Annotated in this window: 107 protein-coding genes, 1 tRNA gene and 4 pseudogenes; 72 read left to right on the top strand and 40 right to left on the bottom strand. The window is 57.2% G+C overall.

Annotation, left to right across the window (positions count from 1 at the left end; translation table 11 throughout):
- Window positions 1–210: 210 nt before the first annotated feature.
- Window positions 211–1,023: a glutathione binding-like protein gene (locus tag ACR0KM_RS17395; protein ID WP_480825734.1), complete on the bottom strand. Its 813-nt coding sequence runs from the start codon at window positions 1,021–1,023 to the stop codon at window positions 211–213.
- Between the two features lie 356 nt (window positions 1,024–1,379).
- Between ACR0KM_RS17395 and ACR0KM_RS17390 the strand changes: the two genes are divergently transcribed.
- Entirely contained in the window at window positions 1,380–2,147 is a 768-nt protein-coding gene (locus ACR0KM_RS17390; protein ID WP_480860480.1) for an MEDS domain-containing protein, read from the top strand.
- Window positions 2,148–2,770: 623 nt separating this feature from the next.
- Here ACR0KM_RS17390 and ACR0KM_RS17385 read toward each other — a convergent pair.
- From ACR0KM_RS17385 to ACR0KM_RS17350, 8 genes are all read right to left on the bottom strand, one after another.
- Complete coding sequence (locus ACR0KM_RS17385) at window positions 2,771–3,742, bottom strand: agmatinase (protein WP_480860482.1); 972 nt, start codon at window positions 3,740–3,742, stop codon at window positions 2,771–2,773.
- Window positions 3,739–4,185, bottom strand: a complete 447-nt coding sequence (locus tag ACR0KM_RS17380; protein WP_480825728.1) for a nucleoside deaminase — start codon at window positions 4,183–4,185, stop codon at window positions 3,739–3,741. Before ACR0KM_RS17380 ends, ACR0KM_RS17385 begins: the two co-directional genes overlap by 4 nt.
- 9 nt (window positions 4,186–4,194) lie before the next feature.
- Complete coding sequence (locus ACR0KM_RS17375) at window positions 4,195–5,082, bottom strand: polysaccharide deacetylase family protein (RefSeq protein WP_480825726.1); 888 nt, start codon at window positions 5,080–5,082, stop codon at window positions 4,195–4,197.
- Entirely contained in the window at window positions 5,082–6,170 is a 1,089-nt protein-coding gene (locus ACR0KM_RS17370; protein ID WP_480825724.1) for an ABC transporter ATP-binding protein, read from the bottom strand. The genes ACR0KM_RS17375 and ACR0KM_RS17370 overlap by 1 nt, the downstream gene beginning before the upstream one ends.
- A 1-nt stretch (window position 6,171) precedes the next feature.
- Window positions 6,172–6,969: an ABC transporter permease gene (locus ACR0KM_RS17365; RefSeq protein WP_480825742.1), complete on the bottom strand. Its 798-nt coding sequence runs from the start codon at window positions 6,967–6,969 to the stop codon at window positions 6,172–6,174.
- The gene (locus ACR0KM_RS17360; RefSeq protein ID WP_480860485.1) at window positions 6,966–7,823 is read right to left on the bottom strand and encodes an ABC transporter permease; all 858 of its coding nucleotides are present in this window, start codon (window positions 7,821–7,823) and stop codon (window positions 6,966–6,968) included. Before ACR0KM_RS17360 ends, ACR0KM_RS17365 begins: the two co-directional genes overlap by 4 nt.
- Window positions 7,824–7,877: 54 nt before the next feature.
- Entirely contained in the window at window positions 7,878–9,014 is a 1,137-nt protein-coding gene (locus ACR0KM_RS17355; RefSeq protein ID WP_480860487.1) for a polyamine ABC transporter substrate-binding protein, read from the bottom strand.
- 144 nt (window positions 9,015–9,158) lie between these two features.
- The gene (locus ACR0KM_RS17350; RefSeq protein ID WP_480860489.1) at window positions 9,159–10,049 is read right to left on the bottom strand and encodes a LysR family transcriptional regulator; all 891 of its coding nucleotides are present in this window, start codon (window positions 10,047–10,049) and stop codon (window positions 9,159–9,161) included.
- A gap of 214 nt (window positions 10,050–10,263) precedes the next feature.
- Between ACR0KM_RS17350 and ACR0KM_RS17345 the strand changes: the two genes are divergently transcribed.
- Together ACR0KM_RS17345 and ACR0KM_RS17340 are read left to right on the top strand one after the other, a co-directional pair.
- Window positions 10,264–10,875 (top strand): BtpA/SgcQ family protein, encoded by a 612-nt coding sequence (locus tag ACR0KM_RS17345; protein ID WP_480860491.1) that lies wholly within the window; start codon window positions 10,264–10,266, stop codon window positions 10,873–10,875.
- The gene (locus ACR0KM_RS17340; protein ID WP_480860493.1) at window positions 10,872–11,495 is read left to right on the top strand and encodes a phosphoribosyltransferase family protein; all 624 of its coding nucleotides are present in this window, start codon (window positions 10,872–10,874) and stop codon (window positions 11,493–11,495) included. Before ACR0KM_RS17345 ends, ACR0KM_RS17340 begins: the two co-directional genes overlap by 4 nt.
- 4 nt (window positions 11,496–11,499) lie before the next feature.
- Here ACR0KM_RS17340 and ACR0KM_RS17335 read toward each other — a convergent pair whose 3' ends face one another.
- On the bottom strand, window positions 11,500–12,183 hold the full coding sequence (locus ACR0KM_RS17335; protein ID WP_480860495.1) for a DUF1989 domain-containing protein: 684 nt from the start codon (window positions 12,181–12,183) through the stop codon (window positions 11,500–11,502).
- Window positions 12,184–12,435: 252 nt separating this feature from the next.
- On the opposite strand from ACR0KM_RS17335, the pseudogene ACR0KM_RS17330 reads away from it, so the two are divergent.
- Window positions 12,436–12,594: pseudogene (locus tag ACR0KM_RS17330) on the top strand (DDE-type integrase/transposase/recombinase); the annotation flags it as partial.
- A 249-nt stretch (window positions 12,595–12,843) separates the two neighbouring features.
- On the opposite strand, the gene ACR0KM_RS17325 reads toward ACR0KM_RS17330, so the two are convergent.
- Complete coding sequence (locus ACR0KM_RS17325; protein ID WP_480860497.1) at window positions 12,844–13,773, bottom strand: LysR family transcriptional regulator; 930 nt, start codon at window positions 13,771–13,773, stop codon at window positions 12,844–12,846.
- Window positions 13,774–13,877: 104 nt separating this feature from the next.
- Here ACR0KM_RS17325 and ACR0KM_RS17320 point away from each other — a divergent pair, with 104 nt between their 5' ends.
- Genes ACR0KM_RS17320 through ACR0KM_RS17270 form a run of 11 tightly spaced genes read left to right on the top strand, consistent with a single transcriptional unit; the run spans window position 13,878 to window position 24,399 of the window.
- Window positions 13,878–14,939 carry a maleylacetate reductase gene (locus ACR0KM_RS17320; RefSeq protein WP_480860500.1) on the top strand — a complete coding sequence of 354 codons (1,062 nt, stop codon included), beginning with the start codon at window positions 13,878–13,880 and terminating at the stop codon, window positions 14,937–14,939.
- Window positions 14,940–14,964: 25 nt separating this feature from the next.
- On the top strand, window positions 14,965–16,239 hold the full coding sequence (locus ACR0KM_RS17315; protein ID WP_480860502.1) for an ABC transporter substrate-binding protein: 1,275 nt from the start codon (window positions 14,965–14,967) through the stop codon (window positions 16,237–16,239).
- Between the two features lie 49 nt (window positions 16,240–16,288).
- On the top strand, window positions 16,289–17,008 hold the full coding sequence (locus ACR0KM_RS17310) for an ABC transporter ATP-binding protein (protein ID WP_480860504.1): 720 nt from the start codon (window positions 16,289–16,291) through the stop codon (window positions 17,006–17,008).
- A complete protein-coding gene (locus ACR0KM_RS17305) occupies window positions 17,008–17,718 on the top strand; it encodes an ABC transporter ATP-binding protein (protein WP_480860505.1) in 711 nt (236 codons plus the stop codon). Before ACR0KM_RS17310 ends, ACR0KM_RS17305 begins: the two co-directional genes overlap by 1 nt.
- Window positions 17,715–18,578, top strand: a complete 864-nt coding sequence (locus tag ACR0KM_RS17300; RefSeq protein WP_480825700.1) for a branched-chain amino acid ABC transporter permease — start codon at window positions 17,715–17,717, stop codon at window positions 18,576–18,578. The genes ACR0KM_RS17305 and ACR0KM_RS17300 overlap by 4 nt, the downstream gene beginning before the upstream one ends.
- Complete coding sequence (locus tag ACR0KM_RS17295) at window positions 18,578–19,645, top strand: branched-chain amino acid ABC transporter permease (RefSeq protein WP_480860506.1); 1,068 nt, start codon at window positions 18,578–18,580, stop codon at window positions 19,643–19,645. Before ACR0KM_RS17300 ends, ACR0KM_RS17295 begins: the two co-directional genes overlap by 1 nt.
- Before the next feature lie 3 nt (window positions 19,646–19,648).
- Window positions 19,649–20,230, top strand: a complete 582-nt coding sequence (locus ACR0KM_RS17290; RefSeq protein ID WP_480860509.1) for a VOC family protein — start codon at window positions 19,649–19,651, stop codon at window positions 20,228–20,230.
- Window positions 20,231–20,258: 28 nt separating this feature from the next.
- Complete coding sequence (locus tag ACR0KM_RS17285; RefSeq protein ID WP_480860511.1) at window positions 20,259–22,016, top strand: FAD-dependent oxidoreductase; 1,758 nt, start codon at window positions 20,259–20,261, stop codon at window positions 22,014–22,016.
- Window positions 22,017–22,027: 11 nt separating this feature from the next.
- On the top strand, window positions 22,028–22,906 hold the full coding sequence (locus ACR0KM_RS17280) for an intradiol ring-cleavage dioxygenase (protein ID WP_480860513.1): 879 nt from the start codon (window positions 22,028–22,030) through the stop codon (window positions 22,904–22,906).
- 3 nt (window positions 22,907–22,909) lie between these two features.
- Complete coding sequence (locus tag ACR0KM_RS17275; protein ID WP_480860515.1) at window positions 22,910–23,740, top strand: 3-oxoadipate:acetyl-CoA acetyltransferase; 831 nt, start codon at window positions 22,910–22,912, stop codon at window positions 23,738–23,740.
- Window positions 23,737–24,399 carry a glutathione S-transferase family protein gene (locus tag ACR0KM_RS17270; RefSeq protein WP_480860518.1) on the top strand — a complete coding sequence of 221 codons (663 nt, stop codon included), beginning with the start codon at window positions 23,737–23,739 and terminating at the stop codon, window positions 24,397–24,399. The genes ACR0KM_RS17275 and ACR0KM_RS17270 overlap by 4 nt, the downstream gene beginning before the upstream one ends.
- A gap of 26 nt (window positions 24,400–24,425) precedes the next feature.
- Here the strand turns inward: ACR0KM_RS17270 and ACR0KM_RS17265 are convergent, their stop codons facing one another.
- Window positions 24,426–24,818 carry a YciI family protein gene (locus ACR0KM_RS17265; RefSeq protein ID WP_480860520.1) on the bottom strand — a complete coding sequence of 131 codons (393 nt, stop codon included), beginning with the start codon at window positions 24,816–24,818 and terminating at the stop codon, window positions 24,426–24,428.
- A gap of 18 nt (window positions 24,819–24,836) precedes the next feature.
- Entirely contained in the window at window positions 24,837–25,493 is a 657-nt protein-coding gene (locus ACR0KM_RS17260; RefSeq protein WP_480825684.1) for a malonic semialdehyde reductase, read from the bottom strand.
- A gap of 133 nt (window positions 25,494–25,626) precedes the next feature.
- Between ACR0KM_RS17260 and ACR0KM_RS17255 the strand changes: the two genes are divergently transcribed.
- The 5 genes from ACR0KM_RS17255 to ACR0KM_RS17235 are packed head-to-tail and all read left to right on the top strand — an operon-like array spanning window position 25,627 to window position 30,130.
- Window positions 25,627–26,676, top strand: coding sequence for a C4-dicarboxylate TRAP transporter substrate-binding protein (locus tag ACR0KM_RS17255; protein ID WP_480825682.1), 1,050 nt, complete (start codon window positions 25,627–25,629; stop codon window positions 26,674–26,676).
- 12 nt (window positions 26,677–26,688) lie between these two features.
- A complete protein-coding gene (locus tag ACR0KM_RS17250; protein ID WP_480825680.1) occupies window positions 26,689–28,647 on the top strand; it encodes a TRAP transporter large permease subunit in 1,959 nt (652 codons plus the stop codon).
- 9 nt (window positions 28,648–28,656) lie between these two features.
- Window positions 28,657–28,971: a YciI family protein gene (locus ACR0KM_RS17245; protein ID WP_480825678.1), complete on the top strand. Its 315-nt coding sequence runs from the start codon at window positions 28,657–28,659 to the stop codon at window positions 28,969–28,971.
- Entirely contained in the window at window positions 28,968–29,414 is a 447-nt protein-coding gene (locus ACR0KM_RS17240) for a DMT family transporter (RefSeq protein ID WP_480825676.1), read from the top strand. The genes ACR0KM_RS17245 and ACR0KM_RS17240 overlap by 4 nt, the downstream gene beginning before the upstream one ends.
- Window positions 29,415–29,416: 2 nt before the next feature.
- Window positions 29,417–30,130, top strand: coding sequence for a GntR family transcriptional regulator (locus tag ACR0KM_RS17235; protein WP_480825674.1), 714 nt, complete (start codon window positions 29,417–29,419; stop codon window positions 30,128–30,130).
- A 76-nt stretch (window positions 30,131–30,206) separates the two neighbouring features.
- Here ACR0KM_RS17235 and ACR0KM_RS17230 read toward each other — a convergent pair whose 3' ends face one another.
- The 7 genes from ACR0KM_RS17230 to ACR0KM_RS17200 all read right to left on the bottom strand — a co-directional run bounded on the left by ACR0KM_RS17230 (window position 30,207) and on the right by ACR0KM_RS17200 (window position 37,143).
- Window positions 30,207–30,881 (bottom strand): glutathione S-transferase family protein, encoded by a 675-nt coding sequence (locus tag ACR0KM_RS17230; RefSeq protein ID WP_480860522.1) that lies wholly within the window; start codon window positions 30,879–30,881, stop codon window positions 30,207–30,209.
- Between the two features lie 244 nt (window positions 30,882–31,125).
- Window positions 31,126–32,136 (bottom strand): phosphotransferase family protein, encoded by a 1,011-nt coding sequence (locus tag ACR0KM_RS17225; RefSeq protein WP_480860524.1) that lies wholly within the window; start codon window positions 32,134–32,136, stop codon window positions 31,126–31,128.
- Between the two features lie 34 nt (window positions 32,137–32,170).
- Window positions 32,171–33,382 (bottom strand): acyl-CoA dehydrogenase family protein, encoded by a 1,212-nt coding sequence (locus tag ACR0KM_RS17220; RefSeq protein WP_480860525.1) that lies wholly within the window; start codon window positions 33,380–33,382, stop codon window positions 32,171–32,173.
- Between the two features lie 12 nt (window positions 33,383–33,394).
- Entirely contained in the window at window positions 33,395–34,168 is a 774-nt protein-coding gene (locus tag ACR0KM_RS17215) for an SDR family NAD(P)-dependent oxidoreductase (RefSeq protein WP_480860527.1), read from the bottom strand.
- Between the two features lie 4 nt (window positions 34,169–34,172).
- Window positions 34,173–35,411, bottom strand: a complete 1,239-nt coding sequence (locus ACR0KM_RS17210; protein WP_480860529.1) for an FAD binding domain-containing protein — start codon at window positions 35,409–35,411, stop codon at window positions 34,173–34,175.
- Window positions 35,326–36,435, bottom strand: a complete 1,110-nt coding sequence (locus ACR0KM_RS17205) for an alkene reductase (protein WP_480860530.1) — start codon at window positions 36,433–36,435, stop codon at window positions 35,326–35,328. The genes ACR0KM_RS17210 and ACR0KM_RS17205 overlap by 86 nt, the downstream gene beginning before the upstream one ends.
- Before the next feature lie 48 nt (window positions 36,436–36,483).
- Complete coding sequence (locus tag ACR0KM_RS17200; protein WP_480860533.1) at window positions 36,484–37,143, bottom strand: TetR/AcrR family transcriptional regulator; 660 nt, start codon at window positions 37,141–37,143, stop codon at window positions 36,484–36,486.
- Between the two features lie 84 nt (window positions 37,144–37,227).
- Here ACR0KM_RS17200 and ACR0KM_RS17195 point away from each other — a divergent pair, with 84 nt between their 5' ends.
- The 13 genes from ACR0KM_RS17195 to ACR0KM_RS17135 all read left to right on the top strand — a co-directional run bounded on the left by ACR0KM_RS17195 (window position 37,228) and on the right by ACR0KM_RS17135 (window position 47,254).
- Window positions 37,228–37,626: a cupin domain-containing protein gene (locus ACR0KM_RS17195; RefSeq protein ID WP_480860535.1), complete on the top strand. Its 399-nt coding sequence runs from the start codon at window positions 37,228–37,230 to the stop codon at window positions 37,624–37,626.
- A gap of 78 nt (window positions 37,627–37,704) precedes the next feature.
- Window positions 37,705–38,268: a carboxymuconolactone decarboxylase family protein gene (locus ACR0KM_RS17190; RefSeq protein WP_480825658.1), complete on the top strand. Its 564-nt coding sequence runs from the start codon at window positions 37,705–37,707 to the stop codon at window positions 38,266–38,268.
- Window positions 38,269–38,333: 65 nt separating this feature from the next.
- Window positions 38,334–39,086: an ABC transporter ATP-binding protein gene (locus tag ACR0KM_RS17185; protein WP_480860536.1), complete on the top strand. Its 753-nt coding sequence runs from the start codon at window positions 38,334–38,336 to the stop codon at window positions 39,084–39,086.
- Window positions 39,086–39,787 carry an ABC transporter ATP-binding protein gene (locus ACR0KM_RS17180; protein ID WP_480860538.1) on the top strand — a complete coding sequence of 234 codons (702 nt, stop codon included), beginning with the start codon at window positions 39,086–39,088 and terminating at the stop codon, window positions 39,785–39,787. The genes ACR0KM_RS17185 and ACR0KM_RS17180 overlap by 1 nt, the downstream gene beginning before the upstream one ends.
- Window positions 39,788–39,823: 36 nt before the next feature.
- On the top strand, window positions 39,824–41,023 hold the full coding sequence (locus tag ACR0KM_RS17175; protein WP_480860540.1) for an ABC transporter substrate-binding protein: 1,200 nt from the start codon (window positions 39,824–39,826) through the stop codon (window positions 41,021–41,023).
- A 9-nt stretch (window positions 41,024–41,032) separates the two neighbouring features.
- The gene (locus ACR0KM_RS17170; protein ID WP_480860542.1) at window positions 41,033–41,923 is read left to right on the top strand and encodes a branched-chain amino acid ABC transporter permease; all 891 of its coding nucleotides are present in this window, start codon (window positions 41,033–41,035) and stop codon (window positions 41,921–41,923) included.
- Between the two features lies 1 nt (window position 41,924).
- Window positions 41,925–42,884 (top strand): branched-chain amino acid ABC transporter permease, encoded by a 960-nt coding sequence (locus ACR0KM_RS17165; protein WP_480865526.1) that lies wholly within the window; start codon window positions 41,925–41,927, stop codon window positions 42,882–42,884.
- Entirely contained in the window at window positions 42,884–43,183 is a 300-nt protein-coding gene (locus ACR0KM_RS17160; RefSeq protein WP_480825647.1) for a DUF1330 domain-containing protein, read from the top strand. The genes ACR0KM_RS17165 and ACR0KM_RS17160 overlap by 1 nt, the downstream gene beginning before the upstream one ends.
- Before the next feature lie 10 nt (window positions 43,184–43,193).
- The gene (locus tag ACR0KM_RS17155) at window positions 43,194–44,045 is read left to right on the top strand and encodes a fumarylacetoacetate hydrolase family protein (protein WP_480860546.1); all 852 of its coding nucleotides are present in this window, start codon (window positions 43,194–43,196) and stop codon (window positions 44,043–44,045) included.
- The gene (locus ACR0KM_RS17150) at window positions 44,042–44,911 is read left to right on the top strand and encodes an alpha/beta fold hydrolase (protein WP_480860549.1); all 870 of its coding nucleotides are present in this window, start codon (window positions 44,042–44,044) and stop codon (window positions 44,909–44,911) included. Before ACR0KM_RS17155 ends, ACR0KM_RS17150 begins: the two co-directional genes overlap by 4 nt.
- A 66-nt stretch (window positions 44,912–44,977) precedes the next feature.
- Complete coding sequence (locus tag ACR0KM_RS17145) at window positions 44,978–45,574, top strand: TetR/AcrR family transcriptional regulator (protein ID WP_480825641.1); 597 nt, start codon at window positions 44,978–44,980, stop codon at window positions 45,572–45,574.
- Window positions 45,571–46,257 (top strand): glutathione binding-like protein, encoded by a 687-nt coding sequence (locus ACR0KM_RS17140; RefSeq protein ID WP_480860551.1) that lies wholly within the window; start codon window positions 45,571–45,573, stop codon window positions 46,255–46,257. The genes ACR0KM_RS17145 and ACR0KM_RS17140 overlap by 4 nt, the downstream gene beginning before the upstream one ends.
- Window positions 46,258–46,267: 10 nt before the next feature.
- Window positions 46,268–47,254 (top strand): C-terminal binding protein, encoded by a 987-nt coding sequence (locus tag ACR0KM_RS17135; RefSeq protein WP_480860554.1) that lies wholly within the window; start codon window positions 46,268–46,270, stop codon window positions 47,252–47,254.
- Between the two features lie 250 nt (window positions 47,255–47,504).
- On the opposite strand, the gene ACR0KM_RS17130 is transcribed toward ACR0KM_RS17135, so the two are convergent.
- Complete coding sequence (locus ACR0KM_RS17130) at window positions 47,505–48,419, bottom strand: haloalkane dehalogenase (RefSeq protein WP_480860556.1); 915 nt, start codon at window positions 48,417–48,419, stop codon at window positions 47,505–47,507.
- Between the two features lie 513 nt (window positions 48,420–48,932).
- Between ACR0KM_RS17130 and ACR0KM_RS17125 the strand changes: the two genes are divergently transcribed.
- The 4 genes from ACR0KM_RS17125 to ACR0KM_RS17110 all read left to right on the top strand — a co-directional run bounded on the left by ACR0KM_RS17125 (window position 48,933) and on the right by ACR0KM_RS17110 (window position 53,190).
- Window positions 48,933–50,777, top strand: a complete 1,845-nt coding sequence (locus tag ACR0KM_RS17125; protein ID WP_480860559.1) for a dihydroxy-acid dehydratase domain-containing protein — start codon at window positions 48,933–48,935, stop codon at window positions 50,775–50,777.
- Window positions 50,778–50,803: 26 nt separating this feature from the next.
- Window positions 50,804–50,962, top strand: a complete 159-nt coding sequence (locus ACR0KM_RS17120; RefSeq protein ID WP_480860561.1) for a hypothetical protein — start codon at window positions 50,804–50,806, stop codon at window positions 50,960–50,962.
- A gap of 219 nt (window positions 50,963–51,181) precedes the next feature.
- The gene (locus ACR0KM_RS17115) at window positions 51,182–52,201 is read left to right on the top strand and encodes a carbohydrate kinase family protein (RefSeq protein WP_480860563.1); all 1,020 of its coding nucleotides are present in this window, start codon (window positions 51,182–51,184) and stop codon (window positions 52,199–52,201) included.
- Window positions 52,202–52,554: 353 nt separating this feature from the next.
- The gene (locus ACR0KM_RS17110) at window positions 52,555–53,190 is read left to right on the top strand and encodes a YgjV family protein (protein WP_480860565.1); all 636 of its coding nucleotides are present in this window, start codon (window positions 52,555–52,557) and stop codon (window positions 53,188–53,190) included.
- A gap of 21 nt (window positions 53,191–53,211) precedes the next feature.
- Here ACR0KM_RS17110 and ACR0KM_RS17105 read toward each other — a convergent pair whose 3' ends face one another.
- Window positions 53,212–54,543 carry a tetratricopeptide repeat protein gene (locus tag ACR0KM_RS17105; RefSeq protein ID WP_480860568.1) on the bottom strand — a complete coding sequence of 444 codons (1,332 nt, stop codon included), beginning with the start codon at window positions 54,541–54,543 and terminating at the stop codon, window positions 53,212–53,214.
- A gap of 99 nt (window positions 54,544–54,642) precedes the next feature.
- Between ACR0KM_RS17105 and ACR0KM_RS17100 the strand changes: the two genes are divergently transcribed.
- From ACR0KM_RS17100 to ACR0KM_RS17035, 14 genes and pseudogenes are all read left to right on the top strand, one after another.
- Window positions 54,643–54,861, top strand: coding sequence for a hypothetical protein (locus tag ACR0KM_RS17100; RefSeq protein ID WP_480825628.1), 219 nt, complete (start codon window positions 54,643–54,645; stop codon window positions 54,859–54,861).
- Between the two features lie 25 nt (window positions 54,862–54,886).
- The gene (gene gntH / locus ACR0KM_RS17095) at window positions 54,887–56,353 is read left to right on the top strand and encodes a guanitoxin biosynthesis MBL fold metallo-hydrolase GntH (RefSeq protein WP_480825626.1); all 1,467 of its coding nucleotides are present in this window, start codon (window positions 54,887–54,889) and stop codon (window positions 56,351–56,353) included.
- A gap of 14 nt (window positions 56,354–56,367) precedes the next feature.
- Window positions 56,368–57,348, top strand: a complete 981-nt coding sequence (locus ACR0KM_RS17090) for a CobW family GTP-binding protein (protein WP_480860572.1) — start codon at window positions 56,368–56,370, stop codon at window positions 57,346–57,348.
- Window positions 57,349–57,438: 90 nt separating this feature from the next.
- Window positions 57,439–58,548, top strand: coding sequence for an HlyD family secretion protein (locus ACR0KM_RS17085; protein WP_480860575.1), 1,110 nt, complete (start codon window positions 57,439–57,441; stop codon window positions 58,546–58,548).
- A 307-nt stretch (window positions 58,549–58,855) separates the two neighbouring features.
- Window positions 58,856–59,061, top strand: a pseudogene (locus ACR0KM_RS17080) (IS6 family transposase); the annotation flags it as partial.
- Window positions 59,062–59,274: 213 nt separating this feature from the next.
- Window positions 59,275–61,014: an ABC transporter substrate-binding protein gene (locus ACR0KM_RS17075; RefSeq protein ID WP_480860577.1), complete on the top strand. Its 1,740-nt coding sequence runs from the start codon at window positions 59,275–59,277 to the stop codon at window positions 61,012–61,014.
- An 81-nt stretch (window positions 61,015–61,095) separates the two neighbouring features.
- Window positions 61,096–62,145, top strand: a complete 1,050-nt coding sequence (locus ACR0KM_RS17070; RefSeq protein WP_480860579.1) for an ABC transporter ATP-binding protein — start codon at window positions 61,096–61,098, stop codon at window positions 62,143–62,145.
- Between the two features lies 1 nt (window position 62,146).
- Window positions 62,147–63,220, top strand: coding sequence for an ABC transporter ATP-binding protein (locus ACR0KM_RS17065; protein WP_480860581.1), 1,074 nt, complete (start codon window positions 62,147–62,149; stop codon window positions 63,218–63,220).
- On the top strand, window positions 63,220–64,083 hold the full coding sequence (locus tag ACR0KM_RS17060) for a carbohydrate ABC transporter permease (protein ID WP_170670891.1): 864 nt from the start codon (window positions 63,220–63,222) through the stop codon (window positions 64,081–64,083). The genes ACR0KM_RS17065 and ACR0KM_RS17060 overlap by 1 nt, the downstream gene beginning before the upstream one ends.
- Window positions 64,080–64,877 carry a carbohydrate ABC transporter permease gene (locus ACR0KM_RS17055; RefSeq protein ID WP_480825613.1) on the top strand — a complete coding sequence of 266 codons (798 nt, stop codon included), beginning with the start codon at window positions 64,080–64,082 and terminating at the stop codon, window positions 64,875–64,877. Before ACR0KM_RS17060 ends, ACR0KM_RS17055 begins: the two co-directional genes overlap by 4 nt.
- A gap of 8 nt (window positions 64,878–64,885) precedes the next feature.
- Window positions 64,886–65,287, top strand: a complete 402-nt coding sequence (locus ACR0KM_RS17050; RefSeq protein WP_480825611.1) for a DUF2160 domain-containing protein — start codon at window positions 64,886–64,888, stop codon at window positions 65,285–65,287.
- 66 nt (window positions 65,288–65,353) lie between these two features.
- Window positions 65,354–65,749, top strand: a complete 396-nt coding sequence (locus ACR0KM_RS17045; RefSeq protein WP_480825736.1) for a BlaI/MecI/CopY family transcriptional regulator — start codon at window positions 65,354–65,356, stop codon at window positions 65,747–65,749.
- Window positions 65,736–66,833 carry a M56 family metallopeptidase gene (locus ACR0KM_RS17040; protein ID WP_480860583.1) on the top strand — a complete coding sequence of 366 codons (1,098 nt, stop codon included), beginning with the start codon at window positions 65,736–65,738 and terminating at the stop codon, window positions 66,831–66,833. Before ACR0KM_RS17045 ends, ACR0KM_RS17040 begins: the two co-directional genes overlap by 14 nt.
- A gap of 554 nt (window positions 66,834–67,387) precedes the next feature.
- A complete protein-coding gene (locus tag ACR0KM_RS17035; RefSeq protein ID WP_480860586.1) occupies window positions 67,388–68,407 on the top strand; it encodes an AbrB family transcriptional regulator in 1,020 nt (339 codons plus the stop codon).
- Between the two features lie 386 nt (window positions 68,408–68,793).
- Here the strand turns inward: ACR0KM_RS17035 and ACR0KM_RS17030 are convergent, their stop codons facing one another.
- Window positions 68,794–69,111: a hypothetical protein gene (locus tag ACR0KM_RS17030; protein WP_480860588.1), complete on the bottom strand. Its 318-nt coding sequence runs from the start codon at window positions 69,109–69,111 to the stop codon at window positions 68,794–68,796.
- Window positions 69,112–69,576: 465 nt separating this feature from the next.
- Here ACR0KM_RS17030 and ACR0KM_RS17025 point away from each other — a divergent pair, with 465 nt between their 5' ends.
- The 3 genes from ACR0KM_RS17025 to ACR0KM_RS17015 all read left to right on the top strand — a co-directional run bounded on the left by ACR0KM_RS17025 (window position 69,577) and on the right by ACR0KM_RS17015 (window position 72,362).
- Window positions 69,577–70,680 carry a helix-turn-helix transcriptional regulator gene (locus ACR0KM_RS17025; protein WP_480860591.1) on the top strand — a complete coding sequence of 368 codons (1,104 nt, stop codon included), beginning with the start codon at window positions 69,577–69,579 and terminating at the stop codon, window positions 70,678–70,680.
- 444 nt (window positions 70,681–71,124) lie between these two features.
- Complete coding sequence (locus ACR0KM_RS17020) at window positions 71,125–71,700, top strand: hypothetical protein (protein ID WP_480860593.1); 576 nt, start codon at window positions 71,125–71,127, stop codon at window positions 71,698–71,700.
- A 101-nt stretch (window positions 71,701–71,801) separates the two neighbouring features.
- Entirely contained in the window at window positions 71,802–72,362 is a 561-nt protein-coding gene (locus ACR0KM_RS17015; protein ID WP_480860595.1) for a hypothetical protein, read from the top strand.
- Between the two features lie 211 nt (window positions 72,363–72,573).
- On the opposite strand, the gene ACR0KM_RS17010 is transcribed toward ACR0KM_RS17015, so the two are convergent.
- The 3 genes from ACR0KM_RS17010 to ACR0KM_RS17000 are packed head-to-tail and all read right to left on the bottom strand — an operon-like array spanning window position 72,574 to window position 76,057.
- Window positions 72,574–73,374: an SDR family NAD(P)-dependent oxidoreductase gene (locus ACR0KM_RS17010; protein ID WP_480860597.1), complete on the bottom strand. Its 801-nt coding sequence runs from the start codon at window positions 73,372–73,374 to the stop codon at window positions 72,574–72,576.
- Window positions 73,371–74,900: an AMP-binding protein gene (locus ACR0KM_RS17005; RefSeq protein ID WP_480860599.1), complete on the bottom strand. Its 1,530-nt coding sequence runs from the start codon at window positions 74,898–74,900 to the stop codon at window positions 73,371–73,373. The genes ACR0KM_RS17010 and ACR0KM_RS17005 overlap by 4 nt, the downstream gene beginning before the upstream one ends.
- Window positions 74,897–76,057 (bottom strand): acetyl-CoA acetyltransferase, encoded by a 1,161-nt coding sequence (locus ACR0KM_RS17000; protein WP_480860601.1) that lies wholly within the window; start codon window positions 76,055–76,057, stop codon window positions 74,897–74,899. Before ACR0KM_RS17000 ends, ACR0KM_RS17005 begins: the two co-directional genes overlap by 4 nt.
- Window positions 76,058–76,137: 80 nt before the next feature.
- Here ACR0KM_RS17000 and ACR0KM_RS16995 point away from each other — a divergent pair, with 80 nt between their 5' ends.
- Window positions 76,138–76,701 carry a LuxR C-terminal-related transcriptional regulator gene (locus ACR0KM_RS16995; protein ID WP_480825591.1) on the top strand — a complete coding sequence of 188 codons (564 nt, stop codon included), beginning with the start codon at window positions 76,138–76,140 and terminating at the stop codon, window positions 76,699–76,701.
- A 160-nt stretch (window positions 76,702–76,861) separates the two neighbouring features.
- On the opposite strand, the pseudogene ACR0KM_RS16990 reads toward ACR0KM_RS16995, so the two are convergent.
- A pseudogene (locus tag ACR0KM_RS16990) lies at window positions 76,862–76,948 on the bottom strand (ABC transporter ATP-binding protein); the annotation flags it as partial.
- Between ACR0KM_RS16990 and ACR0KM_RS16985 the strand changes: the two are divergent.
- Both ACR0KM_RS16985 and ACR0KM_RS16980 read left to right on the top strand, forming a co-directional pair.
- Window positions 76,947–77,305: pseudogene (locus ACR0KM_RS16985) on the top strand (DDE-type integrase/transposase/recombinase); the annotation flags it as partial. The pseudogenes ACR0KM_RS16990 and ACR0KM_RS16985 sit on opposite strands and share 2 nt — an antisense overlap.
- Window positions 77,306–77,674: 369 nt before the next feature.
- The gene (locus ACR0KM_RS16980) at window positions 77,675–79,387 is read left to right on the top strand and encodes an AAA family ATPase (protein ID WP_480860603.1); all 1,713 of its coding nucleotides are present in this window, start codon (window positions 77,675–77,677) and stop codon (window positions 79,385–79,387) included.
- A 19-nt stretch (window positions 79,388–79,406) separates the two neighbouring features.
- Here the strand turns inward: ACR0KM_RS16980 and ACR0KM_RS16975 are convergent, their stop codons facing one another.
- Together ACR0KM_RS16975 and ACR0KM_RS16970 are read right to left on the bottom strand one after the other, a co-directional pair.
- Window positions 79,407–80,462, bottom strand: a complete 1,056-nt coding sequence (locus tag ACR0KM_RS16975; protein WP_480821354.1) for a TAXI family TRAP transporter solute-binding subunit — start codon at window positions 80,460–80,462, stop codon at window positions 79,407–79,409.
- A 30-nt stretch (window positions 80,463–80,492) separates the two neighbouring features.
- Window positions 80,493–83,060: a coiled-coil domain-containing protein gene (locus tag ACR0KM_RS16970; RefSeq protein WP_480860605.1), complete on the bottom strand. Its 2,568-nt coding sequence runs from the start codon at window positions 83,058–83,060 to the stop codon at window positions 80,493–80,495.
- A 345-nt stretch (window positions 83,061–83,405) separates the two neighbouring features.
- Here ACR0KM_RS16970 and ACR0KM_RS16965 point away from each other — a divergent pair, with 345 nt between their 5' ends.
- The gene (locus ACR0KM_RS16965) at window positions 83,406–84,647 is read left to right on the top strand and encodes a hypothetical protein (RefSeq protein WP_480865524.1); all 1,242 of its coding nucleotides are present in this window, start codon (window positions 83,406–83,408) and stop codon (window positions 84,645–84,647) included.
- Window positions 84,648–84,654: 7 nt separating this feature from the next.
- On the opposite strand, the gene ACR0KM_RS16960 is transcribed toward ACR0KM_RS16965, so the two are convergent.
- From ACR0KM_RS16960 to ACR0KM_RS16950, 3 genes are all read right to left on the bottom strand, one after another.
- Window positions 84,655–85,971, bottom strand: a complete 1,317-nt coding sequence (locus tag ACR0KM_RS16960) for a peptidoglycan-binding domain-containing protein (RefSeq protein ID WP_480821360.1) — start codon at window positions 85,969–85,971, stop codon at window positions 84,655–84,657.
- A gap of 123 nt (window positions 85,972–86,094) precedes the next feature.
- Window positions 86,095–87,000, bottom strand: coding sequence for a hypothetical protein (locus tag ACR0KM_RS16955; protein WP_480860610.1), 906 nt, complete (start codon window positions 86,998–87,000; stop codon window positions 86,095–86,097).
- 95 nt (window positions 87,001–87,095) lie between these two features.
- The gene (locus ACR0KM_RS16950) at window positions 87,096–87,893 is read right to left on the bottom strand and encodes a hypothetical protein (RefSeq protein ID WP_480860612.1); all 798 of its coding nucleotides are present in this window, start codon (window positions 87,891–87,893) and stop codon (window positions 87,096–87,098) included.
- 52 nt (window positions 87,894–87,945) lie between these two features.
- On the opposite strand from ACR0KM_RS16950, the gene ACR0KM_RS16945 reads away from it, so the two are divergent.
- Window positions 87,946–88,983: a hypothetical protein gene (locus ACR0KM_RS16945; RefSeq protein WP_480860614.1), complete on the top strand. Its 1,038-nt coding sequence runs from the start codon at window positions 87,946–87,948 to the stop codon at window positions 88,981–88,983.
- Between the two features lie 3 nt (window positions 88,984–88,986).
- On the opposite strand, the gene ACR0KM_RS16940 is transcribed toward ACR0KM_RS16945, so the two are convergent.
- The 3 genes from ACR0KM_RS16940 to ACR0KM_RS16930 all read right to left on the bottom strand — a co-directional run bounded on the left by ACR0KM_RS16940 (window position 88,987) and on the right by ACR0KM_RS16930 (window position 91,815).
- Window positions 88,987–89,592 carry a hypothetical protein gene (locus ACR0KM_RS16940; protein ID WP_480860616.1) on the bottom strand — a complete coding sequence of 202 codons (606 nt, stop codon included), beginning with the start codon at window positions 89,590–89,592 and terminating at the stop codon, window positions 88,987–88,989.
- A 119-nt stretch (window positions 89,593–89,711) separates the two neighbouring features.
- A complete protein-coding gene (locus ACR0KM_RS16935) occupies window positions 89,712–91,568 on the bottom strand; it encodes an SLC13 family permease (protein WP_480860633.1) in 1,857 nt (618 codons plus the stop codon).
- A 173-nt stretch (window positions 91,569–91,741) separates the two neighbouring features.
- Window positions 91,742–91,815: transfer RNA gene (locus tag ACR0KM_RS16930), tRNA-Cys, on the bottom strand.
- A gap of 224 nt (window positions 91,816–92,039) precedes the next feature.
- Between ACR0KM_RS16930 and ACR0KM_RS16925 the strand changes: the two genes are divergently transcribed.
- The 3 genes from ACR0KM_RS16925 to ACR0KM_RS16915 all read left to right on the top strand — a co-directional run bounded on the left by ACR0KM_RS16925 (window position 92,040) and on the right by ACR0KM_RS16915 (window position 95,035).
- Entirely contained in the window at window positions 92,040–92,693 is a 654-nt protein-coding gene (locus tag ACR0KM_RS16925) for a protein-L-isoaspartate O-methyltransferase family protein (RefSeq protein ID WP_480860617.1), read from the top strand.
- A 96-nt stretch (window positions 92,694–92,789) separates the two neighbouring features.
- Complete coding sequence (locus ACR0KM_RS16920; RefSeq protein ID WP_480860618.1) at window positions 92,790–94,208, top strand: TolC family outer membrane protein; 1,419 nt, start codon at window positions 92,790–92,792, stop codon at window positions 94,206–94,208.
- A gap of 122 nt (window positions 94,209–94,330) precedes the next feature.
- A complete protein-coding gene (locus ACR0KM_RS16915) occupies window positions 94,331–95,035 on the top strand; it encodes a hypothetical protein (RefSeq protein WP_480860620.1) in 705 nt (234 codons plus the stop codon).
- 3 nt (window positions 95,036–95,038) lie between these two features.
- Here ACR0KM_RS16915 and ACR0KM_RS16910 read toward each other — a convergent pair whose 3' ends face one another.
- Entirely contained in the window at window positions 95,039–96,496 is a 1,458-nt protein-coding gene (locus tag ACR0KM_RS16910; protein ID WP_480860623.1) for a cobyric acid synthase, read from the bottom strand.
- A gap of 59 nt (window positions 96,497–96,555) precedes the next feature.
- On the opposite strand from ACR0KM_RS16910, the gene ACR0KM_RS16905 reads away from it, so the two are divergent.
- A complete protein-coding gene (locus tag ACR0KM_RS16905) occupies window positions 96,556–97,125 on the top strand; it encodes a cobalamin biosynthesis protein CobQ (RefSeq protein WP_480860625.1) in 570 nt (189 codons plus the stop codon).
- A gap of 66 nt (window positions 97,126–97,191) precedes the next feature.
- Here the strand turns inward: ACR0KM_RS16905 and ACR0KM_RS16900 are convergent, their stop codons facing one another.
- Window positions 97,192–97,512 carry a DUF6280 family protein gene (locus tag ACR0KM_RS16900; RefSeq protein WP_170572372.1) on the bottom strand — a complete coding sequence of 107 codons (321 nt, stop codon included), beginning with the start codon at window positions 97,510–97,512 and terminating at the stop codon, window positions 97,192–97,194.
- A 219-nt stretch (window positions 97,513–97,731) separates the two neighbouring features.
- Here ACR0KM_RS16900 and efp point away from each other — a divergent pair, with 219 nt between their 5' ends.
- Window positions 97,732–98,295: an elongation factor P gene (gene efp / locus ACR0KM_RS16895; protein ID WP_480821379.1), complete on the top strand. Its 564-nt coding sequence runs from the start codon at window positions 97,732–97,734 to the stop codon at window positions 98,293–98,295.
- A gap of 48 nt (window positions 98,296–98,343) precedes the next feature.
- Here efp and ACR0KM_RS16890 read toward each other — a convergent pair whose 3' ends face one another.
- Together ACR0KM_RS16890 and ygfZ are read right to left on the bottom strand one after the other, a co-directional pair.
- Window positions 98,344–99,282, bottom strand: a complete 939-nt coding sequence (locus ACR0KM_RS16890; protein ID WP_480860626.1) for an ABC transporter transmembrane domain-containing protein — start codon at window positions 99,280–99,282, stop codon at window positions 98,344–98,346.
- Window positions 99,283–99,385: 103 nt separating this feature from the next.
- The gene (ygfZ, locus tag ACR0KM_RS16885) at window positions 99,386–100,123 is read right to left on the bottom strand and encodes a CAF17-like 4Fe-4S cluster assembly/insertion protein YgfZ (protein ID WP_480860627.1); all 738 of its coding nucleotides are present in this window, start codon (window positions 100,121–100,123) and stop codon (window positions 99,386–99,388) included.
- Between the two features lie 73 nt (window positions 100,124–100,196).
- Between ygfZ and ACR0KM_RS16880 the strand changes: the two genes are divergently transcribed.
- The gene (locus tag ACR0KM_RS16880) at window positions 100,197–100,871 is read left to right on the top strand and encodes a TIGR04283 family arsenosugar biosynthesis glycosyltransferase (RefSeq protein ID WP_480860628.1); all 675 of its coding nucleotides are present in this window, start codon (window positions 100,197–100,199) and stop codon (window positions 100,869–100,871) included.
- Window positions 100,872–101,705: 834 nt separating this feature from the next.
- Here the strand turns inward: ACR0KM_RS16880 and ACR0KM_RS16875 are convergent.
- Entirely contained in the window at window positions 101,706–102,575 is an 870-nt protein-coding gene (locus ACR0KM_RS16875; protein ID WP_480821385.1) for a MurR/RpiR family transcriptional regulator, read from the bottom strand.
- Window positions 102,576–102,699: 124 nt separating this feature from the next.
- Here ACR0KM_RS16875 and ACR0KM_RS16870 point away from each other — a divergent pair, with 124 nt between their 5' ends.
- From ACR0KM_RS16870 to ACR0KM_RS16840, 7 genes are all read left to right on the top strand, one after another.
- A complete protein-coding gene (locus ACR0KM_RS16870) occupies window positions 102,700–103,491 on the top strand; it encodes an N-formylglutamate amidohydrolase (RefSeq protein WP_480860629.1) in 792 nt (263 codons plus the stop codon).
- On the top strand, window positions 103,488–104,072 hold the full coding sequence (locus ACR0KM_RS16865) for a TRAP transporter small permease subunit (RefSeq protein ID WP_480821389.1): 585 nt from the start codon (window positions 103,488–103,490) through the stop codon (window positions 104,070–104,072). Before ACR0KM_RS16870 ends, ACR0KM_RS16865 begins: the two co-directional genes overlap by 4 nt.
- Window positions 104,069–105,388, top strand: coding sequence for a TRAP transporter large permease (locus ACR0KM_RS16860; RefSeq protein ID WP_480821391.1), 1,320 nt, complete (start codon window positions 104,069–104,071; stop codon window positions 105,386–105,388). Before ACR0KM_RS16865 ends, ACR0KM_RS16860 begins: the two co-directional genes overlap by 4 nt.
- 51 nt (window positions 105,389–105,439) lie before the next feature.
- The gene (locus ACR0KM_RS16855) at window positions 105,440–106,474 is read left to right on the top strand and encodes a TRAP transporter substrate-binding protein (RefSeq protein WP_480821393.1); all 1,035 of its coding nucleotides are present in this window, start codon (window positions 105,440–105,442) and stop codon (window positions 106,472–106,474) included.
- A gap of 91 nt (window positions 106,475–106,565) precedes the next feature.
- Entirely contained in the window at window positions 106,566–107,918 is a 1,353-nt protein-coding gene (locus tag ACR0KM_RS16850; RefSeq protein ID WP_480860630.1) for a glutamine synthetase family protein, read from the top strand.
- A gap of 95 nt (window positions 107,919–108,013) precedes the next feature.
- The gene (locus ACR0KM_RS16845; RefSeq protein WP_480860631.1) at window positions 108,014–109,396 is read left to right on the top strand and encodes an aldehyde dehydrogenase family protein; all 1,383 of its coding nucleotides are present in this window, start codon (window positions 108,014–108,016) and stop codon (window positions 109,394–109,396) included.
- 67 nt (window positions 109,397–109,463) lie between these two features.
- Window positions 109,464–109,989 (top strand): iron-containing alcohol dehydrogenase (locus tag ACR0KM_RS16840; RefSeq protein ID WP_480865522.1); only part of this gene is annotated, 526 nt, incomplete at its 3' end.

Here is a 109,989-nt window from a genome sequence, read left to right as displayed (position 1 = left end):
AACCTCACCCGCCTTGGGGCCTTCGAGGTTCACCTCCATCACTTCCAAAGGTTTGCCCGCCTGAACGGCGACGGCAGCACGGGTACGCATAATCGGTGCTTTCTTTTCTGAACTGGAACGCCGCAAAGACCATGTCCGGGCGGAAAGGTGGATCGGAATGCCACCTGGGCTAACAGGGCGGCATTCCAATCTGTCCAAGTGGCCTGCGGATCAGCTCGCTGACTCAACCTCGGCGATGTAATCGTGCTTGTCGCCGGTATGAACCAGACCGGTGTTGTGGCCACCATGCGCCTCGGTGCCTTTCAAAACGGCGGTGCGGCGTGTGAAGGTCACCTTCAATTCACCGCCCAGTACCTGCCGGATCGTCTCATATTGCCATTCACTGACCTGCCGCGCTGCCGGCCGTTCAGAGATTTTTTCGAACCAGGCGCGTGTCTTGGGATGCTTAGCCCAAGCGGTATCTGGGATAATGCCGCCCGCCTCGTGCGATACGAATTCGTGGAACGCCGCCAAATCGCCATAGCTGATCTGGTCGCCGCACAGATATTCGGTGTCCTTCAGCCAGTAGTTTTCCAGCAGATCCATGGCCTCGTACAGCAGATGCTTACCTTTGCGTACCTCGGCAGTGAAATCCTTGTCTGCCCCGTAGATCATTGGTGCGAAGATCGTCCAATGGAAAGCCCCCCCGCCGAGACGCAACGTGTAGGCGTACCATTGTACGAACATGTTGACCCGCGTGCGTTCATGCAACGTACCGCCGAACCAGTGATCGGCGCAGTTATATTTCTCGTTCAGATAGCGCCCAATGGCGACATTTTCCCAGACGCGTACATCGCCGTCACAAAGGATCGGTACCTGGCCAGTCGGATTGTATTCATCTCTGAAATCCTGCCGTTCGTTGATGTTGGTCGTGATGTCAACGACCTCCTCATCATGCGGGATGTCATTTTCGATCAGGAATTGCAGAGCCGTGCGGCAGGGCTGTGAAGCCGGGTGGTGCAAAAGCCGGACTTTGTTTGTCATGTGGTGCGTCCTCTCTGTTGAAAGCCTGGCTTCACGAGCCCGGTTCAACCGGGGCATAGGTGCCGGGCGTATTTACCGAATAAAATTTAGGCAGCAGTGCATTATTCGGTGCGCATTGGTGATGAACGTTAGCTTCGAGTGCGGCATTTTGTCAATAAAATCTATGAAAGGATAGAAATGTATAGCTAAGTATAGCTAAATACCATGGGTATTGTTCACTCTATCCCGTCGGATATAGTGGGGCAGGTAAAGCAGTTACTGTGTAGAAATTGCCTTTAAGACCAACAAGCTGTGGAAATTATCAACGCGTAATGCCGTCCGTTAGAAGAGGCGAAAACTTGTCACAAGGAGTGAAAGTGAATAAGCAGCACGATCCAGGCACCGAGCTTCTGAACATCAAGGAAGCCGCAGCCATCCTGAAGGTTAGTGAGGCGTCGTTGCGTCGTTGGACCAATGCAGGGCGTTTGGTTTGTCAGCGCATTGGCGTCAAGAAAGAACGTCGTTTTCGCCGCGAGGATCTTATGGCCTTTTTGGACGGCAACGCCATGGCGGACGGCGATGCATCTCAGGTTGGCCGCCCAAGCGAGGTGTTATTGGAAGGTGTGGCCATTGAATACGGAAATCACATCTGCACACTTTATGAGAGCGATCTGGGCCGGCTAAAATGGTCGGTGCCTTTTCTCGCAGATGGTCTACGCAATGGTGACGGCTGCTTTCTGATCGCAACAGAAAAGGTGCGTGCTGAAATCCTCGGCCATATCGGTCAGGCTTGGGACGGGTTGCCCCATGCGATTGAAACCGGCCAGTTGTTGCAGAGCAGTGGCTTGCCTGATGGGGAAGAGATGTGCCGCTACATTGAGCACAACATCTTTAAGGCGACGCGGGCTGGGTGGCGAAGCTTTCGGTTGCTGGGCGATATGAGTTGGTGCTTGGACTTGGGAATGAGCCACGATCAACTGTTTGCTTACGAGCGGCAATTCAATCACGAGGTTGGTCATCGTCACCCGTTGGTCAGTGTTTGTCAGTACGACACGCGCGACTTCACCGGACCCGCAGTGCTAAATGCGCTAAAATGTCATGAAGATACATTCAAGTTCCCATTATCGAGATTTTTAGCGTCATGAACGTAAGGGTTTGGAGGGTAAACTTGGGGCGATATTTCTAGCTCAAATGGGCTTGCGATGTGCCTGCTTTGGTGTGCCATCCCATACCGGGTCGAAGGCAGAGGCAAAGTTTAAGTTTCTACATAGGGACCTGGTAGAGTTGGCGCAGCGAGTCCGGCTGGAGTGTTCTGGTCTGAGCGACACACCGTCGCTTGCCGTATAGCGGGAATCGCAGCTAACGGAAGTGAAGTTAGAGGCCCGTCATTGAAATCCGCCTCATCAGTTCGCGGCGCTATTTGTCGGTTCGCTTTGCACGTATGCTCAATCTCCTTGGGCAGGATTGTCGTTTCTGATCTGTCAAATCATACCGATGCCTGAGCTCTTCGAAGCCACCTCTAGGCTGCAGAGGCAAATGCCAATTGGCTTCAGAGGTATCCGGAATGCTCTGGCATTACTCTAAGAAATCCGCTCCGCCGTGTGAACTGGCATGCAAAATTGACCTCTGTACTGGGATAATCGGCATCCAGAAGTGACCCCCCTGATACTTCTGTTAAGAAGCTTCCTCGACGGAATAGGGTGCCGGTTGCTGTTCATTTGCACAGGCAAGGGTTGTTGTCGTGCAGGAGGCAATTCGAACGTGTGCGCTATGTGTTTTGGGCGCACCTCCGGGAAGCTATGCCACATAGCATCTCGAACATGATTGAAACGCCCAGAAGCGCTGTGCCACCCGAAGCGTCGAATGGCGGGGAAACTTCGACGAGATCAGCCCCCACGATATCGACGCCTGCCAAGAGACGCGCGACAAGCAGAGCGTCGAACCCTCCTGGTCCGCCAATTTCCGGTGTTCCGGTTCCGGGCGCCACGGAGGGATCAACGAAATCAATATCATAGGACACATATGTAGGATCGTTGCCTACGATGTCGCGGGCTTCCTGCATGACATCATAAGGTCCTCGATCAAAATACTCTTCGATCGGTATGATGCGAATACCCACCGAGGCGGCAAAATCGCGGTCTTCCATGTCGTAGGTAGTGCCGCGAATGCCTATTTGGACAACACGTTTCGGGTCCAGCAGCCCTTCTTCGACGGCACGGCGGAAGGGGGTGCCATGAGTATACATGGTGCCGCCAAAGTAGCTGTGGAATAGGTCGGTATGGCTGTCGAAGTGGATCATGCCGAGCGGTCGGTCCCGCGCCATCGACCTCAAGACGGGTAGGGTTGTCAAATGATCGCCACCTGCCGTCAGCGGGGTGATACCAGCAGCGCGGACCCGATCATAAAAGGCCGTAATCCGCGCCATGCTGTCTTCGATATCCGCGGGATTTGGCGGCACGTCACCGAGATCGGCACAATTGGCGGCCTCGAATGGACGCACGCCGGTGGCCCCGTTCTGTGCCCGGATCATGGTAGAGGCGTCGCGCAGCTGGCGCGGACCATGACGGGGGCCAGGACGATTTGTCGTACCGCTGTCCCAAGGCACCCCGATCAGCCCTATATCGACTTCGGACAGGCGCGTGTGGTCGAGATCGACATGCGGCAAACGCATGAAAGTAGGAACGCCAGCAAAGCGCGGCAGATCAAAGCCTGAGACGGGATGGAAGAAAGGATCGCTCATTCCGCGATGTCTTCGGCCCAGAGTTCCGGTTTTTCGTTTATGAAGCGCTTCATCAGCGCAATGCAATCCGGGTCTTCGGCGACCACGACTTCCACGCCGCGTTGGCGCAGAAACTCTTCATTGCCTCCGAAATTCGTGGTGTCACCGATAACCACACGCGGGATGCCAAACTGCACTATGGTGCCCGAGCACATCATGCACGGGGAAAGCGAGGTATAAAGAACCGTATCGCGATAGGTTTTCTGGCGTCCGGCCTTGCGCAGTGCGTCCATTTCGCCGTGCGCGATCGGGTCACCGCCCTGGACACGCTGGTTCCGCCCCTGGCTGACAACCTCGCCTCCGCGCGCTAGCACTGAACCGATCGGGCAGCCGCCTTCGTCGAAGCCGGCTTTGGCCTCCTCATAGGCGATCCGTAGGAGCCTTTTGTCATCATCTGACATCATCTGGGGGCCTCATTGTGTTGCGGGCGGTTGCGTGAAATGGGGCAGCACCTCCACAGAAGGTGACCAGGTCCCTTCTGCCGAAAGCTTGTCCATATGGTCAGCGATGCCAGCCAGGCTCGTGAACCACACATCGCGGCTCTCAAGCGTTTCTTCGATCCAGTTCTCGACCAGCCTCCAGCGTGCCAGCCGCCCGGTCAGGAAAGGATGGACGATCAGCATGAAAAACCCTCCGGCTTCGTATTGCGCTTCGAATTCTTCCCAGAACCCTGAGAGCCCCTGTGACGGTGATTTCACAGGCATCATATAGCCAATCTCGTCGTAATGAGCAAAGGGCGGCCAGTCGTCGGTGCCCCAATGCACAGGCATCTCGTAAAGCTGGCCGTTGGCCGCGTTTAGAGCATAAGGGATGTCGTCAGCCATTAGCGAACTGTCATAGCGCAGCCCATGCTCCAGCATCAGTTCCACTACTTCGTCGGTGATGTTATAGACCGGCGCGCGATAGCCGGTTGGCGTTCTGCCGCAAATACGCTTATGGGCCTCCAATGCGCGTTCGAACGGTTCGCGCTGGTTCCCATAGGTGGTAATCGGGTCTTCGTGGATCCAGCCATGATGGCCGATCTCGTGGCCGCCTTCGAGAATGGCCTCGATGGTTTGCGGGTACTGTTCCAGGCACCAGCCCGGGATGAAGAAGGATTGCTTCAGACCAAAGCGTCTGTACGTATCGAGAATGCGCGGCACCGCGATGTTCGGCCCGTAACGCCCCATCGAGGTCGGATAGAGCCTGCGATGGCTGTCTTCGGGGCGGGCAACATGGATCAGGCTGTCTGCATCCATGTCAAAGGTGATCGCCACGGCGCATTTCGCGCCACCTGGCCAGGGTATCGGGTTTCGGATCATTATAGGCCCTCTTGCAAAATATTGGCGCTGGCAGTGTCCCAGCCCAGCCACAGATGTGCGCCCGGTTCCAGGTCAAGTTCCAACAGCGCGCGCTCTTGCATTTGCACTTTGAACTCCAGACCGTCGGCACCCTCGAGGAAAAGCGTCACGACCGAACCGATAAACTCTTCAGAAATCAGGGTGGCCTGCGCCTTGTTGGCCGTGTCTGGTTCTGTTCCGGACAAGGTCAGCAGATCCGCCGAAACTGCAAAGCTGACCGAGCGGCCTTTTGCCGGCACCGTTTGTGGAGTTTGGGCGGTGAACGTGCCTTGCGGTGTTGCGATCTGCGTACCCTTAGCGTCGACCCCCAAGACCTCTCCGGTCAGAATGTTGTTGCGCCCCACGAATTCGGCGACAAAACGGTTTGCCGGCGCGCGATAGATGTCTTTGGGCGCCCCAACCTGCGCGATGTCGCCCTGGCTCATGATGACGACCCGGTCGGCCATGGCGAAAGCTTCTGACTGTGAATGGGTGACGTAAACAAACGTGATACCCAATTCCTTTTGCAGCTTGGTCAGCACCCCCTGCATCCGGATCACCAGATTGGCGTCGAGCGCAGAGAGAGGTTCATCCAAAAGCAGCATCTTTGGTTCCATCACAAGGCTGCGGGCCAACGCCACCCGTTGTTTCTGCCCACCGGAAAGTGTTGCGACATTGCGCTCGGCGAACTCCGCGATCTGCATGCGTTCCAGCCAGTCCAGCGCCCTGCGCTTGCGTTCCGCTGCGGCTACCCCGCGCATCTTCAGCCCGAACTCTACATTTTCGCGCGCTGTCAGGAAGGGGAATAGCGCCAGAGACTGCCAAACGAGTGGCGTGTCCCGTTCATGCGGTTTGACGTCATTCATAAGGCGTCCGGCAATTCGGATCTCGCCGCCCGTCGGCGCCTCCAAACCCGCGAGCATACGCAGCGTCGTGGTTTTGCCGCAGCCGGACGACCCCATGATGGCCAGAAACTCTCCCTCATGGATCTCGAGGTTCATATCCCGTACGGCCACAAAGTCATCAAAGCGTTTTTCAACATTGTGGAAAGTTACAAGCGGTTTAGTCATGTCAGGAATGGCTCTTGATCTGGCGGCTGATGAAAATCACCTGAGCGGCGACCACCAGCGTCATTGAGGTCAGGAAAACAAATGTCCCGATGGCGTTGACCTGAGGGTCAATGTTACCTTGAACGATTTCGAGGATCACGATGGGAACCGTTTTGTTCAGGCCCGAGACAAACCAGGCCACCGCGAATTCGTCAAAGGATACTGCCGCAGTCAGGCACAGCGAAGAGATGATGGCGGGCAGACAGAAAGGCACGATGACATGACGCATTGCCTGCCACTCGGTGCCTCCAAGGTTCCAGGCGGCAGCTTCGAGATCAGGGTCCATCTGGTGCAATCGAAGCCGAATGATCGCCATTGCAAAGGGAGCGGTTAGCACGGAATGCGCCATGATGATGCTCCACAGTTGCCCCGAAAGCCCGAGCCGGGACAACCATGCGAGCATGGCTAGCGCCATGATGATCAACGGAATGGTCGGCGGCAGGAGGATCAAGGCGAGATAAGGTCCCTTGAAGCGGAAGTTGTAGCGGAAGTCGGTGTAAGCGGTGCAGAACCCCAAGGTCGTTGCCAGCAGGGCTGTGCTTAGGGACACGATCACCGAATTACGGACCGCTTGCCATACATCTGGATCCGTCAGGATTTTCACGTACCATTCGGTCGAGAATTCACCCAGCGGGATGGTCGGAAAGCGTTGTGAATTGAACGAGAAAACAAGGCTGAAGAAGATCGGTGCAAACACAAAGGTGAAAATCAGCGCTACATAAACACCCAGAATGACATTCAATCCGCGCCCCTGCATCAGCGTGCTCCCTTGGGTTTGCGATACGCAAGCACAATGGCGGTGAACGCCACTGCGAACAGCGTCAGCATCATCATTATCGCAACAACTGCTGCCCGGGGCCATTGCTGGCCGGATTTGGTGGTGTCGAGGATCAGGATGGGCAACGTCGGTTCCTGTGAACCGCCGAGATAGAAGGGCGCTACGAAATCTCCGAACGCAAGGATAAAGCAGAACAAGGCCGCCACGATGAGCCCAGTTTTTGAAAGCGGCAGGACAACACGCCAGATCGTCGCCAAGGGCTTGCACCCCAGATTGCGCGCTGCCTCTACCAACGTCTTGTCGATATTGGCCATTGTCACGGTTTGCAGGATTACCGCCAGTGGCAATGTCAGGGTCAGATACCCGACAACTGTCCCGAAATGGGTGTTTAGCATCTTGTAGGGCCCAAGGCCGACATAGCCCAGCATGGCGTTTAAAACACCACTTTCGGCCAGTATGACGTACCAGGAAAAGGTCCGCACAAGATAGGACGTGAAGAAAGGAATAATCAGCAGGAACACCGCCCATCGGCGTAGGTTTTCAGAGGCGCGGAATGCCAGCGCCCAGGCGGCGGGAAATGCCAGCATCATGGCGATGCTGGCGCTCAGCGACGCAATGAACAGCGTGTACCAGTAGCTGTCCCAGAAATAACCGCGCGTTAGCATCCGCTGCCAGTTCACGAACTCGAAGGCCTCGGTCATGCGATAGTTCTTCACCACGAAGAACGAAATAGCGATCATGAACAGTACTGGCCCGACGAAGAAAATCAGCTGCCACAGAATGATGGGCAACCTCCAAGTCAGGGCATAAAGGTCGACTTTGTTTTTTGGTCTCAAGTGCTTCAGTCCTCGCCATGTGACGGGCGACCGATCGGGCCGCCCGTCAGCGCTTTAGGCGTTCTTGTATTCAGACCAAAAGTCGTTCCAATCCTCCAGCGTCTGCTGTTTGGGAATGTCGCGATAGTGGATGCGCCCTTCGTTTATAAGAGCGATCGGGTCATTGGGCATGCCATCTATCTGGTGGCTGCGCTTGGCCTCGTTGGGGTCAACCTCCTGCAACAGTTCACGACCGCCTTTGGTGACGCAGAAACCGGGATAAGCAAGCATCTGGGCTGACTTCACCTGACCTTCGGGTGACAGCATGTATTGGATGAAGGACTTCACAAGATCCGCTTTGCTGCTGCCCTTGCCGATACAGTAGCTTTCGGTGAACTGAATGCCGCCTTCCTTGGGAATGACCGACGCCACTGGCGCGCCATCGCGTTCCAGCACACCAGTAATCCAGTCGCCAATGCCACACATTGCCAGCATCTCACCATTCTTCAGCCCGTTGAAGGTTCCCCCGTAATCGAAAAACCCGCCAACCTGTTCGCGCAGGCTCATCGTGGTGTCCTGCACCGCTTGCCATTGATCGTCATTGAGATCCCAGAGTCCCGCCCCATTGCCGTTCTTCAGGCTCATCATGCCGAGGTTGGGCAGATGCCAGTCAAAATGGCCCACCTTGCCCTGCAGTTCGGGTTTCCAGAAGCCTTCATAGCTCGATGCTTCCTCGGCGCTCAGGGCGGTGGTGTTGTAGGACACCCCCAGGTGTCCGCCGCGCAGGATCATCGAATAAAGAGTGTCTCCGTCCCAGTGGCCCGGGAATTTCGTGAAGTCCTCGTGCAACATGTCATCGAAGGGGTAGTCGTTGTGGTCAAGTTCCTCGATGTAGCCGGCTGCGTTCAGTTGCTGCACGAACTCGCCATCTGATAGAATAATGTCATAAGTGCCAGGAGGTGATTGCGCGATTAGTGCCAACATATTGTCCCCGCCTGCATAGTATTTGGGCACAAACTTAACGTTGTTGGCCTCTTCAAATGCGCCCACCATGTCGGGTTCACCATGGCCATACCATGCCAGCATATTGATTTCAGTGGTCTGCGCCCAGGCGCGACCCACAAAAGGAGTTGCTAAGGCGATACCGCCACCTATCCGCAATACATCTCTTCTCAGATATTGTTTCTTGTTGTTTTCTTGAGATTTTTTCATAAATCATACTCCGCTGCTGTCTGGTCGTTTTTTGCGCCCGCGTTTGGCTTTGGACACGGGCGGAAAGCCCTTTTGCAAAGACTACTCAGAATCCGGAGTCATAGGAAATTTATGCGTGAAATGGATGCATTAAGCCTTCTTATGTCAGACCTCTCTGGCGACCTTGTCGACCAGCACGTTTTCGATCGTCCGGGTCAGCCGTTCCGCAGCCAGATTGCCCCAGCTGCCCAGTCGGGTCTGCCGATAGAACAGTCCAATTCGCAAGGGTTCCAGAGCAGGCAGTCCCTCGTCCCCTGAAATCAGCCGCATGCCTTTCTGGGTGGTTGGCGTCGTCAGGCACGTAAAGCCAAGCCCATCGCGTACGGCGTCCTGAACTGCATCGATATTGGGACTTGAGAACACCACCCGCCAATTCCGCTGGACCGACTTCAGAGCATCTGTCATCCGCTGGCGGTAAACGCAGCCCGGAGGATGTGCCACAAGTGGTAGGTCGTCGAACTGGTCTGGGCGAATGGTGTCTGCACCCACCCAAACCGGCTGTTCCTGCCACTGCTGAACAAGAAACTGCGGATCGCCGCCTTGATACAGCGCGACAATGATGTCGAGCTCGTCACGCATCAATGCGTCGTGCAGATTCTGTGACAAATCGCAGTTGATCGTCACCTTAAGCCCGTCGTTTTCTTTCACTAGGGATGTGACTTCTTGCTGCAATAACCGAACGCCATAGTCTAGCGGCAGGCCGATACGCAGATCCATGTCTGCATCCGGCCTTTCAAAAAGACCCATGGCCATGTCGTTAAGCCGCAGAATCTGCCTTGCGTGCATGGCCAATGCTTCGCCCTTTTCGCTGACATGCATTGTCCGACCTTTCTGTCGGATAAGCTTGTACCCCACGAGGTCTTCCAGACGCTTGATCTGCAGGCTGACCGCTGGTTGCGAACGGTTGAGAAGATCGGCAGCGCGGGTGTGGCTCTTGACCTCGATCACGGTGACGAAGGTTCGCAACAGATCGGTTGGCAAGTTAACGACGCGCATGTCGTCGAATTTCGAATACTAATCCATAGATTGCAATAATAAATTTCTGTTATCCCGATATGTTGCCTATTCTGCCCTTATGCAGCGTGATGCTTTTCACAAATTGTTCAAATCAACCGGGCCTGTTGTTCTGCCGGTAATCCATGTGCTCGATCTGCCACGCACCTTGCGGAATGTACGAGAGGTCATAGGTGCAGGCGCCGCCGGGTGCTTCTTGATCAATCATGATTTCGAGCCCGAGCTTTTCCTGCCCATCATCAGCAGTACGCGCGCGGCATATCCGTCCCTTTGGATGGGCGTCAACTTTCTGGCAGTCACGGGGAAGGAGGCATTCCCGATGCTGGGGGCGCTGGCATCGGAAGGCATTACTGTCGATGCTTACTGGGCCGATGACGCTCGCATCGACGAACATGGCGAAAACATCGAAGCACGAGAAATTGCTCAGATTTACGAGGACAGCGGCTGGAACGGCCTGTACTTCGGGGGCACTTGTTTCAAGAAACAGCGTGAGATTGAGCCTAGGCATTATGCGGATGCTGCCCACGAAGCATGCGCCTTCATGGACGTTGTCACGACATCGGGCGTGGCGACAGGTCAGGAAGCGGACCTTGGCAAGATTGCCACCTTCCGACATGCCATTGGGAACAAGGCTCTCGCGATCGCGTCCGGCATCACGCCGGAGAATGCTGAAAGCTATCGCGATGTAGATTGCTTCATGGTTGCCACAGGTATCAATGAAGCAGGCAATTTCTATGACATCAACCCTGCAAGGCTTCACGCATTGATGCAGGTAACACGCTCCCTCGGACAGAGAGAAAAACCATGACAGCACGAAACAAAGGCCCGCGCGACGATCGCTGGTATCTCAACATTATGGCCCCTAACACCAAGGGGGACAAGTTTGCCTGGCTGGATCCGACCTCGATCTATATTAACGGTGCGGCCTTCGACGATCTTCTTGATGATCTGATGGCTGATCTGCAAGACGTTGAGTATGACCTTGTTGGTGGGCTGGACGCGATGGGCTTTGTGCTTGGGGCCGCAATTGCGGCCCGTTCCGGCGTGGGTTTCCTGCCCATCCGAAAGGCCGGCAAACTGTGTGTGGACACTGACAAGGTGAGTTTCGGAAATTACTCTGGCCGCACACAGGAGATGGAGATGCGCAAACCTGCATTTGGCGCAGGCACGCGGGTTCTACTGGCCGATCAATGGGTCGAGACCGGTGGTACGATGGAAGGTGCGATCCGACTGGTCGAGCGTCAAGACGGTGTCGTGGCCGGGATTTTGGCCATAGCGATCGAGGAAAACGAGCGCACAGAGAGTTATCGCAAAGCTTTCCCTTGCATTTCTGCCGTTGTTCCAGGGTCGCGCTGGCAGGTAGAATGCAATGCACAAACGCTTAGCAGCTTTGACAACTACTCGCCGGAACTGGCGTTTCCGCGCTAAAGGTTCAGCCTGCCGATACGCTGAACGACAGTATGTCCGGCGTAACCCCTTCGCCGTTGACGGGTGTCATGTCTTGGGGACAGGCCGACATCACGGCGATGAGATCGGTTTCAGCCCGCAGCGAAATCCGGTCGCCCGCGCGCGCGACCGGAGGTTCAAAGCTGGTTGATCCATCCGCCTCGAGCGGCACATTCATCCAGATGTTGAACGGGGCCGGGATAAGCGGCGCCTTCAGCCCGATAGCGATAAGCGCCATGCGCAGGTTGTCCGCACAATTGTCGTGATAGCCTTTACAGCCCAGTTCGCGGTACCTCGCGTGATCACAGCAGGCGATAACCGTATCGTGCACGCCCGGCGACGTGTCTTTGGTGATCGTCAACAAGGGTCTCCGCTGGTTGCTGACCAAGGCATCGCCAACCTTCGGGAAGATTGAGGCAATCGAGGTATGCAGATGGGGCATCGACAGATGTTCTTCCAGGTTCCCGGCGGCAAACGCGAAGAAGTCACAGACCTGATGACCGCTTGGATTGACGATGCTGAGAACCTGCCCCCGCGCAAGCCTGACCGCGATGCCGCATCGGGCAGGTATCTCGTAAGTGCACCCCAATTCCGCAGTCCCGTCTTCCGAGATCGCGATATCAAGGCTCTGGTTTGATCCGTCCGGGACGGAAACATCTATGCTGCTCATGTAAATCCTCTTTTCGAACGAACACTAAGACCAATTGCGATTTGCTGCGGAGTATGGAGTAAGCGATGATTGTTTGGCATTACGATTCTTCGCATCTGTGGCCTATAGCCATTACGAAAAACCCCCGTTTGTCCAACATCAATTTTTCGAGGTTCAGACAATACGGGCCAGTGGCCCGAGCAGAGACTATTCATAGAACGTACAGTCTTGCACTGCAGCGAATGGCCTTGTCAGAAGAACTTGAGCTGAGGAGGGCAGGGGCTCAACAACTGCGTAGAGAACTCGCACTCGCCGTTTCGACGAAGAGTGCGCGCGATGCAGCATTTCAGGCGCTTACGAAGTTTGCAGAAGTTCGCCGCCGTCCACTCGTCCGCCTACAACCACTTCAACCGGGAAAGATCGCTGACCAGCTGAGGCGGCTTCAAGTTGACAGGCATCGCCGCTTCAGCCGATTGGCGTCAGCTTTGTACTGGATAGGTTCGCGGTTTCCGCCGCAAATTGAGATTGGATAGAATTCGTCTGACAGCGCTAAGAAGTCCACCAAATCCAACAAGAATGCCTGAGGCAGCATGCATTGAATAGCATCCGTCTAAATCGTAGTGCAGGCTTCACAAGGCAAGTCAATCTTTTTGTCTTTTCAGGTTAGACCGGTGAGGGAGATTATTCCGCGCTGCAAATCAACCGATCAAGCATTTCAAACTTCAGCTTTATGAACTCAAGCACGCGGTTCGACGAAGCTGGTATGCTTCGGGCGCTTAGCGTGACGCATCCCAAGTGCCGGTCGGGGTCACCTATTTTTATCGGCAGTGCTGTCAGAGTCTTTTGCCGTTGCATCATGAAGACCACCGAAAAAGGCAAAACGGTTAGGGAGTCTGAACCCGTCAGAACGTTCACAACCGCACTCAAGGACCCGCCTGTGAAACTGATTTTGAGGTCTCGCATACCGATACCGTCCAGCGTGTTTCGCAAATCACGAAACAGCGGGCTGTTTGCAGGTGGCGCGATCCAGGAATACTCGGTGATATCTTCCAGCTTCACCTCTTTTTTGCGCGCTAATGGGTGCCCAACACGGCACGCAATGACGTTTCGACCAGGCAGGATTTGACGAAATTCGAACTCGTCGGACACGTCTGCCGGACGCATAGGGAGAATGGCGAGGTCCAGAGTTTCAGCGGACAACTGCGACAAAAGTTCAGTGGGGTATCCATAGGATTGGTCGATCCTAATATTGGGGTAATCGGCTTGAAACTCTGCAATCACGTTCGAGATAACACCGTCCATGAAGATCGGCGTACCCGCAACCCGCACCGCACCGGCAATGCCTTGACGGTGTTCGTCCACAACGCGACTTGCATGGCGACCCGCGCTTAGGATTCTTTGACCTTCCAGCGCAAGCGCAAGGCCCAGCTCTGTCGGCTGCAGGGGTCTGCGTGTGGGCAGGAACAGGGGTTCGCCTACACGGTCTTCCAGCAAAGACACGCTTCGGGACACGCTCGGTTGCGATTTTCCAAGCAAAACAGCCCCTTCGGTCAAACCGCCTGCTTCCACAATAGCGGCAAGTATCTCCAGATGTCGTGGGTCCAGCTTCATAACGCAAAGTTATATTGATGATCGAAAATTCGATCAAGACCACATTCCGCACCTGCTAGCGTCGCAGCCAATCCGCAATTCCACGCAGGACAGGAACCCGCCCAATGGCACCCAACATCACCAGCATAAACGGTCAGAAAGTCCGGTTTGGGCAGGGTTTGCGCAATGACATTTGCGCCGAGTTGGCCGCGTTTGGGTCCGACAAGGCGCTGGTTCTTTCGACGCCCCAGCAAGTCGATATGGCGATGGAGCTGGCGACCACGATCGGCGACCGCGCGGCGGGTGTCTTCACGCGGGCGACAATGCACACACCGGTAGATGTGACCGAAGAGGCGGTCGACCACGCCCAATCCGTTCAGGCCGATAGCATCGTCTCTATCGGTGGAGGTTCGACGATTGGCTTAGGTAAGGCGATTGCCCTTCGGACCGGTTTGCCGCAAATCGCTATTCCTACCACATATGCCGGCAGTGAAGCCACGCCTATACTGGGCCAAACCGAAGGTGGGGTGAAGACCACGCTGACAGATGCAAAGGTGCTGCCGCGTGTCATTCTGTATGATCCCGAACTCGTGACCTCTTTGCCGCCTGCGATGACCGTGACAAGCGCCTTGAACGCAATGGCACACGCGGCCGAGGCGCTGTATGCCAAAGATCGCACCGAGCAGACCACCGCGCTGGCCATTGATGGGTTGAATGCTTTTGCCGAGGGTCTGCCAAAGGTCATTGCCAATCCGGGTGACCTGACCGCCCGCGCGGAAACACAGCAAGGTGCATGGGCCTGCGGCACCGTACTTGGTCTGGTTGGAATGGCGTTGCATCACAAGCTTTGCCATACGCTCGGCGGGTCCTTCAATCTGCCGCACGCGGAAACCCATGCGATCGTTCTGCCCCATGCCATCGCTTACAACGCGGTGGGTGTGCCGGAGTTGCTGGCACCCGTGTCGGACATCCTAGGCGGTTCTGAGCCAGGTCAGGCGCTTTGGAATTTTTCCAAATCCATGGGCGCACCAATGGCTCTTAAAGACTTTGGCCTGTCAGAGTCCGATCTGGATCGCGCCACCGAAATCGCACTCAAGAACCCGTATTGGAACCCGCAGCCGGTCACTGCTGACGGGCTGCGGGCCCTGCTGCAAAACGCCTGGGCGGGCACCGCCCCCGGCACCTGAGTTCACCGTGTCAAGGGAGGGACACATGATCACACGACGCAAATTGCTGCAATCCAGCGCGGCAACCGGCCTCGGTTTGGCCGCCGGAACGCTCGCTGCGCCCGCTATCGCTCAGGGCGCCAAGATCAAGCTGGGCTATGTCAGCCCGCAATCAGGTCCTCTGGCCGCCTTCTCCGAGGCCGACAAGTTTATTCTCGACAATTTCGCCGCGTCCGACGCCGGTGCGAATTTCGAAGTCATCGTCAAAGACAGCCAGTCAAACCCGAACCGCGCCGCAGATGTCGCTGGCGAGCTGATCGTGGATGATGAGATTGACCTGATGCTGGTCGCTTCGACACCCGAAACGACCAACCCGGTTGCCTCGACCTGTGAGGCCGAGGAAGTGCCCTGTATTTCCACTGTAGCCCCGTGGCAGCCGTGGTTTATCGGCCAACAAGGCAACCCAGGCGATCCAGCCAGCTGGGAGCCGTTCTATTACGCCTATCACTTCTTCTGGGGGCTGGAGGATGTGATCTCGGTCTTCACGGCGATGTGGGGTCAGTTGGAGACCAACAAGCAGGTCGGCGCATTGTTCCCGAATGACGGCGATGGCAATGCCTGGGGCGACCCGAATGTGGGTTTCCCGCCGGTTCTATCCGAGTTGGGATATAGCCTGACAGATCCCGGCCGGTACCAGAACCTGACCGATGATTTCTCGGCCCAGATCAATGCGTTCCGTCAAGCGAATGTCGAGATCGTCACCGGCGTGCCGATCCCGCCCGATTTCACGACTTTCTGGAGCCAAGCCAAGCAGCAGGGCTTCACGCCAAAGGCCGCTAGCATCGGCAAAGCCATCCTGTTCCCGCAGGCGGTTGAGGCGTTGGGCAATGCAGGCAACAACCTGAGTTCCGAGGTCTGGTGGTCGCCCACGCACCCATTCTCATCGTCGTTGACAGGTGCAAGTTCGGCTGAACTGGCGCAAGGATACATGGCTACCACCAACCGCCAATGGACCCAACCCATCGGTTTTGTTCACGCGCTGTTCGAAATGGCGGCCAACGTCATGGGCCGCGTGGATGATGCGGGTGACGGCGATGCCGTGGCCGAAGCCATCGCCGCAACGCAGTTGGAGTCAATCGTAGGTCGGATCGCCTTTGATGGCGCGGGCCTGCCGCCCTTTGCCGCTCAGAACGTAGCGAAAACACCTTTGGTGGGTGGTCAGTGGCGGCTGCTCGAAAATGGCAGCTATGACCTTGTGATCGTTGATAACTCCTCAGCGCCCGAGATTCCGACTGCGGGTGTGATGGAAGAAATCTCCTGATCGAAATGCAACCAGTGCCCCGGCGTTAATCCGGGGCAGGACGACCGGTATGACCATTCTTTCGCTCAAAAATGTCTCAAAAAGTTTCGGCGCGCTGACCGTGACCGACGATGTCAGCTTTGACGTCGCGCAAGGGCAGGCATTAGGGATCATCGGCCCGAATGGGGCGGGGAAATCGACGCTGTTCAACCTGATAACGGGGAACCTCATGGCAGATGCCGGGTCGATTCAATTCGACGGGGCAGACGTGTCGCGCGTGCCGCCGATGCAACGGTGCCTGTCCGGGATCGGGCGATCGTTCCAGATCCCCCAGCCGTTTGATCACCTGACGGTTTTTGAGAACCTTCTGGTGGCTGCGACGCACGGGCAGGGTAAGTCCGAACATGACGTCGAAGCGGACTGTGCCCGCATTCTGGAACAGACCGAGATGGCCGACGTTGCCAATGACCCGGCAGGTGGCTTGCCCCTGTTGCAACGCAAGCGGTTGGAACTGGCCCGCGCGATGGCGACCAATCCAAAACTGCTGCTGCTGGACGAAATCGCTGGGGGGCTGACTGACGCCGAATGCATCGCCCTGATCGACACGATCAAAGGCCTGCACGCCAGCGGCGTGACGATCATCTGGATCGAACATGTGCTGCACGCGCTCACCTCGGTGGTCGAGCGGCTGTTGGTTCTGGATTTCGGCAAGGTAATTGGTCTGGGCGATCCGGATGAGATCATGAACAGCCGCGAAGTCAAAGAAATCTATCTGGGGATTGAAGTCTGATGAGTTTGCTGGAAACCCAGGCGCTGACAGCGCATTACGGAGATTTTCAGGCCCTTTTCGGCGTGGATATCCATCTGGAACAGGGCGAGACCGTCGCCATCATCGGTGCAAACGGGGCAGGGAAGTCCACCCTGATGCGTTCGATCTCGGGTGTGCTGACGAATGGTTCGGATCAGGTCCGGTTCGACGGCCAACCCATCGGTGATCTGACCTCGGATGAGATCATGGGGCGCGGCGTCGCGATGGTGCCTGAAGGGCGCAAGCTGTTCCCGTCGCTGAGCGTCGAGGAAAACCTGCTGATCGGAACCTATGGCCGCAAGGTACAAGGGCATTGGTCTTTGCAGACGATCTATGACCTGTTCCCGATCCTGAAAGAACGGCGCAACCATCCGGGCACTGCCTTGTCGGGTGGTCAGCAACAGATGGTGGCTATAGGCCGCGCGTTGATGAGCAACCCGCGCGTCTTGTTGTGCGATGAGATCAGCCTCGGTCTCGCGCCCGTCGTCATCAAGGATATCTACGCCGCCGTCCCCCGCATTCAGGAGGCCGGGGCGAGCCTGATCGTGGTCGAGCAGGACATCGGTCAGGCGCTCAAGGTCGCCGACCGCGTCTATTGCATGATGGAAGGTCGCGTCACGCTAGAGGGCACGGCAGACACGCTCAGCCGCGAGGCCATTCATGACGCCTATTTCGGAGGGGCCGCCGCATGATCTGGATCGACACCATCATTCAGGGCGTCCTGCTGGGCGGGCTTTATGCCCTGTTCGCGGCTGGTCTCAGCCTTGTGTTCGGGATCATGCGGCTGGTCAATCTGGCGCACGGAGACCTGATCGTCTTTGCTGCCTACCTGATCCTGCTGCTTGTCTCGCTTATGGGCCTTTCCCCGTTTTTAGCGGTGTTCATCGCCGCCCCCATTATGTTCGGCGTGGGTTGGGCCTTGCAGCGCCACGTGCTGAACCGTGTGCTGGGGCCGGACATCCTGCCGCCTTTGCTGGTCACGTTTGGCTTGTCCGTCGTTCTGCAGAACGCGCTGCTTGAAGGGTTTTCCGCCGACAGTCAGCGCCTGCCAGCGGGTGAGATCACCACAGCCTCGGTGCAGGTGGGGGGGCTGAACCTTGGTGTGTTGCCTCTGTTGACCTTCGGCTCCGCGATCTTCGTGATCGTTGCGCTTAACCAATTGTTCTATCGGACTGAGCTGGGCCGTGCCTTCCGCGCGACATCCGATGATGCGGTCACGGCTGGGTTGATGGGCATCCGTCCCGAACGCATCTTTGCCACAGCGACAGCGATAGCCATGCTGGTGGTGACACTGGCCGCGCTTTATCTGGGCATGCGTGCGAACTTCGATCCCAATATCGGCCCCGCACGCCTGATCTATGCTTTCGAGGCAGTGATTATCGGCGGGCTGGGCAGCCTGTGGGGCACGCTTGCGGGTGGCATCATCATCGGCGTTGCGCAGACCGTGGGTGCCGCGATCAATCCAGAATGGCAAATCCTCGCCGGTCATCTGGCCTTTCTGATCGTGCTTCTGATCAAACCCAGAGGCCTGTTTCCAAGGGCGGTGGACTGATGACAGATACTTCGATGTACCGTGTCCACACGCAGACCCGCGCGTCCTACAGCGCCGGAGCCGTCTGTATCGCTCTGATCATCCTGTTCATCCTGCTGCCGACATTTGCCAGCCGAGGGTTGATCCAGGACCTGTTCTTCATCTTCACCATGCTTGTACTGGCGCAGTTCTGGAACTTGCTGGCGGGGTATGGTGGCCTTGTGTCCGTCGGCCAGCAAGCGTTCGTTGGCATGGGGGCCTACGCCATGTTCGGAGGTGTCATCCTGTGGGGCATGGACCCGGTTCCGGCGATCCTGCTGGGCGGCGTTGCAGCCCTGATTGTCGCCATACCCACAGCCTTTTTCGCCTTCCGCCTGCAAGGGGCTTACTTCGCCATCGGAACATGGGTCATCGCCGAGGTCATGCGCCTGCTGGTGGCGCAATGGAAAGTGCTCGGCGGTGGCACCGGAACCTCTCTACCGCGCACGGCTACGCGCGAGATGTGGGCGACCGAATGGATTCAGACCACGTTTGACGTTCGCGGTGCGGCAGCACGGGATATCCTGACGTACTGGCTGGCCTTGGCGCTGGTGATCGCAACGATCGCAGGTATCTACTGGCTGCTCAGAACAAAACGTGGGCTGGCACTGGCTGCCGTCCGAGACAATGTCGAAGCAGCGAAATCCGTCGGTGTCGATGCGGTGCGGATGAAGTGGCTGGTCTATCTTGTCTCAGCCGCTGGGACGGGACTGACGGGCGCTCTGATTTACGTGCAGAAACTGCGCATCTCTCCGGATGCGGCGTTCTCGGTCACAGACTGGACGGCTTACGTGATCTTCATCGTCGTGATCGGAGGCATCGGCACCATCGAAGGCCCGATCCTGGGCGTGCTGATCTTCTTCATCCTGCAGAGCCTGCTGGCCGATTACGGCTCCTGGTATCTCATGGTGCTCGGGCTGATCGGCATCGCCGTCATGCTCTTCGCACCGCGCGGCATCTGGGGGCTGATCTCTGAGAAAACCGGACTTCAAATATTCCCCGTGCGCCGTCGTCTGGTGATTGGCGCGCAGTTGAACAAGGAGGATTGATCCATGAAAACACTCGCATTGACGGTCGCGGCCGCAGCACTTGGAACTGGTGCATTTGCTGGCAGTTCACTGCCGGGAATGACAGGTACAGACCACGTGGGATTTACAGTCCCGAGCGTCGATGAGGCCGTCACCTTCTTTCAGGACGTGATCGGCTGCAATGTGTTCTACCCGCTGGGACCGTTCTCGGGCGGTGACAGCACCTGGATGGCGGACCACCTGAACGTGGACGCCAAGGCCGAGATCCCGACGATGCGGCTGGTACGCTGCGGTAACGGCGCTAATTTCGAAATCTTCGAATACACCGCACCCGATCAGGATACGAAACTACCGCGCAACTCGGATATCGGCGGGCATCACATCGCGTTTTACACCACCGATATGGAAGGGGCCGTCAGCTATTTGCAGGACAAGGGCATTCAGGTTCTGGGCAATCCGACCACCATGACCGACGGCCCCAGCGCCGGTGAAACCTGGGTCTATTTCCTGGCTCCCTGGGGCATGCAGCTGGAACTGGTCAGCTACCCGGACGGCAAAGCCTATGAGGCCGAATATGACGGCCGCCTCTGGGACCCACGGTCCTGAGGACTTCAAAGAACAAGGGAGAGAGCTTATGGCCACCATTACAACGGATGTCCTGATCATCGGGACCGGCCCAGCGGGGTCCGCAACGGCAGCTTTGCTGTCGAGCTATGGCGTCGAGAACATGGTCATCAACCGCTATCGCTGGTTGGCCAATACACCACGCGCTCATATCACCAATCAGCGCACGATGGAGGTGCTGCGCGACCTTGGTCACGAGGTCGAGGCCGAAGCCTATATGCATGCTGCGCATCAGGATCTGATGGGCGAGAACGTGTTCTGCGAAAGCCTCGCCGGTGAGGAAATCGGGCGCATGAAAAGCTGGGGCAATCACCCCTTGTCGAAGGCGGAACACTTGTTGTCCAGCCCGACCATGATGAACGATCTGCCACAAACCTTCATGGAACCGATCCTGTTTGGCACGGCCTGCCGTCGCGGTACTCAGGCGCGGATGAGCACAGAATACCTGCGCCATGAACAGGATGGGGACGGCGTGACGACGACCTGTCTGGATCGTCTCTCGGGCGAAGAAATCACGATCCGCTCCAAGTATCTGGTTGGTGCGGATGGTGGCAATTCTCTGGTTGCCGAACATGCCGGCCTGCCGTTTGAGGGGCAGATGGGCGTTGGAGGCTCGATGAACATCCTGTTTCGGGCCGATCTCAGCAAATACGTCGCGCATCGGCCATCGGTTCTGTATTGGGTGATGCAACCCGGCGCGAATGTGGGTGGCATCGGCATGGGTCTGGTCCGTATGGTCCGCCCCTGGAATGAATGGCTGATAGTCTGGGGGTATGACATCAACCAACCCGCGCCCGAGGTGGACGAGGCGATGGCGACCCAGGTTGCGCGCCAGCTTGTCGGCGACCCGGACCTTGAGATCGAATTGATCAGCGCCAACACCTGGACCGTCAACAACATGTACGCCACGCATATGCAAAAGGACCGCGTGTTCATCATGGGCGACGCGGCACACCGCCACCCGCCGTCAAATGGTTTGGGTTCGAATACGTCAATTCAAGATAGCTTTAACCTCGCCTGGAAACTGGCAGCTGTCCTGAAAGGCCACGCCGGCGAGAGCCTGCTGGACAGCTACAGCGCAGAACGCGCGCCGGTTGCCAAGCAGATTGTCACGCGGGCAAACCAGTCCATTGGCGAATTCGGCCCGATCTTTGAATCGCTTGGCATGGCAGAAGGCGTCGACCCGGAGGTGATGCAAAGCAACCTTGAGGCCCGTACAGGCTCGACCCCCGAGGCCGCGGCGCAGCGCGCGGCAATCCGCGAGGCCATCGCGTTCAAGAAATACGAGTTTGATGCGCATGGTGTCGAGATGAACCAACGCTACGACTCCGGTGCCATCGAAAAGGATGGCCAGCCAGATCCCGGTTTCGATCGGGATGCTGAACTGCACTACCAACCGACAACATGGCCGGGAGCGCGCATTCCGCATATTTGGGTGTTTGACCACGACACGGGCAATAAGCATTCGACGCTGGATTTGTGTGGTCGCGGAGAATTCACGGTGTTTACAGGGATAGGTGGTGAGGCCTGGGTGGCCGCCGCAAATGCGGTATCGCAGGAGTTCGGAATGCCCATTCGCTGTCACGTTATCGGGCCGCGCCAGACCTATGTCGACCACGCAGGAGACTGGGCACGGGCCTCGGAAATCTCGGATACGGGTTGTCTGCTGGTGCGGCCCGATCAGCATGTCGCGTGGCGCGCGGACGCTATCTCGGACGACCCACGGGCAGAGCTGCGCCGCGTTTTGACCAGAATACTCGCACGATAAGGACATTCGAAATGTTTAGTAAAACCAACGGTTACTTTACCGAAGAAAACTCGGCCGATGTTGTTATCGAGAGCATTGCCGAGTGCCCCGACCCGCGCCTCAAAGAGGTGATGGAGGTCATCATCCGAAAGCTCCATGAGGCGGTAAAGGAAATCGAGCCGAGCCAGGACGAGTGGATGAAGGCCATCCTGTTTCTGACCCAGACCGGGCATATGTGCACCGATTGGCGTCAGGAGTTTATTCTGCTCAGCGACACTTTGGGTGTCTCGATGCTGGTCGATGCCATCAATTCACGTCGGCCCACGGGTGCGTCCGAGAACACCGTGCTGGGTCCGTTCCATGTCGACGGTGTACCGGAACTTGAGATGGGTGCCGATATCTGTCTGGACGGCAAAGGGGAAAGGATGCTGGTGCATGGCCGCATTCTGGACACCGATGGCCAACCGCTCGAGGGTGTTTCGATCGACGTCTGGCAGGCCAATGACGAAGGGTTCTACGATGTCCAGCAAAAGGGCATTCAGCCAGACTTTAACCTGCGCGGAAAATTCAGAACGGGACCAGACGGGCGCTATCACTTTCTGGCGGTTAAGCCAAAGTACTATCCCATTCCCTATGATGGCCCCGTTGGTAAGATGCTGAAAGAGCTTGGGCGCCATCCGTACCGACCTGCGCATTTCCACTACATCATCGCAAAAGACGGCTACGACACGCTGACCACGCATATTTTTGATCCGGATGATGAATACATCAACTCGGACGCGGTATTCGGCGTCAAAGAAAGCCTGATGGCCGAATTCAAACCCGTGGATGATCCTGAAAAGGCCAAGGCCCTGGGGATTGAGGGCCGGTATTACGACGTCGAACATGACTTTGTTCTGGCCAAGGTCTGAGCGATGACCAAACCCTGCATCATCTGCGTCGCGATCACCGGGTCTTTGCCACAAAAGGCGGATACCCCGGCCGTTCCGATCTCGATCTCTGAGCAAGTCGAATCCACTCAGGAAGCGTTCGAGGCGGGCGCGTCGATAGCGCATTGCCACGTCAGAACGGACGAGGGAGCGCCTACATCTGACCCTGATCGGTTCGCACGGCTACAAGAAGGTCTAAAGGCGCATTGTCCGGGAATGATTATCCAGTTTTCGACGGGTGGTCGCTCTGGCGCAGGGCAGGAGCGTGGCGGGATGCTGCCGCTGCGCCCGGATATGGCCTCGCTGACCGTAGGGTCGAACAACTTTCCTGCGCGCGTCTATGAGAATGCGCCACAACTGGTCGATTGGTTGGCGTCGGAGATCAAAAAATACGATATCAAGCCTGAGATTGAGGCTTTTGACCTGAGCCACATTTTTCAGGCTGCAAGCATGGCCGCCGATGGGCGGCTTGAAGGCCCGCTTTACTTGCAGTTTGTCATGGGCGTGAAAAACGCCATGCCCGCGGACAAACCTTCGTTTGATTTTATGGTTGAAACGCTCAGGCGACTTGCCCCGGATGCTGAATGGTGCGCAGCGGGTATTGGGCCCAACCAGTTGGTTCTGAACGAATGGTGTATTGAGGCCGGAGGGCATTGCAGGACCGGTCTTGAAGATAACATCAGACTCGATCGAGATACCCTTGCGCCGTCGAATGCCGCATTGGTCAAGCGCACCGTTGACCTATGCGCCAAGTTTCAACGACCTGTCGCCTCGCCAGCCGAGGCGCGCGAGATTTTGGGCCTGCGGCCGTCATGATAACGAGGCACCAGATCAAACCGACACTTTGGGGGCGCGGCAGTTCGACCAATGTGCAAAAGGTCTTGTGGGCGCTGCATGAACTAGACGTTGACCACGCACAGGTAGAGGTTGGCGGCCCTTTTGGTGGAACCGACAATGCACAGTTCTTTGCCTTAAACCCAAACCGGACGGTTCCGGTCTGGCAAACCGACGATCTGGTGCTTTGGGAGAGTCAGGCGATCCTGCGCCACCTCGCGCGCAAGCATGGGCATCTGTATGGTGCAGACGAGCGCGCAATGGCCGATGTTGATCGCTGGCTGGATTGGTTTGCGCTTGTCTTCTGGCCGCCGGTGCGGCTGCTGTTCATAGATGTATATCGGGACGGCTCGCTACCGCTTGCTGACCCGCGGGCGCGGGGCGCTCTGATCAAAGCGCAAAAGGCAATTCAGCTTGTCGCCGATCAGGCTTCAAAAAACCGGTACCTGACGGGCCCTGACTTTACCATCGCGGATATCGCCCTCGCCATCGGGTTGAACCGCGCCCGTGGATTGGATTTTGGCATTACACTACCGGCCTCGCTTTGCGACTGGCATGCCACGCAAAAAGCCCGCCCCGGATTTGCTTATGCAACTCGGGGAGAGCCGGACATGCCGGGGCATCAACAGGCGGCTGAATGATGACCCTCAGCTTTGTCGCCTCTGTCCTAGTCGACCGCATGCCTGCCTGTCGAAAAATCGATGGTTACGTTCACCCGGCCCTCGTTCAACAACCATGGCCGCACGGTGAAGGATCGCGCGCCGGACGAATGCATCGGATCGGTCGCTGCGATTTCCCTGGCATGGGCCAGGCTGTCGGCGCGGATGATCACCATCCCATCGCCAAGCCAGGTGTGCTCATCCTCTTCCCAATGCGGACCAGCCCCCAGCATGATGCCGCGCTGTTCCAACGAAACCTGAAACTTCAGGTGCTCTTCTATGTTCGCCATCACCGGACCCATTCCGTTCGTCGGGGTGGTGAAAACGACGTAAAGCTGTTTCTGCAGCATGCCTTTAGAGGCTTCGAGGATGTCGTCCTTGGTTGTCTTCGGTTCAGCCATGATAGTCTTCCTTCTCGCTCAGAGCGTTTCGCAGACGTCTGCGTAGTCCAGACGCGGCAGGCGGCGGAAAATTCGGGATGTGTCCGCGTAGCCGAGGTTGCACAGGAAGTTCGATTTTATCGACGTCCCGTGAAAGAATTCCTCGTCGACCTTCGCATTGTCGAAACCCGACATTGCACCAACATCCAGACCAACAGCTCGCGCGGCGATCATGAAGTAAGCGCCCTGCAGGGATCCGTTTCGGAAGGCGTTAACCTGCGCCGCAGTCGCGTTGTTGCGAAAGATGTCCGAAGCATCCGGGTTGGGCGGGAAAAGCTTGGGCAATTCTTCATAGAAATTCAGGTCATAAGCTATGATCGCTGTCACCGGAGCACTGCGCATCTTTGGTCGATTGGCTTCGAACAGCGCGGGCTCCAGCCGATCTTTGGCGTCTTCCGACTGCACGAACAGCACGCGCATCGGCTGCTGGTTCATCGAGGTCGGGCCCATCTTGGCAATATCGTACAACTCGCGCAGCGTCTCATCAGCGACTGCCTTTTCCTGCCAGCCATAGTGCGTGCGCGCTTCGGTCAGAAGCAGGCGCAGGGTCTCCGCATCGGCGGCGATCTGGGCGTCCTGCAGCTCTTGCGCGATGGCGCGCGCCGCCTCATCCGCCATTTGGTGTTCTTTGCTCATCAAGGGCTCCTCCGTGAATCAACGGTTCTAGTTAGGCATGTAATTTAATATAATACAATATTGTATAATTTAAGTGAGTGCGATACGTTTTGGTGAATGGCGGTGCGATCTGCCGAACAAATGGGAGGAAAACATGAAACGCTTTTTGAGTGCACTGGCGCTGATGACGTTTGGAGCCGGTGCGGCATCTGCCGAGACCTTTAGCCTGACGATGTCGGCCAGCCATCCGACGGTCGTACCATGGGTTGGCCAGCTCTCGACCTTGATCGTGGCGGAATCAAACGCTCGGCTGGAGGCGATGGGCTCTGAAGACCGAATCGAGTGGACAGAGGCTTATGGTGGCTCGCTCTATGGCTTCAAGGATACTCTGGAAGCGGTTGGGGACGGTCTGACCGACGCCGGGTGGGTCGCCACGATGTGGGAAGGGTCAAAAATGCCCTTACAGAACGTGACTTTCTTTACCCCCTTTGTCTCGGATGATCTGGTGGCCACGCTGGAAATCATGAACGAGCTACACCGCGAACTGCCAGTATTGCAGGAGGCGTGGGACGATCAGAACGTCGTATTCCTCGGCGCAAGCGGCGTCGAGACCTATCACCTGATGACCAATTTCCCTGTTAACTCTCTGGAAGACATCAAAGGACGCAAAATCCTTGCACCGGGCCCATCCGCAAACTGGATCAAGCATCTTGGAGCGGTGCCGGTGAATGGTGCTCTGCCAACCTACTACAATCAGATTCAGACAGGTGTCGCCGATGGAATGGTTGTGATCCTCACGGGCGCGTTTCCCAACAAGCACTACGAAGTTGCACCTTACGTAACCCTTGTGGGTATCGGTGCGCAGATGACCGGTGGCTTTGGGATTAACAAGGATGTTTGGGATGGTCTGTCTGATGATGTTCGCAAGGTACTGACGGAACTGGGCGAGGAATATACCGTCGCTCATGCCGAAGAGGTCATGGCGCGTTATGATGATTTTCTTGCAAAGCTGCCCGAGGTCGGTGCCATCGTGACTGAACTGCCCGCCGAAGATCTGGCGGAATGGAAGACCGGACTACCAAACCTCGCCGGTGAGTGGGCGGCGACGAACGCTGATCTGAATGCGGATGAGGTCGTCAACGCCTATATGGCCAAAGTGCGGGCGGCGGGGCTAGAACCCAAGATCGCCTGGGACGAGCGCTAAGGCCAGCACGACATGACAAGCGAACGCGCCTTTCGTCGCCGAGTTGACCTGATAGAGGCCGGAGTTGCCCAGTTGACCAGCGTGGTCGGCGGGGCGGCCTCGATCTGGATTTTCTGCCTGATGCTTCTGATTTGTGCCGACATCTTCGGGCGCACGGTGCTTAATGCGCCTATTCAGGGTGTGGCCGAGATTGTAGCAAACTCGATTGTGGCAATTGTGTTCCTGCAGGCGGCACATGCTCTCATGACGGGACGGATGACTCGAACCGATATTCTGATCGGATATCTTGAGGAAGAACGCCCCTTTGCTGCGGCGCTCATTCGCATCGTCTTTCATCTGGCCGGGATCTTTGTCTTTGCGGTAATCGCGCAAGGAACCTGGCCCAAGCTGGTGGACGCGTGGGTCGAAGATGAGTTCTTTGGCGCGCAGGGTGTCTTTACCGCGCCGATATGGCCGATAAAGGCCTGCTTGTTCGGGGGCTCAGTTCTGACCTGCCTGGCGTTTGCAGTGCAGGTTCTTAAGGACATAAAGACCCTTGTATCCGAAGGCCGTGTCGCACCTTTGACGGTTCGCCATTCGGTGATCCGGAACCCAAAGGGCTGGCCCTATATCCTCGTATTCGTTGGCATGCTGATCCTGGGATACGCATTGTTCGCAGCCGATCTGAGCCGCTTGCAGATCGGTATGGTCACTGTGGCTTTCATGCTGCTGCTGATCTTCTCGGGCGCGCATATTGCGGTCGCACTAATCGTACTTTCTTTTCTGGGTATCTGGTTGATCCGCGATAATCCAAACGTTGCCGTCAGGTCGCTGGCGCTCGCGGCAGACGGCGCGATTAACCGGTATCTGTTCGGAGTAGTCCCGCTGTTTGTTTTGATGGGATTGGTGGTCGACGTTGCTGATATCGGCAAAGATGCGTTCCGCGTCGCGGCATGGATGCTGCAGCGGATCAAGGGTGGGCTGGGCATGGCCACAGTTGCAGCCAATGCTGTGTTTGCGGCGATCACGGGGATATCGATCGCGTCCGCTGCTGTGTTTTCACGCGTGGCCGTGCCGCAGATGGTTGCCAACGGCTACAATAACCGCTTTGCGCTTGGCGTCGTTGCCGGGTCATCGGTGTTGGGCATGTTGATCCCACCAAGCCTGCTGTTGATAATCTACGGTGTTTTGGCGGAACAATCGGTCGGGGCGCTGTTCCTTGCGGCCATCGTGCCGGGTGTTCTGCTGGCGACGGTGTTCGGTGCAGGGATTTGGCTGATGGCCCATTTCCGCCCCCGCCTTGTCATGCAATCCGATCGACCCACAGTGATCGAAGGTGAAACATGGGGCAGTGCCGCACGCAAAATGGGACCCATTGCGTTTCTGGTGTTGATCGTCCTCGGTGGGATTTACTCGGGCGTGTTCACTCCGACCGAAGCCGGTGCCGCCGGTGCGGCTGCGGCTTTGGTGGTCGCCCTTGCCAGGCGCAAGCTGACTTGGGCCCGGTTCTGGCGCGTTTTGGTAGATACCGGTCTCGTTTCTGTCTCGATCCTGATACTGATCGTGGCGGCTTCGATGTACTCTCGCATGCTGACGTTATCGACCATCCCGCAAGAGGTAACATCGCTGTTCACCGATTCCGGTTTCGGTCTTTATGGCTTCATGATGATCTATCTGGGGATCGTGGTGGTAATGGGTATGATACTGGATAGCACCTCGATCATGCTGATCCTGCTGCCGCTGACGCTACCCATTGTTGAAGGGCTGGGCGGAGACCTGATCTGGTTCGGGATCGTCACGGTGATTGCCATAGAAATCGGGCTTCTGACGCCGCCTTTCGGCCTTACGGTCTATGTGGTGAAATCCACAATCGCGGACCGCAACACGACCCTGGGCGACATCTTTGTCGGAACTTTCCCATTCGTAATCATGATGACCGTCGTAACCCTTGTTTTGCTGTTTGTTCCCGCACTCAGCCTTGTGTTCAGATAGGAGACAAACGTGCATTTCATCGTTCACGCCGTTGACAAACCCGATGCGCTGTTGCGGCGTCAGGCCGTCATTGATGCCCATCGCTCCTATGCGCACGAGGCCCCGGCCAGACACGGCATTCAGGTCCTGATTTCCGGCCCGCTCTTCAAAGATGATGGCGTGACAATGGGAGGGTCGTTCTTTTTGCTCGACGCCCCGGACCGCAGCGCTGTGGACGCTTTGATCGCGGAAGATCCAATTGCCAACGCGGATATTTGGGAGAGCGTGTCAATAAGGCCATTTCTTCTGCGGGTGAACACCTTTGCAGGATCAGAGCAGGCATGAATTGGCAGCTGATCCCCATCGCCGTTTTCATCGGCGCAGCACTCGCTGCACAACCCGCCATCAATCAGACCGCTGTTCGGGTGCTTGGAACGCCGATCGCGGCTTCGATTATTTCGGTTTCGATCACATTGGCGATGATGATCGCTTTCTTCCTAGTGACCGGAGCCAGATTTCAACTGTCGACCGTATGGTCCCTGCCTTGGTGGATACTGCTGGGTGGCGCGGTAGGTTTTTTGTTTGTTTTCGGCGGTGTAACGGTTGCACCCGCCATTGGTGCGGCGGTCTTTTTCGTCTGCATTGTTGCCGGACAACTTGTTGGAGCCGCCCTGATCGATCATTTCGGGGCATTCGGAATGACTGTGCGACCCATCAGCCTGTTGCGCGTCGCCGGGATTTCAATTGTCCTGTTCGGTGTGATACTGGTGATCATCGGATCGAGGTAGCCATGCCCAAGCAAAAGACAAAAACTCAAACCAAGGCCGGGGATGCTGTCTATGAGACGCTGCGCGAGATGGCGATCGAATACAGGTTTCGCCCCGGAGAGAAAATAATCGAGGTTGATCTGGCCGAGGCGCTTTCGGTGAGCAGGACGCCTGTGCGCGAAGCGCTCAATCGTCTGGTGAGTGAGGAGTTGATCCAGTTTCGGCGGAACTACGGATTTTACTGCCGGACCTTGGAGCTGCAAAGTGTTCTGAACCTTGCCGAGGCACGGCGGGACATTGAATTGGCGACACTGCCGCGCGTTGCGGAACGCGCACCCGCGGATGCGGTGAACGACCTCGTATCATCAAGCCGTCAGATTCTGAACAGCATTGCGTCCCTGCCGCCATGCGACCTTGCGCGGGCGCACGAGTCCTTTCATGTCCGGTTGATCGAAATTGGCGGCAATGACGCTGTTACTCAGATTGTACGCAACCTGTCCGCACGCCTGCGGTTTGTCGATAAAATTCGGATCGAGCATTCCGACCGGCCAGCGGTTTTCCAGCTCCAGTGCGAGATTGCCGAGGCGCTGCGCGACGGTGATATGACTGTTGCCGAGCATAAGCTGCGAGCACTGTTAGAGGTCGAGCCGGAAACGCTGGAATGCGCGCTGACCACAGGTTTGGGCCGCCTCTATATGAACGGTGTCCACATGGACATCAGTTTTTCGTCGAATTAGCGGAACGCTTGACCCATCCCCCAATAAGCGGTGCGCGCGTCCTACGAAGCCTGTCGACCCCGCAAAAGCTTCCTTCTCAGTCGTCATAGTTTTGTGGGAACAGCGCGCGCATTGCTTCTTCATCAAGTTCGGATTTGAAGCTGATATCCTTGCCGACTTCACGCGCCTCTGCCACGGCGGGGCGGGCGTCTATCTTCTCAAACCAGGTCTTGAGGTTTGGATAAGCGTCCAACTCGCTTTCGCCCAATACCGGCGTCACGCGGTCAATCCAGCCCCAAGCCGCCATATCCACGATCGTATATTCGTCACCCACCAGATACGTACGATCCGACAATCGTGCATCCAGAACACCATAGTGGCGCTGCACCTCACGACGGTACCGATTGATTGCATAATCCAGTTTTTCTGGCGCCGCATGCTGGAAATGGACGGCCTGGCCAGAGTATGGCCCCAGCCCACTGGCTATGAACATGAGCCACGATAGCAACTCGGCGCGATCTGCTGGCTGGCCAGCGAACATGCTATATTTGTCCGCTAGATAAAGCAGGATGGCGTTGGAATCGAATACGATTGTTCCATCGTCGTCAATTGCTGGCAGCTTGGCGTTCGGGTTGATCCGAGTGAAGTCAGCTGCGTGCTGTTCACCCTTTAGCGTATCGACGGGCACGACTTGGAACGGCAGTTTTGCCTCTGCCAGATAGAGTGCCACTTTCATCGGGTTTGGCGTTGGGTGAAAGTAAAACTTAATCATAGAAAAACCTCTTTTCGCGTAGGAGCTATTTCGCAAGTCTTGTGCCTCGTCACCATATCCGTCTCAAGGCTGGAGACCGTTGTTTTCAGCAAGGTAACCGGCTTGTGAGGGCAACTTGGGCGCTCGGTTGGCGATCGTCATTTTGGGTTCTTTTTGCCTTGACGTTTTTTGGTTGAAGGCTTGCCAAATCCAGAGCGCCTCGGGGTTGGGTTCTGCATGTTTTCTACGCATCTTTCTTCTGAGACTATGGATCGTCGGCGATAACGGTCAGCGCGCGTCTGGCGAACTTTTCAGCCAGGGGTGCCAGTTTGGCGGCGTCCCCCGATACAGCCGACCCAGCGCGCGCCCGATCAGCAATGCCGACAAAGATGACGGCAAACCGGTACAAGGCGAAGGCCATGTGGAACGGACGCAATGGTGCGGTTGGGATCGCGCTGGCGTAATAAGTTTCTATGAACTCATCCATTGCAGGAATACCGTTTTCTGCCCACGGTGTGCCGAGCATGCCCCCGTATTCGTCAGGTGAGCTGAGCCAAGCGATTACACAAAACCCCAAATCCGCCAGCGGATGCCCCAGCGTGGACAGCTCCCAATCCATAACCGCGATGACGCGAGGTTGGGTTGGGTGGATCATCATGTTGCCCAGCCTGAAATCGCCATGAGCAATAGAAACAGCACCGTCATCTTCGGGCATGTTGGCCGGCAACCACTCTATCAATGCGTCCAGTTCGGGGATACAGGGGCCGGGCGAATCCTGGTATTGTCTGGTCCACCGCTTGATCTCCCGCTCAAAGTAATTGCCCGGTTTTCCATAATCGGACAAACCGATCTGATCCGGGCGCAGGGCGTGCATCCGGGCCATTGTGCGGGCCATGCTCAGGTAAATCTCGCGTCTGTTATCAGGCGACAGGCCGGGTAGGGTGCAATCAGAAAACACGCGGCCATCCAGCCTGTCCATGATGTAGAAAGGAGTACCAACTATACTTGGGTCTTCTTCAAACCACCGTACTTTGGGCACTGGGACATCGGTGTCTGCCAAGGCGCCCAGCACCCGATATTCGCGGTCAATCGCGTGGGCGCCGGGCAGAATATCACCATCAGGTTTTTTCCGCAGGACCAGTTTGCGATCACCATATGTGACGAACCACGTGGGGTTGGACTGCCCGCCCTGCACCGGTTGTACATGCAGATCAGCCGGGCCTTGCAGACGATCGGCCAACCAGTGATCCAGTCGGTGACATTCAATTCTGCTCATTCCGACCCTCTTTTTGTGGGATGAAAGACATGGTTTACGATTGGTCCACCGATGGCCATCGCCAAAAGTCGCGCCCCTCGTCATTCAGGTGGCGGTTCAGGACCATCTGATGCACCTCGTCCGCGCCGTCGACCAATCGCGCTTGTCGGGCATAGCGGTAGATCCACTCCAGAACCGTGTCGGTGGAATAGCCTCGTGCGCCGTTGATCTGAATCGACACATCCGCGGCCTTGTGCAGCAAGTTGGCCACATGGATCTTTGCCATCGAGATTTCCTTGCGCGCAAAACTGCCTTGATCCAGCGCCCAGGCGGCTTTCATAACCAAAAGGCGGCCCATTTCGATGCCCATCGCCAGATCACCCAGTTTGATCTGGATGCTTTCCCGATCAGACAAGCGCATACCGAAGCCGTGGCGGTTCTGAGCGTACTCGGTGGCAACCTCAACGCAGCGTTTGGCCAACCCCAGCCAACGCATGCAATGGGTCAGGCGCGCCGGGCCAAGACGCATCTGAGTTATCTTCAGGCCCAGTCCTTCACCCAGCAGCACCCGATCGGCTGGCAACTCCATGTCTTCATAGACCAGTTCGCAATGGCCGCCGTGCTCTTCAGGGCCCATGATCCCGATGCGGCGGACGAGACGCCAGCCGGGATCGTCCTTGTGATGCAAAAACGCGGTAAGGCCCCGGCGTGGATCATCCGAAGTGCGCGCCAGCGTGATGAAATGGCTGGCGTCGGCAGCACCGGTGATAAACCACTTGCGACCGCGCAGCACATAGCGGTCTGCCGTTTTCGTGGCTGTGGTCAGCATCATGCCGGGATCGGAACCGCCCCCCGGCGCGGGCTCGGTCATGGCAAAGGACGAACTGACTGCGCCTGAAACGATTGGGTTCAGCCAACGCTCTTTCTGAGCTTCCGTTGCTGCTTTTTCCAGCACCATCATGTTGCCGTCATCGGGCGCGGCAGAGTTGAACACCACCGGTCCAAAAATCGAGCGGTTCATTTCTTCGTAACAAACCGCCATGCCCACTTTGCTAAGACCTTGCCCGCCAGTCTCGGGCTGCAGCTGCAGGCACCACAGACCGTTGGCGCGGGCTTTGTCGCGCAGCGGCTGCAGCCAGGTCTTGGAGATGTTCCCATGGGCGTCCCAACTGTCGCGATTGGCCTCGACCGGCAGGATTTCATCGCGGACAAATCGAGCAATCCGGGTGCGGTAATCCTCAATTTCGGAAGAAATTGTAAAATCCATTGCCGTTTTCCTTTACAAAGACGACACCAGATGACCACCATCCACAGCGATATCCGCGCCGGTCATGAAACGCCCCAGATCCGAGGCCAGCAATAAGATCGCGCCATTCAGATCTTCGGGCTGACCCAGCCGGCGTTGCGGGATACGTCGGATCAATGCCTGCCCCGGGTCACTGGCGAAAAAATCACGATTTAGATCGGTTTCGATGTAGCCGGGGCAGAGGGCATTCACCCGGATATCAAATCGTGCCCACTCCAGTGCCAGCGACCGGGTCAGTTGCAAAACGCCACCTTTCGATGCGGCATAGGCCGAGGCGTGGCCCGCAACCCGGCTGCCCAGAATCGACGCGACGTTTACGATACTGCCGCCCGTGCCGCGCTGTTTCATACCCTGCGCTGCGGCTTGGGCGACATGAAATACGCCCTTGAGGTTCGTGTCGATGATGTTGTCGATGGCTTCCGCACTGTGATCGAAGGCAGAGGCTGAAAGCGTCGTGCCAGCGTTGTTGATCACGATATCCAGATCCAGCCCTTTCAAGGTTTGATGCACCGCGCCGGGTGATGTTACATCCAGTGATAACGCAGTCGCCCTGCCACCCTGTGCGTTTAATTCTGCCGTCAGCTTTTGAACCCGTTCTGTTCGCCGCGCGGCGGCGATGACATGCGATCCCATTGTCGCGAAAAGCCGCGCAAAATGAGCGCCAAGCCCCGAAGACGCCCCCGTAACCAGAACGCGACGCCCTGCAATTCCGGGAAACTGAAGCGGAGTGTCGTGCGTCAGGGCCACGGGCTCAGAAACTTGCCGCGGTTTCTTGCAGGACCTGCGTTACTTCTTGGTTGCCCTCTAGACCTATTGCTTTGCCCAGCCTTTGCGCGCGTTCAACGGCTTGAGCCCCGGCTGTCTGACGTATGTTGCCCCATCGGTCAAAGTCCCCGGTTTCGGCGAATTCTGCCAAAGCCAGCGCATCGCTTGCAGCCTTGGTGACGCCCATGCCGACATGAGGGCGCGCGACGAAGGCCGCGTCTCCGATCAGGGCGACTCCGTCAAACCACAACCTTTTGCCGGACACGTCGAAAATAGGCTGCAAGAACGGCTGCGCGGTTTTCTGGACAACTTCCTGAAATTGCGGCGACAAAAGCCTTTCAGCGTCTTTCCGCATTTCCCCAATCACGTCGGCACGAATAGAGTGCGGCGGAATTCCGTCGTGCCAGACCTTTCCGTTTTGATCTGTCAGCAAAGTCTTCAAGACAGCTGCAGGTGCCGGTCGATACCACACAAAGTTAAAACGCCGTTGTCCGACTTGATCAGTACCCATTGGTCCCGGCACTGGATAACCCAGCATCTGCTCGCCTGGGGGGAGCGAAAACGCAAAGCTATCCATGAGGTAAGAACATGTTTCGGGGCTTAAATCAGCCTCATCCACCAGACCGCGCCATGCGATGTAACCGGCGTAAATGGGTTTGATGTCAGGCGCCAACAGGTTTCGCACGGTCGAGCGTATACCGTCTGCCCCAACCACAAGATCGGAAGGTACATCTCTGTCCGAGATCCGCGTAATGAGCTGGCCATTTGATCGCCTGAGGTCAGAAAGACCTGCGCCCAGATGATAGTATTCGTCCGGTAAAGATCCCCGCAGCAGTCGATAAAGCTGATCCCATGACGCGACGATTTGAGGATAGGGCAGTTTGTGTGCCACCGTTCCATCGGTATTGAAACAAACCCGGCGCGAGACTGGAACGCCCACTTTTGCTTCGGGATCAAGTCCGACACGCGCCATGGTCTCGAACAGCTCGGGGTGGGTGACAATGCCAGCCCCGCGCCCCGATAATTCGGAACTGCTGCGCTCAAACACCGACACGTCCCAGCCTGTTGTCCGCAAGGCATGTGCCGCAAACAACCCACCCAAAGAGCCGCCAATTATAACCGCAGATTTACCCATTGCTCTATGCAACTGTCTCAAGGGCCGGGTAATCGGTATAGCCGATCTCGGCCGGAGCGTAGCCGTAAAAACTTTCCTGTCGTTGCTCATTCAAAGTGGCACCTTGCCGGATACGTTCCGGTAGATCCGGGTTTGCCAGATAGGTGCGCCCAAAGGCGACGATATCGGCTTGCCCAGACGCGACCAGCGCCTCGGCCGCGTCGGGCTCAATGCCCCCATTTACGATTAACGTGCCCTTAAACGCGGGTCGGATCATGTCGATGAGTTCGGGCAAATCCGGTGCGCCCATCCAGGCATTTGTGTCGCCGAGATGTATATAGGCTAGGCCGCGTGTTTGTAGTTCTGCAGCCAGAGCCTGATAGGTGGGGGCGGGGTTGGGGTCCCCGACATCGTTGTATTTCGCAAGCGGAGAAAACCGGATGCCGATCCGACCCGCTGGGAAAGTTTCAGCGACGGCATCAACGACATCCAGTGTCAGCCGGATGCGGTTTTCGATCGACCCGCCATAAGCGTCACTGCGCAAATTGGTCCCGGTCGATTGAAACTGATGCAGCAGATACCCGTTGGCCGCATGTACTTCGATGCCATCAAACCCCGCAGCCTTGGCGTTGCGGGCGGCTTGCCGGTACTCATCGATTGTGGCGTCGATGTCCTCGGCTGTCATCTCACGCGGCAGAGAGGCTGAAACCTTGTAGGAATATCCCTGACGGTCCAGCGCATAAACCTGCAGCTCTTCCCGTGCATCCGTGACCGACGGCGCAATTGGGGCTTCTCCATGAAGCAAGGTGTCATTTGTTACCCGGCCAGAGTGCCAAAGCTGGCAAAAGATCGGCGCGCCCTTGTCATGGACCGCTTTGGTGACTTGCTTCCATGCCTCGGTCTGGTCTGCTGTGAATATGCCTGGGGCACCGTCAAACGCATTTGACATAGCAGAAACGTTCGTCGCCTCTGAGACAAGAAACCCACCACCGGCGCGTTGCGCATAGTACTCGGCCATCAATGGTGTGGGAACGTAACCTGGCATCGAGGCCCGACACCGGGTCAGTGGTGCCAGTGCAATTCGGTTCCTCAGAGTAAGATCGCCCATTTCAATGGGCGCAAACAGTGCAGACATAGGTATCCTCCCTCGTGGAATACCTATATTACTTATCGGTTGATAAGTTTAAGTCAAGCCTGCCATCACATCTGCTGAACCGGCAATCAACATTCGAACAGACGTGTCGATTGCGGTCGGGCTTGGGGCCATTCGTTCTACGCCAAAGATTTCACGGCGAACGCCGTGGTAGAATAAGCCGCCGTGAAAGGTCCAAACCATTTCAACCTCTCCCGGCGTTATCGGGGTTTGAGCTTCGTCCGGTGCGTCGTGCTCGATCCGAAGCTCGCGAATAATCCTGCGAATCACCCGCTCTTCGACCAGGGCGATATACCACCGGTTAATGTCCAACGATTTGAGGCCTGCCTGCAGATAGAGGCGCATCCATTCCGGGTCGTGGATGATTTCGACGTAACTCAGATAAAATGCGTTCAGGCGATCAGCGATGGGGCGGGTTCGGTCAGCGAGAATCTGGTCCCACTCCGGTCGCCATTGATCCACATAAACCTGCTCATATACAGCCTCGACAAGTGCGTCCTTCGACGGGAAATAATTGTACAGAAGCGGTTGTGCGATACCTGCGTAGTCCGCAAACTGTCTGGTCGACGCGTCAAAGCCTTGTTCAGCAAAGAAGACAATTGCGTCATCAATGATCTTTTGACGGCGCTCGCCTTTTTTCATTCGTTTGCGAGGACTGGCGCTGGGCGTATTGCATGTCTTGTCGGACAAGGTTCGTCTTTCCAAATTTATTATCATATGATAATTAAAGTGATTGGCTGACAGCGCCACCACTTGGCACAAGGATACACTAGCATGTCTGATGCATCGCAATCCATAGGAAGCAAGCCCAATCCCGGTCGAGATGAAGAAAAGCGGCGTGCGACTTCGAATGGCCATGTCGGATCCACTTTGGTGAGCGAGTCCGAGCGGGTACGTGTATGGGAGATCACATTGCAGCCGGGTGAGAGATTGCCCTTTCATACCCATGTCTTAGACTACTTCTGGACGGCGACGACGGCCGGGCGTGCACGGTCTGAATATGCTGACGGGCGGGTCGTCGAGATGGAGTACGATAAGCACATGACACGGCATTTCCAGTTCGGTGCAGGCGAGAGTATGACACATGATCTTGAAAACACAGGGTCCTCGATTCTGTGCTTTACGACGGTCGAGTTCTTGGACAGTGCAAATAAACCGCTGAAGGTAACTTAACCGTGGGGTAATTCGAAAGCCTATTTACAAACTGATCAGTTGATAATAAAAAGCAGAAAACCGACAGGAGACTCTCGCATGGACTACACAATCTATTCCGTTGAAACCGCGCCAGCAGACACGAAGCCGATGCTTGAAGACAGTCTGGCGAAATACAAGTTCATTCCGAATTTGCATGGGATCATGGCTGAAAGCCCGGTGATGCTGGAAGCCTATAAACTGTTGGGTGACCTGTTCGCCAAGACCGAGCTTTCTGTTCTGGAACGTCAGATCGTATTGCTGTCCATCAACTATGAAAATGAGTGCCACTATTGCATGGCCGCGCATTCCACGATCGCCCAGATGGAGCAGATGCCTGACGACATCCTGCAAGCCCTTCGGACGGGCGCCCCAATCGCGGATTCCAAGCTGGAAACACTGCGCAGTTTTGCGGCCAAGCTCACCCGGTCGCGTGGATGGGTGGATGAAGCAGATCAGCAAGCGATGCTGGATGCCGGGTACACCAAACGCACGATCCAAGAGATCATCGTTGCGATCGCCTACAAGGTGATCTCGAACTATCAGAACCACCTGGCCGAAACCGAAGTGGACGCCCCGTTCCAGAAAAACCTCTGGTCCAAGTCGGACACTGCGGCGGCTTAATCTGACTTTTAGCTGCCGCGCTTAGATGCGCGGCAGATTACAAAACATATCAGTAGATAAACAAAATGAACAACTCATCGTTTGCCTTGGAATGTCGTTCGCTCAGCAAAAGCTTTGGAGGCTTTCTCGCTGTGAGCGACATCGACTTGCAGGTCAGATCCGGCACGATTCATGCGCTGATCGGACCCAACGGCGCGGGCAAAACGACCTGTTTCAATCTGATAACCAAATTTCTGCAGCCGACGCAGGGACAAATTCTGTTGATGGGGCAGGATATCACCCAGGACCAGCCAGCAGAGATTGCTGGGAAGGGGATGGTGCGGTCATTCCAGATTTCATCCACCTTTCCGCATCTGACATTGCTGGAAAACGTGCGGATTGGTCTTCAAGCGAAAACCAAGCTGACTTTCCGGTTCTGGACCTCGGAACGCGTTCTGGACGATCTGAACCAGCGCGCCATGGCGCTGTTAGAGGACGTTGGGCTGGCTGATAAGGCCCATGAAGAAGCCCGCACGTTGTCGTATGGCCGAAAGCGTGCTCTGGAACTGGCGACAACGCTGGCGCTTGAACCCGACGTTATGCTGCTGGACGAGCCGCTGGCGGGTATGGGGCGCGAAGACATCGCGCGGGTCACCGCTCTTATTCGCGATGCAGTCAAGGGTCGAACGATCCTGATGGTCGAGCACAACCTGAGCGTTGTGGCGGAACTATGCGATCAGATCACCGTTCTGGCACGCGGTGAAAAACTGGCCGAAGGCACTTATGCTGAGGTTTCGGCAAACCCGGATGTGCGCACAGCCTATATGGGGGCGCATTGATGCAGGCTCTGCTGGAAATCGAGGCGCTGGACGCGTTTTACGGCGAAAGCCACGTTGTCTTCGGCGCGGGCCTGCAAGTCAAGGAAGGCGAAATCGCAACTCTGCTGGGCCGTAATGGTGCAGGCAAGACCACAATCCTGCGCGCCATCACTGGCATTCTGAAGCAACGGCAAGGCTCGGTCCGCATTGCGGGGCAAGAGACAATCGGCCTGCCGCCCCACAAGATCGCGCGCCTTGGGCTTGGATACGTGCCCGAAGAACGCGGGATTTTTGCAAGCCTGACCGTTGAAGAGAACCTGTACCTGCCGCCAAAAATCGCGGCAGGCGGTATGTCTTCGGATGAGCTGTTTGAGCTGTTCCCCAACCTCGCGGAACGGCGCAAGAGCTTTGGCACCAAGCTTTCGGGTGGTGAGCAGCAGATGCTGGCCATCGCGCGTATTCTGCGCACAGGCGCGCGCCTGATCCTTCTGGATGAACCGACCGAGGGCCTTGCACCGGTCATTATCGATCAGATCGCCGCCGCCGTCGCCAAGTTGAAAGAGTTGGGCTTCACCATCCTGCTTGTGGAACAGAACCTGCGCTTTGTCCGGTCGGTCGCTGACGCGCATTACCTGGTCGAAGACGGTCACCTGATCGAACGCATCCCGGAAACGGAAATGGATCACAGAATGGAGGACGTTCAGGCCTGTCTGGGTCTGTGAAACGGGCGTGAATACACGCCTATTAGGGAGGAAGTAATGAAAAACCTATGCACTTTTGCATTGGCCGCGGGTCTTTTGGGAACAATGGCGTCGGCTCAAGTTTCAGATGATGTCGTTCGGATCGGAGTGATCGGAGATCGCTCGGGCCCCTTCGCCGATTTGTCGGGCCCCGGTTCCGAAGTGGCGGCGCGACTGGCTGTCGAAGATTTTGGAGGAACCGTTCTGGGCGCACCGATTGAGATCGTCGCCGCAGATCACCAGAACAAGCCTGACATCGCTACCAACCTTGTCCGCGAATGGTTCGATATCGGCGGCGTCGATATGGTGACAGATATCGGCAATTCCTCGGTTGCGCTGGCCGTGCAGGAACTGGCGCGCGCGCAGAACAAGATCAATATCACTACGGGCGCGGGCACAACCCGTCTGACGGGTGAGGCGTGCTCTCCCTACGGGTTTCACTGGGTCTGGGATACGCATTCGCAATCTGTCGGCACTGCCAAAGCGGTGCTTGAGGGCGGGGGTAAATCCTGGTTCTTCCTGACCGCCGATTACTCTTTTGGGTATTCTCTGGAAGAACAGGTCTCGAAGGTTGTCGATGGTGATGGCGGTTCAGTTGTTGGCGTGGTGCGCCACCCGTTGAATACGGCGGATTTGTCTGCTTTCCTGCTGCAGGCGCAGGCGTCAGGGGCGCAGGTCATTGGTCTTGCCAATGCCGGTACAGATACCGCGACGTCGATCAAGCAGGCGGCCGAGTTTGGGATCACGCAGACCGGACAGGCGCTGGCCTCGTTGCTGATATTCCTGACCGACGTGGATTCAATCGGGCTGGATCAGGCGCAGGGCCTGCAGCTGACCACCGGGTTCTACTGGGATCAGTCCGATGAAGCCCGCGCATTCTCTGAACGATTTGAAGCCGAGCATGGGGCCAAGCCAACAGCCATTCAGGCCGGTGTGTACTCTGCCACCCTGCATTACCTGCGAGCGGTTGAGGCCGCGGGAACGGACGATGCCGATGCCGTTCAGGCCAAGATGCGAGAGGCCGAGGTCGACGATTTCTTCGCAAACGGCGGCAAAGTCCTGTCGAACGGTCGCATGGTCTATGACCTGCATTTGGCCGAGGTTAAGTCGCCTGACGACAGCAGCGGGCGCTGGGATTACTACAACCTGATCCGCACCATTCCCGGCGAGGTCGCCTTCCTGTCCGAAGCAGCCTCTGGCTGCGCGCTCAGCAATTGAGGCGTGACCATGGGTGAGGTTTTCGGCATCCCGGTTGCGGTCCTCTTTGGACAGCTTTTGATCGGGCTTATCAATGGGTCTTTCTACGCTTTGCTCAGCCTTGGGTTGGCGGTGATCTTCGGCCTGCTTCGTGTCATCAACTTTGCCCATGGCGCCCTTTATATGCTGGGCGCATTTGCGGCCTGGTTCCTGCTGACCTATGCCGGGATCGGATATTGGGGCGCGTTCATTCTGGTGCCGCTGCTCGTCGGCGCATTCGGCGCGGTGCTGGAGCGCGGCCTGATCCGGCGTATCTACACACTCGATCCCCTGTACGGGCTGCTGCTGACATTTGGTATCGCACTGATCCTCGAAGGGGGGTTCCGGTACTTCTACGGCGTATCGGGCAAGCCTTATCCAATCCCGGATGCATTGCAGGGCGGGCAGAATCTTGGGTTCATGTTCCTGCCCAATTACAGGGCCTGGGTCATCGTCGCATCGGTTCTTGTCTGCCTGGCCGTCTGGCTGCTGATCGAACGCACGCGCATGGGATCATACTTGCGGGCCGCGACCGAGAACCCGTCCCTCGTGCAGGCGTTTGGCATCAACGTTCCGATGCTTATCACGCTGACATACGCGTTGGGCGCAGGTCTGGCCGGTCTTGCGGGCGTGTTGGCAGCCCCGATTTTTCAGGTCAATCCGACCATGGGAGCCAACCTGATTATCGTTGTGTTTGCGGTCGTGGTGATCGGTGGCCTCGGCTCGATCGAGGGGGCCATCATCAGCGGCTATGGGCTTGGGCTGCTCGAAGGCCTCACCAAAGTGTTCTACCCCGAGGCGGCCAATATCGTGATCTTCGTGGCGATGGGTGTCGTTCTGATTCTCCGGCCCACCGGGTTGTTCGGACAAGAGGCGCACTGACATGGCAAGCACGGCATTTGAGACGCGTCGCACAACATCGTTGACCAAGCTGGGTCTGGGCGTCGGGATCAGCCTTCTGATGGCAGCGCCGTTCATGATCTATCCGATCTTCGCGATCAAGATCCTGATCTTCGGCTTGTTCGCAACAGCGTTTAACCTATTGATCGGCTTCGGGGGATTGGTCAGCTTCGGGCACGCCGCTTTCTTCGGCGGGGCTTCCTATTTCTCGGCTCACGCGATCAAAGCCTGGGGCCTGCCGCTGGAACTGGCCGTCATACTGGCAACACTCGCGGCCACACTCATGGGGGCTGTGATGGGCGCAATCGCGATCCGCCGTCAGGGTATTTATTTTGCCATGGTGACGCTGGCACTGGCGCAGATGGTCTACTTCCTGTTCCTTCAGGCCCCCTTTACTGGTGGCGAGGACGGGATACAGGCGATCCCACGCGGGCACCTTCTTGGTCTGATCGATCTGACTTCGGATTATGCCATGTACTACTCGGTGCTTGGCGTCTTTCTGATCGGTTTCTGGGTGGTCTGGCGCGCGATCCATTCCCCGTTCGGTCAGGCGCTCAAGGCGATCCGCGAGGATGAACAGCGTGCGATTTCGCTGGGCTATCGTGTCGACCGGTTGAAGCTGCTGGCGTTCACCTTGTCCGCAGGGCTGACCGGGCTGGCAGGGGCCATCAAGCCCATCGTGTTCCAACTTGCGACCCTGACAGATGTACAATGGACGATGTCCGGTCAGGTCATCCTGATGACCCTGCTGGGCGGATTGGGCACAGTGTTCGGCCCACTGGTCGGCGCAGGTTTTGTGGTGGGGCTGGAACACATCCTCGCGGGCTCGGCCTTTCCGGTTCAGGTCGCGCTTGGGGCCATCTTCATCATCTGCGTTCTGGTGTTTCGCCGCGGCATCGTGGGCGAGATTGGCGCCTATCTCAATGGAAAAGGAAAAGAGTAATGCCAGCCTATTGGGTTGTCTGGGTCGATGTGAATGATCCCAAAGCGTTTGCAGAATATGGTAAACGGTCGCCCGCCGTTTTGAAGGAATTCGGAGGGCGGCACATCGTACGCGGCGGCGAAAGCCAGACGTTCGAAGGTCCGGAAGACGGGCGGAAACTGGTCGTCGCGGAATTCCCGGATTTTGAGACCGCTTTGGCCTGTTACCGCTCGGACCAATATCAGGAAATCATCCGATATCGCGACAACGCCGCAATCTTTCATCTGGTCGCCATCGACGGCTGCCCACCGCAAATCTGAAGGAATACGCATGAAACTTGTCCGATATGGCCAGCCGGGTGCTGAAAAACCCGCATTGGTGGACGCCGACAACCAGTTGCGCGACCTGTCTGCGCATGTCGATGACATCGCCGGAGAGGTCCTGTCGGACGCAGGGCTTGAGCGGCTTGCCAATCTGAACCCGGCGGACTTGCCGCTGCTTGATCAACCGGTGCGCCTGGGGCCGCCGGTGGCGGGCACCTCCAAAATCATATGCATTGGCCTGAACTACTCGGACCATGCGGCCGAGGCAGGCATGGACGCACCTGCGGAACCGATCATTTTTCTGAAAGGGTGCCGGGCGACCGGGGCATTTGACGATGTCACCCTGCCCAAGGGGTCTGAGAAAAGCGATTGGGAAGTGGAACTTGGCCTGATCGTCGGGACCGGTGGTCTGTATATCGATGAGGCAGACGCGCTGTCGCATCTGGCGGGCTATTGCGTGGTCAATGACCTGTCCGAGCGGGAGTATCAGCTGGAGCGGGTCGGCCAGTGGACCAAAGGCAAGAGCTTTCCGGGCTTTGCCCCCGTCGGGCCCTGGTTAGTCACGAGGGACGAGGTCGCCGACCCCGGTGCCTTGCCGCTTTGGCTGAAGGTGAACGGCCAAACCTATCAGGACGGCTCGACAAATACGCTGATCTTCAGTGTGCCGCAGATCGTTTCATACGTCTCGCGGTTCTACCAACTGGAACCCGGTGACATCATCGCCACTGGCACGCCGCCCGGCGTGGGAATGGGAATAAAGCCGAACCCCGTTTTCCTGCAGCCAGGTGACGTCATCGAACTGGGCATCGACGGGCTGGGTCAGCAGCGGCAGACAGTCAAGGCTTGGGGGACACCATGAAGATCGCGGGAACGACTCGGCACAGCGCGCGGATCAATGGCATCAAGATCAGCTGGATGGAGGCCGGGGACGGCCCACCCGTCTACCTGTTGCACGGCTGGCCTGAGACGTCTTTTGCGTGGCGCAAACAGGTGCCCGCGCTGTCGCAGCACTACAAGCTTATCATTCCGGACCTGCGCGGGTATGGGGACAGTGAAAAACCCGCCACCGGATATGACAAGCGCACTATGGCTGCCGATATCCGTGCGTTGATGGCGCATTTGGGGCATCAAAAGATCGCGCTGGTTGGCCATGATCGCGGCGCGCGTGTCAGCACCCGATTTGCCAAGGATCATCGGGATGCAATTGACCGGTTGGTTGTGATGGACAACATCCCTACGCGCGTCGTCTTTACCGCGATGGATGCGAAAGTTGCCAAGGGTTATTGGTTCTTTACTTTCAACCAGGTGCCAGACCTGCCCGAAGCGCTGATCCAAGGTCGCGAGGAAATCTGGCTACGCCATTTCTTTTCAACATGGTCCTACGACCCGGACATGATGCAGGACTGGGAAGTGGCCGAGTATGTCCGGGCCTACAGTCAACCCGGCGCGCTGCGTGGTGGCTTCAACGACTATAGGGCAGGGGCAGAGGATCTAGCACAGGATCTTGAGGATGCAGATCACCTGATTGACTGCCCGATCCTCAGCCTGTGGGGCCGGGATTTCGAGCTTGTGGGCGGCATGTTTGACGTTCTGGATATCTGGAAGGGTATGGGTCGTGATGTCCGTGGGATGGCCATTCCGGAATGTGGGCACCTGCCACAGGAGGAACAACCGGAACGGGTGAATGCGGAACTTCTGAGTTTTCTTGACGGGTGGCGCGGGTGACACCGTATCGGGGGCATGATATCGGCCGTAAAATACTTTTCGGTTGATAATTAAGGAGCATGAATAATGGGCAGACCCCGCACCCATAACCACGATGAGGCGCTGTTGGCGGCCATGCAGGTCTTTTGGCAGAACGGCTTTGAAAGGGCCTCACTCAGCGCGCTGGAAGAGGCCATGGGGATGAGCCGTGCGGCCATCTATGCTGCGTTCGGGGACAAGCAAGCTTTGTTCCATAAGGCACTCGATCTCTACTGCACGCGTCTTCAGGATGGTCGCCTGGGTAGCCTCAGTGACGCCAGCGACCCAAGGGCTGCGCTGCGCGAACATTTTGCCGGGCTGGCAAAAACTGCGACCGGCACGAAAGGTCCGGGCTGTCTGCTGACCAACACTGCCATCGAGTTGACGGGCCGCGACGCTGAAACCGCACGTGGTCTGACCAAGGGCATCTCGATCATCGAAACCGTCTTCGAAATCCTCGTCAAACGTGGGCAGGAGATGGGGCAGTTCACCACGGAACGGTCCGCCTCCAGCCTCGCCCGGCATCTGGTCAACACCGCACAGGGGTTACGCGTGTTGTCACGCAACCCCGATCTCAGCCCATGGATGGATGACATCGTCGAGACCGCATTCAGCGTTCTGGACCCACCAAAGGAAAGCCCATGATTGATCTATACTTCTGGACAACTCCAAACGGATACAAACCGCTTATTTTTCTCGAAGAAAGTGGCCTCGACTACCAGATCAAGCCCATCAATATTTCGGAAGGGGCGCAGTTCGCCCCGGACTTTCTGAAAATTGCACCCAATAACCGAATTCCAGCCATGGTGGATCATGATCCCATCGGCGGCGGTGCCTCGATCTCGCTTTTTGAATCCGGGGCCATGCTGGAATACATGGCCGAGAAATCCGACAAATTCCTACCCACTGACCCAAAGGGCAAATGGGACACGCTGCAATGGCTGTATTGGCAGATGGCCGGGTTGGGCCCGATGCTGGGCCAGAACCATCACTTTAATCATTACGCCCCAGAGCAGGTGCCTTACGCCCAGAAACGCTATGTGGCGGAGACCGGGCGGCTGTATGGCATACTCAACAAACGGCTTGCAGACCGCGCCTTTATCGCTGGTGAATATTCGATTGCCGATATGGCGTGCTGGCCGTGGATCATCCTGTACGAAAAACAGGGGCAGGACATGGCGGATTTCCCGCATCTCAAGCGCTGGCATGATGCGATTGCCGAGCGTCCCGCCGTCAAGCGCAGCTATGAGATCGGAACATCCATCAACACCAAACCAACCGTCAGCAAAGAAAGCCGCAAACACCTGTTCGGCGCAGCAGCACAGTAACGAGGGACCCATGACCAAAGCCAATGTTGTAATAACCGATTTCGTCTGGGACTCGCTGCATATCGAGGAGAAAATCCTTGGCAAGACTGCAGAACTGATTGCCATGCAAACAAAGACTGAGGATGAGTTTCTGGAGGCCGCCAGCACCTGCGATGCCCTGCTCAATACCTATGCCGGGCCGATCACGGCCAAGTCGATGGCCCGCATGGACAAATGCAAGATCATTGCCCGTTACGGGATTGGTGTGGATACAATTGATCTGGATGCAGCGACCGAGGCGGGCATCATTGTAACCAACAACCCAAGCTACTGCATCGAAGAGGTCGCCGATCACGCGATGGCACTGCTTTTGACAGCAGCGCGCAAAACTGCCTATCTCGACCGCCGTGTGCGCGCCGGGCATTGGGCCGTAATGGACGCCAAACCCTTGCGGCGTTTATCTCGCACCACAGTTGGCCTGATCGGGTTCGGAAACATTGCCCGAGAGGTGGCCAAACGCGCTAATGGGTTCGGGATGGATATCGTCTGGTTCGATCCTTTCGTGGACAGCGGCCAATTTGATGCCCCCGGACGCAAGGTGACACTGGAGGAGCTTTATGCGACCTCGCAATTCGTCTCGGTTCACGCCCCCTTATTGCCACAGACGCGGGGCATGATCGGGCGCGAAGCCTTCGGCGCCATGCGTTCGGATTGCGTGATCGTCAATTGCTCCCGCGGACCGGTAATTGATACTGACGCCCTGATTGCCGCTTTGGACAATGGGGAAATCGCCGGCGCGGCCTTGGATACGACAGACCCTGAACCGCTGCCGCCGGAACATCCTTTGCATGGCCGAGACAATGTCATCCTGAATCCCCACGCCGCCTGGTATTCGGTCGAGGCGTTCGAAGGTTTACAGCACGGAGCGCCGCGCGAGGTGGCCCGTTTGTTGCAGGGGGACACCCCAGAGAACATCGTGAACAGAGAGGTACTTGGGAAGTCACGAGCCGGGTTGTGATTTAGTCCAACGAGGTTCTAGACCATTGATTTGGTGGTAGTTGCTGGGCTGGCACTGTCAGAAGAACTTTACTCGAGCGGGTAGGGGTGTTGAGGAGCTTTCGCCCATGACCAGACCTGCCTCTTTCAAATACTCTAAAACCAAGTCCTGAGATCATCCGCTTGACAGCGGGGCGGGGGCTTGTACTGCAACAGCACCGAGGTCCGGAATGGAACCTGAAGTAGACCCAAAGCTTACCGTCGCGGCAGGGTTAGTCGTCCTTTGCACTGCTGGTGTCGCCAAAGTGTTTTAGTGCGATCTGAGCAATCGGTTCGCCCCACTCTTGCACAAAATGCCCAGCTTCCTCCAAAACCATCGGCTCCGGACAGCCTCTGATAATCTGGCGCAGCTGGTTCATCACTGGGACGCCCAGAACCGGATCCTTGGCTCCGACGGCCATGAAGCTTTCTCCCTCCCATTCAGATTGCCAGAACTTTCGGGCACGCTTTGCTGTCTCGATGCCGTCCATCCCTTGCTCAATCATCACCATTTGCGGAAAGCGACGAACACCTGCCTTGTAGCGTTGGTCGGGGAACGGTGCTTCATAGGCTTGCGCTTCTGCCTCAGTTAAATGTGGACAGGCCCGTTTCATCAATGCACTGCAATCCAGGTCTGGCCGGCTTGCCACATAGCCTTTCCAGCTTTTGAAGCCTTCTCCGAGATCGTCTCCGACGGGGATTGCCGTATTCATAACGATCAATCGGGAATAACGGTCGCGTTGATCCATTGGCAATGTCAGTCCCAGGATGCCGCCCCAGTCTTGTACAACCAATGTGATGTTCTGAAGATCCAGTTTCTCCACGAAGGCAAGCATCATCTTTCGGTGAAAGTCAAAGGTGTAGACCGCGTCGTTGGTAGGTTTGTCTGACCTTCCGAAACCCAACCAGTCGGGCACAACCACCCGCGCACCAGAGTTCGAAAAAATGGGTATCATGCGACGATAGAGGTAGGCCCAAGTTGGCTCTCCCGGCAGGCACAAGAACGTTCTCTGTGCATCGTCGGCGCCTTCATCCACATAATGAACCCGAATTCCTTCATAGCCCGGCAGATCATCAACGTAATTCGGTGCATATGCATAACCGGGCAGGTCCACGAAACGATCGTCCGATGTTCTCAAATAGTGCAACTACAGAACTCCTCACCACTTCATGTTCTACCATCATGTCTGGTAAGGTTTTCACTAGCAATCTGTAACGTGCCAACGACTGATATGTCCGCTCTTGAAACGTTGACCACCTTCCACATAGTGCAAGCACAGCGAACGGCAGCTATGCGGCCCGCAACATGGTATGTTGATCGGTAGATAAAAGGCATCTTTGGGCCGAACAGTTAGACACAAACGCTATGAACCCATCACTTGGAACGGCACTAGCCGGTTGAGATGCAAAGTCGTCGCGTTTCATTTTCAATTCGTAAACATCAACGGTGAGGCGGCACACGTAGTTTGATTCTGAAGACCCAGCCCCCTTGCTCCTGTCAAAGTCGTTTCAGCGTTTTAAGTTTCATTGACGAAACAACTTGATTAGGCTTCTGTAAAAACGAACTCTAAGGCCTTCTGTTGCATCTGGATTTACCTGAATGGCGACCCGATCGGCCAACTTCAGTCAAAAGAGATATCGCGTAATTTCGGAGGAAACCCATGGCCAAGAACCCTGTGCTGATCGACAACCATCCCGGGCGTAATTCCCAGGCTTACGGGATCGCGCGTGAACTCGGTACGGATGAGGAATTGATCCACGCGCCCTCTATTGGTGTTGTGGGCACGAAGGGCGACAGCCAGTGCTATCTCGGCGTGCAGCCAAAAGTAGAGGCGATTCACGCGGCTCTGCGAGACCAGATTGGCAAGGACGCCGGCAAGATCGCCATGCGCCTGGTCCAGCCAGAGTATTCCATCGCAACGTCCGACGGCATTCGCAACGGCACGCGCGAGATGCGTTATTCTCTTATTGGACGCGAAGTGACCAATGATGTGTTTTCCGAACACCTCTCCGCCTCCGGGCTGGGTGGAACGATCGCTGTTGTAGCATGTGATAAACCGCCTGTAGGAACCTTGGCCGCATTGCTGGAGCACAACCAGCCTGCCATCATGATGTCGGACGGTTCCATTCATCCCTCAAAGGACCCTGAGACCGGCGAAATGCTGGATATTATCTCGGCTTACCAGGTTGCCGGAAATGCGGACGCCGCTTACCGCAAGCGTATTGCCTGTATTGCCTGCCCGGGGATCGGATCATGTGGCGGTATCTTTACATACAATACAATGCAAACCTTCATCGGCGTGTTGGGTATGCAACCTTTGCATATGGTCGCACCGCCGTCTGACGATCCACGCCGTATGCAAGAGTTCCCATCACAATTGGTGGGCTACCTTGCAAATCTGATCGAAAATGACACACGTCCGAGGGATATCGTCGGCCGTGACTCGCTGCGCAATGCACTGGCTGTCGCGATGGCGATCGGTGGCTCAACCAATGTCGTTCTGCACGCGCCGGAAATCGCGCGCGCAGCGGGTTATGCGAATTTTTGGAAGGAAATTGTAACCCCAGAAGAATTCAACGAATGGTCGCAGAAAGTCGTTCCGGTCTTAACCGACGCGCGCCCCTATGGCCGCTATTCAATGGTGGATATCGACAGGGTCGGTGGTGTGCAGGTGATCGTTAAGGAACTGATAGACGCCGGTATTGTCAACGGTGATGCCCCGACCTGCACCGGCGAAAACCTGGCCGAACAGGTCGAACGACTGGGCGCTGCTGCGCCGGATGGAAAAGTGATCTATCCCGTTTCGGCCCCGTTCAAGGAAACGGGAGGGTTGCGCCTGCTGGGCGGCAACCTGTCGCCCGAATTCGGCGCCATCCTCAAGCTGGCAGGCGTGGAGCGTGGCCTCGAGAACAACGTATTCAAAGGCAAGGCGCGGGTCTTTGAAGGCGAGGCGAGCTTGCTCGAGATGCTCGATACCAATCCGTTGGGTTTCGAAGACAAGGACATGATCATTGTCCGATACGAGGGACCTTCGGGTGCACCTGGCATGCCAGAGATGCTGGATGCCACGGCGCGCATCACGACGCTGTGTCGTGAGCGGGGAATTACGGTTGCCCTGATGACGGACGCGCGTTTCTCGGGCGGATCGGTTGGGCTGGTAATCGGTCATGTCGGGCCGGAGGCGGCGCTTGGGGGGCCAATAGCCTTGATCAAAGACGGTGACGAGATCATCGCTGACCTTAACGTAAACGAGCTCAATGCACCGGTTCTGGAAGATACGGACACTGTCGCTGAACGCCGTGCGCAGTGGGAAGCAGAAGTCGCCGGTAATGGCGGTGTTCATCCAAATTGTGGGGTCGCCGACACCCGTCTGTTGCATCGCATGCGAACGTCTGCTGTGCCCGCAGTTCAGGGTGGGGGCATGCACTCAGGTCGTGAGTTGTGGCTCAACGCTCCCCGGGAACCGGCACGCTCCGCATTTTCTCCCACAAATCGTTGGAGATAGTGATATCTCGGCCAACGACCTTTCAAGTGGACGAGGTTATCGTGAAGGTGAATGGCGAGCGGATTATCCTGGGTGCGCTGTTGATCGCGAAGGGCATCTTCAAGCTGCCGGGTTGTGACGACGGACATGGTTATTGCGCGCTCCTTCGCGCTGCCCAGAGCAGTTTCCAGCCCGGTGCAAGCTGACAAAAGTCAATGCTTCCGGATCGGAGAAGCGACAGGTTGAACCATGCGATGGCATCGCCCGCGATCTGCAGATTTTCTTGCAGCTCAGCGTTGTGATAGTGGTTAACGACCACGTCAAAGCAAAGACCCAAGGGACGCGGCCAAACTTGACATTCGCGAACCCAATTCAAAGCTGGGTATAAAGCGCCCCATTGCGCCGTAAAAAAAAGGGGAAATCGCATGCGCGAATTGCATCGCAGCGGCGTGATCGCAGCAGGCAACTATGTCGTTGATCACGTCAAGATCATTGATGAGTACCCGACCCAGGATCAGTTGACGCTGGTGCGATCGCAATCGCAATTCAACGGCGGGGGTCCTTACAATCTGCTTCGCGATCTTGCTGCATTGGGGGCTGACTTTCCCTTGGTTGCAAAGGGACTTTTGGGGGACGATAGCAACGGACGTTGGATACTCGAAGACTGTCAGCGCCATGGCATAGACACCAGCGGGCTTCGGGTTTCTCCTGATCAGAGCACCTCATGGACGGACGTGATGTCGGTCCAGTCCACGGGAAGGCGAACCTTCTTCCACTATCCGGGCGCGAATGACCAATTCGACATAGATCCTTCCGAGGTCGTGGGGATGACTTCGAAGATCTTTTACATTGGCTATTTGACGATGCTCAGAGCTTTAGATGCGCGCGGTGCCGACGGCAGCACTTCTGCCAGCCGTGTGCTGGAATCTGCGCGCGATGCCGGGATGACGACGGTCGCTGATCTGGTCAGCCGTCAGCACCCGCAGTTTCGCGAGATCGTCGCAAGTTCTGCACCACATTTGGATTTTTTGATCCTCAATGAGATAGAAGCCTGTTGGCTGATCGGACGAAAAACTGACCGAGCGGCCGCAGAGCTCGCCGAGATGCAGGGCCTTGCCCAAGAAATACTGGAGCTCGGGGTTCGCCGAGCCGTTGTGCTTCATTCTGAATTTGGGGCGGTCTGTGTTGGCCCTGACGGAGTTCGTTACACTCAGCCCGCCATTTGTTTACCTCATTCGCTGATTCAATCGAAGCTGGGTGCCGGAGACGCGTTTGCCGCTGGGCTCCTTTTGGGATTGCATGACGAGCACCACCTGCAGGATTCCTTGAGATACGCTGTGAGTGCCGCAGCCGCTTGCATTATGTCGCCTTCCGCTTCAGACGGTCTTCGTCCGTTGCCGGAATGTCTGGATTTGGCAACAAAGTATGGGTTCTATGCGACCTAGGTTTGACGGATTGCGGTTCTGCAAGCCGCGCCTCGTAGTGCTCTCGAAGCAATCGTAGGGAATGAGACGTCTCAAGCCGAAGCGGAATAGACCGCACTGAGCCAAAAAACTTCGCTCCCAATATCGGATGTAAACCGCAAGCCTTAACTCGTTCAATTGCTCTGCCTTCGTCACAATTGCCTATTTTTCCGTCGAGCGACGCTCTGGATGGTCATTTCTCTACAGATTTCGTCGTTGTGTGATCTTTTTCGACCCGAAGGACAGGAAGGATTGCAGGATGAGTTTTCCCTGACACTATCCTTATGAGGGTCCACCCGAGCAATGATGCAACATGACAAAGAGGAGAGTGTTTTTTGATTTCAGTCTCATATATCCTGGCACAACTCCTCGGGGCGATTGCTTTTGGCTTTCAAGTTTTCTCTGCCAGATCAAAAGAGCGAAATAGACTTACCTTATTTCTGGGGTTTTCGAACATTTTCTGGGTGGCTCACTACGTGGCACTGGGCGTGCCCCTCGCGGCGATTATCGCCGGGCTGATTGCTGTGCAGTTGATTGTTTCGAGTGTTGTCAGTCAAAAGTATCGAAACCCGATCATCATCTTTTTCATTCTGCTCTACTGGATCGCAGCGTATTTCACGTTTGAGAATCCGCTTCATCTATTGCCTGCGGTCGGGGCGTCTGCTGTTTCGGTTTCGTTCTTGTTGAGCCGATCCCTTACACAATTGCTTCCGGCTGTTGGCACATCGGTGCTTTCCCTGACATTGCTGAGCCGTGACTCCGCGATGGCTGTTAGGCTTGGCGCGATGACATCTTTTTCCATGTGGATGGCGCATGGCTTTGTGACCGGATCAATCGTTGAGATTGCAGCGAATGGCATTCCTCTTGCGACTGCGCTTTATGGCCTGCTCGTCTATGATATCGGGGTGAAGCTTCCATCGTGGGGGACCTTCAGTTCAGGTGCGAAAGCACCGCCCGATGAAGACAAATGATGCGCGCGCTCGCCTTTCCTACTATCTGCTAAGAGTTTCGAGAATCATGTTCCGCGTGTTGAGGTCGTTGTAGAAAATTCTGTCGGCAAGAAACTCGGACGGAAACTCGGGCCATGTCCTGTGCATTTCGGCGACGAGCCGTCGTGCTTCTTCAGAGTTTCCCAGCTGATCGTGAGCTACGGCTTGGAATAAGAGTGAAGGGGCACTGACCGGTGCTCCGGCAGCGGGCGCCCCTTGAAAAGCTTCAACAACATTTTCATAGTTCCCGAGCATAAGTTGCGACACGCCCCAGATGTTTCTTGCGCCGAACCTGCCAGATCCTGATCTGGGTCTCTCCGGGTTGCTAACCTCGGCCGCAAGGTCCGGGGCGTTGGCTATGATGGCTGTGATGCCTGCAAGGTCGAGAATGTGGCCATCCTTCGGCGCCAGTTCGACAGCCATTCTTGTGTATTTCAATGCTTCGGTTGGCTGGTTTTTGACAGCCAGAACCCAACCATTTGCGCCATTTGACCACGCATCGGCAGGGGACAATTCAAGCGCCTTACCAGACATTTCCGAGGCTTGATTGAAGAGTTCATTCCTTTCCGCTTCATCCGGCGACAACACCGCCAAAATCGCCAGGACCTGCGATGATCCGGCATAGCCATCAGACAGAGCCGGGTCGAGTTCCATCGCGTGCTGGAACATTCCCAGGGCTATTTGCTGGCGTTTGACGTCAAAAACCGGAAAAAACATACCACGGGCTTGATCCGCAAGGTTAGCCGCCTGGAGTCTTGTCAAAGACTGCTCACCAAGTGCTGCACGCTCAGCTTGTTCAATGGATTGAACCGTTGGCGATACTTCTGTGTTTTTTTGGCTCGTCCAGATGCCAAATGCAGCGACTATCGCAAGGAGGCCCAGTCCAGCTGGCAGCAGCTGCCGTAAACGCCGATACATACCAAGCTCATCGCCATTCCACGCAGTTGAGGTGTCGTCTTCAATCGGTGGTTCGTAGGAAAACCGCGGCTTGTATCCGCCAGGATCGACAAAAATGCGAACCCCTTCGCCGTCCCATTGATCTTCGTAAAATTCGCGTAACAGCCGACGCAGCCGCCTGGCTTCGACGCGAACTAGGTTTTGGCCGCCGGTGCCATCAATGCGCCGCCCATAGACCTCTACAGCAATAGCTTTGCCTCGGATCTGGGGCCCGCGACCCGCGATAGCTTCCTCGACTACGTACGTAAGAAATTGCTGGAGACGGGGCGAGGATAGAAACTCGTCGCTCGATACAACACGCTCCAGTGCTTCCCGGACAAGATCCGGCGACGGCTGTCCAACAGGTTGATCTGTCGGCAATTCATTAGCTTTGTTCAAGGCAAACTCACCCCCAACTCACGGTGACTCACTTGGCCCAAACGGTCAACCACACTCATCTCGATGTGAGAATAGATAGTGGGAGCCGGGATTTATCCAGTGGCGGTGGAGCTGAGTGAAGAGTTTCCAGAACTGTCCGAGGTGCTCTCAGGCCCTACCGAAAGGGATGCGTTGCTCAAAGAGGTTATCGAAGACCTGAAGAAAGCTTCAGAGTTGCTGGATGACGTATCGATCACAGCCTCAGAGCGCGCGGAATGGGCCCACATAAAATCTGAACTCGTGAACGAGCTTCGCCGGATGGTGAAGCGCAGCCTTTAGGATACTTCTAGCTGAGGACCAACCCATGACCAAGGAAGACAATGGAAAAGACCTGAACGACAAACAGGTTCAGGCGACAGACCAAATTGAAGACCCGTCGCGGCGGAGTGTTCTTAAGGGCCTGGCCACTGGAGCAGCCGCGACGGGGGCGGCTGGGTTTGCGGCAGGAAGTGCCGAGGCCCACGAAGGAGACGGCCCGCTGGGAGAAACGCTCAAGAACCCATACGGTGGGCGACCTGCAGGTGGTATCTCTTTGCCTGAGTATTTCCGCCCGACGAAGTACATGACAGGCTCAAACGCGAACTATTTTCCACTGAGTGAGGAATTGGGGCCAGATGAGATGCGCATCTCATTCTGTGGCTCGACACCGTATCCGCCGCGTGAAGATCAGGCGGGTACCTGTATTATGGTCGAGTTGGGTAACGGAAAAAGGTTCTTTTTCGACTTTGGATCCGGGTGTGTCCGCAACATCATTGCCATGCAGGTGCCGGGGCAGCTTATCAACGACATCTTCATCTCTCACCTGCATGTCGACCACTATGCCGATATTCCGTACATCTACCCATTCCGTGCTTGGTCTGGTGGTTACACTCCACTTCGTATTCACGGCCCGTCCGGTCGGACACCCGAGCTTGGAACGGCGGGGATGGTCAAAGGCATGCAGCAGATGCTCAAGTGGCATCTTGAAGCGTTCGACGTATTCCCGATTGGTGACGGCTATGAGATCGAGGTCAACGAGTTCGATTTCAGCCAAGAAGGCGGCATCGTATATGACCAAGACGGTGTGACTGTTCGGTCCTGGCCGCGCAGCCACGCCAAGGACGGTGCAGTTGGGTATCGGCTCGATTGGAATGGACTTAGCTTTGTTTGGACAGGTGATGGTCGTCCGGACGAGTTATCGCGGAAATACGGCGAAGGCGTCGATGTCTTTGTAACCGAAATGTCGGGACAGGATATCGGTCAGTTGATGACCTACAAATACGGTATCCCACAGGATCTGTTCAACTACACCATCGATACGCATCACACCTCCCACTATGCCGTGGGTAAGCTTTTTGCAGACACTCGCCCACGTCTTGGAATGGTGACCCACTACACTCAGGACGAGGATATCGACGCTGAAATGCTGGCTGGTATTCGCGCCCACTACGATGGCCTGTTCCAATGGGGGCTCGATGTGGCGGTCGTAAACGTGACCAAGGATGCGATCTGGTACCGGAAAGCTGCACTGCCCGGAAAATCCGGCACAGTACCACCATTCCGCGAACTTGCCGCAGCAGCCGAGGCCGGGCGCATTGAGCTTCCTGATGAAATCACACTGCCAAATCCAAGGCTTACCCGAGCTGATCAGCAAGACCAGAAGTATCGAGATATGGAGATTGATCCACGCGAGTACTACCCAACTGACGTTTTCCGCGCACCCGGTGGGGAATGGCCGCAGGACTTTACAATAAAAGTTTCCGATGTAATCGGCTCGCGCGATGAAGACTGAGGGGAGATCGGGCAATGATTGAATTTGGTTCGACTTCTGCGATCCCTGTGACGATCCTTACCGGCTTTCTAGGAGCCGGTAAGACAACACTTCTGAACCGGATCCTGACAGGCAATCATGGATTGAGGGTTGCGGTTCTTGTAAATGACTTTGGATCCATAAACGTCGACGCCGACTTGGTTGTCGGCCTCGAAGATGATGTGATGAGTTTGGCGAATGGCTGCGTGTGCTGCTCGATACGTGATGACCTGATCGAAACAGTGGAAGCCGTTCTCGCCCGGCCTGAAAAACCGGAATACATCGTCCTTGAAGCAAGTGGAGTATCGGACCCATCGTCAATCGCGATGACGTTTACAGATCAAAAGTTTCGGGACATGATCCGCCTGGACAGCCTCATGTGTCTTGTCGATGCGGAACAGGTATTTGCCGCGCCGGAACAAATGGAACTGAAGCTCCGTCAAATTGCGTTCTCGGACATGGTTATTTTGAACAAGGTTGATCTTGTCGACAGGGCCACTGTTCAGAAGGTGCATGATTGGCTCGGCTCTCGCTTCCGTCGCTATCGTTTGGTCGAAGCTGTCAATGCGAACGTCCCTCTGGACATACTTCTGTCAGTTGGCCGCTTTGCGTCGGAACAATTGGAAACTGAACTACCTGACCATCATGAACATGGCCCCGGCTGTGGTTGCCACCACGCTGACCATTCAGACAGCTTTTCGACGACTATGATGAAAGCTGAACACCCGATAAGCCTATCCTCTCTCCGCAGCGCTATTCGTGAGCTTCCCGGCGATGTCTATCGTCTCAAGGGGTTTGTCTTCAGTGAGGAGGATCCGGATCATCGCATTCTTGTGCAGGTCGTCGGTAAACGAATGGACATCGCGCGGGATGAAGTGTGGGGTGAGCGTAAACCCGAAACAAGGCTTGTTGCAATTGGCGCACCAGGGGCGCTTTCCGAGCACACTCTTTCAGATACGCTACTGGAGACTGCGTAGTGGCCTGGTAGGCCGAACCTGGTCTTGTGTGTCTTTAGTAAGCTTAGATGCTTCGGTTCCTCGTCCAATGAATCCAGTGGAGTATCTGAGATGCTGATCGTTCTGGCGCTGTATTTTGGCCTGGCCTGGGTGGTGTTCTCCAAATTCCGCCTACTGCCTTGGAATGCGGTTTCAAAGACCTTCATCTATGGCGGTAGTGTCGTGATTGCGTTGGTGGTTATCGGCGCGCTGAACCACACTGCACCAAGCGGGACGGTTTCGGTCCAAGGCGCAGTGATCAGTATTGCTCCAAGTGTTGCGGGGCCAGTGACAGAAGTCGCGGCAGAGCCTAATGAGCTAGTATCAAAGGGGGAGGTTCTCTTCCGAATAGATGATACGGAATTCGCCGCTGAGGTCGCTCGACTTGAAGCGTCGCTGGCCTCTGCCCAATCTGAGGCAGATCAGCTGGGTCACGACCTTGAGGCGGCTGAGGCTGACATCGCCTCACTGTCCGCGCAACTGAATTTTGGCGTGGCGCGTCGCGATGACATTATCCGTCTCGCCGAACGGGGAGCGTCCACCGAGTTCCTGCTTCAGGAAGCCGTTTCTACGATAGAGCAACTTGAGGCGGGCTTGCGCGCCGCAAACGCGCGGAAGGCGGGTCTTGAACGGCGTATTGCCGCCCAAGTGGATGGGGTCGATGTTGGCGTTGCCGAAGTAGAAAATTTGCTGATCCAGGCGCGTTGGGCATTGGAGCAAACAGTCGTGCGCGCACCTGCAGATGGCATGGTGACAGGCTTGACCCTGCGCCCCGGAAACCGGGTTTCGCCCCTCCAAGGGGCAATCAATTTTGTTGTATCGGGCGACAGGGTTCTGGTTGCGACACTTCCCTTGAGTAGTCTGCAAAACATATCCGTGGGCGATACTATTCGTGTTGCGTTGCGTAGTATACCTGGGACGGAGTTTGAAGCCACGATTTCGGACATACCAACCGCTACCAGCGAAGGGGCGTTGGATGCCAGAAGTGGGCTTCCTTCACTCCGCGAGTTGATTGGCGCGACGGACTTTATTGTCGTTGCAGAAATTCCTGATGATCAGAGTGCGAAGGAGACCAGATTGGGTGCATCTGGTACGGGCTTGGTTATCACCGAGGAAGCGGGCGCGATTTCGGTGTTGGCTGAAATTCTATTCTGGGTCACCAAGAAACTGAATTACCTTTGATTTAACCGAATTGCGCCTGAATAGACCTATGTCGTGGCCTGTAAAATCGTACTTTTATGCGTTACGCTTCTGTAACTGAACTGTCCGTAGCTCAGGATTTTCTGGCGAAATGTTGGAAGTTCGCTTTGGTCTTTGTGCGGTCATTGATTGTTCAGCATCCGATGGCAGTTGTACCGTTTTTGCTGTCATCGGCACGTTCGAAACGCTTCGATGACTGTCAATTTTCGCTTTGAGGAATGCAGCAGCGCAGCGACTCTGATCTTTAAAGACGGCAGCTTTGGGCCGAAGCCGCTATCCCTACGGCAAGCAGATCAGAAATTTGCACCTGCGGTTTCGACGAAGAGAACGTGTTATGTAACGCTTCAGGCGGATGCAAAGATTGTGGAAACCCACCTCCGCCCATACTTCTGTTTACAATCACTCAACCCGGAAAGATCGCTCTCCAGCAGAGACATGTTCAAGCCGACATACACTGCTGCTCTTGCCGAGTGGCGCGAACTTGGCTCGGGATAAAGGGCAGCTTTATTGGCCTAATATAAGACGTGTTCGAATTCGTCTGACAGCACCCTTGCAACATCACAAGGTCCCTAGATTAGTATATTAATCAAACTCTTAGAAACATTTATCCTTGTTACTAAAAATTTAGTTTGACACACATGCAAAAAATCGCTGATGCTGTTTGTCATCCGGTTTGCACCGGATCACATAATCTTTGGGAGGAGACAGATGCGGAGACATCTACTTTCCGCAGTGGCGGCGGCTGCCGTCATTGCGGGGCACGGTCCTGCTTGGGCCGACGAAGCCGCAGCACAACGTTGGATTGACGACGAATTCCAGCCATCGACTTTGTCGAAAGACGAGCAGATGGGTGAGATGAAATGGTTCATCGAAGCTGCACAACCCTACGCTGGCATGGAAATCAACGTCCTGTCGGAAGGTATCCCGACCCACTCCTACGAGTCCGAGGTGCTGACCAAGGCGTTCGAAGAAATCACCGGTATCAAGGTCAACCACCAGATCCTCGGTGAGGGCGAAGTGGTTCAGGCCGTTCAAACCCAGATGCAGACGGGCCGGAACCTGTATGACGGCTACGTCAATGACAGTGACCTGATCGGTACGCATTCACGCCTGCAACTGGCCTACAACCTGACTGAACAGATGGCAGGCGACTGGGCGGCGACCACATCGCCGACGCTCGATCTGGATGACTTCATGGGCATTCAGTTCACCACTGGCCCGGATGGCAACCTGTATCAGCTGCCCGACCAGCAATTCGCGAACCTCTATTGGTTCCGCAAGGACTGGTTCGATGATGAGGCCAACAAAGCTGCATTCAAAGAAAAGTACGGCTACGATCTGGGTGTTCCGGTCAACTGGTCGGCCTATGAGGACATCGCCGAGTTCTTCACCAACGACGTAAAGGAAGTTGATGGTGTGGCGATCTACGGCCACATGGACTACGGCAAGCGTGCGCCTGACCTGGGTTGGCGTATGACCGACGCGTGGCTCTCGATGGCTGGTGCCGGAGACGTGGGCGAGCCGAACGGTGTTCCCGTAGACGAATGGGGCATCCGCATGGAAGCGGGCACCTGTAACCCTGTCGGTGCATCCGTCTCTCGCGGTGGTGCGGCCAACGGTCCGGCTGCGGTCTATGCGATCCGCAAATGGGATGAGTGGCTGCGGAACTATGCGCCTCCGGGTGCGGCGTCTTATGACTTCTACCAGTCGCTGCCGGCACTCAGCCAGGGCAACGTGGCCCAGCAGATCTTCTGGTACACCGCCTTCACCGCAGACATGGTGAAGCCGAAGTCCGAAGGCAACAACACGGTTGATGACGAAGGCACGCCGCTGTGGCGGATGGCGCCCAGCCCGCACGGCCCCTATTGGGAAGAAGGCCAGAAGGTTGGCTATCAGGACGTGGGGTCGTGGACTTTCCTGAAATCCACACCTTCTGATCGCGCTCAGGCGGCGTGGCTGTATGCTCAGTTCGTGACGTCCAAGACTGTCGACGTGAAGAAGTCCCATGTGGGTCTGACCTTCATCCGCGACAGCTCGGTCAACCACGAGTCCTTCACCGAACGCGCACCCAAGCTGGGTGGTCTGGTCGAGTTCTACCGCTCGCCTGATCGAGTCGCATGGTCGCCGACCGGCATCAACGTTCCGGATTATCCGAAGCTGGCCCAGATCTGGTGGCAGCAAATCGGTGACGTGAACTCGGGCGCCTTCACCCCGCAAGAGGCGATGGACCGTCTGGCCGAGGAAATGGACATCACAATGGCCCGGATGCAGGCTGCGGATGAGGCCGCCAACGTCTATGGTGGCTGTGGTCCGCGCCTGAACGAGCCTCAGGATGCCGCTTTCTGGCTGGAAAAAGAAGGCTCGCCCAAGGCCAAGTTGGAAAACGAAAAGCCGCAGGGCCAGACCGTCAACTATGACGAACTGGTTGCGCGCTGGCAGGCCAACTAAGCCAAAGCAACCGGGGGTGCCGTGCGCGGCATCCCCACCTTACGACCAGTGCGGTGCACTGAAGGACCGGAATCCACGGACATGATCGAACTTCAAGATGCCACCAAACGGGTTGGCAACGTTATTCATATCAAGCCCACCAATCTGGCGCTGCAGACCGGCCATTTCAATGTGCTGCTGGGCGCGACAGGATCGGGCAAGACCTCGCTGATCAAGATGATGGCCGGGCTGGACCCGATCGCCTCGGGCAAGGTGCTGATGGACGGGCAGGACGTGACCCGGCTGAACACGCAAAAGCGGCAGATCAGTCTGGTACACCAGTTCTTCGTGAACTACCCGCATATGACCGTATTCGACAACATTGCCTCGCCCCTGCGCGTGGCGGGCATGGCAAAATCCGAGATTGAAGGCCGCGTCGAAGAGGCCGCCGACCTGCTGCAATTGCGCCCCATGTTGCACCGCCGACCGCATGAGTTGTCGGGCGGACAGCAGCAGCGCACAGCGTTGGCCCGGGCGATTGCTAAAGAAAGCCGGGCGGTGTTCCTGGACGAGCCGCTGGCCAACCTGGACTACAAATTGCGCGAGGAATTGCGCGAACAGCTTCCCGACTTGTTCGCCGGGCGCGGGGCCGTGGTGGTTTATGCCACGTCCGAGCCCGAAGAAGCGCTGCTGTTGGGTGGCTACACCGCACTTATGGAGGATGGACGCGTCACGCAGTTCGGCCCCACCGCAGACATCTATCGCAACCCCGAAAACATCGCCGCGGCGCGCGTCTTCTCGGACCCGCCGATCAACGTGGCCCACATCACCGTATCAGGCGCGCAAGCGCAACTGGCGGGTGGCGGAGGCTGGGCTGTCTCGGACATGGCCGACGGGGATTACATGGTTGCCGTGCGCCCGCACCGGGTTACACCTTTCCGCACCTCGGATGCGGATGTGGAACTGACGGGCCGCGTGATCGTGACCGAGCTGTCTGGCTCAGACTCCAGCGCGCATTTCCGGCATGGCTCGGATGATTGGGTTTCGCTGGCCGCTGGCGTACATCCCTATCAGGTCGGCGAAGATCACAGTTTCTACATGAACCCGGCCCATTGCCGGTATTTCGGCCAAGACGGCAAAAGGGTGGCCTGACATGGCACAGATCAAGCTTTCGAACCTGCGACACAGCTATATGCCTAACCCGCAAGGCCCGCAGGACTATGCGCTGAAGGAAATCGACGTTACCTGGCGCGATGGTGGGGCCTATGCGCTGCTGGGGCCCTCGGGTTGCGGCAAATCCACCTTGTTGAACATCATCTCGGGCCTGCTGACCCCGTCCGAAGGGCAAATCCTGTTCGATGACCGGGACGTCACCGCCCTGCCGCCCGATCAGCGCAACATCGCGCAGGTGTTCCAGTTTCCGGTGATCTACGACACGATGAACGTGGGCGAGAATCTTGCGTTCCCGCTTAAGAATCGCGGCGTCGATGCCGCAACGATCAAACGTCGCGTCGATGAGATTGCTGAGATGCTGGACGTCACCGATATGCTGAACACTCGCGCCAGCGGCCTCAGCCCAGACAACAAGCAAAAAATTTCTATGGGGCGCGGTCTGGTGCGCGACGACGTGAACGCGGTGATGTTTGACGAGCCGCTGACTGTGATCGATCCCCATCTGAAATGGAAGCTGCGGTCCAAGCTGAAAGAGCTGCATCAGCGCGTCAAAGCCACGATGATCTACGTGACCCATGACCAGACCGAGGCGCTGACCTTTGCGGATGAAGTCGTCGTAATGCAGGAAGGCGAAGTGGTGCAGATCGGCACGCCGGTTGAATTGTTCGAGCGGCCTCAGCACACGTTTGTCGGCCATTTCATCGGCTCACCGGGCATGAACGTCTTGCCGTGTGAAGCTAAAGGCGACCGGGCGATCTTCGAAGGCCATGAGGTCATGCTCGAAGGTCCCACCCACGGCGACGGTGGTCGCACTGATCTGGGTATCCGCCCCGAATATGTCGGATTTGGCAGCACCGGCATTCCGGCGCATGTGACCAAAGTTTCCGACATTGGCCGCCACTATGTGGTTAGTGCAATGGTGGGCAATACGGCTCTTAAGGCCGTAACAGAGCACGGCGCGCCCGAACCCGGATCAATGGTCTTCCTGCAATTCAAACCAGAACAATCCCGCGTTTACCGTGACGGCTGGATCGCAACCGAGGAGCGCAGCTGATGAGAACAGAAAACCAAAAAGCCTGGTTCTTTGTCCTGCCGGTGCTGGCGCTGGTCGCGTTCAACGCGCTGGTGCCGATGATGACAGTGGTCAATTACTCGGTGCAGGAAACTTTCGGCAACAACCAGTTCTTCTGGGAAGGGCTTGGTTGGTTCGAGCAAATCCTGCGTTCGGATCGTTTTCAGGCCGCGCTTGGACGGCAGTTCCTTTTCACCTTCCTGATCCTTCTGATCGAGGTGCCCTTGGGCATAATCGTCGCCCTGTCCATGCCCCGCAAAGGCTTCTGGGTGCCGGTCTGTCTGGTGCTGATGGCCCTGCCAATGCTGATCCCATGGAACGTGGTCGGGTCAATGTGGAACATCTTTACCCTGCCGAAAATCGGCCTGATGGGATACTTCCTGAATGACGTTCTGGGCATCAACTATGACATGACGCAACAGCCTCTGTCCGCCTGGATCACCGTCATCGTCATGGATGTCTGGCACTGGACCTCACTGGTTGTGCTGCTGTGCTATGCGGGCCTCGTATCGATTCCGGACGCCTATTACCAAGCCGCCAAAATCGACGGCGCCAGCCCGTGGTCAGTGTTCCGCTATATCCAGTTGCCCAAGATGAAGACTGTCCTGACCATCGCCGTCCTGCTGCGCTTTATGGACAGTTTCAACATCTATACCGAGCCCTTCGTGCTGACCGGCGGCGGCCCCGGCAACTCTACCACCCTGCTGTCGATCGACCTTGTGAAAATCGCGCTGGGACAGTTCGACCTTGGCCCTGCAGCCGCGATGAGCCTGATCTATTTCGCCATCACGCTGCTGGTCAGCTGGGTCTTCTACACTCTGATGACAAAGGATGACGCGCAATGAAGAAGCGGTCTCTTATCCCGATCCTCTATATCGCGTTCCTGATGTTGCCGATCTATTGGCTGGTGGCGATGTCCTTCAAGACCACGAACGAGATCCTGTCCGGCTTTTCCCTGTTCCCCCAGACCTTTACGCTGGAGAATTACATCACCATCTTCACCGACCCGACATGGTACTGGGGCTACATCAACTCGATCATCTATGTGACGATCAACACGGTGTTGTCGGTCTGTGTGGCCCTGCCTGCGGCCTACGCGTTCTCGCGCTATCGCTTCTTGGGCGATAAGCAGCTGTTCTTCTGGCTGCTGACCAACAGGATGGCTCCAGCGGCCGTGTTCGCGCTGCCGTTCTTCCAGCTCTATTCCTCGATCCACCTGTTCGACACCTATCTGGCCGTGGCTCTGGCGCATACGCTATTCAATGTGCCGCTGGCGGTGTGGATTCTGGAAGGCTTCATGCGCGGCATCCCTAAGGAACTGGACGAAACCGCCTATGTCGACGGTTACTCCTTCCCGCGCTTCTTCGTGACGATCTTCCTGCCCAACATCAAAGCTGGTGTGGGCGTCGCGGCGTTCTTCTGCTTCATGTTCTCGTGGGTTGAGATGCTGCTGGCCAAAACCCTGACGGCGGTCGAGGCCAAACCTATCGCCGCGGTGATGACCCGTACAGCGTCCAGTGCGGGGTATGAGCTTGGCCTGCTGGCGGCTGCCGGGACGCTCACCATTGTCCCCGGCGCCATCGTCATCTGGTTTGTCCGCAATTACATCGCGCGTGGGTTCGCGATGGGTCGTGTGTGAGGTTCGATATGCGTAAACTTCTTCTAACCTTTCCCTTTCTGCCGACCATGGCAACGGCCCAACAAGCTGGATGGGGCAATGTCGGCCAGCAAGAGGAAAAGGGGTTTTCCTGGACCGACCCCCTTTGGCCCGATTTCTGGATGGCCTGGACCCCGGCTACTCTGGCGCTGTTTATAGGCATCTTTTCAGCCATCGCAGTAATCGGCCTGCTCGAAGGGTTCAAATTCCGTGACGGGATCGAACGGCGCGGCGTGTTGGGTCTGACAACTACGTTGGGGGATCGGCTTTTCATTACCCTGCTGGGCTCGGCCTATATCTTCCTCGCTTGGCTTGGGTTGGTGGGTCAACCGGTCTGGACACCACTATTCCTGTCGATCGGCTGGGGCGTCTTCGTCTTCTGGAAAGTTTAAGCTTTGCGAAATAGCGAAAGGATGCTTGTCTGTCAGGCATACTAAAAAATGGCAACACCGAGATCGATGCGAAAGAAAAAGACAACCAATCTTCTGACTGAAGTGGAACTGGAGTTTATGAACGAACTCTGGGCGCTGGGTCAGGGCTCGGTCCGTGATGTCCTTGATCGCCTGCCACCTGACCGCAATCTGGCCTATACCTCCGGCGCTACAATTCTGCGTATCCTGGATGAAAAAGGCTTCGTCGAAAGCGAGAAGAACGGCAAGTCGCTGATCTACAGACCCTTGCTGGAAAAGGACAGGTACCAGTCGCGGTCGTTGCAAAATCTTGCCCGGACCCTTTTCGACGACACCCCCGCGACGCTAGTTGCAAGGCTGGTCGACGATGAGGGTCTGACAGAAGATGATCTGGAGGAAATTCGAGCACTGGTAGAGAGGAGACTGCAAAATGACAGCGGTTAAACCGGTTCTCGATACGTTTCTCGAGTTCAACGTTGTGCTTGGACTGTCAGTGCTGATCTGGCTGGCGCTGCGCGGAACCCTTGCGCTCACATCCATGCGTTACAGCTTTGTCGCTCAGCTTCGGTCGCTCAAGATACTCTGCATCTGCGTTTTAATCAGCCCGGTTCTGGCGGTGGGTGTTTCAGGTTTGGTCAGTCAGATTTGGCCCGGACGCGTTGTCGCGCTGGGGGACATCGCCGTAGCGGCCTATCTGCGCGGTGAAATCGCCATGCCAGCTGCGCAATTCGAAACCCTGCTGAATACGCGCGAACGCTGGGTCGATCATATCCTGTCAGGTGCCTCTTTCTTCGTGACTTGCGTATTGATTGTGCTGGCACTTGTGGCGGTTGTTCTGGCTGTTCGGGTTGCCCGCAACGCACTTGGGATTCGTGATGCTGTCCGGTCCAGCTTTCTTTGGCGACAGTCGGACAAGGTGGATATTCGTCTTTCAGATCGCGTAACCGTGCCGTTTGCAGTGCGTGGCCTTCGTCGTCGTCACGTCGTTTTGCCCAGCCATTTGCTAAACTCTCCACGCGATTTGCGCTTTGCTCTGGCACATGAATTCCAGCACATCCGCGCGCTGGACGTGGAATGGGAATTGGGCTTCGAGCTTTTGCGTCCGCTACTGTTCTGGAACCCGGCCTATCTGGCCATGAAGCATCAGTTTGACCGGCTTCGCGAACTGGCCTGCGATCAGTCTGTCGTCTCGCGCAAGGGGATTGACGCAACCGACTATACTGCCTGTTTGCTGGACTACTGCGCGCGATCGGTAAAGCTGAACAGCCCCCGCATTCTTCATGTGGCTCTCGTGAACGGGTCGAAAGCAAAGCACGTTCTTCGTCAGCGTGTGATTGCCCTGACCTATGCGCCCCTGACGACAACCCAGTTGTCATCCATTTTCCTTGGGTTGACACTTGCCCTCGTTGTTGTGCTTGCCATCGGCTCGGCCTCGGTACGTCAAACTCAGGATTGGAGCCATGATCGTTTGATGCTTTCAACAGTGGTAAATCTGGAGCGGCTGGAAGCTCGGAATCGGGGCAATTGATCGGCTGTAATCCAAGACTTGCGCTGAGTGAATAGTTGGCCTCTCGATTGCGGTCAGCAAGTTTGTAGGGGTTTCGACGCTGCTGGTGGTTGCGGATTTTTTCTGAATCTCAGTTGAAAGTCTTGTTGTCATGCGGACGAACCGCTGCTGGACCGGATCAAGATAATCCACTACGCGGCCGAAGACTCTCTGCCGCATACCCTTACGGCAACGCTGCCAGAAGGCTCGCAGGTCGAACTGGTGCGGCGCAACCCAAAGGACAGCATCGCCGAACTATTCTCTGAGATGCAGAAACGTGAGAAATTCCTCGATTGCATGGGTGGCCATCAAAATGCCGATGACCTATACGACCGCTCGCAAGGCATCGGGAGGTCGCGTTCGCTGGACACGCCCACATCTTTGTTTCGATGACATAATCAGATCCGTGTGCGTTTCACTGCATAGCAGGTTAAATGTCAAATAGGGATCGTGGTTAAAGCATGAGAGCCGGTCTCGCGGTCCCGCGATCACAGGATTGAAAGAAAGGTCATGAGGGTGCCCTTGGAACCGCAGCGATGACAGTCTTTCTGACCTTCGCAGTCGGACTCGCTGGCGTGGCCGGGTTTCACTTGCTTGATCTGCCGTTGCCCTGGTTGTTAGGCCCCATCTTTGCCTGTCTCATGGCGGCTGCTTTCAGGATGCCGCTGCGTGGGATTGCAGCTGTAAACAAATCTATGCGAACCATTCTTGGTGTCGCGGTTGGTGCGACCCTGACACCTACGGTTTTGGCAAGTTTTCCGTCGATGTGGCCCACACTGGCGATGATCCCGGTCAGCGTGATTTTTATCGGGCTGATCGGCGTGCCCTATTTCCGTCGCGTCTGGGGATGTGACATGCCGACGGCCTACTACGCGGCCATGCCCGGCGGGCTTCAGGATATGCTGGTTTTCGGCGAAGAAGCGGGCGGCAACGTTCGAACACTGTCTCTGATCCATGCAACACGTGTGCTGCTGATCGTGACGGCTCTGCCGTTCATTCTTGAGATTATCTGGGATGTCGATCTCAGCAACCCGCCCGGAGAGTCTGCTGCGTCAATCCCGGCACAAGAATTGCTGATCATGCTTGTCTGTGCGATTGCAGGTTGGCGCATTGCGGAACGGATCGGGTTATTTGGAGCGTCAATTCTCGGCCCGATGATCGCAGCGGCGATAGCAGCCTTGACGGGCGTGTTGCATTTCCGGCCGCCGGCCGAGGCGATCTGGCTGGCGCAGTTCTTCATCGGTCTCACCGTCGGCGCGAAGTATTCTGGCGTGACACGTACAGAGGTTCGGCGCGACCTCGTTGCCGGGGCGGGCTTCTGCTTGGTTCTGATCGCCTTGACGTTCCTATTGGTCGAGTTCGCGATCATCTTTGACCTTGCGCCCGGTCGTGAGGCCTTGCTGGCCTTCGCCCCCGGGGGACAGGCCGAAATGGCAGTGCTGGCGTTAATCGTCGGGGCAGATGTGGCTTTCGTAGTCGTACATCATGTGTTTCGGATTGTTTTGGTGATCCTTGGCGCACCAATCATAATGCGCCTCGTTGACAGGTTTCAGTGATCTGTAGCACTTGCAGAATGCAAAATCCTCGTAGGCAGGCGAGTCTATTGCGTTGCGCGTCCAGGCAATGATCTACCCACGTGTGGGCAAGACACAGGCCGTAAGCTCCAAGGAAACGAGGCACGTGACTGGGCCGATCCTAGTCTTTCTATTCTCATGACCAGCCATACGAAGCTCTTTTAGCTCGTAGAAATGCCATCGGTTATGAGACCGTTTCGCATTTAGAACCAAGCGATGAAGTCGCGCACCGCGATCTTTGAAGTGTCGCGGAGCTGGAAGACAAACCGACCCTCGACAAAGACGCTTTCGCCTACATCGATGTATTTCTGTGGATCGAATTCCAAATATCTGAACGGTACTCCTGATCCCAGCACCAACCATGCACGCTAATGCTGCTTGCAGCGCTTAACCTCTTGCACCATCTCGTGAAAATCATGCAAGGCTGCGATCTGAGCATCGCTGAGCTTAGTGCGATCGAGTTTGGCCTGATCGATCAGCACGTCAAGCGCTTCGGATATCCGGCCAATCTGCCTTCCATAGCTACCAACCTCGCGCAAAATGCGCCGCTCAAGTTCCGGTTTTTCGGTTCGGCCGAGGTCAATGTTGATAAAACCCAATTGCCCTACATTTTCGAGCCAGTTCGACCAGATATCAAAGACTTGGGTAACTGCACCCCCTAAAGGCGCTGTAATTCGCATTGTCATAGGTTTCTCCATATGCAAATGCGCCGCAGCGCAGCATGATCAAAGCCACGGGTCAAGCCCATGCGTCTTAGCCGACGATCTTCCACCGCTAGATGCTTGATTGCAGGAACAAAACGTTAAGCTGAGCCTGTGAAAAGCCGGCGAGTTTGTGTTGTCTCTTTTGACCAGACTGTATTCAAAACGCCTACCAAGAAGGGTAGTCGACAAAGCTACGGTGCAATCACTCTACGCACGGCTGATAGCCGCATCACGTTGAAAGAATACTCAAAGGCACCGTTCCATTTGGGCAGAGATACCAGTGACCAGTAACCCGGCGCGGTGTTGTAATCTTCGCGCGCATTGTGGAAGTTTGGGCGTGAATGCGGTAGTAGACTAAAGAATGAGTTAACTCTGATCGACACAACTATAAAGACGCGCCATGCGATCAAGAAAATCTTCTGAAGCAATGCCGAAATCGGATCAACGATGAGCTGCCTTGAACCAGACCTGAATATCGCGGCACTCCCTGAAGAAGCGCGGCGCGACGCGTGGAACGATTTTATGGCGGACTTCTGGCGTCTGGGTAGGCCATTGGTTGCCGGGCGGAATCTGGAGCTTAGCGTTTCTTCCCGTCAGTTGGAGGACGCCGTGTTCTGCCAATTGGCCATGTCGCCAGCAGAACTCGTGGGTAACAATCATGAGTTCGATTGTGTCGTGGTCCGTTACCAAAATGAGGGGAACACGGTCGCAAAGGTGGACGGTGAGACCACGCGCGTGACCCCCGGTTCATTGACGGTAATGGATTTGTCTGCGACGCGATATTGTTATTGCGACCGCTCCAAAGTTACCTATTTGGCGCTCAGAAAATCGGCCCTTCAGGTCACACGCCACCCTTTGCGGCCAATGACGCATTTTGACAATTCAACATCTGTCGGGCGGCTGATGATCGCAAATTTCCTGCATCTTGCAGACGAAATCTCACACAAACCAGAGCCAGCCGATGCCTCAGCGATCGGCTTGTTCGCCTCTCTGCTTGTCGCTGCGATCACGGATCGAGAAGCCCTGAACGCACAAGATCCGCAAACAGAAAGAGCCAAGCGTATTCGTGCCGAGCAGTTCATCTTCTCACGGCCGCTCTCGCGGCCCCTGCACATTGACGAGATGTGCGCCGCCGTCGGTATGTCGCGATCGACGCTGTATCGCCTGTTTCGCGCAGACGGTGGGTTGCAGGCCTACTTGACCAATATGCGCTTGGAATGTGCGCATAATACCCTCGTCAGAAGCCAACCTGAACGCGGGGCGGTTACATCGATCGCCACGCGTTTGGGATTTGTCGACACGTCAAGTTTTGTTCGCAGTTTCCGGCGCAAGTACAACTGCAAACCGGGCGATATCCTAGGGTCCGAGTACAGCGATCCCGTTCATGCGGATACCCGTGATCGACCAACCCCTCTGCATGTGGCGAACACTGGTGAAGGGACAACCAGACCGAACAAAGGGTTCTTTCAGGATCTTGGTGCATTGGCAAAGACAAAGGGCACTTACCAGCTTTCGCACACACCGAACCAATATGCGGGCCAGCATATCTAACGCCTAGTGCAGAAAGTTCAGCACTGCTTTGTTGTCAGGGCCGCGAATGGTTTTTGGGGACCCTCAAATACCGCCAATCAGGTCTGGGCGCTGCGCAGGCCTCCTCTCGCAGTTTGCAGTTTTCCCCTCATTTGTCGGTCGTTGCTTGTAAGTGTCGGGGTCCGTCTGACCGTGCCGTGAAACTCTCGGACAGTAAACTTGAGACACCAGGTACGTGAGGCAAAGGGCTCAAGCTGATAACGCATAGGTAAAGTATACTGGCTGCTGGCTTGAACGATCGCTGAAGGGAAGTTTTGCGCTGTGTCGACGATACGAAACTTGGTGGCGATGTAGCGTTTCGTGCTTGGCTCAGCAGCTCTATCGCGAATGTCGCACGGGCTGAGTCTTTCCCAAAGGTGACTGGCAACCTCATGCCAAAACAAAACTGAGTTGAATGGAACACCGATGAAACAGGCACCGAAAACGCTCTGGAATCCACTGGCGGCACTTGCAATCGCACTGATGCCCGCGATTGCAGTCGCAGAACAAAAACCTGCACAGGAAACCTTCTTTTTCGTCCAGCATGCGCCCTCTGCAACTTTGGACGACGGTACGTTGACGCTTCATGATGCGGATGCACATATGATCGTTTTTGCTGATCGGCCGCACCGCCTTGCGGTTGCGGTTCCAAGCGCGGAGTTGATCAAGATCTGGGGCAAGGGGCAAAACAGCTTTGCCGAGGACCCGCCAAATGCAGCGCTTGTGGGACAATCAGCGGGCCAACCGGTTTCGGTCATCGTTGAATTGACCAACCCAAAGCAAAAAGACGGAAACCTGGTCTTCGGTTACACAGTCTTGGAAGGCGCTGAGGTCCAGTCCCTAGAACAGAGCTATTTGGTCATAGACGACAACCCGTTCGCGGAGTTTTACAAAACCATGGCCGATCTGGCGGCCGTTTCCACCGGGGACGCAGGGCAATCGACACAGCTGAACGGCGATGTGGGTATGGGTATTCTGTCACAAGGCGTTTCGTCGAACTGAGGCGCTTACGTGTGCTCAGCTATCGCGTTGCCCTCAGGCGGGGCGCGGTAGTTCCCTCATCTAGCATTTGAAGCATTGTGCACGGTCAGAAGGCAACAGGCATGAAAAAGGCAGGCATCACACGAGCAGGCATAGCCACCACTCTGGCAGCGGGGGTCATTACGGCTTCTGCATCAGCTGAGCAAACGAAAGACTTAACCAGCTTTCTGTTTGTTCAGCATGCCAGCGTGGCAACGCTGGACAACGGAACACTGACACTTGAAAGCCCGGACGCGAACATGATCATTTTCGCAGATCGCCCGCACCGCGCCGCTGGAGTCATGCCGACTTCAGAACTGCTCAAAGTGTGGAGTGAAGGGACGGACAGTTTTGCCGATGATCCACCAAACGCCGTACTGATGGGGCAAGCGGATGGCAAACCCGTTGCGATGGTCGTCGAACTATCGGATCCCAGGCAATCCGCTAACTCGCTAACGTTCACTTACACCATCTTGGAAGGTTCCGAGGTGCCCGTTCTTGAGCAAAGTTATCTGGTGATTGATGAGAGCCCGTGGGCAGACATCGAAGGAGGGTGGGACCTTGCGGCAGATGCTTTCACCGGCGGCGGCAACACGATTCAGCTGGATGCAGATTCCGGGCTGCTGGGCACGCAATCAGATTGAGATAATCAATCAATCTGGCCAATACGGCAGAAAAACAACCCCGGGGCTCAGTCAACGGCTGGCTCGGGTAACATAATCGCATCCAACCGCATCAAACCTTTAAGATGTGCGTGCCAGTACCTGAAATCACATCAGAGAAACCCCAGATTGCCGGTACTGAAACTTGAGGCGGGACAACCCGCGGACGTAGGAGAACGCCCGTGGAACGCGCTTATTGCGTCGTCCAACCTCCGTCGACCGGGATTGTGGTGCCCGTCACATTATGTGCAATCGGATCACACAACCACAGCGCAAGCGAGCCGATCTCTGACGGATCCGATGTCCGGCGCGATGGTTGCTTCTCCGAAAGCAGGTCCGCGACGCCCTTGTCGCGATCGCCGCCGAATTGCGCGGCGCGGGCCTGAACCTGGGGCTCGATGATCGCCGTTTCTGTCCAGCCCGGCGCGATGCAATTCACTGTTACGCCGCCGCTTTTGCCTCCGATATGCGCGTATTCAAGGGCTGCGACTTTGCTCAGCCCCACGATCCCGAATTTGGAGGCCACGTAAGGCGCCTTGTTGACCGATGCGACAAGCCCATGGACCGAGGAAACGTTGATGACCCTGCCATAGCCGCGCTCGGCCATCACCGGCATGGACAGACGCATCGTATGGAACGCGCCCGAGAGGTTCACGGCCAATATCGTGTCCCACGTGGCCGTATCAGCCTTGGCCAGAGCCACGGTTTTCTGGATGCCGGCATTGTTGACAAGAATATCCGCGCCGCCCCACGCCCTGACATCAGCCATCATCTGCTCAATCGCGGAAACGTCCCGCATGTCCGCGTCGAAGAACCGGACGTCCGGGCTGCCGGCCTCTTTCAAAACCGTCGTGGCAGTGCGCACCTGATCCGCATCCGCCAGCCCATGCAGCGCGATGCGCGCCCCGGCCGTTGCGAGGGATTTGGCAATGGCCAAGCCGATACCCTGAACCGATCCTGTGACCAGCGCGGTCTTGCCGTCGATATGTGTCATTGGCCTGCCTCCTTTTTCAACGCAGCGCGCAGTTCGGCTTTCAGCACTTTTCCGTAGTTGTTCTTGGGTAAAGCACCGGTGAACCTGTAAATCTTGGGTCGCTTGAACCGGGCGATCCGGTCCAGACATATCGCATCAAGGGCAGTCTCATCTACTTGCGCGCCACTGGCACAAACCACATACGCAACAACGACCTCGCCCCATTCGGGATCGGGCTGGCCGACAACGGCGGCCTCCTGCACGGAGGGGTGGGATAGCAGAACCTCTTCAACCTCGCGCGGGTAGATATTCGAGCCGCCCGAGATGATCATGTCCTTGGACCTGTCCTGCATGGTCACATACCCGTCTGCATCCATGCGACCCATGTCGCCTGTCCACAGCCAACCGTCGCGAATTGTTTTCCGGGTGGCCTCTGGGTTCTGCCAATAGCCCTTCATGACCGTGCGTCCGCGTACGGTGATCTCCCCGATCTCGCCAAGGGGCACCTCGTGGCCGGAGTCATCCACAATGGCGACCTGAACCTCGGCCTGCGCACGACCGACCGAGTTCAGCCGCGCGCGCCAGTTTGGGTGGTCTCGGTCGGCGACATCATGACGGGACAGGGCGGTGATCCCCATCGGGCACTCGCCTTGACCATAGACCTGCACAAAGCGCGGCCCCATGGCCTCGGTCGCCGCCAGTATGTCTGCCTCATACATGGGTCCACCTGCATAAACGATGGTGCGCAGCCCGTCGCCCGTCCGACCGGATGTGCGTGCCTGGTCTACAAGCCGCTTCACCATGGTTGGTGCGGCGAACATCGACACCGATCCGATCTGCGGCGCAAGGTCCAGAATCTCGGCCGCGTCAAAGCCGCCGCTGTCCGGAACGACGTGACGCGCGCCGCGCAGCACATGCATGAAGTTGTAGATACCAGCCCCATGGCTCATCGGGGCCGCATAGACGATGGCATCCTCCGGGCGAACCTCATCCACATCGGCAAAGTAACTAAGCGTCATCGAGGTCAGGTTTCCGGCGGTAATCATAACCCCCTTGGGGCGACCCGTCGTCCCGGAGGTGTAGAACAACCAGACCAGATCATCCGGGTCCCGCTGGGCCGGAGCCTTTGGCCCAGCCGTGTCCCGCAGATTATGGAACGCCGCACTGTCAACGGACATGCAGGTAATGTGACCGTCCAGACAACGGCTCAACACATCAGCCGAGGGATCATCGGCAAAAACAAGGCGCGCGCCTGAATTGGCAATAATCCATGCCGCTTCCCGGGCATGCAGCTTGGCGTTGATCGGAACCGCGACCGCCCCCAGCCACCAGATGCCATAAAGTACCTCAAGGTATTCCGTCCGGTTCCCGCAAAACAGCGCGACCCGGTCGCCGACACCCACCCCTTGTGCGGCTAGCCCCGCCGCCAGCGCCGCCGCGCGTCTGGCAAATTCCGCATAATCGGCAACGCAATCCGTCCCGCGAAACAGCGCCGGGGCGTGCGGCATATACTTTGCGGTGCGGTCCAGCCAGATCGCGGGGTTCATGCGACAGCCTCCAGAATCGAGCAATAGTTGGCCACACCCGAGCCGCCCATGTTGAACACCGCCGCCAATTCGGCTCCCGGCAGTTGCATATCATCCGCAGATCCAGTGACTTGCCGGGCGGCAAGCACATGCATCGATACGCCCGAGGCCCCGACGGGATGCCCCTTGGCTTTCAAACCGCCCGACAGGTTCACCGGCAAACGCCCGCCGCGCTCGGTCGCGCCGTTTTCGACCAGACGCCCTGCCTGTCCCTTGGGGGCAAGCCCCATGGCTTCATAGATAAGCAGCTCTGCGATCGTAAAGCAGTCGTGGACCTCGGCCAGATCGAGGTCATCCAGAGTTATTCCAGCCTCAGAGAAAGCTGCGGTAAAGGTGCGCTTAGCAGCCGTCAACTCAATGAGATCACGCAGTGACATGGGTAAGAAATCATTCATTTGCACCGCGGCCCGGAATCCGACCGCGCGCGGAAAATCCTCGGTCATATCATCGGTAGCCATGACCACCGCCGCCGCGCCGTCACTGATCAACGAGCAGTCGGTCATTCGTAGGGGCGATGCAATAATCGGATTTTTCTCCGACACTCCGTGGCAGGCGGCAAACCCCAAGTCTTTCTGCAGGTGCGCCAGAGGGTTATCCAGCGCGGCCTTGTGGTTTTTTGCTGCAATCCGCGCCAGCGCCGTCGACTGATCGCCATAGGTCTGAAAATATGCCTGCGCAAACCGCGAGAAGATTTGCGGAAAGGACAGCCCGCTTTCCTCTGCTTGATAAGATGCCCCTGACAGGGATTTGGTGACGCCGCTGGTATCCTGTGCCGTCATCTTTTCGGCACCGATCACCAGCGCCCGGCGCACACGGCCAGCCCTTATTGCATCCCGCGCGGCATAGATTGCAGCCGACCCCGAGGCGCAGGCGTTTTCAACCCGCGTCGCCGGAATGAACCGCAACGCGGGATCAAGCCCAAGCGCCAATGACGATGCAAAGGCATCCGGTACCAGTCCGTTGTTGAAATGACCCAGCCAAATCGCATCCACGTCTTCTGTCGCCAATCCTGCGTGCTCCAACGCTTCGCGTGCCGCATCAATGATCAGATCTTCCAGACTCTTATCCTTATGCGCGCCAAATGGGGTGTGGCCCCAGCCAACGATCCGAGCGTCCATACTTGCCTCCCGTGTTTCACGCATAAATACTACGTCCACTGCGACGCCGCCAATTCCGGTAAAATACGTAAAGGACAGCCATGACCGACCACGTCAGAATTGCGTTCGAGAATGCCCCGGTCGGGCTGATCTACACAGAGGAACGGGTGATTCAGCATTGCAACATGCGGTTTTGCGAGATGTTCGGGTATGACAAACCCGAGCTTGAGCAGCATTCGCTGTCCATGCTTTATCCTTCATCCGAGGAATTCCGGCGCATTGGCGAGATCGGGATCGAGAAAATGCGCGGCCTCGGGCGCTATGCTGACGAGCGTATCATGCGACGCAAGGATGGTAGCCTGTTCTGGTGCCGCGTGCGCGGTCAGTCCCTTGATGCCGCCCATCCATTCATGCAATCGGTCTGGAGTTTCGCCGACATCTCGGACAATCGTCCGGTGACTGAGATGACGCCGCGCGAACGTCAGGTGGCCAAGATGCTGGCCGAAGGACTGACCTCGAAAGAGATGGCCCGAGAGCTTGCGATCAGCCCGCGCACCGTCGAGGTGCACCGCGCGCGCCTGATGGAAAAGTTCGGTGCGCGCAACGGGTTGGAACTGGTTGCGAACCTCGCCGGTTTGCCTCTTCTGGGTTCGGACCAAGACTGACTTTTGGTCTTTCGCCAAACTCATCTTCCAGGCCCGACATACTCGGTACAACCGCGGGGCTGCACATTGCTTTGCCGTCTCAGACCGAAACTGCGGTTCTGAGCTGATACTTCTCGATCTGGGATTTCTACCCATCCAGGTAAGGCGTTGCGCGCTCCTAAACCAGAAAACTGTCGCCCACGGCGTATGCAAAATCAAAACACTGTTCGACGAGCACTATGGCTATCTCACCTTGGTCTCGGAGCAGGAGGCGTGTTCAGCGGCTGCGCACGTTCACATGGAAATGGTACGTGGCTGAGGTATTTGGGAAGTTAAATGGCAAACGGCTTTACCTTTGGCGGGCAGTTGACAACGAATTGAGGTGCATGAGGCGTCGTCACTGAACACCGAAACAAAGCCTGAGCAATGAGATTTCTCAGGAAATTGCTGAAGCGGCACAGTCGTGCGGAGGAAATCCTGACCAATCGCCTAGATCCATGAAAGGCGGCGCTTAGGGATCCAACAGCACTCGAAAAAGGGGCGGGCAGGTGGCTCAACAACGGCGTTAAAAACTCACACCTGCAATTTCGAAGAGGAACGCGCCAAGCAGCGTGTCAGGCTCATGGTTCTTGCGGCAAACTGAGATTGGGTCGGATTCGCCTTACAGAACAACCACAGAACGCTGCAACACATGCTGCCTATGATCGATGCGCAGCAATCCTGATTTCTACCCGTTTGAGCCAAGCGATCAGGTCCCAGATACTGGTTACGCGCAAACTCACACGTACACAGCCTAGATTTTCAGAGAGGTTTCCGACACTATACAAACTGTTGCTGCAGGGCGCTGGGCGCCGTGTTGTTTGCGGCAGTCGGGTGTGGGAATTTAGACGCGACGACAAAGGCCTCTTGCCTTGGGGCCTTCGGACCAGAGTGATCGTTTGGTTGCGAGAGCACTGGCCCGGTGTGTTGGCGTGACGATGTGAGTTTGAGGGGTATGGAAGGCAACAACGCACAAGCGACGGAAGGCTCGGGCCGGGCGGTCAGATCGGATCAGTCCCGCGCGATCTATTGGAGCCAGGCGCATAAACTTGCGCTTGAGAGGCTGAACTTCGCAGTTGCAAGCCGTGTGCCGATGACGGTGTTTGTGGGGCGCTCGGGGACCGGGCGCACGATGCTGCTGCGCGAGATGATTGCGACGAATACATCAACTCTGGTTATTCGTGTTCTCGGCAGTCTGGCGCGTCTTTCGGGCGAGGTGCCTTCGGATGTGATTTCGGCGTTTACCCCAAAGCGGCCGGGTTCAGCAAACATCGCGCAAAACCGGGAAATGCTTGTCGCGTTGCTGCAGTCGCTGCATGCCGCCCAGCGATACCCTGTCCTTGTTGTGGATGATGCCGACGAGCTGTCGAACCTGTATCTGGGTGGTCTGTGTGATCTGTGCGATCGAGCTGTCGACGGCAGGCCATTGCTGAAACTTGTGTTTGTCGGACAGCCGAACATGACGGATATTCTGTCCGGGGTCAGACCCGACCTCGTCGGTCCCGCCTTCAAGTTGGATTGCATGAACGAACAGGATTCGGTCGGCTATCTGAAAGCGCGGCTCGGCACTGCGGGCGTGAAAGAACCCAAACTGGACAAGAGCGCCACGCGTGAGCTGTTTGCGCTGACCAGCGGAATTCCGGCAAAGCTGAACGCGATTTGTGACGCTGTGCAACAGGATGGTTCTGATGGCGCTGCGGCAGTCATCGACAAGGCAAAGCTGCGCCAGATTGCAGCATCGATCCGGGCGCCAGATCGGACCAAAACGGCTGACACCTCGCGCGGTGATCATACACCTGCAGACCCACAACTGCTGGCGCGCGCCAATCAGGTTGCGGGGATTCTGCAAACTGCGTCCGAAGCAGATCAGGCTGAGTCGCCACAGCCGCGATCCGAACCAAAAGGATTTGCCCGCAAGGCAGGCTTCGCTGCAGCGGCGGTTGCCCTGATTGGGGCCGGCGCTTATCTGATGCGACCGGCCAGCATGTCGGACGGGCCAACCGAGACAGCTGAAGCCGAAGATGTCGCGGCGGCTGCGAATTTGGGCAGCAGCGCATCGGTGCTGGCGCGGTTTGTACCGGGAACTGCCGCTGCTGCCGAAGCGCGCGTTGGGCGCATCGCGTCGGCACTGGCCGAGGCCGAGTCCACCGCGTCGGGACAATATCTGGCCGCATTGGACCTTGCTGAAACCGCACCGGATGCTGCCGCAGTTGGATATGCGCGGGCTGCGCTTTCGGGCCATGCGCGCTCTGCCTATTATCTTGGTCAGATTTACGAAACGGGCGAGGGCGTGCCCGTAGACCTTGTGCTTGCCCGGCTGTGGTATGGCAAGGCCGCTCCGCATATCACCGGGGCCGCAGCCCGTTTGCAGGATATGGAGCGCCCGGCCGAGGCGGGGGCAGTGGCCGCCCCGACACCGTTGTTCTCAAAAAAGATGGTCGACGGATTGCTTGATCTGGTCTGGACCAGCGGCGAGGGGGCCGATCCGGCCGCTTATCGCGTCGAGCTTTCGTCAACGTTCAGCGATACAGTACTGTATTCTGCGCGTGTCACGACCTCGGCGCTGCGGCTGAAGCCACCGCAGGCGGCGCGGACATGGCGTGTGATCGCCCTTGATGCGAATGGTCGCGAGTTGGCCTCACCCTGGATGGAGATCAGGCTGAATTAGACTTCAGCCTGATCGTGTTTCAGCACCCTATAACGGCGCAGATGCGGGCGCGATAGGCCGCATTGGCTTCACTTTCGATGCTTGGTTGCGCCGTTGTTTCTACTGGTCCGCAGTCCATTTGATAGCTCTCGCTCAGGCCCAGATTCACGCACTGAGAGATATTCCAGCCGGGTGGGATATCGTTCAGGTCGACGTCGTTCCATTTGGGATGGCCCGACTCCTGCAGCGTTTGGAATTCTTTCGCGATCAGATGGGCCACATCGGCGACCGCATTGCAACTGGCGCGGTGATAGTTGTTGCGCTCGGGCAGGTATTCGTAGGTCATCAGCACGGCCTTAACCGCCACAACGTCGATGGTGTCCTGCTGGAACGGATAAGTGCCCGCCTCGATCTTCGATGGTGTGTAGACCGCCGAGAGGGTGGAGTCTGTCACTGGCAGAAGATGCAGCTTTTCTGGATCAATCTGATCGGTCTGGAACAGCTTGGTGGGCGCGCCCGCCACATAGAAGAACGCGTCGATTTCGCCGTCCAACAGCATCTGCAACGAGGTGTCGGCGTTGATCGTCAAACGCTCGGACGGGGTGACATTTGCCAGATCCAGAACCAGCGAGGCGGTCAGAAACGTGCCACTGTCCTCTACCCCAACCGCAACCTTACGACCGGTCAGATCCGCCAGCGTGTTGATGTCCCGCTTGGCCAGAATATGCACCTCTTCGTTGTAAAGCGGAAAGGCGATGCGGACACCAAAGATGGCCCGCGCGATCTCGGGGTCTTCGCTGGAATAGGTCTTGAGGTACTCCAGAACGTCACTTTGCACGATCCCCAACTGGGTGTGGCGGCGCTGTCGGACGCCGAGGAAGTTCTCAAGCGACCCGGCGCTTTCACGTACATTCAGTTCGATCCCGCAGGCCGAAGCCAGCCCGCTCAGGTCGCCACCAATCTGAATGTAGGTCCCTGTCGGGCCACCCGTCAGGATGTTGCGCTCGAATGCCGAAGCGGCTGCGGGCAGCACAAGGCTCAGGCCCGCCACAAGAATGGTTCTGGTCAGTCGTTTCCCCAGCCTGAACAACTTCATGTCTTACTCCCTCTCGAATACCAACAAAACTTAACAAAACTCACCAGAGCGCACCAAATGCAGCAAGGTGTGACGATTGATCTCTCCGGTCGCGGTTTGAAGTGCATCAACCGCGCAGGACCCACTTGCAAGCGCGTTGACGAGCGCATCTACGACGTCGGATGAAAGGTCGCTCAGACCCGGCGCATCGTCCAGAACGGCGCGCACGACTGCGACAGGTTTCTGCGGGCCAGCGGTGCGATTCACCTGTGGTTCGACGGCTTCGGGTTGCGGCGGGGGTGCTGCTGCAACTTCTTCCGACTGCGTGCTTTCCGCAGCGGTTTGCGCAGGCGCTTGCGCGACGGGGGCGTCAAGCGCCTGAAGACCAGCGGCCAGGTTTGAGAGCTGGTCGCGGTACAAGGTCGCCTGTTGGCGCAGAGCGTCCAGTTCGGTGCGGGCATCGTCCGCCTGCGCCTTGGCCTGTAACAAGTCCGCTTTTTGCTGTTCAAGCGCGGCCTCCGCAGCCTGTGCTGTCTGCGCTTTGATCTCAGCAAGCTCGGCAAGTTCGGATGCCGCAGCATCGCGCTGTGCTATTATTTGCGCCGTCTCAGAGGACGCACGCTCAAGCTCGTCACGGGCCAGAGCAATTTCATCCAGTATCGCGTTCAGCCCGTTTTCGGCATCGGCAGCCTGCTGGATCAGTTCCGCGGCTCGGTCGCGCTCTTGGGTGGCTGCTTCCGTCTCGGCCAACAGTGTATCTCGTTGGGTGGTAAGGTCAGTGATTTGCGCGCTGATCGTATCGCGCTGGCCCACAGCTTGGGCGAGAGCGGCGGCGAGGGTCTCTGTTTCAGCGCGTAGTTCGCCCAAAGCGTCTTCAGACGCGCGCGCTTCTTGGACCTGCGTCTCACGGGCCGCCTGAAGTTCTTCAAGCTCCGCCGTGGCTTGGACAAGCGCCTCCGCCTTCTGTTCGCGTTCAACCCGTAGATCATTCAGTGACGCATAGAGGTCTATCTTGCTCTGCTCACCGGCTTGCACCTCATCGGCCAGGGTTGCCAGCGCGGTTCTGAGCTCAGCCAGAGTCGCCTCTTGCCGGGTCAACTCTTCCTGCGCCGAGGCGCTTTGGGTTTGCAGCGCTGCAAGGCTGTCGGTTGCCGTTGCGCGTTCGGCTTCTGCTGCAGCGATCTGTGAGCGAACGCCTTCAAGTGCTTGTTGCGCCTGCACAAGTTCGTCTTCGAGTGCGGCTCTGTCGGTCAGCACCTGCTGCGCTTCTGCCTCCTGTTGTTGCAGGGCAGCGAGATTCGCCTGAAGGCCGGATAATGCGCTTTCGAGCGAGGCGCGTTCCTGCTGCGCGGCCTGCGCGGCATCTTCGGCTTCGGCGCGCGCCTCGGTCAGCGATGCGATTTCTGCCGATAGTGTTTCGCGCGTTTCCGAGGCCTCGGTCTGTGCCTGACCAAGCTCGGTCCGGGTCTCACTAAGCGTTTGCTGTATCTCGGCCAGTTCGGTTTCCGCCGAAGATTTTTGCCCGGTCAAGGCGTCGAGCGCGGACTGCGCCTCGGTCAGGTTGCTCTGCAGGGCGGCCAGTTGATCGGTGCTGCGCGCCAACTCGGCATTGACACTCTCCCGTTCGTCCACCAACGCCGTAAGCGCCTGCTTGGCCGAGGCGATTTCAGCTGCGTCCTCGGCCCTGTCATTGCTCTCGCCAGCCAGAACCTCAAGCTCGTCGCGCAATACGGTTTCCTGCTGTTGCAACGCTGTTATCGAGCTGTTCAGCGCGGTTTGCTGATCGGTCGCGGCCGCGATTGCAGCTACCAAAGCCTGTTCTTCGGCCTGTCGGGCCTGGACGGCCTCTTGTACGCTGGTCAACTCGTCCGTCGCAACGGCCATGGCCTCGCGCAGCTCTGACAGGCGCGACTGCCCCTGCTGAAGTTCAGACTGGTGCGCTTCCAAATCGGTCGTCACCTGCGCCAGCGCATCCTGCTTGGCCGCAAGGTCAGAGGTGACGTTTTCAAGGGTCGTCCTGTTTTCGTCCAAAGTCTCGTTCAGCGCATCCAGTTGCGTGTTTGCCGCCAACTGGTCACGGGTCAGGGTCTCGACATCGGCTGCCAGCTCGGCGGCCAGCATCCGGTCGGCTTCCATCTTTGTCAGAAGATCGCGCATCTCAAGCTTTGCCTGCTCAAGATTGCCTGCTTCGGCCGCTGCGGTTTCGATCTGTACGTTGAGATCGGCGAGCCGGACCTCGCCCGCCTGGATCGATGCTTGCAGCTCGGCAAGTTCCTGTCGCCGCTCAGTCACCGCTGCCTGGCTGGCCTGACTTTCCTGTTCCATCAGGCCACGCGTTTCTTCCAGTTCGGCCAGTCGCGCCGCATTTTCACGTCGCTCGGAATCCACCGAGGTGATCTGAGACTGTAATTCGGAAAGCTCGGTTTCAGCCACCGCGATCTCTTCGGCCAAAGCGGCTTTGGTGTCTTGCGCGCGGGTGATTTCCTCTTCCAGCAGAGCAAGGATTTTACGCAGCGAGGCCGCGGTCTTTGGTTCCTGTTCGGTGCTGGCTGCGGCGTCTTCGCTCTCCTGCGCCAACACGATCGGCGCCCAAGCTCCGAAGACCAGAACGAATATCATTAAACAAAACAGCCGAAACCGGACCATAATCCACTCTCCAAACAATAAGCTGCAGGGCAAATCTCTCACATATCTGTGAAAAAGTCTAATCCCCAACCTGGTTCTGGGCCGCAGTTTTTGGATTCCCGATTTTGATGCACAAAGCCGGCTTTGCCGCAGTGTTTCGACCAACGCCCCGGCCATTTCAACAGGTATCGCCAGAGGACGTGCGCAGGAAAATGCTGGAACAATTTCAGAGTTGTGGTAGGTTTTTTCAGGTATTTGGTAGGCTGCGAGGTCAGCATGTTTTGCTTAAGAAATCACTTTCGTTCATTGAACCGGTTTGTCGGGCTTGCGGGCTTAGTCTTGTTACAATTCCTGCCCGGTCAGGCGACCGCACAAAATCTGACAGGTCAGGCGGGTCGGGCGGCTTCGGTCGATCTGGTTGCCGCCGCAAGCGACTTGTCGATGCAAAATGCGTATGCGCGTGCGTTGTTTCAGTTTCTGCGCTCGAACCCGAATATGCTGAATGATCAGCAATTCTATGTGAATTTCGTATCATATCTGATCTCGAACGAACTGGGCCATGACTGCCGCGAAGCTTTTGCCAACGAATTCGAGCGGCGCGATTTTTTTACCCAGTCGATGCAGGCCTTGCCGCAGTTGCAGCAGGTTATCGCCCAAAAAAACATCCCCGACCGTTTTGAGATCAGCTATCAGGTGCTCACCGGCGAATATGATTTTACCACTGGAAACCTGCCGTTCAGCAACATCCGCAGCGTGGGAGAACAGCTGGGTTCTTCGATCCGCTCCAGTCATGGGCGTAATTGCGCAGCGCAGATGCTGCAAGGCACATCCGTGGACACCAATACATTCCCCTGGGATTTTCGTGTGGTTAACGAAGCCGGGGAAAACCAGGCCCCCGGCTTTCCGTTCGCCCACTCACTGCAAGTGAATGCGGGGGATGCGCGTACTTTGTTCGAACAGTTCGGCAGGCAACTGTATTCGATTGTCAGTTATCAGGTGCTGGCCGCATCTGACGGAACGTACCGCGTGCAGGTCATTCCGACCAACGCGCAATTGTTCGGTCTCTCTGACAATGCTGTCGTACGTACAAAGAGTTTCGCACATCCGACTCTGGCGCAGCCCAGCTATCTGGACGTTGCAACAAAGCTCATAGTCCAGTCAGAGCCTCTGAACCTGAATGCCGAGGTTGTTCTAGAGCAAGAAGGATTCCGTGCAGTTGCAAAGGGTACGGGGCAGGGCAGGGGAACCGGCGTGACCGTAGGTGGAACCTACGAGGTGTCGGGGTCTGCTGCGGTGGGAGCGACCAGCTTTATCATGAGAATCGCCGCACCCCAGCTCAATCAACAGGTGCCGGGCCTGCGCAATGTGCCGGGGGCAAAGCGTTATCTGACGTTGTACGGAGATATCGATTTCAACAATATCACCGCGTCGTCTGCACCGGTCACGGGTCGTGCTGTGGTCTTGCAGGTCGATCCGGATAGTCGCCTGCAAGAAACCAATGCGTTCCCCTTCAATGGGCAGTTCATCGCGAACCCTCCTGCGGAACAGGCTCAGGCCGCGACGCCGGACGCCAGCGACTGACCTCAGATCAGTTGCCTGTCGCTTCGGTCGAGGCCAGCGAGGCCGGAGTGCTGAACAGATCGCCACCGTTTGCAGAGGGCGCTGCCTGAGACTGGCTTGCAACTTGTCCCGCCTGGGGCTGCGCGCTGCCTGAGAAGATGTCGAGACTGCTTTGTGGCGTTTGTTGCTGGGCGACCTGTGGTGTTGGCGCAGTGGCTGTTCCTGCAGCAAACAGTGTTGTGGTCTGACCGCCCTGCGGTGCTGCAGGCTGCGGCGCCTGCTGCTGTTGCGGTACAGCCGGTGCAAAGAGGTTCTGTTGCTGCGTGTTCGCAGGCGCAGCGCCTTGCGGCGCCACCTGTTGTTGCGGTGCGCCAAACAGTGGCGTCGGGGCGGCTGCTGCTGTTGTAGGCTGCTGCGCACCAAAACCGGGCTGCGGGGCGGGAGTTGCCGCAAATCCTCCTTGCGCAGGTGCGGTTTGCGGTGCTGGCGTGCCAAAGGCTTGAACAGGTTGCTGCGCTGCAGGGGCGCCGAACAAGGGGTTGGGCTGCGCCGGAGGTTGTGGCGCGATGCCTTGCCCTGTCGTCTGAGCTCCAAACGGATTAGCCTGCTGCTGGCCTCCAAAACCGGCTTGAAACGTGGGCTGCTGGGCGCCGAACGGCTGCTGCACCGCACCTTGGGCATTCGCTTCATGATAGAGGTATGGCGGTGATTGCAGGCCTGCCGCGTTGCGGGCCATCACCAGACCTTGAACAGGGGTCACGGTGGCGGGGGACATGCCCTGCTGCGCCAAGAATACATTCATCGCGCCACGGGTTCCGGGCCCGTTCGAGCCGTCAATGCTCCCCTGATAATACCCAAGCGTTTGCAACCCTTGCTGCAGCATGACCACTTCATTGCGGTTCAGTTCACGCCGCGCAAAGACCTGATTTGATCCGGGAACCTGGCTGAGCAACGTCACATATTGCGGTCGTGTCAACTGGCCGGTTTGTGGCTCGCCCAGCGAAGCCTGAAATTGCCTGATCACGTTGCGGCTGTTGCGCCCCAGAACACCATCAACCGTGCCGATATTGTACCCCAGATCGCGAAAAGCGGATTGAATCTGAATACGCTCTGCGCGGGTATATTGTCCGTTGAGACTGGGCGCGGAAGTTGTGCCAGCGCTTGACCGCTGGGTCGTTGCTGCCCGTTGTTGTTGCTTGGCTCTTTGATTGTCGGAGATGCCTTTATGGATCAGCGCGCCGACCACGCCTCCGATCAAAAGGTCTTTGGTGTCCGCCAGCGTCGCAACCGGCGCGGTGACGGCCAAAGACGCGGCGACAAAGGTAGCAATGGATTGTTTTTTCATAACGAAGCCCCCAGGCAGCTTAGAAAACAACTGAAAATTGATAGAATGTGAAGAAAAGACTAGCTGCGAAGACACTTTACGTCCATGCGAAACTTTCAGCTGTGACTCGCGCAAAAGTGGCAATCAGGCCTTGGGATCCGATGGGCGGGCGATATACGCATTGGCCAAGGCGACCAGGCTGCCGATCAATCCAAGCACCGTTGCCAGCGCGACAGGAAACGCATCTTCTTTCAGGCGCTGTGTCGCGTTTACCGTCAGGCATTTTCGTCTTTCGCCGACGCCGACACGATTCAAGCAAAGGGCGCTGTATTTCAGCTCGGTTGTCGCAACAAGATCAATCCCGGTTGCATTTGGATTCAGTTCCGCGATGAACATCTGCGCCGGAACGTCGCCAGTTTCGCCGTTTTTATGCGCGAGGCCGAACAAGCGCCGCCAACGCGGTTCGGGCGTGAGGGCAAAGCTGATGCGGTCGCCCGGAAAGAACGTGCCCTGTTTGACGACGCTTGAGGCTTTCCAGATCAACCCCAATTCCTGCCGGATCTCATAGCGTCCGTCTTGCAGCAGCAACGAGTCAGATGCGTTCGGGACATCCCCAATTGTGACGATCCCGCGCACCGGAAGCACCGTGCGCCCATAGGCATGATAGAAAGGGATGCGCAGGACGGAACTTGCGGTGACCTCTTTGCCGTCTGATAAAAAGACCGGTTTGGCGCTGTCATTGCGCTCAACCAGAACCTCGACCCAGTCCTGATCGAACGAGCGGAAAGTCAGCGCATAGCCATCTGTCCAGCGGATTGTGGTTTCCCCCAGAACGTGATCTTCAAAAAACGCGGGATTACACCAGTTCAACTCGTTCGTCTGATCCTGGTGGTCGCTGTTGCGCAAGCAGACCTCGAGTTCAGGCAAACGCCATTCGTTCGAGGAATCGTCGATGACGTCCACGCGTGCAATCTCGGTCCGAGCGGAAATTGCGAAAGACTGTTTTCGCTCAGGCACATAGTAGGCCACGATCCAGATCAGCAGCAGCACCCCCGCAGCTCTGCTGATGGATCCCCCGTTCGTAGGGATGAATTTGAAATTCCTGAGCCAGTTTGCGACCGCGCCCAGACGAGGAAAACGCGTCTCTATCGGTCCGCTCCGATCAGGATTTCGGCGTTGCGGGGGGCCGAGGTGCGACCACGGTAAAGTCTTTCATAGCTGATTGCGATGGCGCGGTTTTCACTGTTTGCCAACCGTTCGGGTGGGATTTCAAGGATACAGCGATAGTTGAACGCGAGCGCCTCGGGGATATCAAGTTTTTCGCAACGCGCATCTATTCTATTGGCCTGGTCATCTGCGATCCACGCTTCGAATAACAGCTCATCGGCGCGGGCGATGTTCATGTTCAACAGCACTTGAATCTTGCCCTCGTCAGTCAGTTTTGGCCGACTCGCTTCGTTCAGGTAGTTGGCGATGAACTGACGTGGGCTCTGCCCGGTTGTTTCGGTATCCGCACAAGAGCCGAGTTCAAGGGCGACACCACTGTTGTCCGGTGTCACGGTTTCAACCAATGGGCTGTTGAGGGCATCAAACCGTAGTTCGAACTCGATACCAGGGTCGTTTTCAACCACATCCGTTGACGGGTCATCATAGGTTTCGGGGGCATCAAATTCGACGACTGCCGCATAGCTGCCATTGATCGAGGTGATACGAGCGCAGAACTTCTGTGCGAGCCACCCCTCGGGCAATACCGTCAGGACTTGCGGTGCGGCTTCGCCAAGTTCGTGCCCCACGATATGCAGGCCCCGCAACCAACTGGGCTTTGAAATTAGCGCCCGATCAAGCTCGGCTTCGTCGATCACCCGCCCGACCAGAGGTTGTGGATCAGCGAGCGCAGCAGCGGGCCAGAGGCTGACCAGAAAAAAAAGAAATGACAGTCGCATAAAATCTGTTTTCGTAGATACTGGTTACACACAGAAACTATAGTCGATTCAGATGAACCTGCGAAGCTTTTTCCTTTTTGTGTTTTGGGGCCTGCCCGTCGCTGCCGCAGATGTCGCGCTTGTCGACGATGAGCTCGGACAGGCCGTATTGTTTAAGAATCGCGGGCTTTGCTACGCGGTTCTGCCCAATCATGTCTCGACCGGGAAAGAGCGTATCGCTCTGGCTGTAGCGGAACCGGCACAAACCGGTACTGCCGAGATTTTCTGGCGCGATCCAGAATCCGACCTGGCACTGGCATTTGTCGAGGGGGGGCTGCAGAACAGGTGCCAGCTTGAACTCGCGGCGCTTGATAGCGATCTATCCCGAACGCTGCAGACCGCCGAATTTGGGCTGATCAAGAGTGTTCATTTCGGAGGGGCGTTCTTCGATCGGATCGGCGCATCTTTGGTGGATGTGGGGGAACAGTTCGTAACAGTTCGTATCAACGAATCCGGTATCGATGCCGAGGTCATGCAAGGGCTGTCTGGTGCGCTATTGTCGGTAGCCGGTCGGCCGGTTGGAATAGCCATAGACTCGGCTTCGGCGACGGAGGCGCGGTTTTTTCGCATGGATCGTATTGCGGGCTTGGTTGGGGCCAACCTGTCTAGAAATCATCCGCAAAGGCGAGCGATTCCAAAAGCGCAGGATGGACTAGGATTTCGGGTTACAGGTTTTGGAAGTGGAGATGGAGGCGGCGTGGTGGCGCTCGAGCCTGATTCTCTGAATGAACCATGGATCGCGCATTGGACGGGGGACGAAATTGTTTTCGAGGTCACCCTTTCTAATGAGGAACTGGTGCAGATCAATCGGATCTCGATGAGAGCGATACCGGACGACAAGACAACATCGCCGCGTCAGATTAGGGTTGAAATTGACCGCGGTTTGCCGGAATCAAGCTATTGGGTTCCTCTGTATGCTCCGGACATGGGGCCAAATGGCGTATTTGAGATGACAACAGGGGGCACGATCGGTCGCCGTATCCGCATCACTCTTACAGATGTATGGAACACCGATCTGGATGTGCGGCTGGATCAATTGATCATCGAGTAGCAATTACTCTTTCAAGTCAATTTGCGTCTGCAAGTCTTCGCCGCTGCCCGTAGACGCAGTGCCGCGCAAGACGCCGTCATTCCCCAGGTTCAGGATAAATCGCGGAGCACTGTTAAAATAGGGGTTGTATTGAAGGGTTGAGCCAACCTGGCGAAAGATACACCTCTGTGCATCACCCCAGCACGCGTCATTCACTGCAGCTGGGACCGGGATGAGGACTTCGCCCCGGTTTTGAACAAAGGTGCCACCCGAACTTGCCACCCATCGTGACGTGTGGGGGTACTTTCCTTCCTCGCCGGCCATTTGGATTCGCAGCGTTGCACCACTATCCAGTATTGCCTTTATTGCCGCTTCACGCATGACCGGATTGGTCGAGAACAGAGCATGCTCCTTGGCAAGACGCTGCAAAGCGGGGTCTTTGAGTTTCAACATCTCCTGAACCAGAGCGTATTGCAGTCTGAGGTCCGGGTTTTGTAGGGCCTGTTGGTATTTGGAGATGTCACCTACGGCACCTTGCGCGCGCCCTAGGACGTCCTCGAAACTTTGCGCTTGTGCAGCGTTGGATGTGAGAAAAGCAAATGCGAAAACTGAAAATACTCGTCTGAACAAAACAATCCCCTTTTTATCGCTTTGACGGAATGTCGTAAAAATCGTCGTAGCCCAGCAAAGTCTTGTAAGCCGAACCTGTCAAGTGGTGTCTGCGCGCTCCGGTCTTGAACGGCCGCTGTTCAGAAAAGCAGGTTCAGCATGACCAGCGAGACGATCAGAAAGAGGAATGTCATCACACCACCCGAGCGGATGAAATCAGTCACCTTGTAGCCCGCTGGCCCCATAATCAGGGCGTTCACCTGATGGGTCGGAATGATAAAGCTGTTCGAAGTCGAGATCGCGACAGTCAACGCAAACAGTGCGGGGCTTGCTCCGGCGGCGACGGCAATCGAGACTGCAAGCGGTACCAGCAGCACGGTCGCCCCGACATTTGACATCACCAGCGAGAAAGCAGTGGCCAGAATGGCAACCCCGGCCTGCAGTGACCAGATCGGCCAGCCGTCGAGGATTGTCATGATCTGCTGGGCAATCCATGCTGCCGTTCCCGTGTTTTGCACCGCCTGACCCAAAGGGATCAGACAGGCCAGCAGAAAGACCGTGTTCCAGCCTACGGCGCGATAGGCCTCGTCGACGCTCAGGACCTTTGACAGCATCATCCCGGCGGCTCCGGTCAGAAGGCACAGCGACAGACGAATATCGGTGAACAGGATCATCGACAGCGAGATGGCAAAGAAGGCCAACGCCCAGCCCACCTTTTGCGGGCGTAGTTCATCTTGCGGGAAATCCGATGTCACAACGACGAAATCCGGATCACGCTTGATCCGCATGAGATTGTCCCAGCGCGTATGGGCCACCAGCATGTCACCTGCATGAAATTCTTCCAGCCCGATCTGCGTGGCTTTATGGTCTTCGGTCTCAACATGGCTGAGCGTTTCTTCCCCTCTGTGGATTGCCAGCAGGGACATCCCATAGGTTTTGCGGAACAACAGCTCGCGGGGGCATTTGCCGATCAGCTTGCTGTCAGGCGGGACGACCACCTCGGCGATACCTGCGTTGGTGGGGGCGAATTCTTCGACAAATACATCAAGGTCCGGCAGCACCGTCAGCCCGTATTTTTCGGCAAACTGCTCGACCACCCAGCGGCGGCCAACAATGGCCAGCCGGCATGGCGCCGCGATTTCGGCTGTCAGCACCTGCACCATCGAGGTCTTGCCGCGATAGAAGGTCGAGATAATGTAGAGGTGATCCTCATAGTTGATGTCGGCCAGAATGCGCCCCACCAGTGGGCTGTCGGCGGGAACAACCACCTCAAATACATCGGCTTTCAGGCCATAGACCCGTTGCAGGTATTCTTGTGTGCCCTGACCGCTGCCGATGTTTTCCGATCCCGCATCACCCGGCAGCACCCAACGCCCCAGCAGAAGGAAATAGGCGATGCCGGTAAGGATCAGGACAGCACCGATGGGCGTGACCGAGAACAATCCGAACGGTTCCATCTTTTGGTCGTCGGGCAGGCCTTCGTTAGCGGTGAGGATCAGGTCATTCAAAAGGATCAGCGGCGAAGACCCGACCATTGTCATCGTCCCGCCAAGGATGGCGCAGAAACCCATGGGCATCAGCAGCCGCGACAAAGGGATGCCGGAGCGGGATGAGATTCGGCTGACCACCGGCAGAAACAGCGCAGCCGCGCCCACATTCTGCATGAATGACGAGATCACCCCAACGGTCCCGGAAATGATCGGCAGCACCCGGTTCTCAGACTTGCCGCCGTATCTCAGGATGACCGCCGCCACCTTGTTCATGATGCCGGTCTTATCCAGACCCGCGCCGACGATCATCACAGCTATGATCGAGATCACGGCATTTGAGGCAAAGCCATCGAACAGATGCGGCACGTCGGCGAGGTTTCCCAGCCCCGGCAAATAGCTGAGCAAACCAATCAGAACCAGTACGACAATGGCCGAGAGATCAATCCTGACGATTTCCGATACGAAGAGAAAAACAGTGAAAGCCAGCAAGGCGCAAACAACGCCCATTTCGTAGGTAAATGTCAGTTGTTCCACACGGCTACCAGCATTTTTGGTCGACAGGGTAACTCGTATGTCTATGGGATGGACAAGAATTTGTCATGAACTTTTGAAACACTGCGGCACGTACCCGACGAACTGGCCAGCGAACTGAGTGCTAAGCCTAAGTGCTTGGAAGTAAATGGAGGCGAGTACCGGAATCGAACCGGTGTACACGGATTTGCAATCCGCTGCGTCACCACTCCGCCAACTCGCCTTTTTCAGTGAAATCAATCACTTGTCGTGGTGTGGGCCGGGTTCTAACAGCTTTCTGACACAACGTCCAGAGCCTATCGCGCGAAACTGAGGGCTTGCGGGGGAAATTCGGCGTATCGGTCGATCAACCTTTTTGCCGCGGAAGGATTTGGTCGCTGGCCCGTTGCCGCACGGGGGCGGATGTGGCAAAAGCCCGGTAACTGAGCGACAAGAATGAGCGATCACATGACAGACTTTGCGGCCCGGCGCCTTACTATGGTTGATACGCAGGTCAGACCTTCGGACGTGACCAAATTCCCGATTATCGATGCAATGCTAACCGTGAAACGAGAGAACTTCGTGCCCGACGCGCAGCGCGAGGCAGCCTATGTGGGGGATCTGATCACTTTGGATGCCGGGCGTTGCCTGCTGGAGCCGCGAACGCTGGCGAAGATGTTGGACGCGGTGAATATCTCGAATGATGAGGTCGTGCTGGATATCGCCCCGGCGCTTGGCTATTCGACCGCAGTGGCAGCGCGCATGGCCGAACTGGTTGTTGCGGTTGAAGCGGATGAGGCACTCGCGGCCGAGGCTCAAACCCTGCTGATGGAAGCGGATGCCGATAACGCGATTGTCCATATTGGCCCCTTGCAGCAGGGTGCGGCTGAACACGGTCCTTATGATGTGATCATGATCCAGGGCGGTGTCGAGCAGGTGCCCGATGCGCTGCTTGAGCAACTCAAGGATCAGGGGCGGATCGTTTGCCTGTTCATGGAAGGTGATCTGGGTACCGTGAAGGTCGGTCACAAATCCTCAGGCCGCGTCTCATGGCGGTATGCGTTCAACGCCAGTGCCCCGGTTTTACCCGATTTTTGCGCAGAGTGTGCATTTTCGCTATAGTTGACCAACAGTTATTTTTTGACGCCTTGATTACTTGAAAACAACGACGCAAACTGCCTTGGTGGTTGCGTAATTTCGATTTGAGAGGATTTGGTTATGCGCGGGACAGCAACAGGAAAGCTGGTCAGAGGACTGGCTTTGGCGGCGGGTATTGCATTCAGTGTGGTGCCCGACAAGCCAGTATGGGCCGACAACCTGACCGATGCATTTATCGGGGCCTACAACACCAGTGGCTTGCTAGAGCAAAACCGCGCCCTGTTGCGGGCAGCTGACGAAGACGTCGCGATTGCCCTGTCTGCGTTGCGTCCGATCATCAACTGGACCGTGCAGATTAGTCGTGATTACACTCGGACCAGCGTCAACGATTTCGTCTCGACCAACGAGCCGTCGAACTTCTTCTCTGGTCTGACGCTCAGTCAGCTGATCTATGACGGCGGAGCGTCGGTGCTTGGGAAGCAATCGGCTCAGGAAACCGTGCTGTCCACACGCCAGACGCTGATTGATATCGAACAACAAATCCTGTTTCGCGCTGCCACCGCGTATCTGAGCGTCCTGCTGCAGGAAGAGACCGTCCAAATCCGCCAGAACAACGTCGAACTGTCCAGCGAAGAGCTGCGCGCCTCTCAGGATCGATTCGAAGTGGGTGAGGTGACCCGGACCGACGTAGCCCTGTCCGAAGCGCAGCTGGCGACGTCGCGCGCTGATCTCGCGGATGCCCGCGGTGATCTGAGCACGGCGCAGGCGGAATACGTCAATGCTGTCGGAAAGCTTCCGGGCCGCACGGCAGGTCAACCGCGATTGCCGAATCTGCCGCGCTCGGTGGATGAGGCGCAGAACCTTGCACGACGCAATCATCCGGCCATCCTGTCGGCGCAGCATCAGGTGCGTGCGCTGGATCTGATTGTTGAGCAACAGCGTGCCGGCTTGGGGCCGAACGTGACGCTGAATGCTGATGCGGGCATCACCGAAAGCTTTGACGACGACGATTCCGTCAATGATGCCAGCATTTCTTTGAACTTTAACCAGCCGATCTATGCCGGGGGTGGTCTGGCCGCCGCTGTACGCAGTGCAATGGCAACTCGTGATGCGTCACGCGCGAACCTGCTGAATGTGCAAAAAGATATCACGCAAGGGGTGACGGACGCCTATGTCCGGTTTCAGACGGCGACCGCCAGCCTGACCGCTTCGACCGAACGTGTGCGCGCCTCGCAGGTGGCATTCGACGGCATCCGCGAAGAGGCGACACTGGGTGCGCGGACCACGCTGGACGTTCTTGCGGCACAGCAGGACCTGCTGGATGCGCAACTGGCAGAGATCGCGTCGCGTACCGAACGGTCTTTGGCTGCGTATCAGCTGCTTCAGGCACAAGGTTTGCTGACGGCGGAACGCCTTGGTCTGGCGGTGCAGATCTATGATCCCACTTTGTACTACAACCTTGTGAAGAAGGCCCCGTCTCAGGTTAGCAAGCAAAGCCGTGACCTGGATCGGGTGCTCAAGGCGTTGCGGCGCGACTGAATGACATCACTACCGGTTGTGGTGTGGGTCTGGATTGGCTACAATCGGGCTCAGAGTCAGAGCGGTAGTGAATGATGTCAGATAGTGTTGCAAATAGCGGTGTTAAGGACGTTCTTTCGTCGGTGAAACGCCTTGTCAGCGAAGATACGCATGACGACGCAGAGTTCATTTTTGTCCCGACCGCTCCGGCGCCCAAGCCGGGTCGGCTGGTTTTGACCGATGCGCTCCGCGTCAGCGACGAACCGCTGGTGCAGAAAAAACCTGCGCCTCTGAAACTGACACCACAACACAGCGCCGCCAGCGACACGCCCTCAGAGGCGGCGAACGCGCCGAAATCGCCCAAACAGCCGATGCGTCTGCAGCCCAGCGATGTCGTGCGCCAAGGTCACGCGGCCGCGCAGCCGAAAACTGAAGAAACGCCCAAACGCGATTTGGCTGGCAGCCTGAGCGCCAAGATCGAGGCGCTCGAGGCGGCAATCGCGCGGACCGAGGATCAGTGGGAACCAGATGGCGAAAGCAATGACGACTATTCGGGGACAAAGACCGAGTCAGTGAAGTGGCCGGTGGATAACAGTTTCGAGCAGGCCAAGCCCTCGGACCAGGAAGTCGAACCCGTCGCGGCCTTTATCCGCGACCCTGCCGTTGCTGCCGTACACGCGCGCCAGCCTGCCGGGCTGAACCTGTCCGAAGACGAATTGCGCGCGCTTGTGGCCCAGATCGTCCGCGAAGAACTTCAGGGCGCGCTTGGCGAGCGGATCACGCGGAACCTGCGCAAGATGGTCCGCCGCGAGATCGCGCGCGTTGTGGCAGGGCAGGGCACAGACTAGCGCTCAATCCCGGCGTGGCTCTTGCGCCAGTGACAGCAGCAGATCCAGATTCATATGCTGTTCCAGATGGTCGGCCAGGGCGTTGAGTACTTGTTCGACACCATCCTCATAAGAGTTTTCTGCGGTTACGCCCAATTGTGCCAGATAGCTGGCGCGAAACGTGTCCGAGGTGAAAATCCCGTGTAAATAGCTGCCGCGCACCCGGCCATTGGCGCTGGCAGCGCCTTCGGGCCGACCGTCGATCTGCAGCCAGGCGCGGTCGCAATCCGGGCCACTGGTCCGACCCATGTGTATTTCATAGCCGCTTACCGGCTCGCCGTTCGGCAGGGCAGTTGCGTTGCGCAGGGTGACCTGTTTTTGGCCTGCCATGGTGGTGGAGACATCCAGCAGGCCCAGCCCCTCAACCGTGCCGGGGCGGCCGTCGACGCCATCAGGGTCCGAGATGGTCTGGCCCAGCATCTGATAGCCGCCGCACAACCCCAGCACATGCCCACCGCGCCGCACATGCGCATAGAGGTCGATATCCCAGCCCTGCGCTCGGAAATAGGCCAGATCGCCAATGGTGGACTTGCTGCCCGGCAACAGCACCAGATCCGCATCGCCGGGCAGGGGGCGACCTGCCGGGATGATTTCGACTGTCACCCCGGGTTCCGCTGACAGCGGATCGAGGTCATCGAAATTGGCCATCCGCTCTAGCTGCGGCACCACGATCTTGCAGTCTCCGCCCGCGTGCGAGCGAATATCCATCATGTCCTCGGCGGGCAGCTTCCACGCGTCATGGAACCACGGCACGACGCCAAGACAAGGCCAACCCGTTCGGTTGGCAATGTCATCGCGCCCATCATCAAACAGCGAGACATCCCCCTTGAACCGGTTGACGGCAAAGCCCCGGATCATGGCCAGATCACCGGCCTCCAGCACGGCCTGTGTGCCCACGATCTGCGCGATCACGCCGCCCCGGTGGATGTCACCCACCAGCACCACGGGGACATTCGCGGCGCAGGCAAAGCCCATATTGGCAATATCACCCTTGCGCAGATTGGTCTCGGCGGGGCTGCCCGCGCCCTCGATCAGCACCAGATCAGCGTCGCTGCACAGGCGGTCGAAACTTTCCAGCGCGGCGCCCAGCAGTTTGGATTTGTCCTTGCGGTAATCCCCTGCCTTCATGGTCCCGGCGCGCTGGCCCTGTACGATGATCTGAGCGCCGGTATCGGTCTCAGGCTTCAGCAGGATCGGGTTCATATCCGTATGGGTGGGCCTTTTCGCCGCCCACGCCTGCAGAGCTTGTGCGCGCCCAATTTCGCCCCCGTTTTCCGTGACGGCGGCGTTGTTCGACATATTCTGCGGCTTGAACGGAGCCACCCGCAGCCCGCGTCGCGTATAAGCCCGCGCCAACCCGGCGACCAAAACCGATTTCCCGACATTGCTGCCGGTGCCCTGAATCATGATGGACCGAACCATGGCCGCTCTCCTATGCTGAGGCGCAGATGACCTGATTTGGCGGCAAAGGAAAAGCCCGGATGAACACGCCCGCGCATCTTTTGATCGGAGCCGCCGCTTTTGCCCGCCCCGCCCGCGGGGCTGTCCTTTGGGCGGCCGTTTTGGGGTCTCTGCTGCCGGATCTGTCGCTTTATCTGATGGCTGGGGTGGCGCTCTTCATCCTGAGCATCCCCGAGCAGGTGGTGTTCGGGCAGCTTTATTACTCGGCGTCTTGGCAAACGGTGTTTGCGATCGACAATTCCTTTGTCCTTTGGGGGCTGGCACTGGCCTTGGGGCTTTGGCGCGGATGGCACCTGCTGACCGTTGCGGCGTCAGCGGCGGTGCTGCATCTGACGCTGGATTTTTTCTTGCACGCGGGGGATGGACGCCCGCAATTCTGGCCGTTCAGCGATTGGGTCTTTCATAGCCCGATCAGCTATTGGGACAGCACTTACCACGCGCTGTGGGTGGCGCCGATTTCAATCGCTGCCTGTGTGCTGGCGTATGCGGTTTTATGGCGGCGCGGGTTATCGGTGCCCGCAAGGCTTATCTTTGCGCTGATGCTGGGGGCCGAGATCTGGGTGGCGCGACAATGGCTGCTGTTTTTCTGACTTGTACCCAAACAAAAACGCGCCCCGGTGCAGGAGCGCGTTTTTGACATAAACAGCGGGCAGCGATCAGGCGGCTTCGGCCTGTTGCGCAGCGTTACGGCGTTCGCTTTCCTCGCGCGACAGCGCGACCGAGGTCCGCACACCGCGGCCCACGAATTCCATCAGGCCGTCCACGACACGTTCGTTCGGGTCGATCCCGGCGCAGGACAGCACCTCGCGCCCATCGCGCGAGCGGGCCCAGCGGGCAATTTGTTCGGGGCCATTGCCGTATTTCTTGTCATCGGCGATAGCATCATCCAAAGCAGCCAGTACCACGGCCGCGAAAAGTTTGCGTGCACGATTGCCTTGCTCATTGTTAAAGGCAGTGCCGTCAACGAAATCTCTCATCTCGTCTTCCTTAGTTTTTCTTGCTCTTGCATTTTCGGCGTGACGGTCCTTATGACCTATTAGGTGCGATTCGGATACACCTAAAATGCATAGTTGCGTTGCGTCATTTGCATAGCTTGCTGCATGTGCAGCACTAGGTCTCGTTGTCTTGTCAGGTGTGGTCCCGCCAGATATAGGGACGGCAACTGACGCATCAACCGTTTGTGAAGGATTTATGTCATGCCCAAGATAAATGGGAACGAAATTCGCCCCGGCAACGTGCTTGAGCATAACGATGGGCTGTGGGCGGCGGTCAAAGTGGATCACGTAAAGCCCGGTAAAGGCGGCGCTTTCGCTCAGGTCGAGCTGCGCAACCTGCGCAATGGCTCGAAACTGAACGAACGCTTCCGGTCTGCCGACAAGGTCGAGCGGGTGCGCCTTGAACAGAAAGATCAGCAGTTCCTATACGAATCCGACGGCATGCTGGTGTTCATGGACTCTGAGACCTACGAGCAGATCGAACTGCCTTCGGACCTGCTGGGCGATCGTCGCCCGTTTCTGCAGGATGGCATGACCATCGTGGTCGAGTTCTACGAATCTGAGGCACTGAATGCCACGCTGCCCCAGAAAGTGACATGCAAGATCGTCGAGACCGAGCCAGTGGTCAAAGGCCAGACCGCAGCGAACTCGTTCAAACCGGCCATTCTGGACAATGGCGTCAAGGTCATGGTGCCGCCCTTCGTGGGTCAGGACGAGATGATCGTCGTCAACACCGAAACCATGGAATATTCCGAACGCGCCTGACCTCAGGGGGTTTAGAGCAAAAAAAGGGACTGCAACGCGGTCCCTTTTTTATGGGTCTACCCGGCGATAGCGTGCGGGATTGTCGCCAAAAAGCTCAAGCAGCAGTTCGTATTTGATCCGATTGGCACTGACCTGACGGTAGAACGCGATCAGGAAGCCCGTTGGACCTTGGATACGGGTCAGGCCACTGGTCGCCGCAACCACGGTGCCGACATCGGTTTTCCCCTGCAACACCAGCCAGCCGCCAAACATCAGAATGCCGACGGTGCCTGCGCCGTTGATCACACTCAGCAGAAATTTCGCTGACAGCTTCCACAAGAACATCCTGCGGCGCGTCTCGTATATCTCATCGAACTCTTTCTGGATGGCGGTCGAGGCCGCTTCGATATCAGCTTGCGTCAGCCGGTCGGTCGAACTGCGCAGGATGCGTACACGCTCGGCCACGAAGATGTTCACCTTGCGCTGTGACACCAACACGATAACGATCTGCGGTGCGACCATGGACAAAGCGATCAGGCCCAACACCGGCTGCGTCGACGAGATGTAGGCGATCACGCTGACCAGAGTACCGATCTGCACGACCGGGTCCGAGAAGGCTCCGCCAGCGAATTTGCCCAGCTCTTCGGCCTCGGCGGACACGGCGGTTGTCATCGTTCCGGTGCGCAGGCTTTCGCCCGCCGTGTCGATATCCACCGCTCGCGCCAAAAGGCGTACCCGGATCAGACGGATCAGGTCTTCACCCAGTGTTCCGGCCCTGTAGCCCAGCACCCATTTCAGCCCGAGACTCAGCAGGATAACACCCATCATGCCTGCGCCCAGCAGGATCAGGCGATCGGTGTCGACACTGTCAGATGTCAGGTGGTTGATGATGTCGCGCTGAAACTGCAGCGGGGCCGCCGCCAGTGCCGCGACGGACAGCGAGAGAAGGATGAGGATGATCTGCCGACCGGCGCTGGCGCGCCAGATGGCGGAGTAAAGGCGTAACATGCGGGTATCCTAAAGACTGTTAAGCCTAGTGATACCGCGCGCAGTGCGGGGTTCAAACACGCATGGGGGGCTGATTAGGATGTCGTGCCGGTTGGGCAACAACTCAGTCGGTCAACCGCAGGGTTGCGTCGCCTGCCTGCATATCATCGCCCGCTCGGTCGAGCCGCAGATAGGCGATGGCCTTGCCGCCGGATTGTGTGAACAGAACGCCGGCCGGCTTGCCGCCTGACTGGATCTCCGTCCCGACCGGAGCGTTGCCCGAGACGTCAACCACCCGCAGACCTTTGCGCAGCTCAGTCTTGTGTTTCATGCGCGCGGTGACCTCTTGGCCGACATAGCAGCCTTTCTTGAAGTCCAGCCCGTTCAGCGCCTCGAACCCGGATTCGAGGATATAGCTGTCCGGGGTCAGCTCGATGCCGCTTTCGGGGATGCAATGCTGCACCCGGATCGCGTCCCAGTCGGTGCCGTCGTCACTTTCGGGGGCCGCCGAATAGGCGCGCCAGCCCAGATCAGGATGGCGCGGGTCGGGCAGGGCACCTTCGGGCGCGGGGCCGGTGCCGCGTTGCAGGTTCAGATCGGTGGCCTCGATCGTCACATCGGCGCGCAGCTTATACATGGTCAGGCGTTTCGCCAGCCCGTCGGCAAGCGCGTCGCTCACGTCCAGTAGCACCGCATCGCCATCGCGTTTCAGAAAGAAATCGGCCAGATACTTGCCCTGCGGCGTTAAGATCGCCGCATACACCAGCCCATCGCTCAGGCGTTGCACGTCGTTTGTGATCAGCCCCTGCAGAAAGCTGTCAGTGTCCTTGCCGGTCAGGCGCAGGATGCGGCGATTGGGCATGGGTTGATCCTCGTCATCTGGTCTGGCCTCGTGATATAGGAGATCGCGCCGCCATGACCAGAGGGTTTCAGACGTGTCCGCTCCGATCTCCATTGTGATCCCCACCCTGAATGCTGCGCAGGTTCTGCCCGCGACGCTGCAGGCGCTGATGGAGGGCCTGCATGCTGGCCTGATCCGTGAGTTGATCGTGACTGACGGCGGATCATCCGACACGACGCTTGAGGTGGCTGACGAAGCGGGCGCAGAGATCGTAACTGGCCCGCCCTCGCGCGGGGGGCAGTTGCGGCGCGGCTGCGCCATAGCCAAGGGCGAGTGGTTGCTGATCCTGCACGCCGATACAGAGTTGCAGACGGGTTGGAGCCGGTTTGTGGCCGAACATCTCTCGACCGGCCAACCAGCCGCGTTCCGGCTCTGCTTCCGCGCCAGTGGTTTTGGCGCACTCTGGGTCGCGGGCTGGGCGAACCTGCGCAGTCGTCTCTTCGGGTTACCCTACGGTGATCAGGGGCTGCTGGTGCGCCGTGCGGATTATGACGCCGCCACAGGCTATCCCGATCAGCCGCTGATGGAGGATGTTGCTTTGGTCCGTGCTTTGCCTGCGGTCAGGCTGTTGAAGGCAGATGCGATTACGAGTGCGGAACGCTATACCCGTCAGGGCTGGGTTCGTCGCGGGGCCCGGAACCTTTGGACGCTTGCGCGGTATTTTCTTGGTGCTGATCCGGAGCAGCTGGCGCAGTCGTACCGGCGCTGAACGCGGTGCGCAGCTCGACGATGGATTTGCCAAGCCGGAAGGGGGCCGCAAAACTGACCAGACACAAGGCAATGATCTGCAGCACAAGGATATGTGCGTTGGCCTGCAGGTATTCCCACTCGTCCTTGAGCTTGCCGACCTGTTCGATCAGATCATCATAGCTTTGGGCCAGGATCATATAGTCCCCGGCAATCGCAGGCACTTTGCGCCGCATATTGTCTACGGCGGCCTGTGTCGCGTCGTCCAGCGTGGTAAAGACCAGGAATTGATCGATGCTGAACGCATCGGCTTTGGCAGCCATCTCGCGTGCCTCATCCATATCGTCTTTGGACGTGCCGCCGAACAGGAAATGCAACCCCTGCAGTGGAGCAACCTCATTCGTGACCGCAATGAACAGCGGCAGATCCGCATTGCTGGCGGTTGAAGCTGACAGGAACTCGACCTTTTCGCACAGAACAGCCGTGTCGGGGTCGTAGGCCGGATCGCAGAATCGCAACCGGAACCGCGCGGCATCACGGTCAAAAGCCAATGTGGCGGCATAGGCCACGTCGATCTGCCGGTCCAGCCGTGAGCTGTCCGAGGTATAGAGCCCGGCCAAAACCGCTACCAGCGCACCAAACCCGCCCAGGACAACCCAGACGAGGTCGGCCAGCTTCCAGGCCCGGTGCGCTGCGGGCTTTCGAAACAGGAACCCAGTGCCGATCAGCCCGATCAGAAAGAACAGGATCAGCAGCGGTAATTGGTTCTCGGCTACAAAGGTCATAAGGCCAAGTGTACGTCCTGCGCGCGGGCTGGCAACCGTCCTCACGCGCAGTTGTAACACATGCGATTGTGTTACGAGCCCGAGCTTTGGCCGAATTTGCGGAACAACTTGGTTCGGTCAAACGCCTGTTCCAGCTCATCGGTACGCTGTTTGACGCTATCCCACAGGCGTTCCTGCATCTCGGCTATAACGCATTCCAGCAGCACCATCAGCGATGCCATTGAGTCCCACGCAGATGGTACCGCGATCCGCGCAGCGAAGGTGTGTTTTGCCAACCGGTGGATCGGCGATCGCCACTGATCGGTCAGCAGAACAACCTCGGCCCCACGTTCGTGACAGAGTTGCCCGATCAGCAGGGTGGTGTTTTCGTACCGCCGCACGTCAAGCGCCACCAGCACGTCGCCTTCCTGGACTTCCAGCAGATCATGCGTCCAAGAGGCGGCATCCGACAGCAGCTTCACATCTGGCCGGATCATCTGCAGGTGCAGATAAAGGTATTGCGCCAGTGTGCCGGTAATGCGTCCCCCGGTGATGAAAATCCGCCGCTTGGGATCGCAGAGCAGGCGGCAGACGCTGTCAAACTCCTCCGGGTCGATCTCATCAATCGAGCGGCGCTGGTTTTCCAGCGCCTGCCGCGAATAGCGATTGAGGATGTGCTCCTCGGGCAGATCATTCTGCCAGACATCCCGCTTGGCGACGGGCCCCGAGATCATCTCTTTCACTTCGCTGCGGATTGCAGCCTGAAACTGTGGATAGCCGTCAAACCCGGTTTTCTGCAGCATCCGCGCCACGGTTGTGGTGGACACCGAGGCGGTGCTGGCCAGTTCGGTAATGCTGCCCAGCCCGGCCATCGGATAGTCGTCCAGCAGCACGTTCACCAGCTGCCGCTCGGACGGTGTCATGGTTTCGCGATGCGCAAGGAGTCGTTCTGTTACCCGCACGGTTTACTCCTGAATTCGGTGTCAGACAGTTTGGTGTGGAAAATTTGACAAAGCAATCCGGACTGGTGGGTTTTGTACAGGAAAATTATTGACAGGTGAAGAAAGTCTGTGGAAATTTTTCCACATGGAATCACGCCACGCCTCATCATCTGCCGCGCATCTGGATTTCGGGCCCGTCGTTCACATCGACGAGACATCGGCTAGTCCGTCGGTTCTGGTGGTGTGCGAACACGCCTCGCACCGCATCCCGGATGGGCTGGGCGATATGGGGCTAACCCCCGATGCGCTACGCAGCCACATTGCATGGGACCCCGGCGCGCTGCCCGTTGCGCAGGCGCTTGCGCGGCGGCTATCGGGTACATTGGTTCATGGCGGTGTGTCGCGGCTGGTCTATGACTGCAACCGCCCGCCCGAGGCGCATGATGCCATGCCAGAGCAAAGCGAAAACACCGCGATCCTCGCCAATGCCAACCTGACCGCTGCGGCGCGACAGGCGCGGATTGACGGCGTCTATGCGCCGTTCTCACGCGGGTTGGAGGGTATTCTGACCCGCCACCGCGCGACGTTGGCGTTGATGGTCACGGTTCACAGTTTCACGCCGGTTTACAAAGGCCAGCAGCGCGAGGTGGAACTGGGCCTGCTGCATGGTCAAGACGCGCGCTTTGCCACCGAGATGCTGTCCTGCGCGGCCCCCGATCTACCGCTGATCACCCGCTTGAACGAACCCTATTCGGCGGCGGACGGCGTCGCCCATACTCTGGATCGTCACGCGGCCCCCTGCGGGCTGCTGAATGTGATGATCGAGATACGCAACGATCTGATCCAATCGCCTGAGCAACAGCAGGTCATGGCTGATTGTCTCGCTCCTTGGATCAGCCGGACCTTGCAGAACCTGCGCGGAAAAGGCGGGGCATGATAAAGGCGATGGCAATATATGTGCGCGTCGTCGATGCGGTGAACTATCGGATCGGGCGGGTGATGATGTGGGGCCTCTTCGTGATGATGGGCATCCTGCTTTGGTCCTCGATCTCAAAGACGTTCTTTCTGCCTTCGCTGTGGACGCTGGAAATGGCCCAGTTTGCGATGGTGACCTATTACATCATGGGGGGGGCGTACTCGATCCAGCTGGGCTCGAACGTGCGGATGGACCTGTTCTACCACAACTGGAGTCCGCGCAAGAAAGCGTGGTTCGATGCGTTTACGGTGCTGCTGCTGATCCTCTATCTGGGCGTGTTGCTCTATGGCGGTCTCGGTTCTACGGCCTACAGCCTGGGCTATTGGGGGGACAGCCCCGTTACCTATTTCACCGGCCTTCTGACCGGCAGCGAAGAGATCGGGCGGCTTGAGCGTTCGTCGACCGCGTGGCGGCCCCATATCTGGCCGGTCAAGGCGATCATGGTATTCGGCTTTTTCCTGATGCTGCTGCAGGCAATATCGGAATTCTTCAAAGACATTGCGCGGATCAACGGGCAAGAAATTGGGGCGGCACCGGCATGAGCCAGGAATTTATCGCCATCTTCATGTTTGCTTCGATGATGCTGATGCTGTTCACCGGGCAGCGCGTCTTTGGAGCCATCGGTGCGGTTGCCGCCATTGCGGCGCTGGCGCTGTGGGGGACGGGCGGACAGGACATCCCTTTTTCGGCGGCGATGAAGCTGATGAAATGGTACCCGCTGCTGACCCTGCCGATGTTCATTTTCATGGGCTACGTTCTCAGCGAAAGCCGTCTGGCCGATGATCTGTACCGCATGTTCCACGTCTGGATGGGGCCGGTGAATGGTGGCCTTGCCATAGGCACCATCGGTCTGATGGTCCTGGTCTCGGCGATGAACGGGCTCAGCGTGGCGGGCATGGCGATTGGGGCGACAATTGCGCTGCCAGAGCTGTTGCGGCGCGGATATGACAAGACCATGGTGACGGGGGTCATTCAGGCCGGATCGAGCCTTGGGATCCTTGTGCCGCCATCGGTCGTTCTGGTGCTCTACGCCATGATCGCGCGTCAGCCTGTGGGCCAGCTTTGGCTGGCAGGCATTGTGCCAGGGTTGCTGATGGCGTCCATGTTCATCCTGTATATCTGGATACGGTGCCGCCTTCAGCCGCATCTGGGTCCGGCAATGGAGGATGCGCATGAGGTGCCGCGGGCCGAGAAACTCCGCCTGCTCTGGGCCGGGGCGCTGCCGCTGATGATTTTTGCAGCGATGATGCTGCCCTTTGTGAACGGCTGGACATCGTTGGTGGAAAGCTCGGCCATAGGGGCGCTGGCGGCGCTGGCGGCCTCGATCCTCAAGCGGCGGATGACGTGGAAGATTTTCGAGGACTGCACCAAGCAGACGCTGGCCATTTCGTGCATGTTCATGTGGATCATCCTTGCGGCGCTGGGCTTTGGTGCAGTGTTTGACGGCCTGGGTGCGGTAAAAGCCATCGAGAACCTGTTCACCGAGCAACTGGGCCTGTCGCCCTGGATGATCCTGATCCTCATGCAGCTCAGCTTCATTGTCATGGGTACGTTTCTGGACGACACAGCGATGCTGGTCATTGTTGCCCCGCTTTATGTCCCGCTGGTGGGTGCGCTGGGTTTTGACCTGATCTGGTACGGCGTGCTTTATACGATCACGACCCAGATCGCCTATATGACACCGCCCTTCGGCTATAACCTGTTCCTGATGCGCGCGATGGCTCCGCCCGAGATCAGCCTGAAGGACATCTACCGCTCGATCGTGCCCTTTGTCGGCGTGATGGTGCTGGCGCTGGCGATCATCATGATTTTCCCCGAGATCGCCCTGTGGCTGCCCGGATATGTTTACGGAAATTAACAAGAAGGCCCGGCAAACGGGCACCCAAACTTCAACGGAGAGGAAATTGACATGACGACAAGACGTAAGTTTCTGAAAACAGCTGGGGTAGGGGTTGCCGCTGCGCCTCTGGCGACGCCTGCCTTGGCACAAAGCACGATCACGTGGCGGATGCAGACCTACGCGGGCCCCGCGCTCGCTGAGCATGTGATTGATCCTGCGATCAAGATGTTCAACCAGATTGCAGGCGACCGCATGCAGATCGAGCTGTTCTATGCCGATCAGCTGGTTCCCACCGGAGAACTGTTCCGCGCCATGCAGAGAGGCACGATCGATGCCGTGCAATCGGACGATGACTCGATGGCGTCGCCGACCGAAGTTACCGTCTTCGGGGGGTATTTCCCCTTCGCCTCGCGCTATTCTCTGGACGTGCCAGTGCTGTTTAACCAGTGGGGTCTGAACGAGATCTGGGACGAGGAGTACTCGAAAGTTGGCGTCAAACACATCAGCGCGGGCGCGTGGGATCCGTGTCACTTTGCGACCAAGGATCCGATCAACAGCCTTGCCGATCTGCAGGGCAAACGCGTCTTTACCTTCCCGACGGCGGGCCGCTTCCTGAGCCAGTTCGGCGTTGTGCCGGTGACGTTGCCTTGGGAAGATATCGAGGTCGCGGTACAAACGGGCGAACTGGATGGCATCGCATGGTCGGGCATCACCGAAGATTACACAGTCGGCTGGGCCGATGTGACCAACTATTTCCTGACCAACAACATCTCGGGCGCATGGGCAGGTCATTTCTTTGCCAATATGGACCGCTGGAACGAGCTGCCCGAGGATCTGCAGACGCTGTTCAAAGTGTGTTGTGACCAGTCGCATTATTATCGCCAGTGGTGGTATTGGGGCGGCGAGGCCAACCTGCGGGTCAATGGCACAAAGATGCAGTTGACCACTATCCCTGATGAAGAATGGGCAACGGTGGAAGAGGCCGCAGTGAAGTTCTGGGATGAAATCGCAGCGGAATCCGAGACCAAAGCGAAGGTCGTCGACATCTTCAAACGCTACAATGCTGAAATGCTCAAGGCCGGACGGCCTTACCGTTACGGCTGACGGAACGCGACCGGCCCGTTGTTCGACGGGCCGGTCGCAAAGAAAAGCGAGAATTTTCGTCGAAAATTCTTGCGCATCGCAGAGGTGATTTATGCTGACATTCGAGCATCTTAAGGCGCAGGTTTCTGCTGGCGAAATCGATACCGTGTTGGTGTGCATGGTCGACATGCAGGGGCGTTTGATGGGCAAAAGGTTCCATGCCGGTCATTTCGTGGCAGGCGCGTGGGACGAAACCCATTGCTGCAATTACCTGCTGGCCACCGATCTCGAAATGGCAACGCCGGATGGCTATGACGCCACAAGTTGGGAGCGGGGGTATGGTGACTATGTCATGAAGCCGGATCTGAGCACGCTGCGACCTGTGCCCTGGCTTGAAGGCACCGCCATGGTGATGTGCGATGTACTGGATCACCACACACACAAGGAAGTGCCGCATGCGCCCCGGAGCATTCTGAAGCGGCAGGTCGACCGGTTGAAGACCATGGGCTACGACGCCATGTGCGCGACCGAGCTGGAATTCTTTCTGTTCGAGAAGAGCTTTGATCAGATCCGCAAGGAGGGCTTCCGTGATCTGGAGCCGATCTCGGGCTACAACGAGGATTACCACATCCTTCAGACAACCAAGGAAGAGCATGTGATGCGCCCGATCCGCAATCATCTGTGGGATGCGGGCATTCCGGTCGAAAACTCCAAAGGAGAAGCCGAGACCGGGCAGGAAGAACTGAACATCAAGTACGCATCTGCAATGGACACGGCCGAGTATCACTCGATCGCGAAGAACGCAGTGAAAGAGATTGCCTGGCAGCATGGGCACGCGGCAACGTTCTTGCCGAAATGGCATCATGACAAGGTCGGCAGCTCGTCGCATGTGCATCAATCGCTTTGGGCAGACGGGGCACCGATCTTTTTCGACGAAAAAGATCCGCTGGGGATGTCGGGGGTGATGAAACACTATATGGCGGGCTTGCTGAAATATGCCGCCGACTACACCTATTTTATGGCTCCGTACATCAACAGCTACAAGCGCTTCATGAAGGGCACTTTTGCTCCGACGCGGATCATCTGGTCGGTGGATAATCGCACGGCCGGCTTCCGTCTGTGCGGGGACGGTACCAAGGCGGTAAGGGTTGAGTGCCGCATCCCGGGATCGGACATGAACCCTTATCTGGCAATTGCCGGGATGCTTGCCGCCGGGATTGCGGGGATTGAAGAAGGGCTGGAATTGCAACCGCCTACCGAGGGCGACGTGTATCAGGGGGAAACGGGCATGATACCCGCTAACCTGAGCGCGGCGCGCGACGCGCTGCGTGAATCTGCGATGCTGCGTTCGGCTATGGGGGATGATGTGGTCGACCACTATGCGCGCGCGGCTGAGGTAGAGATCGAGGCGTTTGAGCGCGTGGTAACCGATTGGGAGATTGCCCGCGGGTTTGAGCGGGCTTGAGGGTTAAGGAGCGAGGGGCCAGCCCCTCCCGCTCCCCGGGATATTTATGGCCAGATGAAGCAGGGGACCCTGCTGGGTTTTGAGACGGAGTGGAGATGGGGCAGATGTTGAAATGTGTCTCGCCGATTGATGGGTCGGTTTTTGCAGAGCGCGCGATGTTATCGCACGAGGCGGCGTTTGAGGCGGCAGCTCAGGCGCGGGCGGCGCAGGCGGCGTGGGCGGCACGGCCTTTGCAGGAGCGGATCGATCTTGTCATGGCGGGTGTTGCAGCTGTTGGCGCTATGAATGACGAGATCGTGCCTGAGCTTGCGCATATGATGGGACGGCCGGTTCGATATGGTGGCGAATTCGGTGGGTTCAATGAGCGCGCCAGCCATATGGCTGAGATCGCTGAGGCGTCGCTGGCCGATATCGCTGTGGGTGAGGATGCGACCTTTAAACGGTACATCAAGCGCATCCCGCACGGGGTCGTGTTTGTGGTTGCGCCGTGGAATTACCCTTATATGACAGCGATCAATACGGTGGCTCCGGCGCTGATCGCGGGCAATACGGTGGTGCTGAAGCATGCCACGCAGACCCTGCTGGTCGGAGAGCGGATGGCGCAGGCCTTCCACTCAGCCGGAGTGCCGAAGGATGTGTTCCAGAATGTCTTCCTCAGCCACGATGTGACCAATGATCTGATCGCAGGCAATGCGTTCGATTTCGTGAATTTCACCGGATCGGTCGGGGGCGGTCAGGCGATGGAGCGGGCAGCAGCGGGCACCTTTACCGGTGTCGGCACCGAGCTTGGCGGCAAGGACCCCGGCTATGTCATGGAGGATGCGGATCTGGATGCAGCTGTTGACACATTGATCGACGGGGCGATGTTCAACTCGGGCCAGTGCTGTTGCGGCATTGAGCGGATTTATGTGCATGAGAGCCTTTATGATGACTTCGTCGCCAAGGCGGTGGAAGTCGTTAAGGGCTATAAACTGGGCAACCCGCTGGACTCCGAGACGACGATTGGCCCGATGGCCAATGTCCGTTTTGCCGACGAGGTGCGCGCGCAGATTGCCGAGGCGATCGCTGCCGGAGCGGTGTCGCAGATCGACCCCTTCCCCGAGGATGATGGCGGGGCTTATCTGACGCCGCAAATCCTTACAAATGTCACCCATGACATGCGCGTGATGCGGGATGAGAGCTTTGGACCGGTGGTCGGCATCATGAAAGTGTCCTCGGACGACGAAGCCATTGCGCTGATGAATGACAGTGAATTCGGCCTGACCGCCAGTCTCTGGACCCGTGACGTGGACCGGGCAGCGCGCGTGGGCGATCAGATCGAAACGGGGACCGTCTTTATGAACCGGGCCGACTATCTGGATCCGGGCCTGTGCTGGACGGGCTGCAAGAATACCGGGCGCGGAGGCGGCTTGTCTGTCATCGGCTACCACAACCTGACACGTCCCAAATCCTATCACCTGAAAAAGGTCACGGGCTAAGGACGATCTGCCTGCCCCGGAGTGACCCCCTCGCCGGGGCAGGCCCCAAAACAAAAGGAAATCTGACATGACACTTGTTGGAAACTGGTCCTATCCGACCGCTATCAAGTTTGGGGCGGGACGCATCAAGGAGTTGCCGGAAGCCTGCGCGGCAGCCGGGATGCAACGCCCGCTGCTGGTCACTGACAAGGGCTTGGCCGATCTCCCGATCACTACGGCCACGCTTGATATCCTCGAGGCCGCAGGGCTTGGCCGTGGGCTGTTCAGCGAAGTGGACCCGAATCCTAATGAAAAGAACCTCGAAGCCGGGGTTGCCGCCTACAATGCGGGTGGACACGACGGGGTGATCGCCTTTGGCGGTGGCTCGGGCCTGGATCTGGGCAAGATGGTCGCCTTCATGTGCGGCCAGAAGCGCCCGGTGTGGGATTTTGAGGATATCGGCGACTGGTGGACCCGCGCGGACGCCGACGCCATTGCGCCCATTATCGCGGTACCGACCACTGCCGGGACCGGGTCTGAGGTGGGGCGTGCCAGTGTCATCACCAACTCGGAAACCCACGCCAAGAAGATCATTTTTCACCCCAAAGTTCTGC

It is taken from the genome of Ruegeria sp. G10, from assembly GCF_056533645.1.
This window is presented reverse-complemented; position numbering and strand designations above follow the sequence as displayed.

What these genes read in the sequence shown, in the direction of transcription:
- ACR0KM_RS17260 (WP_480825684.1), bottom strand. Translation starts at nt 25,493, where the DNA reads ATGAGCAAAGAACACCAAATGGCGGATGAGGCGGCGCGCGCCATCGCG.
- ACR0KM_RS17035 (WP_480860586.1), top strand. Translation starts at nt 67,388, where the DNA reads ATGACAGTCTTTCTGACCTTCGCAGTCGGACTCGCTGGCGTGGCCGGG.
- ACR0KM_RS17370 (WP_480825724.1), bottom strand. Translation starts at nt 6,170, where the DNA reads ATGACTAAACCGCTTGTAACTTTCCACAATGTTGAAAAACGCTTTGAT.
- ACR0KM_RS16975 (WP_480821354.1), bottom strand. Translation starts at nt 80,462, where the DNA reads ATGAAGTTGTTCAGGCTGGGGAAACGACTGACCAGAACCATTCTTGTG.
- ACR0KM_RS17075 (WP_480860577.1), top strand. Translation starts at nt 59,275, where the DNA reads ATGCGGAGACATCTACTTTCCGCAGTGGCGGCGGCTGCCGTCATTGCG.
- ACR0KM_RS17275 (WP_480860515.1), top strand. Translation starts at nt 22,910, where the DNA reads ATGACCAAACCCTGCATCATCTGCGTCGCGATCACCGGGTCTTTGCCA.
- ACR0KM_RS16935 (WP_480860633.1), bottom strand. Translation starts at nt 91,568, where the DNA reads ATGGGCGTTGTTTGCGCCTTGCTGGCTTTCACTGTTTTTCTCTTCGTA.
- ACR0KM_RS17375 (WP_480825726.1), bottom strand. Translation starts at nt 5,082, where the DNA reads ATGATCCGAAACCCGATACCCTGGCCAGGTGGCGCGAAATGCGCCGTG.
- ACR0KM_RS17250 (WP_480825680.1), top strand. Translation starts at nt 26,689, where the DNA reads ATGACAAGCGAACGCGCCTTTCGTCGCCGAGTTGACCTGATAGAGGCC.
- ACR0KM_RS17025 (WP_480860591.1), top strand. Translation starts at nt 69,577, where the DNA reads ATGAGCTGCCTTGAACCAGACCTGAATATCGCGGCACTCCCTGAAGAA.
- ACR0KM_RS17240 (WP_480825676.1), top strand. Translation starts at nt 28,968, where the DNA reads ATGAATTGGCAGCTGATCCCCATCGCCGTTTTCATCGGCGCAGCACTC.
- ACR0KM_RS17005 (WP_480860599.1), bottom strand. Translation starts at nt 74,900, where the DNA reads ATGAACCCCGCGATCTGGCTGGACCGCACCGCAAAGTATATGCCGCAC.
- ACR0KM_RS17305 (WP_480860505.1), top strand. Translation starts at nt 17,008, where the DNA reads ATGAGTTTGCTGGAAACCCAGGCGCTGACAGCGCATTACGGAGATTTT.
- ACR0KM_RS16925 (WP_480860617.1), top strand. Translation starts at nt 92,040, where the DNA reads ATGACAGACTTTGCGGCCCGGCGCCTTACTATGGTTGATACGCAGGTC.
- ACR0KM_RS16970 (WP_480860605.1), bottom strand. Translation starts at nt 83,060, where the DNA reads ATGATATTCGTTCTGGTCTTCGGAGCTTGGGCGCCGATCGTGTTGGCG.
- ACR0KM_RS17380 (WP_480825728.1), bottom strand. Translation starts at nt 4,185, where the DNA reads ATGATGTCAGATGATGACAAAAGGCTCCTACGGATCGCCTATGAGGAG.
- ACR0KM_RS17040 (WP_480860583.1), top strand. Translation starts at nt 65,736, where the DNA reads ATGACAGCGGTTAAACCGGTTCTCGATACGTTTCTCGAGTTCAACGTT.
- ACR0KM_RS17175 (WP_480860540.1), top strand. Translation starts at nt 39,824, where the DNA reads ATGAAAAACCTATGCACTTTTGCATTGGCCGCGGGTCTTTTGGGAACA.
- ACR0KM_RS17000 (WP_480860601.1), bottom strand. Translation starts at nt 76,057, where the DNA reads ATGGACGCTCGGATCGTTGGCTGGGGCCACACCCCATTTGGCGCGCAT.
- ACR0KM_RS17350 (WP_480860489.1), bottom strand. Translation starts at nt 10,049, where the DNA reads ATGCGCGTCGTTAACTTGCCAACCGATCTGTTGCGAACCTTCGTCACC.
- ACR0KM_RS16865 (WP_480821389.1), top strand. Translation starts at nt 103,488, where the DNA reads ATGATAAAGGCGATGGCAATATATGTGCGCGTCGTCGATGCGGTGAAC.
- ACR0KM_RS17050 (WP_480825611.1), top strand. Translation starts at nt 64,886, where the DNA reads ATGCGTAAACTTCTTCTAACCTTTCCCTTTCTGCCGACCATGGCAACG.
- ACR0KM_RS17225 (WP_480860524.1), bottom strand. Translation starts at nt 32,136, where the DNA reads ATGAGCAGAATTGAATGTCACCGACTGGATCACTGGTTGGCCGATCGT.
- ACR0KM_RS17315 (WP_480860502.1), top strand. Translation starts at nt 14,965, where the DNA reads ATGATCACACGACGCAAATTGCTGCAATCCAGCGCGGCAACCGGCCTC.
- ACR0KM_RS17205 (WP_480860530.1), bottom strand. Translation starts at nt 36,435, where the DNA reads ATGTCTGCACTGTTTGCGCCCATTGAAATGGGCGATCTTACTCTGAGG.
- ACR0KM_RS17280 (WP_480860513.1), top strand. Translation starts at nt 22,028, where the DNA reads ATGTTTAGTAAAACCAACGGTTACTTTACCGAAGAAAACTCGGCCGAT.
- ACR0KM_RS16845 (WP_480860631.1), top strand. Translation starts at nt 108,014, where the DNA reads ATGGGGCAGATGTTGAAATGTGTCTCGCCGATTGATGGGTCGGTTTTT.
- ACR0KM_RS16855 (WP_480821393.1), top strand. Translation starts at nt 105,440, where the DNA reads ATGACGACAAGACGTAAGTTTCTGAAAACAGCTGGGGTAGGGGTTGCC.
- ACR0KM_RS17030 (WP_480860588.1), bottom strand. Translation starts at nt 69,111, where the DNA reads ATGACAATGCGAATTACAGCGCCTTTAGGGGGTGCAGTTACCCAAGTC.
- ACR0KM_RS17385 (WP_480860482.1), bottom strand. Translation starts at nt 3,742, where the DNA reads ATGAGCGATCCTTTCTTCCATCCCGTCTCAGGCTTTGATCTGCCGCGC.
- gntH (WP_480825626.1), top strand. Translation starts at nt 54,887, where the DNA reads ATGACCAAGGAAGACAATGGAAAAGACCTGAACGACAAACAGGTTCAG.
- ACR0KM_RS17395 (WP_480825734.1), bottom strand. Translation starts at nt 1,023, where the DNA reads ATGACAAACAAAGTCCGGCTTTTGCACCACCCGGCTTCACAGCCCTGC.
- ACR0KM_RS17085 (WP_480860575.1), top strand. Translation starts at nt 57,439, where the DNA reads ATGCTGATCGTTCTGGCGCTGTATTTTGGCCTGGCCTGGGTGGTGTTC.
- ACR0KM_RS16920 (WP_480860618.1), top strand. Translation starts at nt 92,790, where the DNA reads ATGCGCGGGACAGCAACAGGAAAGCTGGTCAGAGGACTGGCTTTGGCG.
- ACR0KM_RS17015 (WP_480860595.1), top strand. Translation starts at nt 71,802, where the DNA reads ATGAAAAAGGCAGGCATCACACGAGCAGGCATAGCCACCACTCTGGCA.
- ACR0KM_RS16870 (WP_480860629.1), top strand. Translation starts at nt 102,700, where the DNA reads ATGGAATCACGCCACGCCTCATCATCTGCCGCGCATCTGGATTTCGGG.
- ACR0KM_RS17230 (WP_480860522.1), bottom strand. Translation starts at nt 30,881, where the DNA reads ATGATTAAGTTTTACTTTCACCCAACGCCAAACCCGATGAAAGTGGCA.
- ACR0KM_RS17270 (WP_480860518.1), top strand. Translation starts at nt 23,737, where the DNA reads ATGATAACGAGGCACCAGATCAAACCGACACTTTGGGGGCGCGGCAGT.
- ACR0KM_RS17160 (WP_480825647.1), top strand. Translation starts at nt 42,884, where the DNA reads ATGCCAGCCTATTGGGTTGTCTGGGTCGATGTGAATGATCCCAAAGCG.
- ACR0KM_RS17210 (WP_480860529.1), bottom strand. Translation starts at nt 35,411, where the DNA reads ATGAGCAACGACAGGAAAGTTTTTACGGCTACGCTCCGGCCGAGATCG.
- ACR0KM_RS17020 (WP_480860593.1), top strand. Translation starts at nt 71,125, where the DNA reads ATGAAACAGGCACCGAAAACGCTCTGGAATCCACTGGCGGCACTTGCA.
- ACR0KM_RS17165 (WP_480865526.1), top strand. Translation starts at nt 41,925, where the DNA reads ATGGCAAGCACGGCATTTGAGACGCGTCGCACAACATCGTTGACCAAG.
- efp (WP_480821379.1), top strand. Translation starts at nt 97,732, where the DNA reads ATGCCCAAGATAAATGGGAACGAAATTCGCCCCGGCAACGTGCTTGAG.
- ACR0KM_RS17295 (WP_480860506.1), top strand. Translation starts at nt 18,578, where the DNA reads ATGACAGATACTTCGATGTACCGTGTCCACACGCAGACCCGCGCGTCC.
- ACR0KM_RS17340 (WP_480860493.1), top strand. Translation starts at nt 10,872, where the DNA reads ATGACAGCACGAAACAAAGGCCCGCGCGACGATCGCTGGTATCTCAAC.
- ACR0KM_RS17155 (WP_480860546.1), top strand. Translation starts at nt 43,194, where the DNA reads ATGAAACTTGTCCGATATGGCCAGCCGGGTGCTGAAAAACCCGCATTG.
- ACR0KM_RS16980 (WP_480860603.1), top strand. Translation starts at nt 77,675, where the DNA reads ATGGAAGGCAACAACGCACAAGCGACGGAAGGCTCGGGCCGGGCGGTC.
- ACR0KM_RS16890 (WP_480860626.1), bottom strand. Translation starts at nt 99,282, where the DNA reads ATGTTACGCCTTTACTCCGCCATCTGGCGCGCCAGCGCCGGTCGGCAG.
- ACR0KM_RS17310 (WP_480860504.1), top strand. Translation starts at nt 16,289, where the DNA reads ATGACCATTCTTTCGCTCAAAAATGTCTCAAAAAGTTTCGGCGCGCTG.
- ACR0KM_RS17140 (WP_480860551.1), top strand. Translation starts at nt 45,571, where the DNA reads ATGATTGATCTATACTTCTGGACAACTCCAAACGGATACAAACCGCTT.
- ACR0KM_RS17255 (WP_480825682.1), top strand. Translation starts at nt 25,627, where the DNA reads ATGAAACGCTTTTTGAGTGCACTGGCGCTGATGACGTTTGGAGCCGGT.
- ACR0KM_RS16910 (WP_480860623.1), bottom strand. Translation starts at nt 96,496, where the DNA reads ATGGTTCGGTCCATCATGATTCAGGGCACCGGCAGCAATGTCGGGAAA.
- ACR0KM_RS17195 (WP_480860535.1), top strand. Translation starts at nt 37,228, where the DNA reads ATGTCTGATGCATCGCAATCCATAGGAAGCAAGCCCAATCCCGGTCGA.
- ACR0KM_RS17180 (WP_480860538.1), top strand. Translation starts at nt 39,086, where the DNA reads ATGCAGGCTCTGCTGGAAATCGAGGCGCTGGACGCGTTTTACGGCGAA.
- ACR0KM_RS17290 (WP_480860509.1), top strand. Translation starts at nt 19,649, where the DNA reads ATGAAAACACTCGCATTGACGGTCGCGGCCGCAGCACTTGGAACTGGT.
- ACR0KM_RS17265 (WP_480860520.1), bottom strand. Translation starts at nt 24,818, where the DNA reads ATGGCTGAACCGAAGACAACCAAGGACGACATCCTCGAAGCCTCTAAA.
- ACR0KM_RS16950 (WP_480860612.1), bottom strand. Translation starts at nt 87,893, where the DNA reads ATGCGACTGTCATTTCTTTTTTTTCTGGTCAGCCTCTGGCCCGCTGCT.
- ACR0KM_RS17070 (WP_480860579.1), top strand. Translation starts at nt 61,096, where the DNA reads ATGATCGAACTTCAAGATGCCACCAAACGGGTTGGCAACGTTATTCAT.
- ACR0KM_RS16905 (WP_480860625.1), top strand. Translation starts at nt 96,556, where the DNA reads ATGAACACGCCCGCGCATCTTTTGATCGGAGCCGCCGCTTTTGCCCGC.
- ACR0KM_RS16850 (WP_480860630.1), top strand. Translation starts at nt 106,566, where the DNA reads ATGCTGACATTCGAGCATCTTAAGGCGCAGGTTTCTGCTGGCGAAATC.
- ACR0KM_RS17355 (WP_480860487.1), bottom strand. Translation starts at nt 9,014, where the DNA reads ATGAAAAAATCTCAAGAAAACAACAAGAAACAATATCTGAGAAGAGAT.
- ACR0KM_RS17060 (WP_170670891.1), top strand. Translation starts at nt 63,220, where the DNA reads ATGAGAACAGAAAACCAAAAAGCCTGGTTCTTTGTCCTGCCGGTGCTG.
- ACR0KM_RS16860 (WP_480821391.1), top strand. Translation starts at nt 104,069, where the DNA reads ATGAGCCAGGAATTTATCGCCATCTTCATGTTTGCTTCGATGATGCTG.
- ACR0KM_RS17320 (WP_480860500.1), top strand. Translation starts at nt 13,878, where the DNA reads ATGGCACCCAACATCACCAGCATAAACGGTCAGAAAGTCCGGTTTGGG.
- ACR0KM_RS17190 (WP_480825658.1), top strand. Translation starts at nt 37,705, where the DNA reads ATGGACTACACAATCTATTCCGTTGAAACCGCGCCAGCAGACACGAAG.
- ACR0KM_RS17010 (WP_480860597.1), bottom strand. Translation starts at nt 73,374, where the DNA reads ATGACACATATCGACGGCAAGACCGCGCTGGTCACAGGATCGGTTCAG.
- ACR0KM_RS17170 (WP_480860542.1), top strand. Translation starts at nt 41,033, where the DNA reads ATGGGTGAGGTTTTCGGCATCCCGGTTGCGGTCCTCTTTGGACAGCTT.
- ACR0KM_RS17150 (WP_480860549.1), top strand. Translation starts at nt 44,042, where the DNA reads ATGAAGATCGCGGGAACGACTCGGCACAGCGCGCGGATCAATGGCATC.
- ACR0KM_RS17135 (WP_480860554.1), top strand. Translation starts at nt 46,268, where the DNA reads ATGACCAAAGCCAATGTTGTAATAACCGATTTCGTCTGGGACTCGCTG.
- ACR0KM_RS17145 (WP_480825641.1), top strand. Translation starts at nt 44,978, where the DNA reads ATGGGCAGACCCCGCACCCATAACCACGATGAGGCGCTGTTGGCGGCC.
- ACR0KM_RS17325 (WP_480860497.1), bottom strand. Translation starts at nt 13,773, where the DNA reads ATGAAGCTGGACCCACGACATCTGGAGATACTTGCCGCTATTGTGGAA.
- ygfZ (WP_480860627.1), bottom strand. Translation starts at nt 100,123, where the DNA reads ATGCCCAATCGCCGCATCCTGCGCCTGACCGGCAAGGACACTGACAGC.
- ACR0KM_RS17300 (WP_480825700.1), top strand. Translation starts at nt 17,715, where the DNA reads ATGATCTGGATCGACACCATCATTCAGGGCGTCCTGCTGGGCGGGCTT.
- ACR0KM_RS17235 (WP_480825674.1), top strand. Translation starts at nt 29,417, where the DNA reads ATGCCCAAGCAAAAGACAAAAACTCAAACCAAGGCCGGGGATGCTGTC.
- ACR0KM_RS17125 (WP_480860559.1), top strand. Translation starts at nt 48,933, where the DNA reads ATGGCCAAGAACCCTGTGCTGATCGACAACCATCCCGGGCGTAATTCC.
- ACR0KM_RS17055 (WP_480825613.1), top strand. Translation starts at nt 64,080, where the DNA reads ATGAAGAAGCGGTCTCTTATCCCGATCCTCTATATCGCGTTCCTGATG.
- ACR0KM_RS17220 (WP_480860525.1), bottom strand. Translation starts at nt 33,382, where the DNA reads ATGGATTTTACAATTTCTTCCGAAATTGAGGATTACCGCACCCGGATT.
- ACR0KM_RS16900 (WP_170572372.1), bottom strand. Translation starts at nt 97,512, where the DNA reads ATGAGAGATTTCGTTGACGGCACTGCCTTTAACAATGAGCAAGGCAAT.
- ACR0KM_RS16995 (WP_480825591.1), top strand. Translation starts at nt 76,138, where the DNA reads ATGACCGACCACGTCAGAATTGCGTTCGAGAATGCCCCGGTCGGGCTG.
- ACR0KM_RS17045 (WP_480825736.1), top strand. Translation starts at nt 65,354, where the DNA reads ATGCGAAAGAAAAAGACAACCAATCTTCTGACTGAAGTGGAACTGGAG.
- ACR0KM_RS16945 (WP_480860614.1), top strand. Translation starts at nt 87,946, where the DNA reads ATGAACCTGCGAAGCTTTTTCCTTTTTGTGTTTTGGGGCCTGCCCGTC.
- ACR0KM_RS17090 (WP_480860572.1), top strand. Translation starts at nt 56,368, where the DNA reads ATGATTGAATTTGGTTCGACTTCTGCGATCCCTGTGACGATCCTTACC.
- ACR0KM_RS17285 (WP_480860511.1), top strand. Translation starts at nt 20,259, where the DNA reads ATGGCCACCATTACAACGGATGTCCTGATCATCGGGACCGGCCCAGCG.
- ACR0KM_RS17335 (WP_480860495.1), bottom strand. Translation starts at nt 12,183, where the DNA reads ATGAGCAGCATAGATGTTTCCGTCCCGGACGGATCAAACCAGAGCCTT.
- ACR0KM_RS17065 (WP_480860581.1), top strand. Translation starts at nt 62,147, where the DNA reads ATGGCACAGATCAAGCTTTCGAACCTGCGACACAGCTATATGCCTAAC.
- ACR0KM_RS17115 (WP_480860563.1), top strand. Translation starts at nt 51,182, where the DNA reads ATGCGCGAATTGCATCGCAGCGGCGTGATCGCAGCAGGCAACTATGTC.
- ACR0KM_RS16960 (WP_480821360.1), bottom strand. Translation starts at nt 85,971, where the DNA reads ATGAAAAAACAATCCATTGCTACCTTTGTCGCCGCGTCTTTGGCCGTC.
- ACR0KM_RS17185 (WP_480860536.1), top strand. Translation starts at nt 38,334, where the DNA reads ATGAACAACTCATCGTTTGCCTTGGAATGTCGTTCGCTCAGCAAAAGC.